Here is a 114,196-nt window from a genome sequence, read left to right as displayed (position 1 = left end):
TGCCCAGAGTGGCGTAGTCCGCGCCGAACGCGGGCAGGGTGCTGACGCCGCTGCCGCCGGGGCCGCCGAAGTTGAACACGAGCGAGCCGATCCGCTTGTTCGCGGGGCCGGTGGCCCGGGCGCGGATCAGGGCGACGCCGATGGTGTCGCCCTTCGGTCTGCTCCAGTCGAGGGGCGCCTGCATGGTGGCGCACTGCCAGGTGGTGCCGTTCGGCAGCGGGGACGGAGCGCTGCCGCCGCCCTCCGCCTCGGACGGCGCCGGACAGTCCTTCCAGTCCAGCTTCTGCGCGGTGAGATCGCCGTGGTGCTTGGTCCCGTCGCCGCATCCTGCCAGCAGGGCGGACAGCAGCACGGCCGTGGTGGTCAGCGCGGCGGCGCGCAGCCGGGAGGGGTTCGCCATGCTCCCATCCTGGGGGCGCGCACGCCGAGGCGCGCGCGGGGCGCGGGCCGTACGAGGTAGGCGTACGGCCTGCCTCACCGGGCCTTACAGGGCTCCCTTGCGGGTGAGGTGGTTGAAGGCCAGCCACCCCGGCAGCACCGGCAGCCACAGCGTCAGCAGGCGGTACAGCAGGACGGCCGGTGCGGCGACCTCCTTGGGCAGGCCGAACGCGATCAGGCCGAGCGTGAGGCTCGCCTCCACCGCGCCCACGCCGCCCGGGGTGGGCGCCGCGGACCCGAGCGCGTTGCCGGCGAGGAAGACGACGGCGACGCTGGCGATGCTCAGCGAGACCGAGCCGCCGCCGAACGCCCGGACGGAGGCGTCCAGGCACATCACGAAACACGCCGTCAGCAGGAGCATGCCGCCGATGCCGGTGACCAGCTTCTGCGGACGCTGCAGCACGTCGAGCATACGCGGTACGACACCGGCGAACAGCGACCTCACGCGCGTGACGACGAATTTCCGCAGGAACGGCACCGAGGTCACCACGAGCACCAGTACCGCCACGGTCAGCAGGCCCGCGATGACCGTACGGGACGGCGACAGCGACGGTGTCTTCTCGGTGCCGGTCAGATAGCCGAAGGACAGCAGCATCAGGATGTGGCAGCCGAGCCCGAACAGCTGCGACGCGCCGACGCTGGCCACCGCGAGACCGGCGCGTACGCCGGCGCGCTGCAGGAAGCGCGTGTTCAGGGCGACACCGCCGACCGCGGCCGGTGCCACGATCTTCACGAAGGACCCGGCGACCTGTGCCGCCACCGTCCTCAGGAACGGCACCCGCTCCGGCACGAACCCCAGCAGCGCCATCGCCGCGGCGACGTAGCTGAGCGCGGAGAACGCCACCGCGGCGATCACCCAGCCCCACTGGGCCTGCGCGAACAGCGTGCCGAACTCGATGTGGGTGAGCTGCGTCAGCAGGTAGTACGCGCCGATCGCACCCGCGATGAAGCTGATGAGCGTGCGCGGCCGCACCCGCTCCAGCCGGGCCGGCTCCACAGGGGCCTGCGGCCTGATCCGCAGCACCTCGTGCCGGATCTGGGTGAGCAGGTCCTCCTCGCGGGCCTCGTCCAGGGCTTCGTCTATCGCCCGCCGCTCCGCGCGCTGCTCGGCGCGGGCCGTCTTCTTGTCGGGCTTTTCGAGGACGACCCCGTCCGTCTCGGAGGCCTCCTCCAGGCGGGCCTGCTTGGCCTGCCGGGACGCCTCCAGGACCGCTTCCCGTTCGCGCTGGGCGCGCTCCCGGGCCAGCCGGCGCAGGGTCGCGCGCGTGGAGCGCGTCAGCGCGATCGGCTGCAGCATCGGCAGGCAGTCGGCGACCGCGTCGGGCCCCAGCACCCCGACCGCCGAGGCCACCGCACGCTCGGCCCCGACCCGCAGACCGAGCGTGGTGACCAGCTGGGCCACGTCCATGCGCAGCAGCAGCTCGCCGGCCGCGATCTCACCGCCGCGCAGCTCGGTCAGGATCACCTTGCCGGAACGATCCACCAGAATCGCGTCACCCGCGAGCCTGCGGTGCGCGATCCGCCGCGACTGCAGCGCCTGCACCTGGTGCCAGGTGTTGCGCAGCAGCTCGTCGGTGATCTCCGCGTCGGCCAGGGAGTCCAGCGTGCGCCCGCCGGTGTGCTCGTAGACGAGCATGACGGCGTCGGGGCCGAGCTCGGAGGTCGCGATGAGCTTGGGCGCGTGGGCGCCGGCCGCGATCGCCGCGTACGCCAGCAGCGCCTCCTGTTCCAGCGCCTGGCGCAGCGACTGCAGGCTGGAGCGGGTGGCGAAACCGCGCAGGGTCAGATTGCGCCAGGCGCGGTAGAAGAAGCCCTGCGCCTGCTGTTCGCGGTCGACGACCGTGACGTCCAGCGGCGGGCCGTCCTCCAGGGTGACGAAGTAGCGCCGGCCGCGGTCGCCGCTCTCCGTCTCCACGACCTCCTCGCGGGCCGCGCTGAGGGGGTGGAAGCCCACGTGCCTCAGGCCTGCCATCAGCGTCTGCCCGGTGGGCCGGACGTTGGGGGAGCCGACCGCGTACAGCGTGCCGTAGGCGATGGTCCAGCCGATCAGCACGGTCAGGATGATCGAGAACGGTGTCGTGTAGCCGGTGACGAGCATCGAGAACGCGTCGAGCAGCAGCACGATCCACAGCACCGCGCGCCATCTCGGTCTGCGGGACATGCCGACGGCCGTCATATAGGCGATGACGGGGGCCAGATAGCCGTGCACCGGGTCGGTCAGGGCGTGGATGTCGCCCGGCGAGGGCTGGGTGAGCGCCTCCTGGATCGAGTCCGGGGCGGCCCGGGCGACCCACAGGTCGGTCGCGAGGGTCACTCCGTGGGCGAGGACGGCCGCGAGGACGCCGTCGGCGATGCGCAACCCGTCGCGTTTGATCAGCCGTTCGATCGCGAAGGCGACCGGCACCAGCAGGATCGCGATGCTGGACGCCAGACCCGCGAACCTGATGAGCAGGTCGGGGGCCTGCCCGGTGCCCTTGTTGATGTCCTGTTCGAGGCCCGAGGTGGTGCCGTGCGCGAACGCGGCGATGGCGAGCAGCACCACGATGGCGAGCAGGCCCACCAGGAGCCGCATGAGGTCGGAGGGGCGGTGCACGCGCGCGGGGAGCAGTGGTTCGTCGCCCTCCACGGCCTCGGCGTGCGGGTCGTCGTCTGCGCCGGGACCGAGGTCCCGGGGCGTGTTCTCCGGGACGTGCGCCCCCTCGGTCTCGTGGCCGTCGCCGTCGTCCCGCGCGCGTCCGTCGTTCTCACGCGCACGCGTGCCGCCGCTGTCGTCGGCGTCGGCATTCGTCCCACGCGTAGGGGTGGCGTCGTCCTCGGGCGGGCTGGTGCGTGCGGTGCCGTCGTCCTTGCGCGGGCCGGTGTCCTCGGTGCCGTCGCGCTTGCGCGGGCTGGTGCCGGGGCGCGCGCCGGCGTCAGGGCTGCCTGTCCCGTCCTCCGGGTGCACGCCCTGCTGCTTCATGGTCTCTTCTTGGTCTCGTATCACCAGTCACCGCCCGCACGATGGTGGCATGCCCCACCGACACTCGCGGGCATCAGGGTGCGGATGCGCGGGCGCACAGTCTGCCGGAAGCGGCGTCCTGGGGCGAGAGGGCCGCTTCCCGCCGTCCGCGCCGCGATGTCCGCGGGGTGCGGCAGGATGGGACGAATGAGCGAGCAGAGCCCTGCCGAGGACACCCCCGGGGAGCACGCGGACGCGCTGCCGGAGTACGCCGAGCGGGTCCTCGACGCGGCCGAGCGGATTCCGCCGGGGCGGGTCATGACGTACGGCGACGTCGCCGAGTGGCTGGAAGAGGGAGGACCGCGCCAGGTCGGCCGGGTGATGTCCCTCTACGGAGGCGCCGTGCCGTGGTGGCGGGTCGTCCGTGCCGACGGGGTGCTGCTGCCCGGCCACGAACTGCGCGCCCTCGACCACTACCGGGCGGAGGGCACGCCGCTGAAGCAGGCGGCCAGGAGCGCCGAAGGGCATCTGCCGCGGCTCGACATGCGGCGGGCCCGTTGGGACGGCGGAGCGGGCGCGGAGGGTCACACCTGACAGCTTCCGCCATCGGATGCCGCCGGGGAGAGCCCGTGGCCCGTACGGGTGACACGGGGGACGTCCGTGGCATGACGTACGTTCGTGAGGTGAGGGACGCACGTGACGCCGGCGCCGTGAGGGAAGAGACCGAAGCCCTGCTTCCATCCGGTGCGGCGGCGTAGCGTCGGCTGCACACGTCCCCCTCACCCCGCGGCCACCGCCTCGCACGCGTGACCGCCCGCCCACCAGTACGACCACCAGGACCGGCCGATCACGTGAGCTCCTCCTCCACCACCAGGCGCCTGCCGCACCACCCGGTGCGGCAGCAGGGCCGTGGCGCTTACCGACTGGTCCGGACGCCGCCGGCCGCCGTGGACCCCCCTCCTCTGGACGCGGCACAGCGCGCCGTGGTTGATCACCGCGGCGGACCCCTGCTCGTCCTCGCCGGTCCCGGCACCGGCAAGACCACCACCCTGGTCGAGTCCGTGGCCGCGCGGATCGCCCGGGGCGCCGACCCCGAGCGCATCCTGGTGCTGACGTTCAGCCGCAAGGCCGCCGTCGACCTGCGCGACCGCATGGCCCTGCGCATCGGCGCCGCCCGCGCCCCCCGGGCGACCACGTTCCACTCGTACTGCTACGCCCTGGTGCGCGCCCACCAGGACAGCGGCCTGTTCACCGAGCCGCTGCGCCTGCTCTCCGGCCCCGAGCAGGACGTCACCGTCCGTGAGCTCCTCGCCGGGCAGCCGGAGCTGGAGCGGCTCGGGCTCACCTCCGTGCGCTGGCCCGACGAACTGCGCGCCTGCCTGACCACGCGTGGCTTCGCCGACGAGGTCCGCGCGGTCCTCGCCCGCAGCCGCGAGCTGGGCCTCGGCCCCGACGCGCTGGACGCCTTCGCCCGCCGAATCGGCCGCCCCGACTGGCAGGCCGCCGCCGGTTTCCTCGCCGAGTACCTCGACGTGCTCGACATGCAGGGCGTGATCGACTACGCGGAACTGGTCCACCGCGCCGTCCTGCTCGCCCACCGCCCCGAGACCGCCGCACGGCTCGCCGCCCGGTACGACGCCGTGTACGTCGACGAGTACCAGGACACCGACCCCGCCCAGGTACGGCTCCTGCACGCGCTGGCCGGCGGCGGACGCACCCTGATCGCCCTCGGCGACCCCGACCAGTCGATCTACACCTTCCGCGGCGCCGACGTGAACGGCATCCTCGACTTCCCGGCGGCCTTCGCGCGCGTGGACGGCCGTCCCGCCCCCGTCGAGGTGCTGCGCACCTCCCGCCGCTCCGGCGCCGCCCTGCTGGCCGCCACCCGCCTGATCACCCGGCGCATGCCGCTGACCCGGCTGCCCGCCGACACGGTCCGTGCCCACCGCGAGCCGGCCGCCGTACGGGACGGGGGCCGCGTCGAGGTCTACACGTACCCGACGTCCGGCACGGAACTGGACAACATCGCCGACATCCTGCGCCGCGCGCACCTGGAGGACGGCGTCGCCTGGAGCGACATGGCCGTCCTGGTCCGGGCCGGGTCCCGCACCCTGCCGACCCTGCGCCGCGCCCTCACCGCGGCCGGCGTCCCGCTCGACATCGACGGCGACGACCTGCCCCTGCGCCACGAGCCGGCGGTGGCCCCGCTGCTCGCGGCCCTGCGCGCGGTCGCCACGGCGGAGGCCGCCGCCCACGAGAAGAACAGCGCACCCCCGCGGCCCGCTACGGCGGACACCGGTGCCGGGCCGGACGAGCCGGCTACCGCGGATGCCGGGCTGGAGGAGCCCGCTGCCGGGGGTGCCGCGCTGGAGGGGTCCGTTGCCGGGGGCGCCGGGCTGGAGGAACCTGCTGTCACGGGTGCCAGGCCGGACGGGCCCGCGGTCGAGGATGCGCGGCTGGAAGAGTTCGCTACCGCGGGTGCCGGACAGGAGGAGCCGGCTACCGTGGGTGCCGGGCCGGAGGGTCCCGCTGGCGCGGATGCCGGGTCGGAGGAGTTCGCCGTCGTGGTTGCCGGGCCGGAGGAGCCCGCCGCCGCGGACGCCGCTCCGGAAGAGGCCGCCGGGCAGGCCCCGGACGCCGCCTCCTGGCTCGACACCGAGACCGCGCTCACCCTGCTCGCCTCCCCGCTCGCCGGCATGGACCCGGCCGACCTGCGCCGCCTCGGACGCGCCCTGCGCGAGGAGGAGCGCGCGGCCGGCAACCCACTGCCGCCCCCCTCCGACGTCCTGCTCGCCCAGGCACTCGCCGAACCCGAGCGCCTGGCCGTGCACGACCCGGCGTACGCGCGCGGCGCGCAGCGCCTCGGCGCGCTGCTCCGCAAGGCCCGCGCACGCCTGGCCGGCGGCGGTACGGCCGAGGAGGCGCTGTGGGACCTGTGGGAGGGCACGCCGTGGCCCGCGCGCCTGGAGCGGGCCGCCCGGCGCGGCGGCGCGGCCGGCCGAAACGCCGACCGGGACCTGGACGCCGTGTGCGCGCTGTTCGCCACCGCCGCGCGCGCGGAGGAACGCACCGGAGGCCGCGGCGCGCTGAACTTCCTGGAGGAGATCGAGGCCGAGGACATCGCCGCCGACACGCTCACGCGCCGCGCGGTACGTCCCGACGCCGTCCGCCTGATGACCGCGCACCGCTCCAAGGGCCTGGAGTGGCGGCTGGTCGTGGTCGCCGGCGTCCAGGAGGGCCTGTGGCCCGACCTGCGCCGCCGCGGCTCCCTGCTGGAGGCCGACCGCATCGGCCGCGACGGCCTCGCCGAACCGCTCACCCCCGGGGCGCTGCTCGCCGAGGAGCGCCGGCTGTTCTACGTCGCCGCCACGCGCGCGCGTGAACGCCTCGTCGTGACCGCGGTGAAGGCACCGGCCGACGACGGCGACCAGCCGTCCCGCTTCCTGACCGAGCTCGGCGTCGAGCCCCGCGACGTCACCGGACGCCCCCGCCGCCCGCTGTCCGTGGCCGCGCTCGTCGCCGAGCTGCGCGCCACCACGGTCGACCCGCGCGCGTCCGCCGCCCTGCGCCAGGCCGCCGCCCGCCGCCTGGCCCGGCTCGCCGCCCTCACCGACGAGGACGGCCGCCCGCTGGTGCCCTCCGCGCATCCCTACCGCTGGTGGGGCATGTACGACCCGACCGAGAGCAAGGTGCCGCTGCGCCACCGCGACCGGCCCGTCGTGCTCTCCGGCAGCGCCCTCGACCAGCTCGCCAACACCTGTGCGCTCCAGTGGTTCCTCGGCCGCGAGGTGAAGGCCGACGCCCCGGCCACCACCGCGCAGGGCTTCGGCAACGTCGTCCACGTCCTCGCCGACGAGGTCGCCTCCGGCCGTACCCCCGCCGACCTCGACGTCCTGATGGAACGCCTGGACTCGGTGTGGAACGCGCTCGTCTTCGACGCGCCCTGGAAGTCCCGGCAGGAGAAGGACAACGCGCGCGTGGCGCTGGAACGCTTCCTGAACTGGCATGTCCTGGACCGCGCCGGGCGGACCGCGGTGGCGAGCGAGCAGGACTTCGACGTCACCCTCGCGGCCGGCGACTACCAGGTCCGCATCCGCGGTCAGATGGACCGCGTCGAGACGGACGGCGAGGGCCGCGCCTACGTGGTGGACTTCAAGACCGGCAAACAGGCGCCCAGCGCCGCCGAGGTGGCCCGCCACCCCCAGCTCGCCGTCTACCAGCTCGCCGTCCGCGAGGGCGCCGTCGACGAGACCCACGACGGCGTACGCCCCGAACCCGGCGGCGCGGAACTGGTGCACCTCCGGCAGGGCGCCGCCAAACGCGACGGCGGCGACAGCCTGCCCAAGGTGCAGACCCAGGAGCCGCTGTCGGGGGAGTGGGTCGGCGAACTGCTGGCCACCGCCGCGGGCAAGGTCCTCGACGAGCGGTTCGCCCCGCACACCGGCCAGCACTGCACGCACTGCGCGTTCCGCGCCTCGTGCAGCGCCCGGCCCGAAGGACGGCACGTGGTCGAGTGAGCGGCCCCGGCGCCTGGGCGACGCACCCGGGCGCGTGGGTGACGTACGGGCGGCACGCGTGGGTGACGTACGGGCGGCACGCGTGGGTGACGTACGCGAATGCCCGGCTGGACGTGGGTGAGCGCTCGGGTGACGTACGCGAGTGCCCGGCTGGACGTGGACGGGCGCGAGGGTGACGTACAGCACCACACGTGCTGACCTGCGCTTCTTCCGGTGCGAAGGGCCAACGCGTCCTCGGCTGTCAGTGCCCGCCGCTAGCCTTTCCCGACATGCCCGCCCGTATCACCGACCCCGAGCAGCTCAAAGAGCTCCTCGGTATCCCGTTCACCCCGGAGCAGACGGCCTGCATCACCGCGCCGCCCGCCCCGCAGGTGATCGTGGCCGGAGCCGGGTCGGGCAAGACCACCGTGATGGCCGCCCGCGTGGTCTGGCTGGTCGGCACCGGCCAGGTCGCCCCCGACCAGGTCCTCGGCCTGACCTTCACCAACAAGGCCGCCGGTGAGCTCGCCGAACGCGTCCGCAAGGCACTGGTCAAGGCCGGCGTCACCGATCCGGACGCCATCGACCCGGCCGACCCGCCCGGCGAGCCGGTGATCTCCACCTACCACTCCTTCGCCGGCCGCCTGCTGACCGACCACGGCCTGCGCCTCGGCCTGGAGCCCACCTCCCGGCTGCTCGCCGACGCCACCCGCTACCAGCTCGCCGCGCGCGTGCTGCGCGAGGCCCCCGGTCCCTACCCGGCGCTCACGCGCTCCTTCGCCGACCTCGTCAGCGACCTGCTCGCGCTCGACTCCGAACTCGCCGAGCACCTCGTCGACCCCGACGAACTGCGCGCCTGGGACGCGGACCTGCTGCACACCCTGCAGGACGCCAAACTCACCAACGCCGACCTGCGCAGGGTCCCCGAGACGGCCGCCGCCCGCCGGGAACTGGCCGACCTCGTCCGGCGCTACCGGACCGCCAAACGCGAACGCGACCTGCTCGACTTCGGCGACCAGATCGCCCTGTCCGCCCGCCTCGCCCGCATCCCCGAGGTCGGCCGGCTGCTGCGCGAGGAGTTCCGCGTGGTGCTCCTGGACGAGTACCAGGACACCTCCGTGGCCCAGCGCGTCCTCCTGGCGGGCCTGTTCGGCAGCGGGACGGGCCATCCGGTGACAGCCGTCGGCGACCCCTGCCAGGCCATCTACGGCTGGCGCGGCGCCTCCGTCGCCAACCTGGACGACTTCCCGGCGCACTTCGCGCACCCCGACGGCCGGCCCGCCACCCGGCAGGCGCTCAGCGAGAACCGCCGCAGCGGCGGCCGCCTCCTCGACCTCGCCAACGGCCTCGCCGAGCCGCTGCGCGCCATGCACGCGGGCGTGGAGGCGCTCCGCCCCGCCCCCGGCGCCGAGTACGACGGCACGGTCCGCTGCGCCCTGCTGCCCACCCACGCCAAGGAGATCGACTGGATCGCCGAGTCCCTCGCGCACCTCGTGCACACCGGCACGGCGCCCGGCGAGATCGCCGTCCTGTGCCGTACGGCGACCGACTTCGCCGAGATCCAGGGCGCCCTCGTGGCCCGCGACATCCCCGTCGAGGTGGTCGGCCTGTCCGGGCTGCTGCACCTGCCCGAGGTCGCCGACCTCGTCGCCGTGTGCGAGGTCCTGCAGGACCCCGGCGCCAACGCCTCTCTGGTGCGCCTGCTGACCGGCCCGCGCTGGCGCATCGGCCCCCGCGACCTCGCCCTGCTCGGCCGCCGTGCCCGCCTGCTCGTCGCGCACGCGCGCGTGGACGACACCGACGACCCGGACCGCCGGCTCGCCGCGGCCGTCGAAGGGGTCGACCCGGCCGAGGTGATATCGCTCGCGGACGCCCTGGACACCTTCCTCGAAGGCCCCCTGGACGACGAGGGCCCGGACGACGGGCTGCCGTTCTCGCACGACGCGCGCGTGCGCTTCGCCCGCCTGGCCACCGAGCTGCGCGACCTGCGCCGTTCGCTGTCCGACCCGCTCATGGACGTCCTGCACCGCGTCCTCGCCGTCACCGGCCTGGAGGTGGAGCTGTCGGCGTCCCCGCACGCCCTGGCCGCCCGCCGCCGCGAGACGCTGTCCAACTTCCTGGACGTCGCCGCCTCCTTCGCGGCGGGCGACGCGGAAGCGACCCTGCTGGCCTTCCTCGGCTTCCTGCGCACCGCCGCGCAGTACGAGAAGGGCCTCGACAACGCCCTGCCCGGCGGTGAGAACACGGTCAAGGTGCTCACCGCCCACAAGTCCAAGGGCCTGGAGTGGGACGTCGTGGCCGTCCCCGGACTGGTCAAGGGCACCTTCCCCAGCGCTCAGGGCCGCGAGAAGTGGACCGCGCAGGCCAAGGTGGTGCCGCACGCGCTGCGCGGCGACACGGACACCCTGCCCGACGCCGACAGCTGGGACGCGCGCGGCATGAAGGCCTTCCACGAGGCCATGAAGGACCACCAGCACACCGAGGAGCTGCGCCTCGGCTACGTCACCTTCACCCGCCCCCGCTCCCTGCTGCTCGGCTCCGGCCACTGGTGGGGGCCCAGCCAGAAGAAGCTGCGCGGCCCCTCCGACTTCCTCCAGGCCCTGTACGACCACTGCGCCGCCGGCCACGGCGAGATCGAGGCGTGGGCCGACGAGCCCGCCGAGGACGAGGAGAACCCCGCCCTGCACACGGCCGGCGCCGACCAGGTGTGGCCGCTCCCCCTGGACGACGCCGCCCTGGCCCGCCGCCGCGCGGCCGCCGAGACCGTCCTCGCCCACCTGGACGCCCTCGCCGCCCAGGACACCGGACACCCGACGGCCGCGCCACGACCCGGCCGCCGTCGACGACCCGGACTGGCCCCCGCCCCCGGAGGACGACCCCTACGCCGAGGAGCCGTACGACGAGGGCCTCCCCTACGAGCACGACCCCGACCACGACTACGACGGGGAGGAGTCCCCCTTCGGGAACGGCTTCCCCCACGACGGTGACGACGTCCCCTACGGCGCCCCCGGCGGGGACGTCCCGCACGACGCGGACGCTCCAGATGACAGGGAGGCGCCTCACGACGCGGTCACCCCCGCCCCGCACGCCCCCGCCCCCGCCGACCGGGACGCCTGGAGCCCCCGCCGCCCGACCGTCCCGCGGCAGGCACCCGCCCCGCCGCACCACCACCCCAGCCCCGCCGAGCCGCGGCACGACCCCGGCCTCACCCCCGAGGAGGCCCGCACCCTCGCCTCCTGGGACCGTGACCTGGACGCGCTCACCGGAGAGCTGCTGCGGGCCCGGCAGGCCGTCACCGACGTCCCGCTGCCCGTCACGCTTACCGCGTCCCAGCTGCTGCGCCTGGCCGAGGACCCGGACGGGTTCGCGCAGGAACTCGCGCGCCCCATGCCACGCCCCCCGCAACCGGCCGCACGCCGGGGCACCCGGTTCCACGCCTGGGTCGAAGCCCGCTTCGAGGAACTGAAGCTGCCCCTGCTGGAACCGGACGAGCTGCCCGGCAGCGACGCCGAGATCGCCGACGAACACGACCTGGAAGCCCTCAAGGAGGCCTTCGAACGCAGCGAGTACGCCCGGCGCACCCCCTACCAGGTCGAGGCCCCCTTCCAGCTCACCCTCGCCGGCCGCGTCGTCCGGGGCCGCATCGACGCGGTCTACCGGCTGGGCGACGGCCGCGAGGCGACGTACGAGATCGTCGACTGGAAGACCAGCCGCACCCACACCGCCGACCCGCTGCAGCTCGCCGTGTACCGCCTGGCCTGGGCCGAGCAGCAGGGCGTACCGCTGGAATCGGTGACGGCCGCCTTCCTGTACGTACGCAGCGGCGAGGTCGTACGCCCCCCGGACCTCCCCGACCGGACCGCCCTGGAACGGCTCCTCACGGAAGACGCCGAAGCGGCGCACCGGACGGGCCGAGTGTGACGAACCGCCCGCCGAGGATGTCCGTACGGGCCGATAGGCTCGTGAGCATGAGCCAGACCCCGGACAGCGCCGTCCGCACGTACATCGAGCAGCACCGCGCCGCCTTCCTCGACGACCTCACTGCATGGCTGCGCATCCCCTCCGTGTCGGCTCAGCCCGACCACGCGCCCGACGTACGGCGCAGCGCCGACTGGCTCGCCGCCAAGCTGACGGAGACCGGCTTCCCGACCGCCGAGGTCTGGCCGACCCCCGGCGCCCCGGCCGTCTTCGCCGAATGGCCCTCCGACGACCCCGACGCACCCACCGTCCTCGTCTACGGACACCACGACGTGCAGCCCGCCGCCCGCGAGGACGGCTGGAACAGCGACCCCTTCGAGCCGGTCGTCCGCGGAAACCGCCTGTACGCGCGCGGGGCCGCCGACGACAAGGGCCAGGTGTTCTTCCACACACTCGGCGTCCGCGCCCACCTCGCCGCCACCGGCCGCACCGCCCCCGCGGTCCACCTGAAGCTGTTGATCGAGGGCGAGGAGGAATCCGGCTCCCCGCACTTCCGTGCGCTCGTCGAAGCACACGCGCAGCGGCTCGCCGCCGACGCCGTGATCGTCTCCGACACCGGCATGTGGTCCGAGGACACCCCGACGGTGTGCACCGGCATGCGCGGCCTCGCCGAGTGCGAGATCCGCCTCTACGGCCCCGACCAGGACATCCACTCCGGCTCCTTCGGCGGCGCCGTGCCCAACCCGGCCACCGCGGCCGCCCGCCTGGTCGCCGCCCTGCACGACGAGCACGCGCGCGTGGCGATCCCCGGCTTCTACGACGGCATCGTCGAGCTGACCGACCGCGAACGCGAACTGTTCGCCGAGCTGCCCTTCGACGAGGAGCGCTGGCTGGCCACCGCCAAGTCCCACGCCGCCCACGGCGAGGCCGGATACAGCACCCTCGAACGGATCTGGGCCCGCCCGACCGCCGAGGTCAACGGCATCGGCGGCGGCTACCAAGGCCCCGGCAGCAAGACGATCATCCCGTCCTCGGCCATGGTGAAGCTGTCCTTCCGGCTGGTCGCCGGCCAGGACCCCGACCACCTCGAAAAGGCCGTCCGCGCCTGGGCCGAGACCCAGGTGCCCGCCGGGATCTGGCACGAGATCAGCTTCGGCTCGGCCACCCGCCCGTGCCTGACCCCGCTCGACCACCCCGCGCTGCGGTCCGTGGCCCGCGCCATGGGCCGCGCCTTCGAGAGGCCGGTCCGCTTCACCCGCGAAGGCGGCTCGGGACCCGCCGCCGACCTTCAGGAAGTCCTCGGCGCCCCCGTCCTCTTCCTGGGCATCTCCGTACCCTCCGACGGCTGGCACGCCCCCGACGAAAAGGTCGAGCTGGACCTCCTCCTCAAGGGCGTCGAGACCAGCGCCTACCTCTGGGGTGACCTGGCCGCACACTGGCGGCCTACGCCCTGACCGGCCGGCGCCGTACGGGACGGCACCGCGCGCGGGGCACACTGGAAGGACCGCCCCGCCGCCCCGTCCCCGCCCGGCCCGGTGCCCTCCCGCCGTACGTCCCGCCGAACCGCCCGCCGAACGAACCGCTGCACTGGGGGAGTTGGAAGCACCCGTGACCACCTGGACCGACGACACAGCCGATCGACCCATCTCGCTGACCGCCCAGAGCGGCATCGACCGCGCCGCCCACCACCGGCTCGACGAGGCCTGGCTCGCGGCGGCGTGGAGCCACCCCACGACCCGCTGCTTCGTGGTCTCCGGCGGTCAGGTGCTCATCGACGAGACACCGGACGGCCGGACCGAACTCGTCATGACGCCCTCCTTCGAGGCCCCGCTCACCGAAGCACACCGCTACTTCCTCGGTATCGACGAGGAAGGCGTCAGCTACTTCGCGCTCCAGAAGGACGCGCTGCCCGGCCGTATCGACCAGTCCGCGCGCCCGGCCGGGCTGCGCGAGGCCGGCCTGCTGCTCTCGCCGCGCGACGTCGGCCTCATGGTGCACGCGGTCGGCCTGGAGAACTGGCAGCGCACCCACCGCTTCTGCTCCCGCTGCGGCGAACGCACGGTCATCGCCGCCGCCGGCCACATCCGCCGCTGTGCGGCCTGCGGCGCCGAGCACTACCCGCGCACCGACCCGGCCGTGATCATGGCCGTCACCGATGCCGACGACCGCATCCTGCTCGGCCGCCAGGTCCACTGGCCCGAGGGCCGCTTCTCCACCCTCGCCGGCTTCGTCGAACCCGGCGAGTCCATCGAGCAGGCCGTGCGCCGCGAGGTGTCCGAGGAGGTCGGCGTCACCGTCGGGACCGTGGAGTACGTGGCCAGCCAGCCCTGGCCCTTCCCGTCCAGCCTGATGCTCGGCTTCATCGCCCGCGCCACCTCGACCCAGATCGACGTCGACGGCGACGAGATCCACGAGGCCCGCTGGTTCTCCCGCGGGGAACTCCACGACGCCTTCGAGTCCGGCGAGGTGCTGCCGCCCTACGGCATCTCCATCGCGGCCCGCCTGATCGAGATGTGGTACGGCAAGCCCCTGCCGACCCGCAGCTTCGTCTGAGAGGCCACCGGGCCACCGGTGACCGAGACGCAGCAGGGCGGCCCCTGATCCCTCAGGGGCCGCCCTGCTGCGGTCACCGCGGAAACCCGCGGAGCGTCACGCGGCGAGCTTCTGCTTCACCTGGGCCAGCGACGGGTTCGTGAGCGTCGAGCCGTCCGCGAAGAGCACGGTCGGGACCGTCTGGTTTCCGCCATTCGCCTTCTCCACGAAAGCGGCGGACTCGGGGTCCTGCTCGATGTTGATCTCGGTGTAGGCGATGCCCTCCCGGTCCATCTGGCTCTTCAGCCGCCGGCAGTAGCCGCACCAAGTCGTGCTGTACATCGTCACAGTGCCCTGCATGTCTCTCGCGCTCCTCAGGCAGCTCGGAAAAGTTCGTCCGGGGGATGAACGTACGCGAGCCGCCGGCCATTCCCGCCCGGGGTATGCCGCGACACCGGCGAGGCGGGCCGTGACCCCTGCCGTCACCTTCCACAGGGCGGCTGTGACACCCGCCGCATTAGTACGACCACAGGGCCCCGCCTGTGGACAACCGACACGGCAGCCCCTGGCGACCTGGCAGCATGGCGGTGTGACAGCAGCAACGCACTCCACCCTCTTCCCGCGGACACCGGACTCGGCCGACGCGGTGCTCGAAGGGCTCGACCCCGAGCAGCGCGCGGTGGCCACCGCCCTGCGCGGCCCGGTGTGCGTGCTGGCCGGAGCGGGCACGGGCAAGACGCGAGCGATCACCCACCGTATCGCCTACGGCGTCCGGGCCGGCATCCTCCAGCCCTCCAGCGTGCTCGCCGTCACCTTCACCAACCGCGCCGCCGGAGAGATGCGCGGCCGGCTCCGCCAGCTCGGCGCCCACGGCGTCCAGGCACGCACCTTCCACTCCGCCGCCCTGCGCCAGCTCCAGTACTTCTGGCCGAAAGCGATCGGTGGCGGCATGCCCCGGCTGATCGACCGCAAGATCCAGCTCGTCGCCGACGCGGCCGCAAGCCTGGGCACCCGGCTCGACCGGGGCGAGCTGCGAGACGTCACCGCCGAGATCGAATGGTCCAAGGTCACCCAGACCATCCCCGCCGACTACGCGTACGCGGCTGCGAAGGCCGGCCGCGAAGCCCCCCGCGACCCCGCCGAGATCGCCCACCTCTACGCGGCCTACGAAGACCTCAAGCGCGACCGCTCGGTGATCGACTTCGAGGACGTCCTGCTGCTGACCGTCGCCGTCCTCCAGGACCGGCACGACATCGCCGAACAGATCCGCGCCCAGTACCAGCACTTCGTCGTCGACGAATACCAGGACGTCAGCCCCCTGCAGCAGCGGCTGCTGGAGCTGTGGCTCGGCGACCGCGACGACCTGTGCGTCGTCGGCGACGCCAGCCAGACCATCTACTCGTTCACCGGAGCAACGCCCGACCACCTCCTCGACTTCCGCGCCCGGCACCCCGGCGCCACCGTCGTCAAACTCGTCCGGGACTACCGCTCCACCCCCCAGGTGGTCCGCCTCGCCAACGGCCTGCTGGCCCAGGCCCGCGGCCGCGCCGCCGACCACCGGCTGGAACTGCTCTCCCAGCGCGCCCCCGGCCCCGAGCCCGTCTACACCGAGTACACCGACGAGCCGGCCGAGGCCGAAGGCGCCGCCCGCCGCATCCGCGAGCTGATCGACGCCGGCGTCCCGGCCGCCGGGATCGCCGTCCTCTTCCGCACGAACGCCCAGTCCGAGACCTACGAACAGGCCCTCGCCGACGCCGGCGTCCCCTACCAGCTGCGCGGCGCCGAGCGCTTCTTCGACCGGGCCGAGGTGCGCAAGGCCGGCATCGCCCTGCGCGGCGCGGCCCGCTTCGGCGGCAACGACTCCCTGCTGGACGACGCCGTGGACCTGCCCTCCCAGGTGCGTGCCGTCCTGTCCGGGGAGGGCTGGACCAGCAAACCACCGGCCGGCTCCGGCGCCGTCAGAGAGCGCTGGGAATCCCTCGCCGCCCTGGTCAACCTCGCCCACGACCTCGCCGCCGCCAGGCCCGGCGCGACCCTCGGCGACTTCGTGGCGGAACTCGACGAGCGGGCGAACGCCCAGCACGCCCCGACCGTCCAGGGCGTCACCCTCGCCTCCCTGCACGCCGCCAAGGGCCTGGAGTGGGACGCCGTCTTCCTGGTCGGCATCGCCGAAGGCATGCTGCCCATCACCTACGCCCGCACCGACGAGCAGATCGAGGAGGAACGCCGCCTCCTCTACGTCGGCGTCACCCGCGCGCGGGAACGGCTCCACCTCTCCTGGTCCCTGTCCCGCTCACCCGGCGGCCGCCCCCACCGCAGAGCGAGCCGCTTCCTGGACGGGCTGCGTCCCGGCACCACCGCCACCGTCGGCCACGCGGGCACCGCCGCCGGCGGAAGCGTCGAGCACGGGACCACCCGGGCCGGCGCCACCGCTCCCCGGCGCGCCCAGCGCACCCCCGCCCGCTGCCGGGTCTGCGGTCGCACGCTCACCGACGCGGGCGAGATGAAGCTGATGCGCTGCGAGGACTGCCCGTCGGACATGGACGAAGCGCTCTACCAGCGGCTGCGGGAATGGCGGGCGGTCCAGGCCGCGCGCAGCGGACAGCCGGACTTCTGCGTCTTCACCGACCGCACCTTGATGGCCATCGCCGAGGCGCGGCCCGAAAGCCCCGCCGAACTCTCCCGCATCCCCGGTGTCCTCAACCGCAAGCTACGCAGCTACGGAACCGACGTCCTGGCCATCTGCGCAGGCCAGGAGGTCGGCGAAGCAGACGACGACGACTGATACGAACTCGTCGAAAAAATAGTTTGCGCATGCCCCAGCAATCCCCATAGGTTCTAGGCACGGAAGCAGCGGCCTTCTCCAAGGGCCCGACTCCGTGTTGTACTTGCATATCCGAACGGACTGGTTCACCCCAGTCCTTGAGACGCCGAGAGGAGGCGAGTCCAGTGATCAGCATCACCACCAGCACCATCAGCACGGCCAAACTGACCGATCGCTCGGCCGTCTCCCTGTGCATGCTCGGCGCCTCCCAGCAGGGCACCGGTCTGTCCGGCATTCGTGCCGTCCGTCCGGCGTCCTCCCTCGCTCTCGCGGGCCTTCCCGTCCGTGAGCGCAATGAGCGACCGACCAAGGCACTGGAAGCGGTAGCGGCACAGGCACATGCCTATGCCTTTGCGGCGGCCGGTGCCGGATTCCGGAAGCAGACGACGCAGCACCACCTGATGTGGGCCTTCCGTGGGCCAGAACCCTGGAGTGATCCAGCCTGATCCGATCAGGCCGGCGCCTTCAGGGCCGCGGAACCCCACCCGGGATCCGCGGCCCTTCTGTTTTCCCCAAAACGGGGACGACGGAGCGAAGGGGCCTCGGGACAGGAAAGAACCCGGTACCAAGCCGACACCCGGTCAACCGGCCGGAACGACCAGACGAGGAAGACCAACCGTGCAACTCGAAGCGCACGCCCCGTCCGTACCGCCTTCGCAAACGATCCCCCCGCCCGGCCTCACGGAGGACTCCACCTTGACCCCCCTCACCGCGCTCACCGCGCTCGACGACGCCATCGAGAACCTCGGCGTACCCGTCCCCTGCCGCTCCTACGACCCGGAGGTCTTCTTCGCCGAGTCGCCGGCGGACGTCGAGTACGCCAAGTCCCTCTGCCGCACCTGCCCGCTGATCGAGGCCTGCCTCGCCGGCGCCAAGGAGCGGCGTGAGCCCTGGGGCGTCTGGGGCGGCGAGCTGTTCGTCCAGGGTGTCGTCGTCGCCCGGAAGCGGCCGCGTGGTCGCCCGCGGAAGAACCCGGTCACGGCATGAACACCGCAGGAACGATCGATCGCCCCCTCACGCACGACCCCAAGAAGCAGGCCCCGATGAAGCCGTCCACCAGCGAGCACGCAGGCTCCGCGACCACAGACGTCAGCACCACCGGCGCGACCGAAGCGCGCCAGAACAGGACCCGAGAGATGCAACTCATGCAAGAAGCCCTGGCTCGTGCGCATATGCATGAGCGACTCCATGACGCCGTGCGGGAACGTCAGGCCGTGCGCCTGGCGGTCGCCCAGCGGATGCAGCGCCGCGCCGAACGCGCCTCGCTGCGCGCCCGGCGCGCGCTCGCCATGGCGGTCATGCAGTAACGAACAGAACACACCTGAGAAGCGGTGGCCTCCCGGCCCGTCCGGGAGGCGGAGCCTTCTGGGCGGGGGCCGGTCCGGCGGAACGGACCGGCCCCCGCGGTGCGTTGCGCACGGCGATCCGCGGCCGGTGGAGTTATCGTCGCCGGGTGACGAGTCTTCCCGGAGGAAGTGATCAGGGCGGCTCCACTCCGGAGCGCCGTGTGCTCGTGTGCGCCCGCTGCGGCACCCCCGCCGACGGAGCCCCGCCGACCACCTGGACCTGCTCCGTGGAGAACGGCGTCCGCCAGTACTTTTGCGACACCTGCTCCAGGGAGAACCTGCGGGCGATCGAGGGGCGGCTGGACTCGGCGTGGTGGTGAACCCCGCTTCGGGGGCCCCTCCCCCCTCCCTCCCCCCGCCCTCCCCTCCTCCCCCCGGGCTCAAGGCACCCCGGATCAAGCCTCCGCCGCTGGTTCCTCCTCGCTCAGCTCTTCCTCGGGCACGAATCCGGGCAGCCACTCCTGCAGTTCCTCCCGGAGCCGTACCGTGGCGCCCAGCTGGCACAGGACGCCGATCGTGCTCAGGGTCACCCGGTGGATCAGCAGATAGGCCGGCGGCAGATTGAGCCGCTTGCCCAGCTGGTAGGCGGGGGAGCGGGGATCGGCGATGCGGGCCGCCTGGCTGCGCATCCAGGAGCGGGTGAAGGTGAACGCCTCGACCCGGGCCGGTTCGATGATCGGCAGCAGGTAGTCGAGCACCGCGTCGGGGTCCAGCTCTATGGACTCCTTCACGAAACCTTCGGCGCAGAGCATGTCGTAGACGGACTCGGCCTCGCCGTCCAGCGTCATGCGCAGGGAGGTGCCGATGGGCAGGGGCAGCCCCCCGGTCAGCCGGTCGACCGTGCCGAAGTCGAGGACTCCGAGGCGCCAGTCGTCCTCGCCGTCCGGGCCGCCGGGCAGCAGCCGGAAGTTGCCGGGATGCGGGTCCGCGTGGAGCAGGCCGGTGCGGGCCGGGCCGGAGAAGAGGAACCGGGCCAGGAGCTGGCCGGCGCGGTCGCGCTGCTCCTGGGTGCCGTCCGAGATCACCTCCGACAGCGGGATGCCGTCGATCCACTCGGTCACCAGGACCTGATCGCACTGGTGCACCACCGCCGGGACCACCACGTCCGGGTCGTCCGCGAACTCCTGCGCGTGGGCGCTCTGGGCCTGCGCCTCCAGTGCGTAGTCCAGCTCCTCGGAGACGCGGTCCTTCAGCTCCGCGATGAGCGGCTTGATGTCCATGCCGGGAATCAGCGGCCCCAACAGGCGGGCGAACCGGCTCAGTTGTCCCAGGTCGGAGAGCAGGGCCTCGCCGGCGCCCGGGTACTGCACCTTGACGGCCACCTCGCGGCCGTCGTGCCACACGGCCCGGTGCACCTGCCCGATCGAGGCGGCGGCGGCCGGCTTGTCCTCGAACTCGTCGAACAGATCGCGCCAGTCCGGACCCAGCCGTTCCGCGAGCACCGCGTGCACGGTGCGGGTCGGCATGGGCGGTGCCGCCTCCTGGAGCTTGGTCAGGGCCGCGCGGTAGGGGCCGGCGATCTCCTCGGGCAGCGCCGACTCGAAGACGGACAGGGCCTGCCCGAACTTCATCGCACCGCCCTTCAGCTCGCCGAGCACCTTGAAGAGCTGCTCCGCCGTGCGCTGTTGCAGTTCCCGGCCGACGATCTCCGCGGACTCGCCCACGATCCGCTTGCCCAGCCCCCAGGTCGCCCGGCCGGCGAAGCCGAGCGGAAGCGCGGCGAGCTTGGCGGTCCGGGTGACCGCCTTCCGGGGAAGATCAGACATGCGCCCTCCAAGTCCCAGTCGGCCGCGGCTCGCCTGCCTTGCGTCGTCGCTCCGCCGACGGCCGTTGCACCGCCATTGTCGCGCGCCGTCCGCCGCCCGTTGAGGTGTGCTCCCCCTTCTTACCTCTCTGTGCCGCACCACACCCGCATGCGGGGTGCGGCCGGACCGGTCGGCTGTGCCAGTCCAGGCCGGGCAGGGACACCTCCCAGCGGGTACCCGCGCTGCCGGGCGACCGCCCGTCGAGGAAGGCCAGGGCGTGTGCCGCGGCCAGTCCGGCGACGGCGGTGGCCAGCGTCAGATCGCAGGCCGCGACCCGGTGGGCCTTCGGGGAGCGCCACTGGGCGGTCAGCCGGGGCCAGGCCGGGTCCCGGTCGCCGCGGTCGAGGTGCAGGCAGCCGGCGCAGCCCGAGGCGCCGGGCAGGACGAGCGGTCCGACGACCCCCGTGGCCTCGACGACGCCGGCGTACAGGTGTGGGGTTCCGGAGGCCAGGAGGGGCTCGGCGTCGGTCGGGTCGGGTGCGTGCACGGCCACCTCGTCCCGGGGCGCGAGGATCACCAGGGCGAGGCCGGCGTCCTGGGCGCCGGATCCGGGGGAGTGGGCGTGTCGCGGCGGGCGGCCGGGTGCCGCGTGGCGCACGGCGGTGCGCGCCGCCGTGTCGCGGCGCTCGCCGAGCGATGCGGCGGGCAGGCCGCCCGGTGCCACGTCCCAGGGTTCGACGCGTCCGGTGTCGCGGACGTCGACCTCGCCGACTCCGGCGCCCGAGAGCACCGACGCCAGCACGGCGCCGACCCGTCCCGCGCCCCGCACCTGCACGCGCAGTGTGCGGCGGGCGGCGAGGCGGGCGAGCGCGGCGCCCGGTTCGGCGGTGGTCAGGGAGAGCGCGGCGAGGTCGGGGCGCAGCCGCGGCAGCACGTCCGTCTTCTCGCGCAGCGCGTCCGCGGCCGGTCCGCCGCCGCGCGCGTCGTCGACGAGGCCCGCGCGGGTGAGCCGGGTCAGCAGGGTGTCGGCGTGGCCGGGCGGCAGGTCCAGGCGGCGGCCCTCCTCGCGCAGCAGCGGCAGCCCGCGGGTGCCGTTGAGCAGGTCGAGGAAGCCGCTGGTCGCCGGGTCCATCGGGCCCAGTGTCAGCGCGTGGGCGGGTGTCATTCCGAACTGCACGGTGTCGCGATCACGCCAGCCGCGCCGCAGCGCGGGTTTCATCACCGGATGCATGGCTGTTCCCCCGTATCGGTTGAAAGCATCCCGGATCCTCTTGTCGTCTGCGGAGCCGGTCACGCTCCGTCGACATCTGCCAGCATGCCGTGCTGGTCCGCCGGGCGTGGGGGGTTATCCACAGACTGTCGTTATTTGTCATACGAGCCGGTTGGGGAAAGCGCGTCATTTCCATCGGATCGCCGTAAACCGGATGTGCGGATCAGTCGGAGGAGTCATAGGAATCAAACGCATGGTGGGGGATCGGCACCGAACCGTTCCGGAGCCGGGACTTCGGCCATGCCCAGCGGGTAACGTCGGGGCGTGCCCGCCGACCCACTGCACCGCGCCGGAAACCCACAGCGCAGCACGACGAGCCAGCCGCCCGGCGGCTCGGGGGCGAGCGCGATCGAGGTCCGCAGGAGCGCCCGGCGCCGCCGGACGGTCTCCGCGTACCGCGAGGGCGATCGCACCGTCGTACTGATCCCCGCCCGGATGTCGAAGGCGGAGGAACAGCGCTGGATCACCGTCATGCTCGACAAACTCGCCGCCCAGGAGAGCAGACGGAAGCTGGGGGACGCCGAGCTGGGCGAGCGCGCCGAGCGGCTCTCGGACCAGTACTTCGCAGGCCGGGCGCGCCCCGCCTCCGTGCGCTGGGTCACCAACCAGAACACCCGCTGGGGTTCGTGCACCCCGGCCGAGGGCAGTATCCGGCTCTCGCACCGGCTGCAGGGCATGCCCGACTACGTCATCGACTACGTCCTCTGCCATGAGCTGGCCCATCTGCTGGTCCCCGGTCACGGGCCCGACTTCTGGCGGCTGCTGGAGGCCTACCCGCGCACCGAGCGGGCCCGGGGCTACCTCGAAGGGGTCGTCGCCGCCGAGCGGCTGCCGCATGTGCCGGGGGCGCGCGCGGAATGAACCGCGCGTCCGTCCGCCTCCGGGCGCGGTTGTGTACCGGGTGTGTACCGGCTGCGTGCGATGTCGGACTTTGCCGTTAGCCTGGCGCGACGCACTCACACTCGGGATGGGGGACGGTCGTTACGCATGGCCAGGGACTTCCAACGCGGCCACAAGGCCAGGATCAGTGACCTCACGGCGGGCACGGATCTGTACGTAGGCGTGCAGATCTCCGCCCCCGGGCTCACCTTCGACATCAGCTGCTTCGGCCTGGACGCCGACGAGCGCCTCTCGGACGACCGGTACTTCGTCTTCTTCAACCAGCCGAAGTCCCCGGAGGAGTCCATCCAGCTGCTGGGCGGCCAGGCGGGCGACACGGAGTCGTTCCGGGTCACGCTGGACCGGATCCCCTCGCAGATCCGCAAGCTGTCCTTCACCGCGACCCTCGACGGCGCCGGACAGATGTCCCAGATCGCCCCCGGGTACCTGCGCATCGTGGCGGGCGGCGAGGAGATCGCGCGGTATTCCTTCAGCGGCGCGGAGTTCTCCACCGAGCGGGCCGTGATGCTCGGTGACTTCTACTTCAAGGACGGCTGGCGGTTCGCCGCGGTCGGGCAGGGCTTCGACGGCGGCCTGGAGGCGCTGCTGAAGAACTTCGGCGGCGAGGTGCTGGAGGAGGAGGCGCCTGCCGCCCCGCAGCAGCCGCAGACCGGCGCCGCCCCCGGCTTCGCCCCGCCCGCCCAGGGCACGGCCCCACCGTCGTTCGCCGCGCCCAGCGCCCCCGCTCCCGCGCCTGCTCCGGCCCCGCAGCCCGCCGCCCAGGGCTTCGCCCCGCCGCCCGGCGGCACCCCGCCGCAGGGCTTCACCCCGCCCGGCCAGACGCCGCCCCCCGCGGGGAACGTACACGGCGCTCCGACGGTCATCGCCCCGCTCGCCCCGCCCGCCGGCGGCACCGTCCCGCCCCCGGCCCCGGCCCCCGCGCCGTACGGCCACCCGCAGCAGCAGCCGGCGTACGGCCAGCCGCCGCAGCCGTCCTACGGCGGCCAGCCCACCGCGTCCATGCCCCCGGGCTACGGCCAGCAGCCGCCCTCCTACGGCGGTCAGCCCACCGCGCCCATGCCGCAGGGCTACGGCCAGATCCCCGGCCAGCAGCCCGCCGGCTACGGAGTGCCGCAGGGCGCCCCGCAGGGCGGCGCCGGTGTGACGGCCGCGCTGCAGGCGTTCAAGGAGACGCCGACCGGGCAGCGCTGGACGCAGCAGAACAAGAAGCTCATCCGTGTCGACCTCGGCATCGGCGGCCAGCCGGTGCTGGCGCGGCAGGGCAGCATGGTGCTGTACCAGGGCAAGGTCGACTTCGGCTACAAGGGCGCCGGTTTCGCCGGGCGGATCGTCGGCAGCGCCACCGGCCAGGAGATGCAGCTGATGCGCTGCACCGGCCAGGGCCAGGTGTTCCTCGCCGAGAACTCCACCCATCTGCACCCCGTCGAGCTGCAGGGCGACGCGATCTGCGTCTCCGCGGAGAACGTCCTCGCCTTCGACGAGGGCCTGCAGTACGAGGTCCGCCGCATCGAGGGCCACGGCATCCCCGGCGGCGCGCTGTTCACCATGCAGTTCCAGGGCACCGGCACGATCGTCGTCAAGACGCACGGCACGCCCGTGGTCCTGCCGGTCACACCGACCACGTTCGCCGACTGCAACGCCGTCGTCGCCTGGTCGGCCGCCTCCCAGGTGATCGTCTCCAGCCAGGTCCGGATGCGCCGCAACGCCTACCCGGGCGACACCGGCGAGAGCGTCAACCTCCAGTTCCGGGGCGCGCCCGGCAACTTCATCGTCGTCCAGCCGTACGAGGTCTAAAGGGAGCCCGTCATGAACCAGCCGCTCGCGGGCTACGCCCCCGCACCCGTCACCGCCCGCATGGAGAACCACGGCAATCACATGCTGAAGGTCGCCATGCAGACCGGAAACGACCTCCTCGCGCGCGTGGGCTCGATGGTCGCCTACGAGGGGTTCATCCAGTACGAGCCCAACCCGCCGGCCGTGCGCCAGATCGCCCGCGACTGGATCACCGGCGAGGGCGCGCCCCTGATGAAGTGCTCCGGCGACGGACTGCTCTACCTCGCCGACTACGGCGCGAACGTCGTCGTGATCAACCTCAACGGCGACGGCATCTCCGTCAACGCCACCAACCTGCTCGCCTTCGACGCGCATCTGACGTGGGGCGTCGAGCGGGTCAAGGGGCTCGCGAAGTTCGCCGGGCAGGGGCTGTGGAACACGAAGATCTCCGGACAGGGCTGGGTGGCGCTGACCTCCCGGGGCAAGCCGATCGTCGTCGACTGCGGCGGCGGCGAGGACGAGACGTACGTCGACCCGGACGCGCTCGTCGCCTGGTCGCCGAACCTGCGGGTGAAGGGCAAGCGCAGCTTCAAGGCGCAGTCGCTGATCGGCCGGGGCAGCGGAGAGGCCTACCAGATGGCGTTCTCCGGCCAGGGCATCGTCGTCGTCCAGCCCAGCGAGGACAGCACCGACCGCATCCGGGTCCGGGGCTGAGGGGGAGTCAGAAAGCCATGCAGAGCCCGCTTTTCGCGCACAACGACCTGCAGACCCAGGAGCGCTGGAGTCTGCAGAACTCGCAGCTGCTCCGGGTCGTCCTGGAAGGCCACGACGACATTCTCGCCCGCAAGGGCACCATGGTCGCCTACCAGGGCCTCGTCGAGTTCGACGCCGAGTACCGCAGCAACAACCAGGCACGCGCGCGTGCGTACACCGGCGAGGGCCTGGACCTGATGCGCTGCCACGGGCAGGGCACGGTGTACCTCGCCAACCTCGCCCAGCACGTGCACATCATGGACGTCGAGCAGGACGGGCTGACCGTCGACAGCTCCTACGTCCTCGCCATGGACTCCTCGCTGCACCACGAGGTCATCGCCGTCGACAGCCTCTACGGCATCTCCGGCTCCGGGAAGTACCAGCTGAACATCACCGGGCGCGGCAGGGTCGCCCTGATGACCTCGGGCGCGCCGCTGCTGATGCAGGTCACACCCGACAAGTACGTCAACTGCGACGCGGACGCGATCGTCGCCTGGTCCACCGGGCTGCGCGTGCAGATGCAGGCGCAGACGCACTCCTCCGGGGTGTGGCGCCGGCGCGGGAACACCGGTGAGGGCTGGGAGCTGAGCTTCATGGGGTCCGGGTTCGCGCTGGTCCAGCCCAGTGAGCTGATGCCGCCGCAGAACGCGGCGATCGGCCAGGGCCTCGCCGCCCAGTTCGGCATGGGACAGCACGGCGCGCGGGCGCAGAACCAGGGGAACGTCTGGAGCTGAGGACGAGGTGCGGGGTGACCGCCGGGCGGTCACCCCGCATCCGTTCACAGCCGGGCGCGTGTCGCTTCCAGCAGCCGCACGACCGATGCGTCGGCCACGTCCCCCACCTCGTCGTAGCCGAACCAGCGCAGGTCGAGCGACTCGTCGCTGATCGCCTCGACGGCGCCGGCCGGAGCGAGCGCCGCGTACTGGACGTCGAGGTGCCAGGCGCAGGGCGTGCGGTGCCGGTCCAGACGCACCGGGCTGCTGTGCAGCAGGCGCAGCGAGGAGATGCCGGACTCCTCCGTGGCCTCGCGGAGCGCGGCATCCGCGAGCGTGCTGTCGCTCTGCTCGCAGTGCCCGCCCATCTGAAGCCACATGCGCAGTTTCTTGTGGAGCGTGAGCAGGACCTGCTCACGCTCCGGGTCGATCACCAGGGCGCTCGCCGTGATGTGCCCGTCGGTGCAGCTCTTCCACATCCCGCCGGGGTGAGCGCCCAGGTGGTCCAGATAGGCCTGACGAAGATCGTGCTGGGTCTCGTAGGTCTCCAGCACCCGGACCGCGTCGCAGTGCAGAGTCACTCGGAGTCGTCGTCCTTTTCCGGCTTGCTGGCGGAGCCGTCCGCGGCCTCGCCCAGCATCTTGTCCAGCTCGGAGAAGTCCAGCTGCTCGCGGTGCACGAAGCCGTCCGGGTCGTCCAGGTCGGTCGCCGTCGGCAGCATGTCCGGGTGGGCCCACAGGCCGTCCCGGCCGTCGACCCCGCGCGCGTCCGTGAGCGAGGCCCACAGGCGGGAGGCGTCGCGCAGCCGGCGCGGGCGCAGCTCCAGGCCGATCAGCGTGGCGAACGTCTGCTCCGCGGGGCCGCCGGTGGCACGGCGGCGGCGCAGGGTCTCGCGCAGGGCGTCGGCGGACGACAGACGCGGCTTCGCGGCCGCGTGGACCACCGCGTCCACCCAGCCCTCGACCAGGGCCAGAGCGGTCTCCAGACGGGCCAGGGCGGCCTTCTGCTCCGGCGTGTCCTCCGGCTGGAACATGCCCTGCTGCAGGGCGTCCTGCAGCTGCTCGGGGTTCTGCGGGTCGAACTGGCCGACCACGTCCTCCAGCTTGGCGGTGTCGACCTTGATGCCGCGCGCGTACCCGTCGACCGCCCCGAACAGGTGCGAGCGCAGCCACGGCACATGCGCGAACAGACGCTGGTGGGCCGCCTCGCGCAGGGCCAGGTAGAGCCGCACCTCCTCCTGCGGCACGCCGAGGTCCTTGCCGAAGGCCTCCACGTTGGCCGGGAGCAGCGCGGCCCTGCCGGCCGGGCCCAGCGGCAGGCCGATGTCGGTGGAGCCGACGACCTCGCCCGCGAGCACACCGACGGCCTGCCCGATCTGCGTGCCGAACATGGCGCCGCCCATCGAACGCATCATGCCGATCAGCGGGCCCGCCATGGCCTGCATCTCCTCCGGCAGGACGTCGCCCATGGCCGCGCCGACGCGCTCGGCGACCGGGTCGACCAGCTCCTGCCAGGCGGGCAGGGTGGCCTCCACCCACTCCGCGCGGGACCAGGCCACCGCCGAGGCCGAGCCCGAGGGCAGGGACGTCGCGTCGTCCAGCCACAGGTCGGCCAGGCGGACGGCCTCCTCGACCGCCTTGCGCTCGGCCTGGCCCACGCTCTGGTCCTTGGTGCCGTCCGGGGTGCCCTGGGCGACCGTCTGGCGGGCGATCTGCTTGGCCATGTCCCAGTTCACCGGGCCGCCCTCGTACGAGAGCATCTGGCCCAGCTGCTGGAACGCGGCGCCCAGGTCGGTGGGGTTCAGGGACCCGAACATGGCTGCGAGCGGATTGTCAGCACCAGGGCCGCCAAAGCCCCCGGCTCCGGGCAGGCCGCCGAAGCCGAACGGGTTGGCCGGTCCCTGCCCACCACCGCTCTGCTGGTCCTTCTTCTTGCCCTCGTCGCCGTCTTCCGGCTCCTCCGGCGGAAGGCCGAAACCGAATGGGGTGTCACTCACGGGATTCCTCGGCTGGTAAGGCCACCGGTTTCGCTCCGGCGGCGCGGCTGCCCGACAACACCACCCAGCGTAGACACCCGGACCCGATCGGGCCTCGGTGCTTCGCCCACGGAAGGCCTGCGGCAGGATGGATGCACCTGGTACGTACGCGTCAGTCGCGCTCGTACTGAAGACAACCGCTGGAGACGCCCGGTGAGTTCCCCAGATCCACAGGTTCGCGCAGCGCGAAACCCCTCAACCCCTTCCGCCGTCCGCGGCCCCGTCGTCGCGGTCACCGGCGCCGCCGGCGGCGTCGGCGCCCTGCTCACCGAGCGGCTCGCCGCCTCCGAGGAGATCAAGCAGGTCATCGCCATCGACGAGCGGCGCGGGGAGTGCGCCGCCGCCGTGTGGCACATCCTCGACGTGCGCGACCCCGCCATCGCGGACAAGCTGCGGGGCGCCGACGTGGTCGTCCACCTCGCGCTCGACCTCGATCTGGAGACCGATCCGGCGGCGCGCACCGCTTACAACGTCCGGGGGACACAGACCGTCCTGACGGCCGCCGCGGCGGCTGGCGTGCACCGGGTCGTGCTGTGCACCTCGGCCATGGTCTACGGCGCGCTGCCGGACAACGAGCTGCCCCTGTCGGAGGACGCCGAGCTGCGTGCGACCGCCGAGGCCACGGGCGTGGGGGACCTGCTGGAGATCGAGCGGCTGGCGCGGCGGGCGCCGCGGGCGCATCCGGGCTTGAACGTCACCGTCGTACGGCCCGCGGTGCTGGTCGGGGGCACGGACACGGCGCTGACCCGGTACTTCGAGTCGCCGCGGCTGCTCGTCGTCGCCGGGTCGCGGCCCGCCTGGCAGTTCTGCCACGTCGAGGACCTGTGCGGCGCTCTGGAGTACGCCGTCCTGGAGAAGGTCGACGGGGAACTGGCCGTCGGCTGCGACGGGTGGCTGGAGCAGGAGGAGGTCGAGGAGCTCAGCGGGATCCGGCGGATGGAGCTGCCGTCGGCGGTCGCGCTGGGCGCGGCGGCCCGGCTGCACCGGATCGGGCTCACGCCGTCCCCGGCGGGGGACCTGGCGTACACGATGTACCCCTGGGTGGTCAGCGGGAGCCGGTTGCACGACGCCGGGTGGCGGCCGCGGTGGACCAACGAGGAGGTCCTCGCGGAGCTGCTGGAGGAGGTCTCCGGACGGCACACGGTCGCCGGGCGGCGGCTCGGGCGCAAGGACGCCACGGCCGCGGGTGCCGCGGGAGCCACGGTGGCCCTGCTGGGCGCCGCCGCGGTGGTCCGGCGGGCCCGCAAGGCCCGGCGGCGCCTGTGAGGGGCGCCCGGGGCGCAGGAGTGCGGGGCCGCGTCGTACAAGCATCCAAGACGCCCCCCGCGCGTGCCTGGTGAATCTCGTATTTCCCCGTGTCACGGGGGTGCGGCACGATGGGAGGCATGGCACACGCGAACGAGCACCCCGGTGAGCAGGCGGCGCAGGATCCCATCAAGCTGATCGGCGTCCGGGAGACCGCGCTCTCCGTGGACGAGGTCTTCCAGGCCGTCGGGGACGACGCGGCCGGGGGTGTCGCGCTGTTCGTGGGGACCGTGCGCAACCACGACGGGGGCACCGACGTGGACGCCCTCGGGTACTCCTGCCACCCCAGTGCCGAGGCCGAGATGCGGCGGATCGCCGAGAAGGTCGTGGCCGAGTATCCGGTGCGGGCGCTGGCCGCCGTGCACCGCGTGGGGGACCTGCGGGTCGGAGATCTCGCCGTCGTGGTCGGCGTGGCCTGTCCGCACCGGGCCGAGGCCTTCGACGCCTGCCGCAAGCTGATCGACGACCTCAAGCACGAGGTGCCCATCTGGAAGCACCAGACGTTCTCCGATGGGACGGAAGAGTGGGTCGGCGCCTGCTGACGTGCGTCACTCGGGGCATCTGCGCCCCCCAGGTTGCGTAACCGGCCCCCTCGCGTGAGCGTTGTCAGTGCGGATGGTTAATCTGCTGATCAGTCAGTTGCGGACGCTCACGGCGTTGGGAGGCCGGCATGGGGGCGCTTGTCTGGCTGCTGATTCCGCTCGTGGCCGGGATCGGTGGCGGCCTGTGGGGCAGTTGGGCCAACCGCACCCGCAAGGTGCGCGGTGACGGCCCCGAACTGGACGGCTACGCCCGGTTCCGCGAGGCCATGGAGAAGTCCCACACGGGAGCCGGCGGCGCCTGACGGGGGTGCCCTGACGGCCCGCTGACACAGCCGTCCCGTACTGTCGTGGCATGCCACGCCGCACCGCGACGATGCTCGCCTCCACCCTGATGCTGATCGCGCTCCTGTGCGCGGGAGTGCTCATCCCCGTGCCGTACTCGGAGATGTCTCCCGGCCCGACCGTGAACACGCTGGGGGACCACGACGGCGAGCCGGTGCTGCAGATCACCGGGCACCGGACGTACCGCACCGACGGCCACCTGAACATGACGACGGTCCGGGTGACCAGCGCGGACTTCCGGATGAACCTGGTGGAGGCGGTCTACGGCTGGCTGGCGCGCGACAGCAAGATCGTGCCGCACGACACGCTCTACCCGGACGGCAAGACCGAGGAGCAGTCCACCCAGGAGAACGCCGAGGAGTTCAGCCAGTCCCAGGAGAGCGCCAAGGTCGCCGCCCTGAAGGAGCTGGGCGTTCCCGTGAAGTCCTGGGTGATCGTCTCCACCGTCGTCAAGGGCTCGCCGGCCGAGGGCAGGCTGCACGCCGGTGACGTGATCAAGGCCGTCGACGGTACGGCCGTGAAGCAGCCCTCCGACGTCGCCAAGCTCGTCACCAGGCACAAGCCCGGGCAGAAGGTCGTGTTCACCGTCGTCCCCGTCAAGGAGCAGGCGGCCGCCGAGAAGGCGCACCGGACGGCGACGAAGACCCAGGACGTCACGATCACCACGGCCACCTCCGACGACAGCGGCGCCAAGCGGGCCATCGTCGGGATCTCCGCCGGGACCGACCACACCTTCCCGTTCACCATCGACATCAAGCTCGCCGACGTCGGCGGGCCGAGCGCCGGCCTGATGTTCGCCCTCGGCATCTACGACAAGCTGACCCCGGGCAGCCTGACCGGCGGCAAGTTCGTCGCCGGCACCGGCACCATCGACGACAACGGCACCGTCGGGCCGATCGGCGGCATCGACATGAAGACCGTCGGCGCGCGCGACAAGGGCGCCCAGTACTTCCTGACCCCGGCCGACAACTGCGCGGCCGCCGCCAAGGACACCCCGAGCGGGCTCAGGCTGGTGAAGGTCAAGACGATCGGGGACGCGCTCGACGCGCTCAAGGACATCCGCAGCGGGAACACCGGGGCGCTGCCCACCTGCGCCAAGAGCTGAGCCGGTCATGACACGGCTGGGGGCGCCCCCCGACGCAGGGGCGCCCCCATCGCCGTACCGCGCCGGGCGGGATCAGTCCGCGAACGTCGCCGCCAGGGCCTCCGCCAGTCCGGGCACCAGGTCCGGGCCCGTCAGGACCTCCGTCGGGGAGTCCTTCTCGCGCAGTCGCAGAGCCGACTCACGGCCCCCGTCGCGCAGCACCGCGACGGTCATCCGCACCTCCTGACGCTCGGGGTGCTCGGCCACCCACTTGGCCAGCTTCGCCTCGCTGAGGTTCTTCGGGACCTGCGCCTCGGCGGACGGCGGCAGCATCAGGCGCTCCACCGACAGCGCGCAGCCGGTCACGGCGTCGGGCCAGGCGATGGTGCCGAGGAATTCGTCCAGCGGCTTGCCGGACGGGATCTCGTCCTGCTCGATCGGGGTGAGACCGGTGGGGGCGGACGCGTCCTCAAGGCCCAGCTGGGCCGCCAGCGCGGGTTCCTGGGTCCGCAGCCGTGCGGTGTCGACAAGGGCGAAGAGGCGGGCGGGCTGGTCCCAGCCGAGGCCGGAGACGTACTCGTCGATCTCGAGTACGGCCCGGGTGAGCGGGCTCGCCGCCATGGGAGTGTTGGACATGGTCACAATCCTGCCTCGTTCCTCACCGGAATCGGGAACCGAGCAGCGCGTGAGTAAGTTGCATAGGTGTTGGCCCGCGATCACGGGGGGCAACCGAGGGTCCGCGAACACGAGGGCCTGACGGATCGACAGCGACTTCGAGGTGCGCACCTTGGCTTTCCAGATGCCGGACCGCGGCGGAGGCCCGACGGGACCACGGATCAGAGCGGGCCGCCCGTCCCGGCGGGCGAGGACCCTGCTCATGACACTGGGCGTCCTGGCCGTGCTCGGCATGGCGTTCACCATGTTCGCGGGCTTCTGGACGGACTGGCTGTGGTACCGGTCGGTGCACTACTCGTCCGTGTTCACGACCACGCTCTGGACCAAGATCGGCCTCTTCTTCGTCTTCGGTCTGCTGATGGCGGTCGCGGTGGGGGTCAACATCTGGCTGGCGCACCGGCTGCGCCCCCCGCTGAGTGCCATGTCCATGGAGCAGCAGAGCCTCGACCGCTACCGGATGGGCGTCGCGCCGTACAAGAAGTGGCTGCTGCTCGCCGTCACCGCGCTCGTCGGGCTGATCGCCGGCGCCTCCGCGGCCGGCCAGTGGCGGACCTGGCTGCTGTGGGTCAACGGCGTGCCCTTCCACCAGAAGGACCCCCAGTTCCACCTCGACGTCTCCTTCTACACCTTCGACCTGCCCTGGTACCGCTTCCTGCTCGGCTTCGGCTTCGCCACCGCCATCCTGTGCCTGATCGCCGCCGCGCTCACGCACTACCTGTACGGCGGGCTGCGCGTCACCAGCCCCGGCGCACGCGCCACCGCCGCCGCGACCGGACATCTGTCGGTGCTGCTCGGCGTCTTCGTCGCCCTGAAGGCGGTCGCCTACTGGCTCGACCGGTACGGCCTGGCCGTCAAGTCCAGCGACTTCAAGGCCACCGATGACTGGGCCGGCCTGCGCTACGTCGACGCCAACGCCTATCTCCCGGCGAAGACGATCCTCTTCTGCATCGCCGTCATCTGCGCGCTGCTCTTCTTCGCCACGCTGTGGCGGCGCACCTGGCAGCTGCCGGTCATCGGCTTCGGCCTGATGGTCCTCTCGGCGATCCTGATCGGCGGGCTGTACCCGGCGATCGTGCAGAAGTTCCAGGTCCAGCCCAACGAGCAGGCCAAGGAAGCCCCGTACGTCCAGAAGAACCTCAAGGCGACCCGCGAGGCGTACGGCATCGACGCCACCAAGGTCAGCGAGTACCCGGGCAAGTCCAGCACCCCGGACAAGTCCACGCTGCGCGCCAAGGTCGGTGACGCCGCCAGCATCCGCATCATGGACCCGAACGTCGTCTCGCCGACGTTCCAGCAGCTCCAGCAGATCCGCAACTACTACGGCTTCCCCACCAACCTCGACGTCGACCGGTACCCCACCAAGGACGGCAAGGACCAGGACACGGTCATCGGCCTGCGCGAGCTGAACCTGGACGGCGTCCCGAAGAACAACTGGATCAACGACCACTTCCGCTACACGCACGGCTACGGCGTGGTCGCCGCCAAGGGCACCGAGGCCGCCGACGGCCAGCCGGTCTTCACCGAGAAGGACCTGCCGTCCAAGGGCGACCTGCCCCGGTACGACCAGCGCATCTACTACGGCGAGAAGACCACCACCTACTCCATCGTCGGCGGACCCCAGAAGGAGGTCGACTACTCCGACGACAAGGGGGAGAAGACCACCAGCTACACCGGAAAGAGCGGGGTCAACCTCGACAACCCGCTCAACCGGGCCGCGTACGCGGTGGCGTTCAACGAGCCGCAGATCCTCTACTCGGGCGCGATCGGCAAGGGCTCGCGGATCCTGTACAACCGCACGCCCAAGGAGCGCGTCGAGGCGGTCGCCCCCTGGCTGACCATCGACGGCGACGCCTACCCGGCCGTCGTCAACGGCCGTATCCAGTGGATCGTCGACGCGTACACGACGTCGAACGGCTACCCGTACTCCTCCCGTACGACCCTCGGTGACACCACGGCCGACTCGCTGACCGCCACCAACAACTCGCGCACCGTGGTGGCCCAGCAGAACCAGGTCAACTACATCCGCAACTCGGTGAAGGCGACCGTCGACGCGTACACCGGCGACGTCAAGCTGTACCAGTGGGACACCCAGGACCCGGTGCTGAAGACCTGGATGAGGGCCTTCCCCGGTACGGTGCAGCCGCGCACCGCCATCTCCGCGGACCTGATGGCCCATCTGCGCTATCCGCAGGACCTGTTCAAGGTCCAGCGCGAGCTGCTCACGCGGTACCACGTGACGGACGCGCAGACGTTCCTCACCGGCAGCGAGGTCTGGCAGGTCCCCGACGACCCGGCCAACGACTCGGGCAGCGCGGTGCCGCCGTACTACCTGAGCATGAAGATGCCCGACCAGAGCCAGGAGGCGTTCTCGCTGACGTCGACGTACACGCCGAACGGGCGGGACAACCTCAGCGCGTTCATGGCCGTCGACTCCGATCCGCGCACCAGTGACTACGGCAGGATCAGAGTGCTGAAGCTGCCGACCAGCACCACGGTCGACGGACCCAAACAGGTGCAGAGCAAGTTCAATTCCGAATCGGACATCGCCGAGACCATCAGCCTGCTCAGCCGCGGGCACTCGAAGGTCGAGTACGGCAATCTGCTGACGGTGCCGCTCGACGACGGACTGCTGTACGTGGAGCCGGTCTACGTCCGCGGCGGTTCGCTGAAGTACCCGTTGCTGAGGAAGGTTCTGGTCACCTACGGCGGCAAGACCGCCTTCAAGGACACCCTGGACGAGGCCCTCGACGCCGTGTTCGGGGTGGCCGGTTCGACCACCCCACCGGACACCGGCACCACCAACCCGCCCACGTCCGCCAACCCGAACGTCCAGCAGGCCCTCGACGAAGCCCAGAAGGCCTACGACGCCGGGCAGAAGGCCCTGCAGAAGGCGGACGGGCCGGACTGGACCGCGTACGACAAGGCCCAGAAGGACCTGAAGGACGCACTGAAGCGGGCACAGGAGGCGGAGGCCAAGGCCGGCCGGTCCGGCAGTGGCAAGAACGGCGGCGACAAGAACGGCGACGGCAAGAACGGCGGCGGGACCAAGAGTTGATCAAGCCCCCTCCGCGCCGTGGTACGGTTACAGGGCAACGGCGCGGGGTGGAGCAGCTCGGTAGCTCGCTGGGCTCATAACCCAGAGGTCGCAGGTTCAAATCCTGTCCCCGCTACTGCAGGCGAAGGCCCGGATCCCAAGGGATCCGGGCCTTCGTGGTGTGCGAACTCATGTACTGGGGGGAGGGACGGCCGCGCCGCCGTGGGGAGTTGAGCGGTGTGTGTTTGACTTGTCTCCCTGTGGGCATGTCGACAAAACGCTGAAGTGACCTCACGGGCTGCGGTATACCGGGTGTACCCAGGTTGCAGGTGGTGCGACGATGGACGTTATGGGGGACAAGGCAACTCTGTTCGAGTCAGGGCGATTTGTGCAGTCTTCCGGTGAAGAGCCGTCCCGTGACGAGTTGAGCGACATGGGGGACGCCGCGGAGGAAGTACGCCTCGGGCTGGCCGCGCAGAGCGGTGACGCCGAGGCGGCGAGCGTCCTCGGAGCCATGCTGCTGCGCCGTGGCGACCTCGACGGAGCCGAACCCCACCTGCGGGCCGCCACCGCGGCCGGCGACCGGGCCGCCGCCAACAACCTGGGCGTCCTGCTGCATCAGCGCGGCTACCCCGAGGAGGCCGCCGGCTGGTGGCGTGTCGCCGCCGTCGCCGGGTCCGCCGCCGCCGCGCACGCGCTGGGCCGTCATCACCGTGAGCGCGGGGACGAGCCCGCCGCCGAGTACTGGCTGCGCCAGTCCGCCGAGCAGGGTCATGCCCTCGGCGCCTACGCGCTCGCCGACCTGCTGGAGCACCGCGGGGACGTCGGCGCCGAACACTGGATGCGGGCCGCGGCCGAGCGCGGGCACCGGGAGGCCGCCTACCGGCTCGCCCGCGTCCTCGACCGCGGGGCCGGGCACGGGGAGGAGGACGGCGCTGACAACGCTGTCGCGGAGGCCGAGCAGTGGTACCGGCAGGCCGCCGCGCGCGGCCACCGCCGCGCCGCGCTGCACCTCGGCGCGATCCTGGAGAAGCGCGGCGAACTGAAGGAGGCCGGGCGCTGGTACCTGACCTCGGCCAAGGACGGCGAGCCCCGGGCCGCCTGCGCGCTGGGCTTCCTGCTGCGCGACGCAGGGGACACCGAGAGCGCGGCCGTGTGGTGGCTGCGCGCAGCCCAGGACGGCGACGGCAACGCGGCCAACGCGCTCGGCGCGCTGCACGCCGAGCGGGGCGAGACCCAGACCGCCGAACGGTGGTACCGGGCGGCGCTGGACGCCGGTGACGACAACGGCGCCTACAACCTCGGGCTGCTCTGCGCCGAGCAGGGACGCACCGCCCAGGCCGAGCAGTGGTACCGGCGGGCCGCCTACGCCGGGCACCGGGAGGCCGCCAACGCGCTCGCCATCCTGCTGCTCCAGGGCGGTGACACCACCGGTGCCGAGCCGTGGTTCTCCAAGGCCGCCGAGGCCGGCAGCGTGGACGCCGCGTTCAACCTCGGGATCCTCTACGCCGGGCGCGGGGCGGACACGATGGCGCTGCGCTGGTACGAGCGGGCCGCCGCCGCCGGGCACACCGAGGCGGCACTCCAGGTCGGCATCGCCCGGCTGCGCGAGGGCGACGAGCAGGAGGCCGAGCGGCACCTGCGGTGCGCGGCGGGCGCGGGCAGCGCGGAGGCGGCGTACCGGCTGGCCACGCTGCTCGACGCGCGCCGGCCGCCGGAGCCGGCGCATGAGCTGGGCGAGATCGTGCACGAGAAGACCGAGTGCGAGGAGTGGTACGAGCGGGCGGCGGCCCAGGGGCACCGGCGGGCCCAGGTTCGGGTCGGCATGCTCGCGGCGGCACGGGGAGACGTGGTCGAGGCGGCCCGGTGGTACCGGGCGGCGGCGGAGGCCGGGTCGCGCAACGGCGCCTTCAATCTGGGGCTGCTGCTGGCGCGGGAGGGAAGCGAGCCGGAGGCGGCGGTGTGGTGGACGCGGGCGGCGGACGCGGGGCACGGCCGGGCGGCGCTGCGGCTGGCTCTGGTCTACGCGCGTCGGGGCGAGCTGGCGGAGGGGCAGAAGTGGGCGGACCGGGCGGTCGCGCTGGGGCCGGCGGAGGTCTCGGAGCGGGCGGGGCGGCTGAGGGACGCCCTGCGTGAGGAGCTGTCCGCTTGATCGGCACCCGCCAGGGGCCGCGCGGAAGTGACCCCGGCCACTGTGCCCCCCATGGATTTGCTTCCGTCTGCTTCTTCCGCGTAATGTCGTGTTCACCGACGCGGGGTGGAGCAGCTCGGTAGCTCGCTGGGCTCATAACCCAGAGGTCGCAGGTTCAAATCCTGTCCCCGCTACTGAAGGCCGAGGGTCGGAATCCAGAAATGGGTTCCGGCCCTCGGTCGTTTGTGCCCCACGAAGGGGCACGGGGATACGAAGAAGCCCCGGCGGATGCCGGGGCTTTCGGGGAGAAGTGGCGCGTTACGCCTTCGCGCACTCCGGGCACAGCCCGCGGTACGTCACCTCGACGTCCGACACGGTGAAGCCGAACCGCTCCGTGTCGGGCAGGTCGGCGAGCGGGTTGCCCGTGGGGTGGACGTCACGGATCGCGCCGCACAGGGCGCAGACCAGGTGATGGTGCGGCCGGTGCGCGTTCGGGTCGTAGCGCTTGGCGCGCTTGTCCGTCGTGACTTCCAGTACCTCGCCGAGGGAGACCAGCTCGCCCAGCGTGTTGTAGACGGTGGCCCGGGAGATCTCGGGCAGCTTCGCGACAGCACGAGCATGGACCTCGTCGGCCGTCAGATGCACATGATCGCCGTCGAGGACCTCGGCCACGACGCGCCGCTGCGCGGTCATCCGCCATCCGCGTCCACGCAGCCGTTCCAGAAGGTCGCTCATGGCCACCAGCCTAACAGGAAGACGTACCAGCTCGGGAATAGGTGTGACTTTGGAACATTGTTTGACTTAGATCTAGTCCAATGTAGGATCGGGGACGGCTTTGGCCACAGGACAGGACTGGGACAGGACTAGTCAGCGATGACGCAGGAGGCGCACGTGACGCAGGGACCGCTCACCACGGAGGCCGGTGCTCCGGTCGCCGACAACCAGAACAGCGAGACGGCGGGCGTCGGCGGGCCGGTCCTGGTCCAGGACCAGCTGCTGCTGGAGAAGCTGGCCCACTTCAACCGGGAGCGCATCCCCGAGCGGGTCGTCCACGCGCGCGGCGCGGGTGCGTACGGCACCTTCACGGTGACCGCTGACGTCACGCCGTACACCCGCGCCGCCTTCCTCTCCGAGGTCGGCAAGGAGACCGAGGTCTTCCTGCGCTTCTCGACGGTGGCCGGCAACCTGGGTGCGGCGGACGCCGTCCGTGACCCGCGTGGATTCGCGCTGAAGTTCTACACCGAGGAGGGCAACTACGACCTCGTCGGCAACAACACCCCGGTGTTCTTCATCCGGGACGCGATCAAGTTCCCGGACTTCATCCACACCCAGAAGCGCGACCCCTACACCGGCAGCACCGAGGCCGACAACGTATGGGACTTCTGGTCGCTGTCGCCGGAGTCCACGCACCAGGTGACCTGGCTGTTCGGCGACCGTGGCATCCCGGCCTCGTACCGGCACATGGACGGCTTCGGCTCGCACACCTTCCAGTGGAACAACGCGGCCGGTGAGGCCTTCTGGGTCAAGTACCACTTCAAGACCGACCAGGGGATCAGGAACCTCACGGCGGAAGAGGCCGAGGTGCTCGCGGGCAAGGACCCCGACTCGCACCAGCGCGACCTGCGCGAGGCGATCGAGCGGGGCGAGTTCCCCAGCTGGACCGTGGGTGTGCAGATCATGCCGGCGGCCGACGCGGCGACGTACCGCTTCAACCCGTTCGACCTGACCAAGGTGTGGCCGCACGCGGACTACCCGGTCATCGAGATCGGCAGGCTGGAGCTGAACCGCAACCCGCAGAACGTCTTCGCCGAGGTCGAGCAGTCGGTCTTCAGTCCCGCCCACTTCGTGCCGGGTATCGGTCCCTCGCCGGACAAGATGCTCCAGGGTCGCCTGTTCGCGTACGGCGACGCGCACCGCTACCGCGTCGGCATCAACGCCGACCACCTGCCGGTGAACCGCCCGCACGCCACCGAGGCGCGCACCAACTCCCGTGACGGCTTCCTGTACGACGGACGGCACGGCGGGGCGAAGAACTACGAGCCGAACAGCTTCGGCGGGCCGCAGCAGACCGGGCGCGCCCTGTGGCAGCCCACCTCCGTCGACGGCTCCACCGGCAACCACCCGACGCCGGTACACGCCGAGGACGACGACTTCGTGCAGGCGGGCGCCCTCTACCGGCTGATGTCGGAGCAGGAGAAGGAGCGGCTGGTCGCGAACCTGGCGGGCTTCATCGCCAAGGTCTCGCGCGAGGACATCGCCGAGCGCGCGATCGGCAACTTCCGCAACGCCGACGCCGACTTCGGCAAGCGGCTGGAAGCGGCGGTGCAGGCGCTGCGCGGCTGAGCCGGCGGCACGGCCCGTGCTGCTGGGCGGGCCGGACCCCACGGTGCTCGGGGTCCGGCCCGTTCCGCGTGCTCGGAGCGCGCTCGGCGCGTGCCGCTGTGCGTGTGCTGCTGTGGTGTGCTGCTGTGCGTACGTGTCCGGACGTGCTCAGAGCGCCGCCGCGGGTTCGCGGGCCGGGGCCCAGCAGCGGATGATGTCGCGGACCGAGACGATGCCGGCGACCTCGCCGCGGTCGAGGACGACCAGGTGCCGGAAGCCGCCGTGCGCCATGGTGCGGGCGGCCTGCTCCAGGGTCCAGGTCGGGGCGGCGAAGACGACGTCGGTGGTGGTGTGGGCGTGGGTGCGTTCCGTGTCTGGGTTCTGGCCGAGGCCGACGGAGTTGAGGATGTCGCGTTCGGTGAGGATGCCGATGCCGCCGGCGTCCGGGTCGAGGACGACGGCGGCGCCGACGCGGCGGGCGGACATCAGGGCGGCTGCCTGGCGGAGCGTGTGGGCGGGGCCGACGGTGAGGATCACCGTGCTCATGGCGTCTCGGACGAGCATGGAAGGGGCCACCTCCTAGGAATCCCTGCGATTGTGTAGGGATTCACAAATTCACAAGTGGGGGTGGCTTCAGAGTGCCAGGTAAAGGAGGGGTCAACAAGAGGGCGCGCGACGCCAGTTGGGGGCGTGTGCGGGTTCCTCCTGTGTCTCACTGGCGCCGGTTGAGATACCCCAGCAACTCGTGGTGCAGCAGCCCGTTGGACGCGGCCGCGTTCCCGCTGTGCGGGCCCGGGCGGCCGTCGAGGCCGGAGAAGGAGCCGCCCGCCTCCGTGACGATGATCGCGTTGGCGGCCATGTCCCACAGCGACAGCTCGGGCTCCGCGCAGATGTCCACGGACCCCTCGGCGACCATCATGTAGGGCCAGAAGTCGCCGTACGCGCGCGTGCGCCACACCTCCCGGGTCAGGTCCAGGAAGCCCTCCAGGTGGCCCCGCTCCTCCCAGCCGGAGAGGGAGGAGTACGCGAAGGACGCGTCCGCGAGCGTGCCGACCCGGGAGACGTGGATGCGGCTGGCGGAGGTCAGGCTGCGGCCGGTGAAGGCGCCATGGCCCTTCGCGGCCCACCAGCGGCGGTTCAGCGCGGGGGCGGAGACGACGCCCACGACCGGCTGGTAGCCCTCCTCGCCCGCTTCCATCAGGGAGATGAGCGTCGCCCAGACGGGGACACCGCGGACGTAGTTCTTGGTGCCGTCGATCGGGTCGATCACCCAGCGGCGGGGGCCGGTGCCCTCGATGCCGTACTCCTCGCCGAGGATCGCGTCCCTCGGACGGGCGCGCTGGAGCTGGCCGCGGATGAGTTCTTCCGCCGCCTTGTCCGCCTCGCTCACCGGGGTCATGTCCGGCTTCGTCTCCACCTTCAGGTCGAGTGCCTTGAAGCGGTCCATGGTGGCGGCGTCGGCGGCGTCCGCGAGGACGTGGGCGAGGCGCAGGTCGTCCAGGTAGTCCGGCATGCAAGGCACGGTATCTGCCGCGGCCGGTACGGGGCCAGCAGGGCCGGGAGGTGTCGGGGCGGCCGGTGCCGCGGCCGGATGCCCGGCGGTGCCGTGTCCGGACCGGCCGCGAACGAACCCCCGTGAACCCTTGACAGTGCATACAAGCGCGTCAAACCTGGGCGCAGAGCCGCTCTGTGCCAGGGAGGCGACGATGGCTGCTGCCCGGGAGTCCCTGCTGGACGCCGCCTGTACGGCCCTCGCGCGCCGGCCGTGGTCCATGGTCCGGATGGTCGAGGTGGCCGCGGCGGCCGGAGTGTCCCGGCAGACCCTCTACAACGAGTTCGGCAGCAAGGACGGGCTGGCCCGCGCCCTGGTGCGGCGGGAGGCCGACGGCTATCTGGCCGGGGTGGAGCGGGCCCTCGCCGGCCCCGGGGAGCCGGCCGAGCGGCTCATCGCCGTGGTCGAGTGGACGAGTGCCGCGGCGCGGGAGAACGCCCTGGTACGGGCCATGCTCACCGGCTGCTGGAGCGAGCGGCTGCCCACCCCTCCGCTCGCCGCCGTGCCGTCCACCTCCTCGGTGCCGGCGCAGCGTCGCGCGGACGGGCCGCTGCCGACGCCCCGTGACTTCGTCCGCATCGTGCGGGACCGCGCGGTCAGCGCTCTGGCGGGGCCCGCCGCCACCCCCGCCGACACCGCCGGACTGACCCGCCCCTGCGAACTCGTCGTGCGCCTCGCCCTGTCGTGCGTCGCCGCGCCACCGGGCGAGAGCGGGCTGGCCGAACTGGTCCGAGCGGTCGCCCCGCACCCGGTGGTGTGAGCGAGCGGTGGGGGCGTGCCGGGCCGCCCCCTCATGCGATCTCCGCCCCCGGCGCCCGCACCCCGCCGCCTGCTTCTTCAGCCACCCCGCCTTCGTGTGGTCGATGTCCGCCAGGCCCTCCGCGGCGTAGTTCGCGAGGCCGGAGCGGACGGCGAGGATCTCCGGGCGCCGGTGGAGCTCGATGGAGTGGCCGAGACGCCAGATCTCGGCGTCGGCCTGGTTGCAGAGCGTCCGAGCCGAACCGGTCGGGCGGCACGGTCGAGGAGGGGCCGGTCGACGAGGTCTTCGCCCGGCCCCGGCACCCGTACGTCCAGGTTGTCGGCCGTGCCCGTGCCGGACCCCACGCGGGAGCGGCACCGCACGCGGATCCTCCTGCCCGGCGATCCGCCGGGTCCGACCCGCCGCTACGACGGCTGCCGGTTCCGGGCGCGGTGTCCGCTGCACGCGGAGCTGACGGTGGACGAGCGCAAGCGGTGCGCGCACGAGGTGCCGGAGTTCGAGGGTGACGGAGCGGCGTGCCACTTCGCGAGGGCGCGGGAGGTGCTGTAGGGGGCGGCGGCCGAAGCGCCCGAAGGGGCGCGGGCCTAGTGCGCCGAGCCCGACAGCTGCAGGCCGATCACCCCGATGATGACCAGGCTGATCGAGACGATCTTCAGGGTGGAGACCAGGTCGCCCAGGAACACCATGCCGTAGATCGCGGTGCCGGCCGCGCCGATGCCGGTCCACACCGCGTACGCGGGGCCGACGTCCAGCTTCTTCAGGGACAGGGTCAGCAGCCCGAAGCTGCCGAGGGCGAAGGAGGCGAAGGCGACCGTCGGCCAGAGCCGGGTGAACCCGTGCGAGAGCTTCAGGCACACGGCGAAACCGGTCTCCAGAAACCCGGCCACTATGACCAGCAGCCACGCCATGTGCGGTCCTCCCGTTGATCCGGATCTCCGGCTCGGTGCGATTATGCACTTACCGGCCGCTCACCCGGCCAAACAACGCGGTGGTCAGTCGCCTTCCCTGCGCTCCCGCGTGGCCAGCAGCCGACGCAGGGAGAAGAGCCGCGCCGGATCCGCGTGGCCCTCCTCGACCCACGCGTCCAGCGCGCAGTCCTGCTCGTCGTGACTGCATGCGCGCGGGCAGCCCTCCGTGCCGGGTTCGAGGTCCGGGAAGGCGTGGATCACCCGGGACGGGTCGATGTGCGCGAGACCGAAGGAGCGGACGCCGGGGGTGTCGATGACCCAGCCGTCCTCGCCGGCCAGGGGCAGGGCCAGGGCCGAGGTCGTGGTGTGCCGGCCGCGGCCCGTCACCGCGTTCACACGGCCCGTCGTACGCCGTCGCTCCTTGGGGACCAGCGCGTTGACCAGCGTCGTCTTGCCGACGCCCGAGTGGCCCACGAACGCGGTGACCCTCCCGTCGAGATACTCCCGCACCCGGTCCGCCGCGTCCCCGTTCTCCAGCTCGTCGCGGCTGGTGACGACGTAGGGGATGTCGAGCGCGCCGTACAGCTCCAGCAGCTTGTCCGGCGGGGCCAGGTCCGACTTGGTCATCACCAGCAGCGGCTCCAGACCGCCGTCGAAGGCGGCGACCAGACAGCGGTCGATCAGCCGGGGACGGGGTTCCGGGTCGGCCAGGGCGGTGACGATCGCCAGCTGGTCCGCGTTCGCCACGACCACCCGCTCGAAGGGGTCGTCGTCGTCGGCCGTGCGCCGCAGCACCGACGTGCGTTCCTCGATCCGCACGATCCGGGCGAGCGTGTCCTTCTGACCGGACAGGTCGCCGACCAGGGCCACCCGGTCCCCGACCACCGCCGCCTTGCGGCCCAGTTCGCGGGCCTTCATCGCCATGACGACCCGGTCCTCGACGAGGCAGGTCAGCCGGCCGCGGTCGACCGTGAGGACCAGGCCCCCGGCGGCGTCCTCGTGCTTGGGCCGGATGTTCGTCCGCGGCCGGTTGCCCTTGCGGTTGGGACGGGTGCGGATGTCGTCCTCGTCGGTGTGCTTGCCGTAGCGGCGCATGGCGTGTCCCTACTGCCCGAGCATCCCGGTCCACAGCTCGGGGAAGTCCGGCAGGGTCTTCGCCGTGGTCGCCACGTTCTCGATCCGCACTCCCTCGACCGCGAGGCCGATGATCGCGCCGGCGGTCGCCATGCGGTGGTCGTCGTAGGTGTGGAAGACGCCGCCGTGCAGGGGGCGCGGGCGGATGTGCAGGCCGTCGGCGGTCTCGGTGACGTCACCGCCGAGCTCGTTGATCTCCTTGGTGAGCGCGGCCAGCCGGTCCGTCTCGTGCAGCCGCAGATGCGCCACGCCGCGCAGGGTGGAGGGGGAGTCCGCGAGGGCCGCGACCGCCGCGATGCCGGGGGTCAGCTCGCCGACGTCACCGAGGTCCACGTCGATCCCGTGGATGGCACCCGAACCGGTGAACACCAGCCCGGACTCGGTGAGTTCGCAGGAACCACCCATCTCGGTGAAGATCTCCCGCAGCCGGTCGCCGGGCTGGGTGGTGCGCTCCGGCCAGTCCGGGATCAGCACCTTGCCGCCCGTGACCAGGGCCGCCGCCAGGAACGGCTGGGCGTTGGACAGGTCCGGCTCGACCGTCAGGTCCCGGCCGAGCAGTGCGCCCGGTGTCACCCGCCACACGTTCGGCTCGCCGCCCGACTCCGGGGTGTCCACCTGGGCGCCGACCGCGCGCAGCATGTCGACGGTCATCCGGATGTGCGGCAGGGAGGGCAGCGAGGCACCGGTGTGGCGGACCTCGACGCCCTGGTTGAAGCGCGGACCGGACAGCAGCAGCGCCGAGACGAACTGGGAGGACGAGGAGGCGTCGACGGAGACCGGGCCGCCGTCCAGGGCACCGCCGCCGTGCACGGTCAGCGGCAGCGCGCCCCGGCCGTCGTCGTCGATCCGGGCGCCGAGCTGCCGCAGCGCGTCGATCACGCCGTGCAGGGGACGCTCGTAGGACCGCGGGTCGCCGTCGAACCGGACGGGACCGTCGGCCAGCGCGGCGACCGGGGGCAGGAAGCGCATCACCGTGCCGGCGTTGCCCACGTCGACCGTGGCCGGGCCGTGCAGGCCCGTCGGCAGCACCCGCCAGGCCTCGCCGGTGCCGTCGGGGCCGACCCCCTCCTCGATCTCCACGCCCATCGCACGCAGCGCGCCCGCCATCAGCAGCGTGTCACGGGAGCGCAGCGGCCGGCGCAGCCAGCCGGGCTCGGAGGCGAGGGCGGCCAGCACCAGCGCGCGGTTGGTGACCGACTTGGACCCGGGCACGTGGACCGTCGCGTCGACGGCTCCGCTCGCGTGCGGGGCGGGCCAGAGGGCGGTGGGTGCGGGGTTCACGGTCATGGGCCCCACTTTAGTGGCTGGGGGCGACCGGAGATCTCGATCAAAAGCGGTGAAACCCCGCGAAAACGCAGGCGGGCGGTGTGTCGCACCCGGGCGGAGTCCGCGGTCGGTGCGTCCCCGCGTCCCCGCGCGCCCGCGCCCCCCGTCCGGCCGTCACACCTCCAGCAGCCAGCGGCCCCCGCCGATCAGCGAGGACAGCGACACCGCGTGGAACAGGAACAGCCACAGCCCCGCCGGTACGTGCGTCAGACGCGACAGCTGGTCCGCGTCCGAGTCCCCCGCTCCGCCCGCCCGGCTCCCGCCCCCCGCGAACGACGCCTCGCGACCCCTCCAGCGCGACCGCTTCAGCTGCAGCTCGAAGGGCGGCCGTACCCCGCCGGACAGCAGGAACCACACCACCGCGTACGCGAACGCCGCCTGCACCTGGGGTCCGGCCAGCCAGGACACCAGCAGGAAGGCGCCGCCGGCCAGCACGACGGTCAGGACGCCGTACGCGTTGCGGATCATCACCAGCATCGCCACCAGCAGTGCCGTCGCCACCCACAGCAGCAGCGTGATGCGGCCCGCGGCCAGCAGGGCGGCGCCGCCCAGGCCCAGCAGCGAGGGCGCGGTGTAGCCCGCGGCGGCCGTCAGGATCATGCCGAGCCCGTACGGCTTGCCCCGGCTGAGGGTGAGGCCGCTGGTGTCGGAGTGCAGCCGGATGCCGGTGAGCTGCCGGCCGGTGAGCAGCGCGATCAGGCCGTGGCCGCCCTCGTGCGCGATCGTGATCGCGTTGCGCGATATGCGCCACAGGCGGTGCGGGACGACGACGGCGAGGGCGGCGGCCAGGGTGGCGAGCACCACCCACAGGTCCGGGTCGGGCTGGGTGCCGGTGAGCCGGTCCCAGAGGTCGGGCAGCGCGAGGGCGGCGAGGCTGTCCATGTCCGGCGATGGCTCCCTGTCGTCGAGTGGTGGTGGTCGGGTGGCGGGTGGGCCTGGCAGTGTGGCACGTATGTGCGGACGGTATGCATCGAGTCGTAGGCCCGAGGATCTCGCAGGAATCTTTGGGATCGAGACCGGGGTCTCCCCAGGGCGGGCGGAGCCGGGCCCCGGCGGGAGGGAGCCCGAGGAGACCCTGGCGCCGGACTACAACGTGGCTCCGACCAAGGAGGTCTTCGCCGTCCTCGACCGTCCCCTGAAAGACGCGGACTCCCCGCGCCCGGTTCGCCAGCTGCGCACGCTGAGGTGGGGACTGGTGCCGTCCTGGGCCAAGACGCCCGAGGGCGGTGCCCGGATGATCAACGCCCGCGCCGAGACCGTGCACGAGAAGCCCGCCTACCGCCGCGCCTTCGCCGCCCGGCGCTGCATCATCCCCGCCGACGGCTACTACGAGTGGGTCACCGGCGAGCAGGAGCGCGAGCTGGAGGTCGAGGGCAGGAAGAAGCGCCCGCGCAAGCAGCCGTACTTCGTGCTGCCGGCCGACGGCTCGGTGTTCGCGATGGCCGGGCTGTACGAGTTCTGGCGCGACCGGACCCTGCCCGACGACCACCCGCGGGCCTGGTGGGTCACCTGCTCCGTGATCACCACCGAGGCCGAGAAGACCCCGCTGGCCGTCGCCCCCGCCCAGGGCCCGCGCTCCCTGGCCGACATCCACCCCCGGATGCCGCTGATGCTCACCCCCGACCGCTGGGACGCCTGGCTCGACCCCTCCCGCACCGACCCCGACGACCTGCGCGCCCTCCTGGACCCGCCGCCGCCCGGGCTGATGCGTGCCTACCCGGTCTCCACGGCCGTCAGCAACGTCCGCAACAACGGCCCCGAGCTGCTGAAGGAGCTGGAGGCGCCGGAAGAGGGCACACTCTTCTAGCGTGATCGAAACTGTCGAGACCGAGGCCGGGACCGCGCGGCTCACCTGGCACCGGGCGGACGAGCCCCGGCTCGTGCTCGCCGCGAGCCACGGCGCCGGAGGCGGCATCGAGGCGCGGGACCTGCAGGCGCTCGCGCGCACGCTCCCCGCGCACGGTGTGACCGTCGCGCTGGTCGAGCAGCCCTGGCGGGTGGCCGGGAAGAAGGTCGCGCCGGCGCCGAAGACGCTGGACGCCGGATGGCGCGGGGTGTGGCCGGCGCTCGCCGGGCCGGGGCTGCCGGTGATCGCGGCCGGCCGCAGCGCGGGCGCCCGGGTCGCCTGCCGTACGGCGTCGGAGCTCGGCGCGCACGCCGTGCTCGCGCTGAGCTTCCCGCTGCACCCGCCGGGCAGGCCGGAGAAGTCCCGGGCCGGGGAGCTGCTCGGGGCGGGGGTGCCCACGCTGGTCGTGCAGGGCGGCAACGACCCGTTCGGGAAGCCGGCGGAGTTCCCCGAGGGCGACTTCGAGCTGACCGAGGTGCCGTACGGGGATCATGGCTTCGCCGTGCCCAAGCGCGCGGAGATCACCCAGGACCGGGCCCTGGAGATCATCACCGGGGCCGTGGCGCGGTGGCTCACCTCACTCGGGTGACGGGCGGGAATGCCCCGCGCCGGGGTGCTGTTGTGGCGGACAGAAGTGCTGAGGCCTCGGCACCGACGTCGTGGGAGAGGAAGTCCGCCGCATGGGTTCGACCGTATGCCCGAGCCGTGAGCGCCGCGCTGACCTGGACTGGACGGTGCTGCACTCGGCCAAGACCGCTCCTATTCGAGGGGCGGCAGGCACGGGTCGTGTTCTATCCTCCGAATCGAGTGGGACCGGTCTCGGTCCTGCCCGGGATCTTGAGGAGGTGGGTCCGGTCACCGGTACCGACGCAGGGACCGACAACGGCCAGGCGGAGCAGCCCGAGGGCCAGGGCGTGAGCGCGGAGACGAACTCCGAGTCCACCGCCGAGCGCAGTGCGCGCTTCGAGCGGGACGCGCTCGAATTCCTCGACCAGATGTACTCGGCCGCGCTGCGCATGACGCGCAACCCGGCCGACGCCGAGGACCTGGTGCAGGAGACCTACGCCAAGGCGTACGCGTCCTTCCACCAGTTCCGCGAGGGCACCAACCTGAAGGCGTGGCTGTACCGGATCCTCACCAACACCTTCATCAACTCCTACCGCAAGAAGCAGCGCGAGCCGCAGCGCTCCGCCGCGGAGGAGATCGAGGACTGGCAGCTCGCCCGCGCCGAGTCGCACATGTCGACGGGTCTGCGTTCCGCCGAGTCGCAGGCGCTCGACCACCTGCCCGACTCGGACGTGAAGGAAGCGCTGCAGGCGATCCCCGAGGAGTTCCGCATCGCCGTCTATCTGGCGGACGTCGAGGGCTTTGCGTACAAGGAGATCGCGGACATCATGGGGACACCCATCGGTACGGTGATGTCCCGGCTGCACCGGGGCCGCCGGCAACTGCGCGGCATGCTGGAGGACTACGCGCGTGAGCGCGGACTGGTCCCGGCGGGCGCCGGAGAGTCGAACGAAGCGAAAGGTTCGGGCTCATGAGCTGCGGAGACCCGCACGAGACGGACTGCAGTGAGGTCCTCGACCATCTGTACGAGTTCCTCGACAGCGAGATGCCGGACGTCGATCGCGACAAGTTCCAGCACCACTTCGAGGAATGCTCGCCGTGCCTGGAGAAGTACGGCCTGGAGCAGGCCGTGAAGAAGCTGGTCAAGCGGTGCTGCGGCCATGACGACGTGCCCGCCGACCTGCGCGCCAAGGTCATGGGGCGGATCGACCTGATCCGCTCCGGTCAGGCCGTGCCGGACCACGACGTGACCGTCACGCCGCAGGAGAGCTGACCACGCGGGTCGGCGCCGCCGTCACCCGAATGTGCTAATCCTCAGGTCATAAGCCCCGTACCCCCCGGTCCCCGCCCTAGGCTCCGAGCCTGGACAGGCATGGTCGGGGAGGGGTGCGATGGAGGCGGTACCGGCGAGGGCGCGCGGCTATGTGGCCGGTGCGGCCCTGCTGGCGCTGCTCTGCCTCCTGCCGCTGCCGGCGCTGCACACCCCCTGGTGGGCGCTCGGCCTGCTGGCCGCGCTCTACACCGCCAGCGAGTACGTCGTACGCCGGCGTTTCGGCGGCACCTTCCACCCCGTCCTGCTCGCCGGGGCGTTCCTGCTGCCGCCGCCGGCCGCCGCGCTCGTCCCGCTGCCCGCGGCCCTGCTCTCCCCGGTCGAGCACCGGCCCGCGCTGCCGCGGCGCCTGTGGCGGGCCGCGCAGCCCGCGCTCGCCGTGTGGGCCGCCGCCCGGGTGCACTGGGCGCTCGGCGGACGGGACGCCGTCGTCGGCTGCGACTTCCCGTACGCGCTGCTGCCCACCGGTGCGGCCGTCCTCGCGTTCTGCCTGGTCCTCAGCCTGCTCGACGGCGGCCTGCGCGTGGTCGCCCTGGGCGTTCCGCTGCGCCGGGCCTGGCGCGGGCTGCTGTCCCGTTCGCTCGCGCCGGTCGCGGTGCACGGACTCGCCGGGCTGATGATGGCCGTGCTGTGGCGCAGCCCGTACGGCCCGGTCGCCGCGCTGCTCGTGCTGCTGCCGATGTACGTGTCCTGGTGGATCTTCGCCCAGTACCACCGCGAACGCGCCGCCCACCAGGCCACCATCCGCGCCCTCGTGCAGGCCGTCGACATCAAGGACGGCTACACCCGCGGCCACAGCGAACGCGTCGGACAGGCCTCCGTGATGATCGCCCGGGAACTCGGCATGGACGACGAACGCGTCGAGACCCTGCGCTTCGCCGGCATCCTGCACGACGTCGGCAAGCTCGGCGTCCCCACCCGGCTGCTGCGCAAGGACGGCCCGTTGACCCCCGAGGAACGCCGGATCATCGAACTGCATCCCGAGTACGGCCATGAGATGGTCCGCGGGATCTCCTTCCTCGGCGAGGCCCGCGCCGCGATCCTGCACCACCACGAACGCCTCGACGGCAGCGGCTACCCGTACGGCCTGGTCGGCACCCAGATCCCCGAGTGCGCCCGGGTCGTCGCCGTCGCCGACGCCTTCGACGCGATGACCTCCACCCGCTCCTACCGCAGGGCCCGGCCGGTCGAGGTGGCCGTCGCCGAACTGGAGCGGTGCGCGGGCACCCAGTTCGACCCCCGTATGGTCACCGCGCTCGCCCGGGCCCTCGACCGGCACGGCTGGCACCCGGCCGTCACGGCCGACGAGACGGCGCGGGCGGTCCCGCCCCGGCAGCCGGTCGCCGGCTCGCGCAGCGGGGCACCGCGATGACCGCCCTGCGGATCGTGCACGCCTGCGCCGCGCTCACCGCCGCCGTGTGCCTCGGCGTCAGCCTGTGGGCCGGCCTGGCCGACCGGGGCGTGGCGCTCTCCTTCGGGGTGCTCATAGCCCTCGGGGAGCTGACCCGGTGGAGCGGGGCCCCGGTCCGGCAGGCCGCGCCGCTGGGCACCGCAGGATCCCTGTCGTACGCCCTGCTCGGCCCCGACGCGGGGCACCCGACGCTGCACGACGCGCCGCAGGTCGTCACCGTCGTCCTTGCCGCCTCCCTGCTCGGCGGCGTGCCGCACATCTGGTGCGGCCGCACCCCGACCCTCGACCACCTCGCCCGCCGTGTCCTGAGCGTCGGATTCGCCGCCGTCTGCTTCCAGCCCCTCTCCAACAAGGGCGTGTTCGCGTCCTGGAGCGGCCCCGCCTACGCGCTGCTGCTCGTCGCCCTCCTTGTCCTCACCGCCCTGTGCGACGCCGTCCTCGCCGCGGCCCTCGCCCACTCCCGCACCCGCTGGCCCTTCGGCCCGCTGCTGCGCGACGAGCTGCGCGGGCTGCTCGGCATCGGCTCCGCCGTCTGCGCGACCGGGGCGGTGATGGCGCTCGCGGTCGCCGTCGTCGGCCTGTGGGCGCTGCCCGTGTTCTGTCTGCCCCTGCTGCTCACCCAGTTGTCCGTGCGCCGGTACGCGGCCGTCCGCGCCATCACCCGGCAGACCATCGCCTCCCTCGCCCGCGCCACCGAGATCGCCGGATACACCCCCGCCGGGCACGCCCGGCGCGTCGCCGCGCTCGGTCTCGCCGTCGGCCGGGACCTGGGCCTGAGCGAGGGCGAGCTGACCGTCCTGGAGTACGCGGCCCTCATGCACGACATCGGCCAGCTCAGCCTGGTCGACCCGGTCCCGGCCGGTGCCACCGCCGGCCTGCCCCCCGCCGATCAGCGCCGCATCGCGCTGCTCGGCGGGGCCGTCGTACGGCAGACCGGCGTGGCCGCGGCGGTCGCCGTGATGGTGGAACGGCAGGCGGACCCCTACCGGGACCAGCCGGTCGCCGCGCGGATCATCCGGGCCGTGAACGCCTACGAGGAGAAGACCCGGGACGCCGGCCCCGAGGCAGCCCTGCGGGCGCTGGAGGACCTGCGGCTCGGCACCGCCGGTGACTACGCGCCCGAGGTCGTCGAGTCCCTCGCCCGGGTCCTCGCCCGGCCGCCGGCCTGGGGGGAGGGCGTCCCGGCCGAGGGCGACGGGAGACGCACGGCACTGTCTGACCCCGCGCCCGGCTGGGTAACCCATGGGTAATGAGCGCCTTTCCCGCCGTACGTGGTTGGATGCGAGGGAGAGGGTGTCCGGGGGCACAAGCCAGCCCACTGTGCGGAACTGGAACTGGCAGGCGGGAATCGTGAGGATCTTCGGCAAGGGACGGCACCGGCCCTCCGCCTCCTGGCGGCAGGCCACCGACCGCGCGTTCACGCTGATCGGCGACGGACGGTACGAGGACGCGGGCGAGCTGCTGACACGGGCCGCCGATCTGGAGCCCTGGCTGTCGGAGTCCTGGTTCAACCTTGCCCTGCTGCACAAGTTCCGGCACGACTGGGAGCAGGCCCGCGCGGCCGGGCTCCGGGCCGTCGCACTGCTCGACCGGGAGACCGGGGCGCCCGACTGGTGGAACGTGGGCATCGCCGCCACCGCCCTGCAGGACTGGCCGCTGGCCCGCCGCGCCTGGCAGGCGTACGGGCTGAAGGTGCCCGGGGGCGCAGCCGCCTCCGCCGAGCCCCTCGGCATGGAGCTGGGCAGCGCGGCCGTACGGCTCTCCCCGGAGGGTGAGGCCGAGGTCGTGTGGGGCCGCAGGCTGGATCCGGCGCGGATGGAGGTGCTGTCCATCCCGCTTCCCTCGTCCGGGCGGCGCTGGGGCGAGGTGGTGCTGCACGACGGTGTCCCGCACGGTGAGCGCACGACGTCCGCCGGGCACTCCTACCCGGTCTTCGACGAGATCGAGCTCTGGGCGCCCTCGCCCGTTCCGACCTGGGTGGTCCTGCTGGAGGCGGCCACCGAGGCGGACCGGGACGCGCTGGAGCAGCTGGCCGCCGACGCGGGGTTCGCCGCGGAGGACTGGTCCTCTTCGGTACGGCTGCTGTGCCGGATGTGCAGCGAGTCGCGTATGCCGTCCGACGAGGGCGAGGGGGTGCACCTGGATCCGCACGACCACAGCGAGCCGGGGCATCCGGGGCCGCTGGGGCATCGGACCGACGGGCAGCTCTGGGTGCCCGAGCGGGAGTGCGGGGTGGCCGCGCCGGCTTCCCTGGTGAGGGGGTTGCTGGACGGGTGGGTCGCGGACAGCCCGGACTCCAGGGACTGGCGGGATCTCGAAGAGGTTTGCTGAGCCGACGGTGACCGGCCGCCTTTAGGCTGTACCCGAGACTTTTCACAGGTTTGCAGGAAGGCGTACGTCGGTCATGGCGCAGCAGGACACCGATCATCAGCACGCGGGCGTGCTCCCCGTCGACGACGAGGGCTATGTCGTCGACACGGAGGACTGCGAGGAGCGCGAGAACGCCTGGCGGGAGCGCGGGACCTCGCGGCCGATCACGGTCGTCGGAAACCCGGTGCTGCACAAGGAGTGCGAGGACGTCACCGAGTTCGGCGAGGAGCTGCAGCAGCTGGTGGCCGACATGTTCGCCAGCCAGCGCACCGCCGAGGGCGTGGGCCTGGCCGCCAACCAGATCGGTGTCGGCCTGAAGGTCTTCGTCTACGACTGCCAGGACGACGAGGGCGCCCGGCACGTCGGTGTGGTGTGCAACCCGAAGCTGGTCGACCTGCCCGCCGACCGGCGCCGGCTGGACGACAGCAACGAGGGCTGCCTGTCCGTACCGACGGCGTACGCGCCGCTCGCGCGCCCTGACTACGCCGAGGTCACCGGCCAGGACGAGCAGGGCAACCCGATCAGGGTGCGCGGCACCGGTTACTTCGCACGCTGTTTGCAGCACGAGACCGACCACCTCTACGGCTACCTGTACATCGACCGGCTGTCCAAGCGGGACCGCAAGGACGCGCTGCGGCAGATGGCCGAGAACGAGCCACGTTACCCGGTCGTCGCCAACGACTAGGCGACACTGGTCAGTCGGGGCGCCCGGCCGGGATCACTCCCGGTCGGGCGCCCTGCGTATGTCCCCGCCTCGCTCATCCGTGCGTCGTACAACCGATCCCTACTGCCCTTGTTGTGATCCTTAATCGGTCACACGAGGTGGGATTCTCGGCAAGCTTGGGGTAGTGAGTGAAGCAAATCCGTTCCCATGGCGGTCAGTTGTGGTGCTGAATGTAAGTGCGGGGATACGCAACCGCGCACGCCCGGCACAACCGGAGAGGGGTGTGCGCTCCTGGCGGCTGAGAGGGGTTTGTTCGTGCAAGCTTTCCCACACAGCACCACAGGGACGCCGACGGCGGTCGTCGTACCACCCTCACTGGCACTCCCGGTGATCGAGTCCGACTTTCCCCGGCAACTGCATCCGTATTGGCCGCGGCTCCAGCACACGACACGCCTCTGGCTGCTGGAAAAACGGCTCATGCCGGCGGACAAGGTGCAGGAATATGCCGACGGACTGTGCTACACGGACCTCATGGCCGGCTACTACCTGGGCGCACCCGAGGAGGTCATGCAGGCCATCGCCGACTACAGCGCGTGGTTCTTCGTCTGGGACGACCATCACGACCGTGACATCGTGAACGGCCGGGCGGGCGACTGGCGGCGGCTGAGGCACCGCCTGCACGCGGCCCTCGACGCACCCCGGCACCATCTGCACCACCCGGACCCGCTGGTCGCCGGATTCGCGGACAGCGTGCTGCGGCTGTACCGCTTCCTGTCGCGCACCTGGAACCAGCGGTTCGCCCGGCATTTCCACGCGGTGATCGAGGCCTACGACCGTGAGTTCCGCAACCGCACCGAGGGATACATACCCGGGGTCGAGGAATACCTCGCCCTGCGCCGGCTCACCTTCGCGCACTGGATATGGACGGACCTGCTGGAGCCGAGCGCCGGTTGTGAACTCCCGGATGCCGTACGGAAAAAACCCGCCTATCGCCGGGCCGCGCTGCTCAGCCAGGAATTCGCCGCCTGGTACAACGACCTGTGCTCACTGCCGAAGGAAATAGCGGGCGACGAGGTCCACAATCTCGGAATCAGTCTCATCACCCATGAGGGGCTGACTCTCGAAGACGCGGTGGACGAAGTCAGGCGGCGGGTCGAGGAATGTGTCACGGAATTCCTCGCGGCCGAGCGGGACGCCCTGCGGTTCGCCGACGACCTCGACGACGGAACGGTCCACGGAAAGGAACTCAGCGCCGGGGTCCGCGCCTGCGTCGCCAATATGCGCAACTGGTTCAGCTCCGCCTACTGGTTCCACCACGAGTCCGGCCGGTACCGGGTCGACACCTGGGACGACCGGTCCACACCCCCGTACGTCACCAACGAAGCGGCAGGTGAGTCATGACCGTCGAGTCCGCGCGGCCCCTGACCTCGAAGGCCACCGAACTGCGTGAACCGCCCCTGGCCGGCGGCGCCGTGCCGGGCCTCGGGCACGGCCTGAAACTGGTCCGCGACCCGCTCGCCTTCATGTCCCGGCTCCGCGACCACGGCGACGTCGTACGCCTCAAGCTCGGCCCCAAGACGGTGTACGCCGTCACCACGCCGGAGCTGACCGGCGCACTCGCGCTCAGCAGCGACTTCAAGATCGACGGACCGCTGTGGGAGTCCCTCGAAGGCCTGCTCGGCAAGGAGGGCGTGGCCACCGCCAACGGCCCCCGTCACCGCCGTCAGCGCCGCACCATCCAGCCCGCGTTCCGGCTGGACGCCATCCCGGACTACGGGCCGGTCATGGAGGAGGAGGCGCACGCCCTGACCGAGCGCTGGCGGCCCGGCGAGACCGTCGACTGCACCTCCGAGTCCTTCCGGGTGGCCGTGCGCATCGCTGCCCGCTGCCTGCTGCGCGGCGAGTACATGGACGAGCGCGCCGAGCGGCTGAGCGTCGACCTCGCCAGCGTCTTCCGGGGCATGTACCGCCGGATGGTCATCCCGCTCGGACCGCTGTACCGGCTGCCGCTCCCGGCCAACCGCGAATTCAACCGGGCGCTGGCCGATTTGCATCTGCTGGTCGACGAGATCGTCGCCGAGCGGAGGGCATCTGGTCAAAAGCCGGACGATTTGCTGACGGCATTGCTGGAGGCAAAGGACGACAATGGCGACCCCATCGGGGAACAGGAGATCCACGACCAGGTCGTCGCGATACTCACCCCCGGCAGCGAAACGGTGGCGTCCACGATCATGTGGCTGCTGCAGGTTCTCTCGGAACACCCGGAGCACGCCGAGAAGGTACGGACCGAGGTCGAATCCGTGACCGGCGGTCGGCCGGTCGGATTCGAGCACGTGCGCGCGCTCACGCACACCAACAATGTCGTCGTCGAGGCCATGCGGCTCAGGCCCGCCGTATGGATATTGACCCGGCGCGCGGTGACCGACACCTCGCTCGGCGGCTATCGCATTCCGGCGGGGGCGGACATCGTCTACAGCCCGTACGCGATCCAGCGCGACGCCCGCTCCTACGACCGCCACCTCGACTTCGACCCGGACCGATGGCTGCCGGAGCGGGCCGGGGAGGTGCCGAAGTACGCCATGAGCCCCTTCAGCGTGGGCAACCGCAAGTGCCCCAGCGACCACTTCTCCATGACCCAGCTGAGCCTGATCACCGCGGCGGTCTCGGCGAAGTACCGCTTCGAGCAGGTCGCGGGGTCGAACGACAGCACCCGGGTGGGCATCACCCTGCGTCCGCACGACCTGCTGCTGAGGCCGACGCCTTGGTAGAACCTGGTACCGGCGCGCGCTCAGACGGCTTCAGGGCCCCAAGCGCGCGCCGGTAGGCGTTCGGCGCGGTGCGTGAACGGTGAAGGAGGATCAGAAGTCCTCGTCCAGGTCGACCGTTCCCTCCACCGCGACCTGGTACGCCGACGGGCGGCGCTCGAAGAAGTTCGTCAGCTCCTGGACGCCCTGCAGCTCCATGAAGGAGAAGGGGTTCTCCGAGCCGTACACCGGGGCGAAGCCGAGGCGGGTCAGACGCTGGTCGGCGACGCACTCCAGGTACTGCCGCATCGACTCGGTGTTCATGCCCGGAAGGCCGTCACCGCACAGGTCGCGGGCGAACTGCAGCTCGGCCTCGACGGCCTCCTTCAGCATGTCGGTGACCTGCTGCTGGAGCGCGTCGTCGAACAGCTCCGGCTCCTCCTTGCGGACGGTGTCGACCACGTCGAAGGCGAAGGACATGTGCATCGTCTCGTCGCGGAACACCCAGTTGGTGCCGGTGGCGAGACCGTGCAGCAGGCCCCGGCTGCGGAACCAGTAGACGTACGCGAAGGCGCCGTAGAAGAACAGACCCTCGATGCACGCGGCGAAGCAGATGAGGTTGAGCAGGAAGCGCCGGCGGTCGGCCTTCGTCTCCAGGCGGTCGATCTGCTCCACCGAGTCCATCCACTTGAAGCAGAACCCGGCCTTCTCGCGGATGGAGGGGATGTTCTCGACGGCCGCGAACGCCGCCGCCCGGTCCTCCGGATCGGGCAGGTAGGTGTCCAGCAGGGTCAGATAGAACTGGACGTGCACGGCCTCCTCGAAGAGCTGACGCGACAGGTACAGGCGCGCCTCGGGGGAGTTGATGTGCTTGTACAGCGTCAGGACCAGGTTGTTCGCGACGATCGAGTCGCCCGTCGCGAAGAAGGCCACCAGCCGGCCGATCAGGTGCTGCTCGGCCGGGGTCAGCTTCGCGAGGTCGGCGACGTCCGAGTGGAGGTCGACCTCCTCCACGGTCCAGGTGTTCTTGATGGCGTCCCGGTAGCGCTCGTAGAAGTCGGGGTAGCGCATCGGGCGCAGGGTGAGTTCGAAGCCCGGGTCGAGCAGGTTGGTGTGACGGCTGGACATTACTGGCAGGCCTCGCAGGACTCGGGGTTTTCCAGGGAGCAGGCGACCGCGTCGGGCTCGTTGACCTGCTGGACGGGGAGGGTCGTCTGGGTCTGCGCCTGGGCGGCGCGGGCGATGCGCGTCGCGGGCCGCGAACGCAGGTAGTACGTCGTCTTCAGGCCGGACTTCCAGGCGTAGGCGTACATCGAGGAGAGCTTGCCGATGGTCGGCGTCTCCAGGAACAGGTTGAGCGACTGCGCCTGGTCGAGGAACGGCGTCCGAGCCGCCGCCATGTCGATCAGGCCGCGCTGCGGGATCTCCCACGCCGTGCGGTACAGGGCCCGGACGTCGGCCGGGATCCAGGCGAAGTCCTGCACGGAGCCGTTGGACTCGCGCAGCGCCTCACGGGTCCGCGCGTCCCAGACGCCCAGCTCCTTCAGATCCCGCACCAGGTACGAGTTGACCTGCAGGAACTCGCCGGAGAGCGTCTCGCGCTTGAACAGGTTGGAGACCTGCGGCTCGATGCACTCGTAGACGCCCGCGATGGAGGCGATGGTGGCGGTCGGCGCGATCGCGAGCAGCAGCGAGTTGCGCAGGCCGACGGACGCGATCCGCTCCCGCAGGGCAGCCCAGCGCTCGGGCCAGACGCGTGCGACGTCGTAGTGGTCGGGGTGCAGGACGCCCTGGGCGGTACGGGTCTTCTCCCAGGCCGGCAGCGGGCCGCTCCGCTCGGCGAGGTCGGCGGAGGCCTCGTACGCGGCGAGCATGATGCGCTCGGCGATCCGCGTGGACAGGGCCTTGGCCTCCGGGGAGTCGAAGGGCAGACGCAGCTTGAAGAACACGTCCTGCAGACCCATGACACCGAGGCCGACGGGCCGCCACTTGGCGTTCGACCGGCCCGCCTGCTCGGTCGGGTAGAAGTTGATGTCGACCACGCGGTCCAGGAAGGTGACGGCCGTGCGGACCGTCTCGTCGAGGCGCTCCCAGTCGATGTCCCCGCCGCTCACGAAGGCGCCGAGGTTGACCGAACCCAGGTTGCAGACCGCCGTCTCGCCGTCGTCGGTGACCTCCAGGATCTCCGTGCAGAGGTTGGAGGAGTGCACGACGTGGCCGGGCAGGGCCGTCTGGTTGGCGGTGCGGTTGGCCGCGTCCTTGAAGGTCATCCAGCCGTTGCCGGTCTGCGCGAGGGTGCGCATCATCCGGCCGTACAGCTCACGGGCCGGCATTGTCTTCCTCGCCAGTCCCGCCTGCTCGGCCTTGCGGTAGGCGGCGTCGAACTCCTCGCCCCACAGGTCCACCAGCTCCGGCACGTCCGCCGGGGAGAACAGCGACCACTGCTCGTCGGCGTTGACCCGGCGCATGAACTCGTCCGGGATCCAGTGCGCGAGGTTCAGGTTGTGCGTACGGCGCGCGTCCTCACCGGTGTTGTCCCGCAGCTCCAGGAACTCCTCGATGTCGGAGTGCCAGGTCTCCAGGTACACGGCCGCGGCGCCCTTGCGCCGGCCGCCCTGGTTCACGGCGGCCACCGAGGCGTCCAGGGTCTTCAGGAACGGCACGATGCCGTTGGAGTGCCCGTTGGTGCCGCGGATCAGCGAACCGCGGCTGCGGATCCGGGAGTACGACAGGCCGATGCCGCCGGCGTGCTTGGAGAGCCGGGCGACCTGGTGGTAGCGGTCGTAGATGGAGTCCAGCTCGTCCAGCGGCGAGTCGAGGAGGTAGCAGGACGACATCTGCGGGTGCCGTGTGCCGGAGTTGAAGAGCGTGGGGGAGGACGGCAGGTAGTCGAGGCGGCTCATGAGCCCGTAGAGCGCGGCGACTTCGTCGAGGGAGCGGACGGTGTCGTCCTCGGCGAGGCCGCTCGCGACCCGCAGCATGAAGTGCTGGGGCGTCTCGATGACCTTGCGGGTGATGGGGTGCCGAAGGAGGTACCGGCTGTGCAGTGTGCGCAGGCCGAAGTAGCCGAAGCGGTCGTCCGCGTCCGTGTCGACCAGCGCGTCCAGCCGCTCGGCGTGCAGCCGCGCGAACGCGGCGGTCCGGTCGGCGATGAGCCCCTCGCGGTGCCCCACGGCCACGGACCCGGTGAAGGACGTCACGCCCTGCGAGGCGGCCTCGGCCCGGATGGAGAGGGTCAGCAGCCGGGCGGCCAGCCGGGAGTAGGCGGGGTCCTCGGAGATGAGCCCGGCGGCGGCCTCCGTGGCCAGCTCGCGCAACTCCGCCTCGTCAGCGCGCGCCGACCGGCCGCGCAGCGCGGCGGCGGCGACCCGCCCGGGGTCGGCGTCGGGCAGGTCGGCGGTCAGCTCGGTCAGGGTCCGCAGCAGCGCGGTACCGGGACCGTCGGTCTCCAGGCCGCTGGCTGAAGCCGGATCTGCTGGCGCGATGGTCACGTGGGGCTCTCCCTCGCTCGGCACGGGGGCCTTGCGGAGGGCAGGGGGCAGCCACGAGCGCACACGGCGTCGCGTCCACCGGCCCACTCCACGAGGCCCGGACGTCTCAGGGCACCCGGACCGGACGGCCGGGCGCGCTGTCGGCAGGTCCTCGGACTGACTCCTGTGCACGGGGTTTCCGGAACGGACATGCACAAGTACACCGTTGCGGGACAGTTCCGGATTCGCACCGGATTCCCCTGCGGCGACAGCGAGGATGAGCATACATCTAGTGCCGGGCTGTCGCGTCACCCCCAGATGTTGTGTCTGTTGTGTGGTGCGGTGGCTTCGGAGCGTCAACTCGCGGTGACGGTGCGGCGGCCGGGTTGCGGGGCGGGCCGTGCGCGTTTCCATGGAAGGCGGGTGCCGGCACCGGTGGGGGTCCTCCGTCCCGACCTGCCGCTCGCCCTGGAGACCGCCCTCGCCCAGGGCTTCAAGTACGCGGCCAACCGGCGCAAGCGCCATCTGCACACCTACCCGGGCGCCCGTACCGACCTGATCCGGCAGGCGGAGACCGTACTGCAGCAGAGCCGCTGCTGGTACGCGCAGCTCAACCTGCTCCAGGCGCTGTGCCTGTGGAACTGCCGGACAGTGTCAACCGTCACGACCAGGACGGGTGGTGCGGGGCCGAGCACGGCGGCGACGGGGAGGCGGCCCGTGAGCCCTCCCGGGAGATCCGCGGGACGACCGCCGTGCAGACCGTGGAGCGCTGGCTGTCGATGGCGGGCACGGCCCAGCACGCCCCGGACCGTCCGGGGCCCGACGGCGCCGCGCCGAGGCGCCGCCTGCACCCGTTCGTCGCGGAGGCCGGGGACCTGGTGGCGCTCGCCCTGGAGACCGGGCGGCCCGAGCGGTTCGTCTGGATCGACGAGAAGGGCGTCGCCGACACCATCGGTTCCCGCAGCCGCCCGCAGGGCTACCGCAAGCACCACCTGTGGATTCCGCCCTCGGCCGGCTGGCGCACCCTGGACGGCCGGGCCCAGCGCCTCGTCGCCGACGTGCTGGTCCTGCTGAACCTCGTCGAACGCGACGGACACCCCGACGAGGTCGAGGAGCGGCTGACCCGCGCCGAACAGCCGGGCATGCCCCTCCCGCCGTGCATCCGGCGCGACCGCAGCCCGCTGCGGCCCGGGATGAAGGCCAGCACCTCGGAACCGCCCGGGCCCGGCACCACCTGCCTGCCCGACTGCACGTTCCAGCTGTGCCCGTATCCGCCGCGCGGCTATGTGCCCCGGGGGGAGATCCGTGAGCCCTTCTGCCGCCGGCAGCAGGCCCTGCTGCCCGGCCCCGTCCGGCGCTGCCTGCCGAGGGGCCTGGGGACCCTGCACCGCAAGACACCCGCCTGGGTCGGTATGCGGGTCAGGGACCTGGACCGCTTCTGGGACGAGATGGCCGGACGCACCCGGGACTAGTGTCCCGCCAGGCGACGGCCGCCCCGCCGCGACGCCCGGCCCGCACGGGCGTCGGGCGGGAGCGGCGACGGGCCGCCGGGGACCCTGCCCCGGCGGCCCGCTCGGGCCGGCGTGCTCGCCGGTGCTAGTGGCCCGCTCCGGCCGTCGCCGGCGGCAGTTCCACCTGCACCCCGGGGTCGCCCGCGTCCGCCGTGTAGTCCTCCGGGCTGGTCTCGTCGACGCCCTCGGGGGCCTTGACGGCCCTGAGGACGAAGGTGAGGACCACGGCCACGGCGACGTTGAGGACGAACGCCGTCAGGCCGATGTAGCCGATCTCGCCGATGCCCGGAATCTCCTTGGCCGAGCCGCCGAAGTGCTTCTGCGTCGGCGAGGCCACCCCGTACGCGGCGACCGTGCCGTACACCATGCCGACCGCCCAGCCGCCCAGCAGGGCCCAGCGGTGGAACCAGCGCGTGAACAGGCCGCCGACCAGGGCCGGGAAGGTCTGCAGGATCCAGATGCCGCCGAGCAGCTGGAAGTTGATCGCGACCGTCTTGTCCATGGTGAGGACGAACACCAGGGCGCCGACCTTCACCAGCAGCGACACGAACTTGGAGACCTGCGCCTCCTGCTTCGGCGTCGCGTCCGGCTTGATGAAGTCCTTGTAGATGTTGCGGGTGAAGAGGTTCGCCGCCGCGATGGACATGATGGCGGCCGGCACCAGCGCGCCGATGCCGATCGCCGCGAAGGCCACGCCCGCGAACCAGTCCGGGAACATGTCCTCGAACAGCTGCGGGATCGCCAACTGGCCGTTGGTCACCTTCACTCCGGCCGCGATCGCCATGAAGCCCAGCAGGGCCAGCAGACCGAGCATGAGGGAGTACAGCGGCAGGATCGTGGTGTTGCGGCGGATCACCTCGCGGCTCCTGGAGGACAGGGTCGCGGTGATCGAGTGCGGGTACATGAACAGCGCGAGCGCCGAGCCGAGGGCGAGCGTGGCGTACGTCCACTGGCCCGCCTGCGGCGGGGCGAGCGCGCCGCGCGGCTTGCCCGTCGCCGGGTTGACCTGGCTGAGCGCGTGGCCCGCCTTGGCGAAGACGTCGTCGAAGCCGCCGAGCTTGATCGGGATGTAGATGATCGCCACCGCGATGACGATGTAGATCAGCGTGTCCTTGACGAACGCGATCAGGGCGGGCGCGCGCAGACCGGAGGAGTAGGTGTACGCCGCCAGCACACCGAAGGCGATCAGCAGCGGCAGGTCCTTCACGAACCAGTTGGTGGTGTCCCCGCCGCCGACGCCCATCACGTCCAGCACGGCCTGGATGCCGACGAGCTGCAGCGCGATGTACGGCATCGTCGCCAGGATGCCGGTCAGCGCCACCGCCAGCGACAGCCCCTTCGAGCCGAACCGGCCCCGCACGAAGTCCGAGGTGGTGACGTACCCGTGGCGGTGCGAGACCGACCACAGGCGCGGCAGGAAGGTGAAGATCAGCGGGTACACCAGGATCGTGTACGGCACCGCGAAGAAGCCGGACGCGCCCGCCGCGTAGATCGCCGCCGGCACGGCGACGAAGGTGTACGCCGTGTACAGGTCGCCGCCGAGCAGGAACCAGGTGACCCAGGTGCCGAACGACCGTCCGCCCAGGCCCCATTCGTCCAGGGAGTGCTCGTTCTCGGCCCTGCGCCAGCGTGCGGCGAGGAAGCCCATGACCGTGACGGCCAGGAAGAAGAAGATGAAGACGCCGAGCGCGACGCCGTTGACACCGTCCTTCACTTGGTCTCACCGCCCTTCCGGGAGGCGCGGCCACGCTGGTCGCGCTGCCACAGCTGGTACGCGGTCACGGTGAGTGCGGTGGAGATCAGCACCCAGAGCATCTGGTACCAGTAGAAGAACGGGATCCCGATGAAGGCCGGGTCCGCCTTGGCGTACGAGCCGACCCACAGCATCGCCACGAAGGGCGCGACGAGGCACAGAGCGATGATCACCCGGGCCGGGGTGACGACCGGTGGTCTCACTTCAGGTGTTTCGGACATGCCACGGCTCTCCGTCCCCTCGCTGATCACCTGTGTAATGCGCAGGCAATCTAGGTGACGGTGTCGCGACAGTGGAAGACCTCGTCCGTATATCGGTATATCGATTCAGCGAAGATCCACCGGTCCCAAGCGCCTTACTCCGTGGGCCGCTTGAGTCTCGCGACGAACTTGTAGCGGTCCCCCCGGTAGACCGACCGCACCCACTCCACGGGCTTGCCCTCGCGGTCCAGGGAGTGGCGGGAGAGCATCAGCATCGGCAGGCCCACGTCGGTGCCGAGGAGGCCCGCCTCGCGCGGAGTGGCCAGCGAGGTCTCGATGGTCTCCTCGGCCTCGGCGAGATGGACGTCGTAGACCTCGGCGAGCGCGGTGTAGAGGGAGGTGTACTTCACGAGCGACCTGCGCAGGGCGGGGAAGCGCTTGGCGCTCAGGTGGGTGGTCTCGATGGCCATCGGCTCGCCGTTGGCCATGCGCAGCCGCTCGATGCGCAGCACGCGTCCGCCGGCGGTGATGTCGAGGAGCCCGGCGAGCCGGTCGTCGGCGGTGATGTAGCCGATGTCCAGCAGCTGCGAGGTCGGCTCCAGGCCCTGGGCGCGCATGTCCTCGGTGTAGGAGGTGAGCTGGAGGGCCTGGGAGACCTTGGGCTTGGCGACGAAGGTGCCCTTGCCCTGGATGCGCTCCAGCCGGCCCTCCACGACCAGCTCCTGCAGGGCCTGGCGGACGGTGGTGCGGGAGGTGTCGAACTCGGCCGCCAGTGTGCGCTCGGGCGGTACCGGGGTGCCCGGGGCCTGCGTCTCCGTCATGTCGAGCAGGTGCTTCTTCAAGCGGTAGTACTTGGGCACGCGCGCCGTACGGCCAATCGTGCCGGCCTCGTTCTCCGCACTGCTGACGTCGGTGCTCATGCTCTGCCTTCCCGGCTCCGGATGCCGAAAGCGACCGACTGGCATCGGCCACGGGTCACATCGTGGCACGGCTTCGTGTGCCAGGAGTCCACCCGCACCCTCCGTGATCTCCTCTGTATACCGTCGCACCTGCTGTTGGTCTAGTCCAACGGCCCGGTCCCTGGACTAGATCCCTTGCCAGTCCGGCTTGTTGGCGTAGGTGTGCCGGAAGTAGTCGGCGAGCTTCAGCTTGGAGGCGGCGGCCTCGTCGACGACCACCGTGGCGTGCGGGTGGAGCTGGAGCGCGGAGGCCGGGCACACGGCCGCGACCGGTCCCTCGACGGTCGCGGCGACCGCGTCCGCCTTGCCCTCGCCGGTCGCCAGCAGCACCAGGTGCCGGGCCTCCAGGATGGTGCCGATGCCCTGGGTGATGACGTGGTGCGGGACCTGCTCGATGTCGCCGTCGAAGAAGCGGGCGTTGTCGACGCGGGTCTGCTCGGTCAGTGTCTTGATCCGGGTGCGCGAGGCGAGCGAGGAGCACGGTTCGTTGAACCCGATGTGCCCGTCGGTGCCGATCCCGAGCAGCTGCAGGTCCACCCCGCCGGCCCCGGTGAGCGCCCGGTCGTACGCCTCGCAGGCCGCCTGGACGTCCGGGGCGGTGCCGTCGGGCCCGAGGAACGCGTCCATGCCGATGCCCAGCGGCTCCAGCACCTCCCGGCGCAGCACCGAGCGGTAGGACTCGGGGTGCTCGGCGGGCAGCCCCACGTATTCGTCGAGCTGGGCTATGCGCGCCCGCGAGGTGTCGACGGCGCCGGAGCGCACCTTCGTGGTCAGCGCCTGGTAGACGGGCAGCGGGGTGGAGCCGGTGGCCACGCCGAGCAGGGCGTCGGGCTTGCGTCGCAGCAGCTGGGCCATGGCCTCGGCGATCAGCTCGCCGCCCGCCGCGGCGTCCGGAACGATGACAACTTCCACGCTGGGCCTGCCGTTCTGAAGTGGGCTCGTGCGTCTCTATGTGGTTTAGACCAATCTAACAGAATCGCCGTGCGCCGGCCCTCCCTTCGGATTTGCCTAACGATCGCTACATAAAAATCGTACGACGCGACGGAGACATTTCTCTAGGGTGCGCTATAAAATACACTCCATGGTGGGACGCGGACAGGCGGAAGAGCAGGTCAGGGCGCCGAAGGGGCGCGGCCGGCCGCGCTCCTTCGATCGGGCCACCGCGCTGGAGAAGGCGCTCATGGCCTTCTGGGAGCACGGCTACGAGGCCACCTCGGTCTCCGACCTCACCCGGATCATGGGCATCGGCGCCCCGAGCCTGTACGCGGCCTTCGGTGACAAGCGGACCCTGTTCGAGGAGGTCGTCCGCGTCTACGCCGACACCCACGGCGCCTTCGTCGGCCGCGCCCTCGCCGAGGAGCCCACCGCCCGCGCCGCCGTCGAGCGCACGCTGCGCGAGGCCGCCGTCGCGTACACCGACCCCGCGCACCCGTACGGCTGCCTGGTCGTGCACGCGGCCACCAACTGCACCAGCCCCGAGATCGAGGAGCTGCTGCGCGAGCGGCGCAACGGGAACATCGCCGCCCTCGCGTCCCGGATCAGGGCGGACGTCGCGGCCGGGCGGCTCCCGGCCGGCACCGATGCCACGACCCTCGCCCGGCACACCGGCGCGATGATCCAGGGCATGTCCCAGCAGGCCCGCGACGGAGCGAGCCGCGAGGAACTGGAAGCGCTCGCGGAAATTGCCACGGCCATCTGGCCCCGCGACTGACCGAGGCGGGCTAGGCTGCGTGGCGGCATCGGGTGCCATCAGTCGTGCATGCCGACAAGCCCGTGGACACATCCTTGTGGTCTAGTCCACAATCCAAGTGAACAAGCCTCCGTCTTCCCCGCACAGGAAGGCGGATCGAGGAACCGGCGCTCTCTGCCCTGACTGCCCCGGCTCCTCGACCTTCGGCCGACCGGGACCGCACACCCCACGGCCGATGATGCTCCGGGCTGCGGTGCCGGGAGGGTTGAGGGTCCCTTCCAGGCGCCGCGGCCCGCGGGTGTTTTCCGGCCACCCCCGGCCCGCGGGTACGCTCGCAGACGTGCCCTCCATGAACGAACTGGTCCGCCAGCACACCGCCCTCGACGACTCCGACCTCGAGTGGCTCCATCTGCTGGTCTCGGAGTGGCAGCTGCTCTCCGACCTCTCCTTCGCCGACCTGGTCCTGTGGGTCCCCACCCGCGACGGCACGCGGTACGTCTCGGTCGCCCAGATGCGCCCCAACACCGGCCCCACCTCCTACCACGACGACATGGTCGGCCACCTCGTCCCGCGCGGCCGCCGGCCCATGCTGGACGCGGCGCTGGACGAGGGCCGGATCGTGCGCGAGGGCGACCCGGAGTGGCGTGAAGAGGTCCCCGTACGGGTCGAGTCCATCCCGGTGCGGCGTGAGGGCCGCGTCCTCGGCGTGATCGCCCGCAACACCAATCTGCTGACCGTGCGCACCCCGAGCCGGCTGGAGCTGACCTACCTCCAGAGCGCCTCGGACCTCGCCCAGATGATCGCGGCGGGCTCCTTCCCCTTCCCCGACCAGCAGGTCGACATGGACGCCTCGCCGCGCGTCGGCGACGGCCTGATCCGCCTCGACGCGGACGGCATCGTCCAGTACGCCTCTCCGAACGCCCTCTCCGCCTACCACCGCCTCGGTCTCGCCGCCGACCTGGTCGGCCAGCACCTGGGCCAGACCACCGCCGAACTCGCCCCGACCCGGGGGCCGGTGGACGAGGCGCTCGCCAAGGTGGCCAGCGGCTGGGCGCCGCGGGAGTTCGAGATCGAGGCCCATGACGGCGTGATCCAGTTCCGGGCGATCCCGCTCAAGCCCAAGGGCACCCGGATCGGTTCCCTGGTGCTGTGCCGGGACGTCACCGAACTGCGGCGGCGCGAACGGGAGTTGATCACCAAGGACGCGACCATCCGGGAGATCCACCACCGGGTGAAGAACAACCTCCAGACGGTGGCCGCGCTGCTGCGGCTGCAGGCCCGGCGCATCGAGTCCGAGCGCGGCCGGGAGGCCCTGGAGGAAGCCGTCCGGCGTGTCGGCTCGATCGCGATCGTGCATGAGACGCTGTCCCAGAACCTGGACGAGCGTGTGGAGTTCGACGACATCGCCGACCGTGTGCTGGCCATGGTCGCCGAGATCTCGCCGGGCAAGGTGACCGGCCGGCGCAGCGGACGCTTCGGGATACTCGACGCCGAGGTGGCCACCCCGCTGTCGATGGTCCTCACCGAGATCCTGCAGAACGCCCTGGAGCACGGCTTCCGCGAGGGCGACACCGGCACGGTCGAGGTGTCGGCGGTCCGCGGCGGTACGACGAAGGAGGCCCGCCTCCTCGTCACCGTCCAGGACGACGGGGTCGGGCTGCCCGAGGACTTCGACCCGCACCGCTCGGGCAACCTCGGTCTGCAGATCGTCCGCACCCTGGTGGAGGGCGAGTTGGGCGGCTCCTTCGACATGGTCCCGGCGCCGGGCCGCGGGACCAGGGTGATCCTCGACATTCCGGTGCGGGCGCAGAAGTAGGCCGACTGCCGTATGACGGCGGCCGTTTGCCCTGTGGAGCGGGGGCGCGGTGCCGGCACGGTGCGGGCACAGCAAAAAGCCCCGGACCGCCATGGGTCCGAGGCTCGTGCTCGTTGCTGCTCTGCTGTTGGGCTAAGCGCATCGGGGGATACTGCGCGCTGCGGCTCGGGGGCGGGAGATGCGTGCGTGCTGCACGCGCCGCCAAGCTCAGGCTGTCAGCAGGGGTGGGAGTGTCAGGCGGAGGCCTGACGGGCCCGGTTGCGGGCGGCGCGGCGCTTCATGGCGCGGCGCTCGTCCTCGCTGAGACCACCCCAGACGCCGGAGTCCTGACCGGACTCGAGCGCCCACTGCAGACACTGCTCGATCACCGGGCAGCGACGGCAGACGGCCTTGGCTTCCTCGATCTGCAGCAGCGCAGGACCGGTGTTGCCGATGGGGAAGAAGAGCTCGGGGTCTTCCTCGCGGCAAACGGCGTTGTGACGCCAGTCCATGGCTGCTACCTCTCCTTGGTATTACATGCAGATTGCTTGTGAATGTGAACGCTTTCACGAATCCCTCAACAAGTGAAGGGCCGACCGCCGAGTCTTCCCCGGCGTGGTCCTTGGTTTGAAGAGGGGTTCCGGTGATCAGTGGAGGCCGGTGTTGCGGGCCGTCCCGATCGCCACGTAGAGACTCGCAAACCTCAGCGGCGGATACAACCCCTTCCGGAAAGTTTTTTTTGATTCCTCGGTGTCGACTAGGTCACAGCCGTACTTCCATGGGGTGGATCCTGGCCTAAACGTTCGAGTGAAAGGACTTTTGCGTCTTCCGCTCACACAATCACACGCAGTGCACGGCGTACGCCTGTGAACGTCACGCTCGTACGCAGCCCGAGGTGGTCACCGTCCATCTGCAGGGGGAGGGGAGCCTTCGAATGCAAGGTGAACCGGTCCAAGTCGTGCAGGGAGACCACATGCCTGCCATGGGGTCCGCGCTCGGGGGACGAAGTGAGCAACTGGGTGCCATACCGGGCAACCGCGGCCGCCGAGAGGCGGCTGAGACCGAGCACGTCGATGCCCGTGTCGAACGACGCCTTAGGCGACGTATACATGGGGCGATTGCCGAGATACGTCCACGGGGACGTGTTCGAGACTATGGCGACCACAAGATCACTGATCGGATCCGCGCCGGGCTGCCGCAGGGTGATCGAGCCGTGCCGGCGGTTCTGCTCGCCGAGGAACTGCCGGACCACCTGGCGGACGTACAGCGCGTGCGTCGACTTCTTGCCCCGCTCGCGCTGCTGCTCGACCCGGCCGACCACGCCCGCGTCGAAACCGAGGCCGGCGTTGAAGGTGAACCAGCGGTCCGGGACCGCCTCGTCCTCGGTGCCGGGCGTGCCCGAGGTCAGGCCTAGCCCGACGACCCGCTCGCTGCCCTCGCGCAGGGCGTCCAGCAGGGCGCCGGTGGCCTCCACGGGGTCGTTGGGCAGGCCCAGGGCGCGGGCGAAGACGTTCGTGGATCCGCCCGGCACGACGGCGAGGCCGGGCAGGCGCTCGGGGTCGGGGCCGGCGTGCAGCAGGCCGTTGACGACCTCGTTGACCGTGCCGTCGCCGCCGAGCGCCACCACGAGGTCGATGTCGTCGCTGTCCGCCGCCTGCCGGCCGAGGTCGCGCGCGTGGCCGCGGTACTCGGTGGTGACCGCCTCCAGCTTCATCTCGCTCGCCAGCGCGTGGATCAGGACGTCACGCCTGCGTGCGCTTGTGGTGGTTGCCGCCGGATTGACCACGAGAAGTGCACGCATGGAGGGCAGCGTACCTACTGGGGGGTACCGGGCACACAGCGAGGTAGGGATCCGGTAAGAGGCGGGGACGTGACAGTGGACACGGTGCCGCGCCGCGGGGGTGCGGCACCGCTGCCGGGCGGGCGTGCGGGGTGGGCTGATCGCGCGGTTGCCCGCGCCTCTTTCGGGACGCTCGCACCGCCCCCGCTACCCTGCTGGGGTGAGCAGTGAGCAGAGCCCCGCCCAGGACACCGCCGAAGCCGCCGCCGGCCCGCGCCCGCGCCGGCTGACGTACGCCGCCGTGCTGGCCGCGCTGGAAGGGCTCGCCCTGGGCGGCGGCGGTCTGTGGGTGCTCGTGCTCGGACTCACCGGTTCACCGGACGACCGGCAGCAGGCCGTGACCCTCGGCATCACACTGGTCGTGCTCGCGCTGCTGCCGTTGCTCGCCGCGCGCGGACTGCTGCTGCGGCGCAGCTGGAGCCGCGGTCCCGCGGTGATCACCCAGCTCATGGCGCTGCCGATCGCGTACAACCTGATCCACGCCGACAGCCTGGCCGTCCCGGCCGGTATCGCGCTCACGGCCGTCGCCGTCGCGGCGCTGGTGCTGCTCGTCAACGGCGAGACGACCCGGGCCCTCGGCATCAGGGGACCGGGCCGCGCCGAGTAGCGCGGGGCCGCGCTACTCCTCGACGAGGAGCTTCTCCCGCAGCTGGGCCAGGGTGCGCGCCAGCAGCCGGGAGACGTGCATCTGGGAGATGCCGACCTCCTGCGCGATCTGCGACTGGGTCATGTTCCCGAAGAAGCGCAGCAGCAGGATCCGCTTCTCCCGCGGCGGGAGGTCCTCCAGCAGCGGCTTCAGGGACTCCCGGTACTCCACGCCCTCCAGCGCCTCGTCCTCCGCGCCGAGGGTGTCGGCGACCGCCGGGGACTCGTCGTCGGTGTCGGGGACGTCCAGGGACAGCGTGGAGTACGCGTTGGCGGACTCCAGGCCCTCCAGGACCTCCTCCTCGGAGATCGCGAGCTTCTCGGCCAGCTCGTGGACCGTGGGGGAGCGGCCGTGCAGCTGGGACAGCTCGGCCGTCGCCGTGGTCAGCGCGAGCCGCAGCTCCTGCAGCCGGCGCGGCACGCGGACGGCCCAGCCCTTGTCGCGGAAGTGCCGCTTGATCTCGCCGACGACGGTCGGGGTGGCGTACGTGGAGAACTCCACGCCGCGCTCCGGGTCGAACCGGTCGACGGACTTGATCAGGCCGATCGTGGCGACCTGCGTGAGATCGTCCAGCGGCTCGCCGCGGTTGCGGAAGCGGCGCGCCAGGTGCTCCACGAGCGGCAGGTGCATGCGGACCAGCTGGTTGCGCAGCTCCGCGTACTCCGCGCTGCCCGCGTTCAGCCCGCGCAGCTCGACGAACTTCGCCCGGGCCCCGCTGCGGTCCTGCGGGTCGTGCTGTGCGGCCTGCACGGCTTCCGCGCCCGGCGCGTCGTCCTCGGCGTACCGCTCGTGCTCGCTCATCGTCCCGCCCGTAGCCCTTCCCCGAGCCCTGGCCGCCGCGCGGGGTCCCGCCGCGGGCGCGCCCTCAACGGAACCGTCACCGCCGGCCCGCGCGGAGTCGTCCTCCGGGTGCGGTCTGGCCTGCTCGGGGATGCCGTCGATGCCGTCCGCCATGCGCCGGGAACCGTCCCGGGGGCCCTCCCCGGACGTCTCGGCCGTCCTCGGCCAGGAGGCACCCCCGTCCCCGGCCGGCAGCTCCCGTGTGCCGCGCTCTTCGTCCCGCACCGGACCGTCCCCGTTCCTCACGCCGGGCCAGGGCCCGCGCCGCGCTGTTTGTAGAGGCTGATCGACACGGTCTTGTCCTCGTCGACGGCGGACGAGACCTTGCCCGCGAGGGCCGACAGCACGGTCCAGGCGAAGGTGTCCCGCGAGGGGGCGTGACCGTCCGTGGTCGGCGCCGCGACCGTGACTTCCAGCGAGTCGTCGACGAGCCGGAAGACACAGCTGAGCACGGAGCCGGGCACGGCCTGTTGGAGCAGGATCGCGCAGGCCTCGTCCACGGCGATGCGCAGGTCCTCGATCTCGTCCAGGGTGAAGTCCAAGCGGGCCGCGAGACCGGCCGTGGCCGTCCGCAGCACCGACAGGTAGGCACCCGCAGCCGGCAGCCGGACTTCCACGAAGTCCTGATTCGCCGTGGGCTCGCCTGCGATCTGGGACACCCTCACCTCCATGGTGGTACAAGCTTTACGGGGCCGAGGGTCGCCCCCCGGGGTAACGCGTACGTGGTTCCGCGGTGACGCTATCGCGCTCCGAACGTTCCTGTCCCGGGACCCCAACCCCCCTGGCGTCACTCACAGTAAAGCTGTGCATACGCTCCGTGTCTAGAGGGTTTGCGCGCCCAAATGGGAAGAGGGCGCGCCGGGTTGACGTACCCAGACGTCACACGCTCGAACCGTCGTGCGGTCGCCGCCGCATGCAGTGTCACACGAGAAGGCGGCCGGACGGGAATGCGAGCGCCCGGGAAACCGCTCGCACACCAGAACTCAGACGAGAACGTGGTCCACGAAGCACCACCGCCACTCCTCGCCGGGCTCGAAGGACCGCATGACCGGGTGGCCGGACGTCTCGTGGTGCTGCGTGGCGTGTCTCCCCGGCGAGGAGTCGCAGCAGCCGACGTGGCCGCAGGTCAGGCACAGCCGCAGCTGGACGGGGTGGGTGCCGTTCCGGAGGCACTCCGGGCAGGTGGCGTCGCGCGGGTCCGGCTCCGGGTGCGGCAGCGCTTCGGCGTGCGTGCACTGTTTCATGATTGCCAGATTACGACGGGTGTGCGGGTGGCCGCGCGGAAAACGAGGGTGGGCGAGGATCATGGACGTGATGCCGCTGCTGTTGCTGGTGGCGGGCAGTGCGGCGGTCGCGGGGGCCGCCCGGCGCGGCCCCGTGCCGGCCCCGCTGCTGCTCGTCGCCGTGGGCCTGGCGCTCTCGTACATCCCCGGCGTCCCGCACTACACGCTGGACCCGGAGGTCGTCCTGCCCCTGGTGCTGCCCCCGCTGCTGTACAAGGAGGGCACCGAGAGCTCGTACCTCGATCTGCGCGCCCAGATGCGGCCCGTGGGGCTGCTGTCGATCGGGTACGTGCTCTTCGCGACCTTCGCCGTCGGCTGGGCCGCCTATCTCGTCGTGCCGGGGCTGCCGCTGCCCGCCGCGCTGGTCCTGGGCGCGGTGGTGGCCCCGACGGACGCGGTCGCGGCCGCGGCCATCGCACGCCGGGTCGGCCTGCCGTCCAGGATCACCACCATCCTGCAGGGCGAGTCCCTGCTCAACGACGCCACCGCGATCACCGCGTACAAGGTGGCGCTCGCCGCGGCCGTCGGTGAGGGGGCCACCTGGGCGGGCGGCGTCGGCGAGTTCCTGCGGGCCGCCGTCGGCGGTGTCGTCGTCGGAATGGTGCTCATGGTGCCGATCCACTGGCTGCGCACCCACCTGAAGGAGGCGCTGCTGCAGAACACGCTCTCCCTGCTGATCCCCTTCGTCGCCTACGGCGTGGCCGAGCAGTTCCACGGCTCCGGGGTCCTCGCCGTCGTGGTGGTCGCGGTCTACCTCGGGCATCGCGCGTGGGAGGTCGACTTCGCCACCCGGCTCCAGGAGGACGCAGTGTGGCGGATGGTCGCCTTCGTGCTGGAATCGGCCGTGTTCGCGCTCATCGGCCTGCAGCTGCCGACGGTCCTGAAGGGACTGGGCGCGTACGAGGGCGTCGACGCGGTCTGGTACGCGACCGCGATCTTCCTCGTGGTCGTCGCGGCCCGCTTCGTCTGGGTGTTCCCGGCGACCTTCGTGCCCCGCCGGCTCTTCCGCCGCGTCAGGGAGCGCGAGGAGGACCCCACCTGGCGGGGCCCGGTCGTGACGGGATGGGCCGCCATGCGGGGCGTGGTGTCCCTGGCCATCGCGTTCTCGATCCCGCTCACGGTGCACGGCGGTGCTCCCTTCCCGCAGCGGAACCTGATCCTGTTCCTGACCTTCACCACGGTCATCGGCACGCTCGTCGTGCAGGGCCTGACGCTCGCGCCGCTGATCCGCCTGATGCGCTTCCCGGGGCGCGACCGGCAGGCCGAGACGCTCGCCGAGGCCAACGCCCAGGCGCAGGCCTCCCGGGCCGCCGAGGGGCGCCTGGACGAGCTGCTGTCCGACGAGCGCAACGCCCTGCCCCCGCCGCTCGCCGACCGGCTGCGCACGGTCCTGGAGCGCCGCCGCAACGCCGTCTGGGAGCGCCTGGGGCAGACCAACCCGGTCACCGGCGAGACCGTGGACGACACCTACCGCCGGCTGTCCCGCGAGATGATCAGCGCCGAACGCGAGGTCTTCGTCAAGCTCCGCGACCACCGCTACATCGACGACGAGATGCTGCGCGCGCTGCTCAGACGCCTGGACCTGGAGGAGGCGGCGGCGTACCGGGAGGCGGGTTAGGCCCGCCCCCCGGCGAACGGCCGTCCGGTGACGACGGCGGCGATCGTCGTCCCGCGCGGGAAGGCGCCCTCGTCGGCGAGGGTGACAAGCCCGTAGAGCAACTTGGCGACATAGAGATGTTCGACGGGCAGTCCGTGGCGGCGCTCGAAGTCCTCCGCGAAGGCGTGCAGTTCGGGTGTCGTACGGGCGTAGCCGCCGAAGTGGAAACGCTCGTCGAGGGACCAGGAGCCGGTGCGGGCACCGAAGGCACGTTCCTGCAGCTGCTGTATGTCGCGTTCCAGGAAACCGCCCCTGAGGACCGGCACGCCGAGCGCGCGCTGCCCGGCCGCCAGCCCGGCGGCGAGCCCCGCGAGCGTGCCGCCGGTGCCGCAGGCGACCGCGACGACGCCGGCGTGCCCGCGCAGTTCCTCGCCGAGGGCCCGGCAGCCGTGTACGGCCGCGCTGTTGCTGCCGCCTTCGGGGACGACGTACGCCTCCTCGGCGCCGGCCGCGCGCAGGATCGCCGCCAGGGTCTGCGGCTCGGTCTTGTGCCGGTATGTCGATCTGTCGACGAAGTGCAGCCGCATGCCGTCCGCCGCGCACCGGGCCAGCGAGGGGTTGAGCGGACGGCCGGCCAGCTCCTGGCCGCGGACCACGCCGGTGGTCGGCAGACCGAGGAGGCGGCCCGCGGCGGCGGTGGCGCGCAGGTGGTTGGAGTAGGCACCGCCGAAGGTGACCAGGGGGCGGCCGCCGGCCGCCTCGATGTTCGGCACCAGCTTGCGCCATTTGTTGCCGATGAGGTCCGGGTGGATCAGGTCGTCGCGCTTCAGGAGCAGCCGCAGGCCGTGACGGCCGAACCGCTCGTCCCCTACTTCCTGAAGAGGAGAGGGCAGGCGGGGAGCGAGCGCAGTCCGGCTGGTCACGGCTTCATTGTCACCCGCTACGACGGTCACGGGCGCCCCGCGACGGGCGTGGGGAGCTGCGCGACGGGCGTGGGGAGCCGCGCGGCGGGGACGGGGAACCGCGCGCCCGCCCACCGCGGACCCGCGCCCGGCGACGCACCCCGGCGCTACCCCTTCAGCCGCTCGGCCACCCGCTCCCGCAGCCACCCCATCCCGAACCCCCTCGGATCCACCTTCCCCGGCTGCCACTCCAGGTGGCCGATGACCGACCTCTCGCTCCACCCGTGCCGCCGGCACACCGCGGCGGCCGCCCGCTCGATCGCGTCCAGCTGGGCCTGTGGCCAGGGGTCCGCCCCGTCGCCCAGGTTCTCGCACTCGAAGCCGTAGAAGTGCCGATTGCCGTCGGTGTCCGCCTCGTTGTCCGGCGGCAGCCCCTTCTCGGCGATCACCGCGCGCAGCACGTCGTCGTCGCCGAGGCCGGCGTGGTTGGCGCGGCCGTAGCCGACCAGGTGGACCCTGCCGTCCTTGGTGATCACGCCGTGGCACAGCGGGCCCGGCAGCGCCGGATGGCCGTCCCGGCAGATCCGGACCGTGTGCGCGCTGCCCCGGGTCACCGTGTGGTGGATCATCACGCCGTGCACGGGCCCCCACGGGCCCTTGTGGTTGCGGTTGTGGTGCGGCCAGTCGCCGACCTCGACGACGGTGACGCCCTCCGCTCGCAGCGCGTCCAGAAACTCGCCCGCGGACATGGGTGGGGCCATGCCGCCTCCTTCGTTCCGTGCCGGTCCGGGCCGGCCGCCGGACGCGACCGTTCGGCACCTGCCTGTACGTTCCGCTTTCTGCAACGAGACCGCCGCCGAAACCGGACGCCCCCGGACGGCGACGGGATCCCTCTTCGTGCCCAGTGATGCGATGATCCAGTCCCGCTCTTTCGGGTAATGGTGCGACCACTCTCGGTGATGAAAGGCTCGGTCACGAGACCGGTGCCCGTGCGATTCGGCACCGGGGAAACCTGGGAGGCAATTCTCTATGTCGGTAGGCGAAGAGGTCCGCACGGATCAAGGCACGCCGCAGCAGTCCCTCGGGACGGCGGCAGCGCGGAACCTGGCCACCACCACCAAGTCCGTTCCGCAGATGCAGGAGATCAGCTCCCGCTGGCTGCTGCGCACGCTCCCGTGGGTCGACGTGCAGGGCGGCACGTACCGCGTCAACAGGCGGCTGACGTACTCCGTCGGCGACGGCCGCATCACCTTCGTGAAGACCGGCGACCAGGTCGAGGTCATCCCGGCCGAGCTCGGCGAGCTGCCGGCCCTGCGCTCCTACGAGGACCAGGAGGTGCTGACGGAGCTGGCCCGGCGCTGCCGCCAGCGCGACTTCGCGCCCGGCGAGGTGATCGCCGACTTCGGGAACCAGACGGGCGAGGTGTACCTGCTGGCGCACGGCAGGGTCGAGAAGATCGGCACCGGCCCCTACGGCGACGACGCCGTCCTCGGAGTCCTCGCCGACGGCGCCTACTTCGGCGAGCAGGCGCTGCTGGACCCGGACGCCATCTGGGAGTACACCGTCCGCGCCGACACCGCGACCACGGTGCTGATCCTCAGCCGCCAGGACTTCCAGCAGATCGCCGAGCGCTCCGACACCCTGCGCGCACACCTGGAGCAGCTGCGCGCCGTCCCGGAGCAGCGGACCAACAAGTACGGCGAGAAGGAGGTCGAGCTGGCGGCCGGCCACTCCGGCGAGCCCGACATCCCGCACACCTTCGTGGACTACGAGGCGCGGCCCCGCGAGTACGAACTGAGCATCGCCCAGACCGTGCTGCGCATCCACACCCGCGTGGCCGACCTCTACAACCAGCCGATGAACCAGACCGAGCAGCAGCTGCGGCTCACGGTCGAGGCGCTCAAGGAGCGCCAGGAGCACGAGCTGGTCAACAACCGCGACTTCGGCCTGCTCCACAACTGCGAGTACGACCAGCGGATCCAGCCGCACGACGGCGTGCCCAGCCCGGACGACATGGACGAACTGCTCAGCCGCCGGCGCAGCACCAAGCTGTTCCTGGCCCACCCGCGCGCGATCGCCGCGTTCGGACGCGAGCTGAACAAGCGGGGGCTGGTCCCGGAATCCGTCGAGATCGGCGGCAACCGCATCCCGACCTGGCGCGGCGTGCCGATCTACCCGTGCAACAAGATCCCGGTCACCCCGGAGCGCACCACCTCGATCATCGCGATGCGCACCGGCGAGCAGGACCAGGGTGTCATCGGCCTCAGGCAGTCGGGCGTCCCGGACGAGATCGAGCCGAGCCTGTCCGTCCGCTTCATGGGCATCAACGAACAGGCCATCATCAAGTATCTGGTGACGGCCTACTACTCGGCCGCCGTGCTGGTGCCGGACGCTCTCGGCGTGCTGGAGAACGTCGAGATCGGCCGCTGGAGGTGACGTTTCCGCACTTCGCGGCCGTGTCCTCGCACGCCGTGGCGGGTAGACCCTCGGAACATGCGTCCGGCCGGGCCGGCGACGCCGGCGTCCGCGGACCTGCCGAGGGGGAGACATGGCCGAGTTCATGACGGAGACCGAACAGCGTTCCGCCGTCGTGCCGTGCCCCGGCACGGCGGAGGAGCGGTGGGGCAGGGCCGACGACGCCGGTCCGCTCGAAGGACAGGAGGCGGCGGCCCTGCTGGAGCGCACGCGGGCCGTCGTCGACCCGGAGCTGCACGCGGCCCTGGAGTCACTGCCCGGCGCCATGCGCCGGATCGCGCTCTACCACTTCGGCCGGCAGCACGCGGACGGCACCCCGGCGACGGGCGACGCCGGCAAGGCGATACGTCCCGCGCTCGTCCTGGCGGCGGCCGCCGCCCTCGGCGGCCCGGCGGCCCGTACGGCGGCGGTCCGGGCGGCGGTGGCGGTCGAACTGGTCCACAACTTCACCCTGTTGCACGACGACGTGATGGACCGCGACACCTCCCGCCGGCACCGGCCCACGGCCTGGACCGTGTTCGGCGTCACCGACGCGATCCTCGCCGGTGACGCCCTGCAGGCGCTGGCCCTGCGGCTGCTCGCCGAGGACCCGCACCCGGCCGCCGGGCCGGCCGCGGCCCGGCTCGCGGACTGCGTCGTGGAACTGTGCGCCGGCCAGCACACCGACACGGACCTGGAGCGCCGTGCCCCCGAGGAGGTCACCCTCGCCGAGGTGCTCGCCATGGCCGAGGCCAAGACCGGCGCGCTGCTCGGCTGCGCCTGCGCCCTCGGCGCGCTGTACGCGGGCGCCGGCCCGGGGGACGTGGCGGCGCTGGACGGCTTCGGACGCCAGGCCGGGCTCGCCTTCCAGCTGATCGACGACGTCATCGGCATATGGGGTGACCCGCGGTACACCGGGAAGCCGGCCGGTGCGGATCTCGCGGCCCGCAAGAAGTCGCTGCCCGTGGTGGCGGCCCTGTCGACCGGCACGGAGGCGGCGGCCGAACTCGCCGAGCTGTACGGCAGGCCGTATGTGGCTGGTGACACCGAGGGCGTGGCGCTGGCGGCGCTGGCCGTGGAGCGGGCGGGCGGCCGGGACTGGGCGCAGGCCGAGGCGGCCGACCGGATGGCCCGCGCCGTGCAGGAGCTGTCCCGGGCGGTCCCCGACCCCGACGCGGCGGGCGGGCTGCTGGCGCTCGCCGAGTTCGTGACCCGGCGCAGCAGCTGATCCTGCCGCGCCGGCCGCCGGGCCCGCACATCACTCCTGTCGAGAAGGTGCCGGTTTGCGCAAGTTCACCTACTTCGTCGCCTGCTCGCTCGACGGCTTCATCGGCGACGAACACGGCGACGCCTCCGCGATGTTCCGCTTCATGGACGAGGAGTACGGCGCCTTCCTCGCGGTGGAGTTCCCGGAGACCCTGCCCTCCCAGGTCCGCCCGCGGCTGGGCCTGGACGGTGTGCCGAACGTACGCTTCGACACCGGCGGAGGAGGGCGGCCTGGACGTCTTTCTGTGCGGCGGTGCGCTCCTGGCCGGACAGCTGCTGGACGAGATCGACGAACTCGTGATCAAGACCTGTCCGGTCGTCTACGGTAGGGGCATGCCCATGTTCGCGACCGGCCTCGGCATCAAGGAGTTCGGCCTCGACGCGGTGCGTGCCTTCACCAACGGTGTGCTCGTGCGGACGTACACACGTAAGCGCTGATCCCGCGGCCGCCGTACCGTGGGCCCATGTCGAAAATGCCCCATATATTCCACATCACCGAACGCTCCCTCTGGGAGAAGGCACGCGAACACGGTGCCTACGAGATGTCCTCCCCTGGCCGCACCCTCCAGGAGGAGGGTTTCATCCACTTCTCCACCCGCGAGCAGCTTCCGCGTATCGCCGCCCGCCTCTACGGCGACTACGACGGTCCGGACGAGCTGGTCGTGCTGGTCGTGGATCCGGCCCTGGTCGACGTGCCGGTGAAGTACGAGGCCATGAAGCCGGGCGGGGAGGAGTTCCCGCACGTGTACGGGCCGGTGCCCGCCGACGCCGTGGTGGACGTGGAGCGCTGGGGGTGACCGACGAGGACGGGTGTCCGCCGGGCCCGGGGCCCTCCGGCGTCCCGGTCCCTGGTGCCTACGCGCCCGCGGCGGGCCGACCGGCGCCGGCCAGCCCGCCGGTCACCGGGTCCCGGCCGGTCAGGCAGTAGACGCCGCCCGCCGGGTCGCGCATCACCGTCCAGTGCGGGCCACCGCCCGTCCGGACCGCCCCGTGCTCCTCGTGCCGGGCCTGGACGGCGGCGATGTCCGCGCAGGCGAGGTCGAGATGGGCGGAGGCGGGGCGTTCCTCGCCGAGCCGCTGGAGGAGGATCCGGACGGGCAGTCCCGCCGGCGGCTTGAGCACCTGGAACTCCGGCCGTGAACCGGTGTGCCGCTCCCAGCCGGTGAGCCGGGCCCAGAAGTCGGACTCGGCGGCGTACGCCGACGGCGGGATGTCGAGGCAGACCTGGTCGAGCCGGCTGCCCGCCACCACGGGCGGCCGTACCGTCTCCCCGTGCCAGGGCACGGCGCAGAACAACTGCCCCGCCGGAGAACGCAGCACCGCCCAGTCGCCGTGGTCCGCCACCAGGTCGGCGCCCAGTTCACGGGCCGCCCCGATCAGTCCCCGTACGTCCTCGGCGCAGAAGTCGAGGTGGGCCCCGCCCGCGCCCCCGGTGACGCCCTGGAGCTTCGCGCAGGCGTCCGCCCCGTCGGCGTCCCCGGGCAGCAGGGTCAGGAACTCGCCCTGTTCACCGCGGGGTTCGGACGGCCGGGTGCCGGTGACGGCGGTCCAGAAGGCGCGGGCCTCGGTCAGCCGGCCGAGGGGCCGGTCGACGAAGGCGTAGGTCCAGCGAATGATCATGCCGGGGAGTGTAGGTGCCGACTCCCCGGTCACCCACGGGATTTCACTCCGCGGGCCGCTGGAGGAAGCGCAACTGGTTGCCCGCCGGGTCCCGGAAGGCGCAGTCACGCACCCCGTACGGCTGGTCCGTCGGCTCCTGGAGCACATCCCCGCCGGACTCCCGCACCCGCTCGTACAGCGCGTCGCAGTCCTCGGTCGTGAAGATGACACCCCGCAGCATGCCCTTGGCGAGCAGTTCGGCCATCGCCTGCCGGTCGGCGGGGGAGGCGTCCGGGTTCGCGCCGGGCGGCTCCAGCACGATCTCGACGTCCGGCTGGAGCGGTGAGCCCAGCGTCACCCAGCGCATGCCCTCGAAGCCCACGTCGTTGCGGACCTCCAGGCCGAGCACGTCACGGTAGAAGGCGAGCGCCTTGTCATGGTCGTCCACCGCGATGAAGCACTGCTTGAGTTTCACGTCCATGGGCTCACGCTAGGCCCATCGGGACCCAGGCGCGCGCGAGTCACCAGGACCGGCGGCGTGGCCGGGTGAACGTACGGGCCACACAGGACGGGATCACCGCGCTCTCCTCGTGGTCGCGGGCCCGGTAGGCGCTCGGCGTCTCCCCGACCAGCTCGGTGAAGCGGGAGCTGAAGGAGCCGAGCGACGTACACCCCACGGCGAGGCACACCTCGGTGACGGTGAGGTCGCCCCGGCGCAGCAGCGCCTTGGCCCGCTCGACCCTGCGGGTCATCAGATAGCTGTACGGCGTCTCGCCGAACGCCTTGCGGAAGCTGCGCTGGAAGTGGCCGGGCGACATGTGGGCGCCGCGGGCCAGCTCGGTCATGTCGAGCGGCTCGGCGTACTCGCGGTCCATGCGGTCGCGCACACGACGCAGCCGTCTGAGGTCCTCCAGGGTCACGTCGACAGCTTGGCACAGGGCACTGACATCGACGTACGGCTGTCACACGGTGGCCCGAGGCTGGGTCGGGCTGAGGTAGTGCACGGTGCTGTGTCCGGCGTGCGGGGCGAGGAGGCCCTGCAGTGTGCCGGCGGCGACCTTGAGGAGGTCGCCGTCGCGGGTGGCGTGGAGGGTTTCGAGGAGGAAGGCGACGCGGGTGGAGTCCTCGGTGACCCGGGTGCGGTGGGCGTCGTGGTGGTTCCAGTGGCGGGTCAGCACCCCGGTGGTGTCCGCGTAGATGATCTCGCCGGGGTTCGGGGTCTCGATGGTGCCGGGTTCGCCGAGCGGGGTGAAGGACTCGGTGCCGTCCGCGTACCGGATGTCGACGTCGCCGGTGACCTGGTCCAGGTCGAAGGCGCCGGCGGGCAGGCCGTGGCGGACGGAGACGGCGTTGTAGGAGTCGACGGCCGGGTTGATGCGCGGCAGCGTCCCCTTCTTGGCCAGGCGGCGGCCGAGCGCGTCGACGCTGGGGCGGACGCGGCGTGGGTTGGTGCCGAACGCCCGGTAGGCGGTGTGCCACGCCTCGATGCGAGGGTCGGTCTCGTCGGCCGGCAGCCAGGTGCCGTCGGCGAGTCGGCGCTCCAGCTCCGCCAGGGCGGCGGTGGTGTGCGGCCAGGGTTCGCGGCCGCGCAGGCCGGTGGCGGTGACGAGGGCGATGAGCGTGTCGGGGAAGGCCTCTGCGACGGCGGGGTCGATGCGGAAGGCGGGCATGGACGGGTTCCGTTTCCTGCTGGGAGCGGGTGGCGCGGGGGTTTCCTGGGGGGTCGGCTGCGGGTGCGGGTGAGCGCTCAGGCCAGGGGCCGGGGCTGGGGCAGGGATCGGGGTGGCGTTCGGGTGAGGGCTCGGGTCAGGGTTCGGGACGGCTCGGGTCAGGGGCCGGGTGCGGCTTGGGTGAGGTGCGGGCTCAGGGCAGGTCCGGGTGACCGCTCGGGTCAGGGAGGGGATCGGGGACGGCTGGGGTGACGGTTCGGGACAGGGTCCGGGGACGGTTCGGGTGACGGCTCGGGTCAGGGCTCGGGGAGGGCTCAGGCCACGGTCGAGCGGGCCCGCACCATCCTGGACGAACACATCGCCCGGTACGGCTCGTTCGAGATCCACTGCCGGGGCGGCATCCTCGTCTGCCGGGTTAGCGGCGGCGGCCGGGTTCCGTTTGGTGCCCGAACGTCGGGACATCGGCGGGGCGCTCGGCCGTGCCAAGCTCTCGGCTGGCAGCCGTCGAGGCGGCGATCCGCCGCGACGACATACAGGTGCTGTTCAAGAGCCTGTCCGAACTGCTCGGCCCCGGCAGCGTGCGCAACGTTGACGACGTCCTCGTGCGCGTGGGCCTGCGCATAGGCGAGCTGCTCGGCCTCAAGTGCCGGACGTCGAGTTGGCCTGCGCCACTTCTTCGCCTCCGCCCTCATCGCCGGCAGGGCGAGCGTCAAGCAGGTGCAGCTCGTTCTCGGCCACGCGTCCGCCGTCATCACGCTGCGGATCTACGCCCAGCTGTGACCGGATGAAGAAGACCGCACCCGGACCGTCATGGACGCCGTGCTCGGCGGCCTGCGGACCGGGTGCGGACAGGTAGACACTGCAATGAAAGAAATCGCAGGTCAGAGGGCGTAAGAGGAGATCACGCCTTCTTGGTCTCCCAGAAGATCTTGTCGATCTGGGCGATGTAGTCCAGCGCCTTCTGGCCCGTCGCCGGGTCGGTGGACGCCTTGGCGGCCGAGAGGGCCTTCAGGGCGTCGTTGACCAGCTGGTGCAGCTCCGGGTACTTCTCGAAGTGCGGGGGCTTGAAGTAGTCGCTCCAGAGCACGGAGACGTGGTGCTTCGCGAGCTCCGCGCGCTGCTCCTTGATGACGGTGGCGCGCGCCTGGAAGTGGGGGTCGTCGTTGCCGGCCATCTTTTCCTGGACGGCCTTCACCGACTCCGCCTCGATGCGGGCCTGGGCCGGGTCGTACACGCCGCAGGGCAGGTCGCAGTGGGCGCTGACCTTGACCTTGGGGGCAAACAGGCGGGAAAGCATGGAGCATTCCTTCCTCGTGATCGTCTTCTCAGGTGCGACATTACTCCCTGCAGAAGGCGATTTCTCGGGTGCCCCCTAGGGCTTAGGACAAAAGTCCAGGGTCAGACTGAGACTGGTGGAGGAACGGACCGGGGAGGTGCCGGGGATGCCGGAGCTGTCGCAGGAGACCGAGCGGGGCAGGGCGGTCGCGCCGTTCGGACTGGCCGAGGTGACGGGGCCGTCCATGGTGCCGACGCTGCTGCACGGGGACCGGCTGCTGGTGCAGTACGGGGCCTCGGTCAGGCCGGGGGACGTCGTGGTCCTGCGTCATCCGTTCCAGCAGGACCTGCTCGTCGTCAAGCGTGCCGTGGCGCGCCGCGAGGGCGGCTGGTGGGTGCTCGGCGACAACCCGTACGCGGGCGGGGACAGCACCGACTACGGGGTCGTCCCGGACGAGCTGGTGCTGGGCAGGGCGCGCCTGCGGTACCGGCCTTTCCCGGCCGGTCAGCGGTCGCCGCTGGCGCTGGTGCGCTGGGCACTCTCAGCCGCCAGGCCGCTGCTGCCGGACCGGTCGGCCTCCAGGCGCTTGCGGGCCCGGTAGGCGGCGACGTTGGCGCGGGTCGCGCAGCGGTCGGAGCAGTAGCGCCGGGAGCGGTTGGTGGAGGTGTCGAGGTAGGCGTTGCGGCAGGGGGCCGCTTCGCACAGGCCGAGGCGGTCGACGCCGTACTCCGTCAGGTGGAAGGCGAGGCCCATCGCCGCGATGGCCGCGTAGCCGGCGGTGGCGTTGGAGGGGTGGTCGGCCAGGTGCATGTGCCACAGCGGGCGGCCGTCCTCGTCGCGGTAGTCGTGACCGGAGATCTGCGGCGACACCGGGAACTCCAGCAGCAGTGAGTTCAGCAGGTCCACGGCCAGCGTCTCGTCGCCCTTGTCGGCCGCCTCGAAGACGGCGCGCAGCCGGGCCCGGACCGAGCGGAAGCGCGTGACATCGGCGTCGGCGGCGCGGCGGGCCGCCGACGCGTTGACGCCGAAGAGGTCGCGGACGGCCTCGACCGAGGTGAGCGAGTCCTTGCCCCGGGCCGGTTCCTCGCTGTTGACGAGACGGACGGCGTAATCCGAGTAATAGGCCAGTTCCACTTGTAGTCCTTACGGGGGCGCTTTATGGTCGTGTCTGCGGTCGGGTAACAGCCGGTCGTGTGTCCAGGGTATTACGCGAACCGAGGGGAGTCGGGGTTCCATGACGACGAGTACCGGAACCGACTGGGCCGCCTGGCAGGAGAGCTGGGACCGGCAGCAGGAGTCCTACATGCCGGACCGTGAGGACCGCTTCCGGATCATGCTGGACATGGTCGAGGCACTCGTCGGGACGGCGCCGCGCGTGCTCGACCTCGCCTGTGGCACCGGCAGCATCACCGGCCGGCTGCTGGCCCGCTTCCCGGCGGCCACCAGCACCGGCGTCGACCTCGACCCTGCCCTGCTCACCATCGCGCGCGGCACCTTCGGGGGCGACGAGCGGGTGCACCTCGTCGAGGCCGACCTCAAGGACCCCGACTGGCGGGCGAAGCTGCCGTACGACTCCTACGACGCCGTCCTGACCGCAACGGCCCTGCACTGGCTGCACAGCGAACCCCTCGCGGCCCTCTACGGTCAGGTGGCGGAGCTGGTCCGCGACGGCGGTGTCTTCATGAACGCGGACCACATGATCGACGACAGCACGCCCCGGATCAACGCCGCCGAGCGCGCCCAGCGGCACGCACGTATGGATCAGGCCAGGCGCGCGGGTGCCCTGGACTGGGCCGAATGGTGGCAGGTCGCCGCCGAGGACCCCGTGCTCGCCGAGCCGACCGCCCGGCGGTTCGAGATCTACGGCGAGCACGCCGACGGGGACATGCCCGCAGCGGCGTGGCACACGCGCGTGCTGCGCGAGAAGGGGTTCGGGGAGGCCCGGCCGGTGTGGTGCTCGCCGTCGGACACGCTGCTGCTCGCGGTGAAGTAGGCGAAGCCGGTGAAGTCGGCGAACCCGGTGGAGCCGGTGCGGCGGGCGACGTCGGCGCCGCGGGTGAAGTAGGCGGGCAGGCCTGAGGGGCGGTACGGGGGTCCGTACCGCCCCTCATCGGCACCCGGTCAGAGAACCTTCGACAGGAACGACTGCGTCCGCTCGTGCTGCGGGTTCGTCAGGACCTCGCGCGGGTGGCCGGATTCCACCACCACGCCCTCGTCCATGAACACCAGGCTGTCGCCCACCTCGCGGGCGAAGCCCATCTCGTGGGTGACCACGACCATGGTCATGCCGGACTCGGCGAGGTCCCGCATGACGTCCAGGACGTCACCCACCAGCTCCGGGTCCAGGGCCGAGGTCGGCTCGTCGAACAGCATCAGCTTCGGCTCCATCGCCAGGGCCCGGGCGATCGCCACCCGCTGCTGCTGGCCGCCGGAGAGGTGGGAGGGGTAGTGCCCGGCCCGGTCGGCCAGGCCCACCCGCTCCAGCAGCTGTTCGGCCCGCTCCCGGGCCTGCGCCTTGGCCACGCCCTTGACCTGCACCGGCGCCTCCATGACGTTCTCCAGAGCCGTCATGTGCGGGAACAGGTTGAAGCGCTGGAAGACCATGCCGATGTCCCGGCGCTTCATGGCGACCTCGCGGTCGCGCAGCTCGTACAGCTTGTCGCCCTGCTGGCGGTAGCCGACCAGCTCGCCGTCGACGTAGAGCCGGCCGGCGTTGATCTTCTCCAGGTGGTTGATGCACCGCAGGAAGGTCGACTTGCCGGAGCCGGAGGGGCCGATCAGGCAGAACACCTCGCCGGGCTTCACCTCCAGGTCGATGCCCTTGAGCACCTCGACGGCGCCGAAGGACTTGTGCACGCCCTCGGCCTTCACCATGGCGTTCATCGCACGCTCCTCTTGCCGCTCGGGTCGAGCAGGTTGGCCTTGACCTTCTGCCACGGGGTGGGCGGCAGACTGCGGGTCGAGCCGCGGGCGTAGCGGCGCTCCAGGTAGTACTGGAAGACGCTGAACACGCTGGTCATCACGAGGTACCAGAGGGAGGCGACGAACAGCATCTCCATCACGGCGTACGACGTGGAACCGATCGTCGAGGTGGCGCGCAGCAGTTCGTTGTAGGTGACCGCGTAGACCAGCGACGAGGTCTTCAGCATGTTGATGAACTCGTTGCCGGTGGGCGGCACGATCACCCGCATGGCCTGCGGGATGACGATCCTGCGCAGGGTCCTGCCGTGGCTCATGCCGAGCGCGTGCGCGGCCTCGGTCTGGCCGTCGTCGACGGCCAGCAGCCCGGCGCGGCAGATCTCGGCCATGTACGCGGCCTCGTTCAGGCCCAGGCCCAGCAGCGCGCACATGAACGGCGTCATCACGTCCGTCATCTCGTCCTTGTAGATCGGACCGAGGTTCAGGACGGGGAAGATGAGCGCCAGGTTGAACCAGAGCAGGAGCTGGACGTAGACCGGTGTGCCGCGGAAGAACCAGATGTAGACCCAGGCCACCCAGCTCGTCACCGGGTTCTTCGACAACCGCATCACGGCCAGCACGATGCCCAGGGCCACGCCCAGGGCCATCGCGAGCACGCTGATCAGCATGGTGCGGCAGGCGCCCGCGAGCACAGTGGAGTCGAACAGCTTGTCGCCGACCGCGTGCCACTGGATCTTCTCGGCCGTGGCGAAGGCGTTGATCAGCAGGCCGACCAGGGCCAGCACCACGACCGCGCTGACATAGCGGCCCCAGTGGCGGACCGGGATCGCCTTGATCGCCTCCGGTGGCACCGGGCTGCCGCCGGGCTCCTTGGAGACGTCGGCCGACGGCCTCGCGTCGGCCGGTGTCTTGTCGAGATCGTCAGTCACCGTGACTGCCCTTCAGCGTGTCTGACAGTCACTTGCCGCCGTTGACCGCGGCCTTGTCGATGGCGCCGCTCTGGGCACCCCACTTGTCGAGGATCTTCTTGTACGTACCGTCCTGGATGATCGCGCTGACGGCGGCCTCCAGAGCGCTGGTGAGCTGCTTGTTGTCCTTGTTCACGGCGATACCGAAGGGGCCGGCGTCGACCTGCTCGCCGACGACCTCGAAGGCCTTGCCCCCGTCGGCCTTTCGGGCCAGGTCGATCGCGACCGGGTAGTCGTTGACGCCGGCCACCGCGCCGCCCGACTTCACTCGGGTCTGGGCCTCGGTGTCGTTGTCGAACGACTCGATCGTGATCTTCTTCTTGCCGCCGTCCGTGCAGGCCTTGGACTGCTTCTGCAGGAGCTGCTCGTAGGTGGTGCCGTGCTGCACGGCCGCGGTCTGGCCGCAGAGGTCCTCGACCGAGCCGATCTTCTTCGGGTTGCCCTTCTGCACGTACACCGCGGTGCCGGCCGTGAAGTAGTCGACGAAGTCGACACCCGGGCCGAGCTTCTTGCCCTTGTCGTCCAGGCCCTGCTGGCGTGCCTTGGTGTCCGTTATGGACGAGATCGCCACGTCGTAACGACCGGAGTTCAGCGACGTGATCAGGCCGTCGAAGGAGCCGGAGGTGAACTTGAAGGTCACGCCCAGCTTCTTGGCCAGCGCGGCGGCGATGTCGGGGTCCACGCCGACGATGTCGCCGCCCTCCTGGAACTCCATGGGCGCGTACTCGGCGTTGGTGCCGACCTGGATGACGCCCTTGTCCTGGATCGTCTTCGGCAGCTTCGAGAAGAGCGGAGCGCTGCTCGTCCTGCCGGACGCGGAGGAGCCGCCCTTGCCGCCGTTGGTCTGGTCCCCGCAGCCGGTGAGCAGCAGGGCGCCCGCGACCGCGATCGCACCGGCCGCTGCCAGAGGAGAGCGGGCGGGGGTCGTGCGACGGGTGGAGCTTGCGGTCATCGTTGTTCCTCCGGCTGATGGGAAGAGGTGCCGATGGTCGACGAGAAACACACACCTTCGGGTGTCGCGACCTCGTGGGTTTACCGCATCTTGCCATTCGGACTACGCCGTTCAGGGGGCTGACTATGTCAAAATCGGATAACGGGTGACCCCCGAACCGCCTCAGGTCGGTACAACTCCGGTGCATCACCACCGAACCATCTGCGGGAATCCAGTCCTGCGGCCGGAGAATCTTCGGCGCGTCTCACGATGTGATCAGCGTGCGCGCCCGCGTCCCGTGTCCTCGCGTGCTTGGCGTGGTTGTCAGCCACGCGTCATCTCGCGGTGGCTTTTCTGTTCCGGGATGTGACCTTGCGCCTATTGGACTCGTCGTAGGCGCCGTCCGTCCGGTAAGAAGGTTCTTTACACCCCTCATCCGGGGCTCAGGGCGCGTGTGCGGCGCGCCCGTCGCGTATGTGCCCGTACGTATCAGCAATCGGGCCGTGCGCGGTGCCCGCCCACCCCTCACCAGGAGTGGTCGACCCTCAAACCATGCATAGCTAAGGGGTAAAACAAAGTGGCAGCGGAGATCGTCAATCCTCGCAGCGACAGCAATACGGATCAGGACGGCGGGGCCGAGCCCCTCGATTCCTTCGATCCGGTGTTCGCGCTGCACCGCGGCGGCAAGATGGCCGTGCAGGCCACCGTGCCGGTCCGCGACAAGGACGACCTTTCCCTCGCGTACACGCCCGGCGTCGCGCGCGTGTGCACCGCGATCGCGGAACAGCCGGACCTGGTCAACGACTACACATGGAAGTCCTCCGTGGTCGCCGTCGTGACCGACGGTACGGCCGTGCTCGGACTCGGGGACATCGGTCCCCAGGCCTCCCTCCCCGTGATGGAGGGCAAGGCGATCCTGTTCAAGCAGTTCGGCGGCGTCGACGCGGTGCCGATCGCGCTCGACTGCACCGACGTGGACGACATCGTCGAGACCGTCGTCCGGCTCGCTCCCTCCTTCGGCGGAGTGAACCTCGAGGACATCTCGGCGCCGCGGTGCTTCGAGATCGAGCGCCGGCTGCAGGAGCGCCTCGACATCCCGGTCTTCCACGACGACCAGCACGGTACGGCCGTCGTGACGCTCGCGGCGCTGCGGAACGCGGCGCGGCTGAGCGGCCGTGAGATCGGGCAGCTGCGGGCCGTCATCTCGGGCGCCGGCGCGGCCGGTGTCGCCATCGCCAAGATGCTGGTCGAGGCCGGCATCGGTGACGTGGCGGTGGCCGACCGCAAGGGCGTCGTGTCGGCCGGCCGGGAGGACCTCACCCCGGTCAAGCGCGAGCTGGCCGGCTTCACCAACAAGGCCGGCATCACCGGCTCGCTGGAGGACGCCCTCGCGGGCGCCGACGTCTTCATCGGCGTCTCCGGCGGTACGGTCCCGGAGGAGGCCGTGGCCTCCATGGCGAAGGGCGCCTTCGTGTTCGCGATGGCCAACCCGAACCCCGAGGTGCACCCGGAGGTCGCGCACAAGTACGCGGCGGTCGTCGCCACCGGGCGGTCGGACTTCCCGAACCAGATCAACAACGTGCTGGCGTTCCCGGGCATCTTCGCGGGCGCGCTGCAGGTGCGGGCCTCTCGGATCACCGAGGGGATGAAGATCGCCGCTGCGGAGGCGCTGGCCGCCGTGGTGGGCGACGATCTCGCCGCCGACTATGTGATTCCGTCGCCGTTCGACGAGCGGGTCGCTCCGGCGGTCACGGCGGCGGTCGCGGCCGCTGCTCGGGCCGCGGGCGTCGCTCGTCGCTGACGTCGCGCTGAATGGCCCCGTCCCTTCGGGCGGGGCCATTTTCCGTTCCCACCGCCCGACCTGGGCGCTGAGGGGGCGCCTCTCGGCGGTGCCGGGCTGCGCTGGACGGGTGCCCCTGCGCAAGAGGGCATGTGTCACAGACCCTCGCAGTTCCGTTGGCTGATCAGCACCCCTATCGTCGGCTGTATGTTCGCTGTCTACGCCGCCCGAATCGACCGCGACCAGCCGCTCTCCGGCCTGGAGTTGGGGGAGCGCCCGGCCCCCGAGGCCCGGCCCGGCTGGAGCACCATCCGTGTGCGGGCCGCCTCCCTCAACCACCATGACCTCTGGTCCCTGCGGGGCGTCGGCCTCCCGGAGGGCCGGCTGCCGATGATCCTCGGCTGCGACGCCGCCGGCATCGACGAGGACGGCAACGAGGTCGTCCTGCACTCCGTCATCGGCCAGACCGGCCACGGCGTCGGTCCCGACGAGCCGCGCTCCATCCTCACCGAGCGCTACCAGGGCACCTTCGCCGAGCAGGTCGCCGTGCCGACCTGGAACGTCCTGCCCAAGCCCAAGGAGCTGTCCTTCGCCGAGGCCGCGTGTCTGCCGACGGCGTGGCTGACGGCGTACCGGATGCTGTTCACCAACGCCGGCGTGCGGCCCGGTGACTCGGTCCTGGTGCAGGGCGCGGGCGGCGGTGTGGCCACGGCTGCCATCGTGCTCGGCAAGGCGGCGGGGCTGCGCGTCTTCGCGACCAGCCGCGACGAGGCCAAGCGGAAGCGGGCCCTGGAACTCGGGGCCGTGGAGGCCGTGGAGTCGGGGGCGCGGCTGCCGCAGCGGGTGGACGCCGTCATCGAGACCGTGGGCGCCGCCACCTGGTCCCACTCGGTGAAGTCCCTGCGGCCCGGCGGCACGATCGTCATCTCCGGTGCCACCAGCGGGGACCGGCCCTCGCACGCCGAGCTGACCCGGATCTTCTTCCTGGAGCTGAAGGTCGTCGGATCCACCATGGGCACCAAGGAGGAGCTGGAGGACCTGCTCTCCTTCTGCGCCGCGACCGGCGTACGCCCCGTCATCGACGAGGAGCTGCCGCTGGACCGGGCCCGTGAGGGCTTCGAGCGGCTCGCTTCCGGAGAGCAGTTCGGGAAGATCGTCCTCACCCACTCCTGACCCGACCGCGAGCAGCACCGAAGGCGGCGGCTGCTCCCCTTCGCGTACGCGGGTGTCTCGGCCTCCGCGCTGCTCCGACGAGCCGGGCTCAGGGCGTCGGCCGGCGGAGCAGCGCGCCGATACGGGCCGCCGCCGTCGACAGATGGCGGCGGGCCTCGCCGAGCTGCTCCTGGCTGACGCCGTGGTCGCGGGCCGCGTCGCGGATGTCGTCGCGGAAGCGGTCCAGGAGGCGGTCCAGGTCGCGGGGCGGGTCGCCGGTGAGGTCCTCGTGCGCCCAGGAGGGCTCGTACTCGGCCGGGAAGTCCTCGGTGGGCGGGACATGGTGCAGGTCCGGGGCGGCGGTGGGCGTGGGCGCCGGCTCCCCGGGGGTGCGGGGATAGCCCCAGTTCTTGCCGAAATCGCCCAGTTCCCTGGCCAGTTCGGACAGGCCCTCGCGGACGCCCGTCGGCCAGTCACCCTGGGTGAAGTGGTCCTGGACGCGGTCCTGGACCTGGCGCGCGATGCGCTGCATCTCCTCCTGCGCCTGGGCCCGCGCCCGCGCCTGCGCCTCCTGGGCCTGGTGGCGGGCCCGCTGGGCCTCCTCACGGGCCCGGCGGCTCTCGTCCTTGGCGCGGCGGGCCTGCTCCTTCCACTCCTGCTTGACCCGGCGCATCTCCTCCTTGGCGGCCCGCCAGGCCTCCTTGTCGGTGAGGTCGCCGTGGTCCCCGGCCGGTCCCGTGCCCGTCTTCGCGCTCCGGCGGGCCTCGGACGCGGCCGCGCGCATCTCGCGGCGCAGGTCACCGGCCGCGCCGCGCACGTCGGCCCTTATCTCGGCGGCCAGCTCCGCGACCGACTCGCGGATCTCCAGCTCCAGGTCCGCCAACTCGCCGCTGCGGTCGGCCAGTTCGGCGCGACCCGCGTCCGTGATGGCGTACACCTTGCGGCCGCCCTCCGTGGTGTGCCGGACCAGGCCCTCGGCCTCCAGCTTGGCCAGGCGGGGGTAGACCGTGCCCGCCGAGGGGGCGTACAGCCCCTGGAAGCGTTCTTCAAGGAGCCTGATCACTTCGTAGCCGTGGCGCGGGGCCTCGTCGAGCAGCTTGAGCAGATACAGGCGCAGGCGTCCGTGGGCGAAGACGGGGGGCATGTCAGAGCACCTTCTTGTCGGTCGTGCCGTCGGCCGGGGCGGTACCGGGGTGCCGTGGGGATCCGGAGGGCCCGGCGTCCCCCACGGTGTCCGCCTCGTCCTCGCGCGGCGGACGGCGCAGCAGGGCGATCGAACCGGAGACCGTGGTGGCGCGGAGTCTGCCCGTGCCCGCGCCGAGACGGCCGGTGATCTTGTGGGCGCCCCACTGGCCGTGCACCCGCAGTCCGTCGAAGGCGTTGGAGATCGTGCCGCTCGCGGTGTTCGCCTCCACCTCGGCGTCCGCCGGATGGGGCAGGCGGATGGCGATCTCGCCGGAGACGCTGGTGAGGCTGACCTCCGTGGGACCGTCCGGGTCCAGGTCGACGATCATGGAGCCGCTGACGGAGTCCGCGCGGACCGTACGGCCGGAGCCCTCGACCACGGTCAGGTCCCCCGAGACCGAGTGGAACCGCAGGTCACCGGTGACGGCCTGGGCTTCCAGATTCCCCGAGACGGTGTCCGCGCGGACCGGTCCGGAGACGCCGACCAGGGTCGTGTCGCCGGTCACCCCCTTCACCACCGCGGGGCCCTGGATGCCGGAGACGACCGCGCCGGCGCCGACCACGCCGACCTCCACACGGGTGCCGGCGGGAACCGTCAGGGAGACGACGGCACTGCGCCGCCAGCCCTTGCGGTCGAGCCACTTCAGGAAGCCCTTCCAGGGCAGGTCCTCGTAGGCCACCGTGAGGGTGTCGCCGTTCTGGGTGACCACCAGGGGCGGTCCCTCGATCTCGGAGACTTCCAGGCGGGCGGAACCCTCGTCCGTGCCCACCACGTTCACCGTTCCGTTGACGATGCGGACCTGCAGGTCGCTCACGCGGGTGTCAAAGCTCAGTTTCCGGGGCTCGGTGACGGACCACTCGGGCATGGGGACCTCCTCGGGCACGGCTGGGCGAAGGCAGCCGCGACACGCCATATCGCGTCTTTCTCGATTCACGATATATCGCGGTCGCGGAAAGTCAAGACACCCTTTCGTGGGAAGCCGGGGCCGGGAGGCGCGCGGCCCGGGAGGCGCGCGGCTGGAGGAGCGCGGCCGGAAGGGACGCGGCCGGGAGGGACGCGGCCGGGCGGAGCACGGACGCATAGCGAGGGGCGGCGTGGCGCCAGTCGTGGTGTGGCGCGGGGGGTGGTGCGCGCGGCGCCGCGTCGTGTGTACGCGTGTGTGCGTGGAAAGAGAGTGCGGGCGGGGAGGGCGGGCGCTGCGACCGCCGTGTCGTACCGCCCGCCGGGCCGGTTCCGGCCTACTCGTCGTCCTCGTCGTCCAGGCGGGCCAGCCAGGTGGCGAGGCGTTCCACCGGAACCTCGAAGTCGGGGTTCAGGTCGACGAACGTGCGCAGCTGCTCGGCGAGCCACTCGAAGGTGACCTCTTCCTCGCCGCGCCGCTTCTCCAGTTCCTCGATTCCTCGGTCGGTGAAGTACATGGATGCCGCTCCGTCGTTCAGTGCAGGGGTAGGGCCGCTCCCGGGCGGGAAGAACCCTCAACCTGTGAGAGGTGGAAGATGCCGCGTTTCCGCCTGAGGAGCCTGGCGAGGACAGGAAAATAATAGGCAGCCGCCCGGCCCTTCGGGCGGGCGGTCCCGACGGGGCGAGGGGACGGGGGAGCATGACGAACGGGGAGTCGACGCGAGTAGCGCGGATCCAGCTGCCGGACGGGACGCCGGTGTGGGCCCGGATATCGGGCGCCGAGGAACTGTCCGCGCCGTCGGGGGGACTGTCGTACACGGACACCGGCTTCGCCGAGCGGGTGGAGGCGAGCGTCGAGAGCCTCCAGTCGCTGATCACCGGTGTCGCACGCTCGCTGTCCGGTCCGCTGCGGGCGGTGCGGCCGGACGAGGTGAACGTCGAGTTCGGCATCGAGCTGACCGCCAAGGCCGGGAAGGTGGTGGGCCTGCTCGCGGACGGTGAGGCCAAGGCCGCCATCACGGTCACCCTGAAGTGGAACGGGGGCGGCCCGCCGGACGCGGACGCGGGCACACCCGCCGCCTCCCGGGGCTCCTCGGCGCAGCCCGCACCCGCACCCGCACCCACCCCCGGCGGCACGGCCGCGCCGTCCGCCGCCCAGGGTCCGCGCACCGGCGCGTCGACCGGCGCTCGGGGGCACGGAGGTGCCGCGGAATGACGGAGCCGTACGACGGGGGCGCGCCGGACGGCGCCGATGCCGCCCGGCTTGCCCTTCGTGAACTCGTTCTCGCGGCGACCGTGCGCATTCATCGCTCCGACGCAGGGTATGCCCACGACGAGCCCGGCGGCTTCCTCGGCAGCGGCTTCTTCGTGGCGCCGAACTGGGTTCTGACCTGCGCGCACGTGGTCCATGCCGAAGAGGGGGGCGAGGTCACCGTGGTGTACCGGACCAGCCCCTACGAGGACCCGTGCGCCGTGCGCGGGAAGGTGGCGGCGACCCTGCCGGAGCAGGCCGGCCGGCTCGTTCCCGGCGGCGGCTGGCCCGCCCCGGATCTCGCGCTGGTCCAGCTCCGCGAGCCTGCCGGGCACACGTGCGTGTACGTCTCCGAGCGTCCCAACCCGCACTTCGGCGGGAACCGGGTGTACTACGCGGGGTGGACGGGGGCCCGGGGCCGGCTGGAGATCCTGGACGGGTACCTCTCCGTCCAGGGCACGATCAGTGCGTGGTCGCCGGAGGAGCAGGTGCGGCTCGGACAGAACGACCTGCCGCCCGGTGTCTCCGGCGGGCCGGTGATCGACCCCGTGCGCGGTGAGGTCGTCGGTGTGCTGAAGTCCCGCGCGGACCAGGGGGCGGGCGGCACGTCCATCGGCATCGAGCAGTTACGCACCCTGCAGACAGCGACACGAGCCCAGACGGCGACAAGAGCCACGACCGGGACCGGGCCCGCCGACGTCCACCCGAGCGGCTCCGTCCGGCCCGGCGCCGATCCCGCCGGCCTGCACCCGCGTGGCTCCCTCAGGCCCGGCGCCGGCCCCGCCGACCCGCATCCGAACAGCTCTCCCGGGAGTGACGCCCACGCAGGCCCGCATCCGGGTGGCCCCTCCGGGACCGATGACGAACACGCCGGTGCCATCGGCGTCCTGCGCAGTTCCCCGGGGACCGGAGCCGATCCCGCCGACCTCCACCCGAGCGGCTCCCTCAGGCCCGGCGCCGATCCCGCCGGCCTCCACCCGAGCGGCTCGCTCCAGGTCGAGGCCCACGCCAGCCTTCCGCCCCCGAGTGACTCCCCGGGGGCCGACGTCCGCGCGGGTGGTATCGGCCCGGGCGGTTCTCCCGGGACCGGCGCCGCCGGCATCCGCGTGCGCGGTCTCCCCCAGGGCGACCTCTATCAAGCCGTCTTCCACGCCCACGACCGCTATCACCGCGACCGCCAGCAGCCCTCCGACTCGTCGGCTCCCACCTGGGCCGACATCCAGGGGGAACTGGGCGCACGCCCCGGGCGCGCGCTCAGCCCGCACGAGCGCGGTGAACTGCTGGGCCGGCTGGCCGATCTGCCGCCCCCGGCCAGTACCCGCGGCCTGCTCGATCTCCTCCGCTCCCTGCCGGGCTTCCGGCTTCCGTCCCTGGTGCCCGCCCCGCGCGGCTGGCGGGACGGCCTGGGCGTGCTCTACGAGCACGCGCGCCAGGACGGGGTGCGCAGGCTCGTCATCGACTACGCGATGCGGATCCTGGCCGCCGACCGCGACCGGACGCCCAGCGTGCGCGAGGCCGAACGAGCCCTGTGGGACTGGGTCAGGCACGCGTCGACAGGACTCGACAGCGGCTACCGCACCGAACTCGCCCGCCAGCGCGTCGAGTTGCTCGGCCGGGTGCATCCCGGTCACGAGCGGGCCGACGACGACCCCGGCCAACTGCCGGCGGAGCGCCCCGTACCGCATCCCTCCCTCGCGCCGCCCGGCCCGTCCGTGCTGCTGGTGGTGCTGCGCCGGGGCTGGGAGCCAGACCACTGCGACTGGTCGATCTCCGTGGCGGACGCGGACGGCGGGACGCGGCTGCTGCACGAGACCCAGCGCACCCCGCTGGCCGGCCTCGACTCCCAGGTGGCCGCCCCGCTCACCGAGGCCTTCCGGCAGTGCGACGAACCCGGGCGGCCCGCCCTCCTGCACGTGGCCCTGCCCCATCTGCTCCTGGGCACGGCCGTGGACGACTGGCGGCTGCGGCGCGACGGCGTCCCGCTGGGCGTCGAACGGCCGGTGCTCGTGCGCTGCTCGGACCGCGACCAGCTGCCCGACGAGGCGGCGGAGGGCCCCGGTGCCTGGCCGGCGGCCGCCTGGGAGTCGTACGACGACGAGGACGGCGAGCGACGGGACCGCTGGCGCCGGCTGCACGTCCGTCAGGCGCGGGCCGAGGTGCTGGACTGCGACGACGGTGTGCGCAGGCCCGTACCGGACACGGCCGCGTTGCGGGACCTCGCGCCGCACGACGTCCCGGTGCTGTGCCGCCTGGGCGACCTGCGCTACGACAGCGACCCCGCCTCGCTCGGCCGGCTCCTGCGCGCCGGCTTCGGCGTGGCGGTGTGGCGCCGCTGGCGGCGGGAACCCGAAGCCGTGTGCGGAGAGTTCCACCGGGGAGCCAAGACGGTCGTCGACGACGGCAACGGGGTGGCGCTGTTGCCCGAGGTGGTGCACGGACTGCGCAGACAGGTGCACGAGGGGCTCACCGAGGCCTACTGGGCCCATGGAATAGCACTGTTGTACGACGATCCGTACAGGCCCCTGCCCGGCACCGGAGATCTGCTTGAGGCGCTGTGACGCGGGCCGCGCGTTCCCTCCGGATCCTCTTACCAGGCGTCCTGAGGGTCGATACCGTGATGCACGTTCGACGGCTGCCGTGGCGGACGAGTGACGACGAGGACCGGACATGACCGAATCCAGTGAGTGGCTCATCTACCGGGGCGCCGGGGAACCGCACGACGGGATGAGCCGGCTTCCGCCGCCGCCGCCCTGGCGCGACTTCTCCGGCCGGGACGCGGACGGCGACGGATCCCAGGACCGCAGGCTCGGCGCGCACCGGCACCTGGCCGAACTGCACCGGCCCGGCGCCGAGGAGCTGGAGATGATCAACGCGGCGCTCTACCTGCGCCGCCCGCTGCTCGTGACCGGCAGCCCCGGAGCGGGCAAGAGCACCCTGGCCCACTCGGTGGCGTACGAGCTGGGGCTCGGCGAGGTGCTGCGCTGGTCCATCGTCAGCCGGACCGCGCTCCAGGACGGGCTGTACCACTACGACGCCATCGCCCGGCTGCAGGACGTCCAGATCGCCGCGCAGGGCGGCTACGGCACGGCGGCCGGCAGCCCCGGCGTCGCGACGGCCATCGGCAGTTACATCCGGCTCGGACCGCTCGGCACCGCCCTGTTGCCCTCGGACACCCCGCGGGTGCTGCTCATCGACGAGCTCGACAAGAGCGACATCGACCTGCCCAACGACCTGCTGAACGTGCTGGAGGAGGGCGAGTTCGAGATACCCGAGCTGCAGCGCATCGCCGACCGGCTGCCCGACGGCGAGGCCGAGGTGCTCACCGCCGACGGCACCAAGGTGCGGGTGCGCGACGGCCGGGTGCGCTGCCGCGCCTTCCCGTTCGTGGTGCTCACCAGCAACGGGGAGCGGGACTTCCCGGCGCCGCTGATGCGTCGGTGCATCCACCTGGAGCTGGGCCGGCCCGACCACAACCGGCTCGCCACCTTCGTCCGCGCCCACCTCGGTGACGAGGCCGCGCGGGCGGGCGACGACCTGATCGCCCGCTTCCTGGAGCGTTCCCGCAGCGAACTCCTCGCCGCCGACCAGCTGTTGAACGCGATCCACCTCACCGACGCCGCCGCCCCGCCGAGCCGCGAACGACTCGCCGACCTGCTCATCCAGCGACTCGACCGTTCGAGGTGAGGCGTTGATGCCCGACGCAGCGGCACGACACGGCCCGGACCCCGCGAACCGGCCCGGCCCGTCGGCCCCCGCCGAGCGGCTCGGCCTGCCCGACTCGCCGGCGGTCACGGCCCGTTCCAGCCCGCCCGACCCCTCCGGTCCGGCCGCCCCCGCATCCACTCCTGACCGTGCGGAGCCGCCCGTCGGGCCGGTCGAGGGGGGTGGTGGCGACCCGATGGCAGAACTCGTGCGGCGGCTGCGGGAGATCGGGCTGGAGCCCGATGCGGAGGGGTTGAGCGACGCCCTGTGGCTGGCGCGCTGGGCCGGCTCCGAGCAGGCGGACGACGGCGAGGGGGCGGCCGGTGGCAGCGGGGCCTCGGCACAGTCGGACCAGGGAGCCGGCAAGGGTGTGCCCGCGCAGGGCGGCAGCGCCACGGAACGGCTGGACGTGCCGGCCGCTCCCTGGCAGGGGCCCCAGACGATCGCCGTCGGCCCTGACCGCAGTGTGACGCTCTACCCGCTGCCCCGGAACGGCGCTCCGAGCGCCCGGGGCAACGGGCGGATCACGGCGCTGCCGGTCGGTGTGCCCGTCGCCCCGGTGCTGCCCGCGCCCCTCGAACTCCAGCGCGCCCTGCGGCCGTTGCAGGCGTACCGCAGCGCCGCACCGGTGCTGCGCACGGAGCTGGACGAGACGGCCACCGCCGAGCTGAGCGCTCGCGCGGGCGGCCTGATCATGCCCGTCCGGCGCGCCGTGATCCGCGGCGACGCCCGGCTCCAGCTGGTGCTGGACGCCGCGCCCTCGATGCGGGTGTGGGACCGGCTCTTCAGCGAACTCCACCAGGTCTTCGCCCAGTTGGGGGCCTTCGGCGACGTCCAGGTCAGCCATCTGCACGCCGGACCGGACGGCGAGCCGGTGGTCAGCCGCAGCCCGGACGCCCAGGCGGCCCCGCTGCACGGCCTGGACCGGCTGAGCGACCCGACGGGGCGCCGGATCACCCTGCTGGTCAGCGACTGCGCGGGCCCCCTGTGGCGCAGTGGCCACGCGCACCGGCTGCTGCACCACCTGGCCCGGATCGCCCCCGTAGCGGTGCTCCAGCCGCTTCCGCAGCGCCTGTGGAACCGCACCCGGCTGCCCGTGACGTACGGCCGGCTGACCCGTGGCGACACTCTGGGCGGCACCGCGCTGCGGATGCGCACCCCCGACGGCGCCCCGGTGGTCCCGCCGCCGGGTGTGCTGCCCGTCCCGGTCCTGCCGCCCGAGCCGGTGGCCCTCGGCGCCTGGGCGCGGCTGCTGTCCGGGGCCGGTACCGGGCCGGTGCCGGGAGCGGTGGGCTGGGTGCGCGCGGACCAGCCGCCCGCGCCGGAGCCCCGCCGTACGCGCAGGCCGACGCCGGTGGAACGGGTCAGCAGGTTCCGTTCCGCGGCCTCCCCGACCGCCGGCCGCCTCGCGGTCTGTCTGGCCGCAGCCCCGCTGTGCCTGCCCGTGATGCAGCTGGTGCAGCGCACGATGCTGCCCGGATCCGGCCCCTCCGAACTCGCGGAGGTGCTGCTCGGCGGCCTCGTCCAGCGGGCGGGGGAGGACTACGGACAGGGTGACGTCCAGTGGTACGAGATGGACCCGGAGGTGCGCGAGGCGCTGCTGTCGACGCTCGGCCGGGACGAGGCGGTGCTGGTCCTCAAGCACTGTTCCGAGTACATCGAGCAGCGCTTCGGCAAGGGCGGCGCCAACTTCCCGGCGCTGGCCCTCGCCCAGCTCGGCGGCGGGGACGCGGCCGAGCCCGACCGGGAGCCCGCCGCGGCCCGGGCGCGCGCCTACGCGCCCGGCACCGGCTATCCCGGAGAGAACGGCGACGGCGGCGAGGCGACGCTGGTCCCGCAGCCCTTCGCCGAGGTCGCGGCCCGGGTACTGGAGCGCTTCATGCCGCTGCCGGAACACTTCCGTCTCTACGGCACCCGGGGCAACGGCGTCCCGCCGGGGGAGCGGCCGACGCACCCGGCGGTGGTCCGGGCCCGCACCCTGCTCGCCCGGTTCGACGCCGAGGGCATGGTGCAGGACGCGATCGACGCCGTACAGCTGCTGCGCGGCGCCACCGAGCACGAGCGGCCGGCGGGGGCCGATCCCGGTCTGTGGGCGGAGTACGCCTACGCCACGCTGCGGCTGTGGGAGGTGCAGGGCGGGGCCGAGCTGCTGCGGGAGGCGGAGACGGCCGCCGAGCGGGCCGTGGCGCACCCGCACGCGCTGCGCGAGCGGGCGGCGCTGGCCCGGGTGCTGCGCGCGGCGGCCACCGACCGCCGGCGCCGCGGCGACCAGCACGGCGCCCTGGACCTGCTGAGCCGCGCCGACCGGGAGTACGCGGTGGCCTGCGCCGCGCCCGAGCTGGAGCCGGAGGAGGCGCTGCGGCTGACCCTGGAGCGGGTGGGCGCGCTGGAGACGCAGTGGCGCCTCGGCGGTGACAGCGCGCTGCTGCAGGGTGCGGTCGGCATGCTGGAGGCGTTCGCCGACATCTGGCCGGACCGCCGGCACCGCCCGCCCGAGCTGCCCCTCGCCCACGGGAGGCTGCTGCTGCGCCTCGCGGAGGCCACGACCGATCCGGAGCAGGCCCGCGGCTACGCCGGGCAGGCCTCCCGCTCCCTGCGCGACGCGCTGACGACCGGGGCCGAGGACGTGCCCCCGGGCGGCGCCGAGCGGGCGCGGGAGAGCGTCCGGGTCCGCCTCGACCTGGTCGACGCCCTGCTGGCGTCGGGCGGGGACCTGGCCGAGGCCCAGGACCGTCTGGACGAGGCGCTGGCGAGCACCACCCGGCGCAGCCTGCGCTCCCTGCTGCACGTGCGGGCCGGCCGGGTCCGGGTCGCCCGCTACACGGAGTCGGGTGACCTGCGGGAACTGCGGGACGCCGCGGACGCGTTCGCGCTGGCGGCGGCGGACATGCCGAGGGACGCGGCGGGCTACTGCGACGTGCTCGCCGAGTGGGGCGAGGTGCTGCTGCGCCGCGCGGGCGCGCAGAGCCCGGCCCGTGCGTGGGAGCCGCTGTCGCAGGCGATCCGCGTGCTGCGGGACTGCCGTACGGAGACGCCCACGGGCAGCCCGCACGCCGCGTACCGGCTGCTGATGCTGGGCCGGGCGCTGATCCTGCGCTACCGGCTGCGCGGCGACCGGGTGGACCTGCGGGAGGCCGAGCACCTCTTCGGCCTGGCGGCGGCGGACGCGGAGGATGCGCTGCTGGCCGCGCGCTGCCGGCTGGAGCTGGGGCAGGCGCAGTACGAGGCCTACCGGAGCCTGGGCCGGCCGACCCGCCTGGACGACGCGGTGGACGCCTTCCGGTCGGCGGCCGAGTCGGCGCGGGAGGCCGAGGAGGAGGCCGAAACGGAGCGCAGGCGCCAGGACGCGGTGGAGCTGGGTGCGCAAGCGCACCACTGGCGGGGTATGTCCTACGAGGCGGCTGCCCGCCCCCGCGCGGCGCGTGAGGCCTACCGGGCGGCGCGTGCCGAGTGGTCGCGGCTGCCCGAGGGCAGCCTCGGCTCGGGCGGACCGACGGCGGCGGACACGGCGCTCCGGCTGGCCGAGCTGGAATGAGCGGGCATGAGCGGGAACGGACGGCAATGACCGCACCGGCAGGGGAGACAGGGGAGAGGGGAACGGGGATGAACGCACGGGACGAGTCACCCGCACCGGGGAGCGCCGGACCGCTGCCGGATCTGCCGGCGCTGGACCTGCCGGCGCTGGACCTGGAGGAGCTGCGCACCATCGAGCATCCCGTTCTCAAGGAGGTGCTCGCGGGCCTGCGGGAGCGCGCGGAGCGCCCGAGCGAGATGCTCTGGGGCTTCAACAACTGCCTCTGACCGGTCAACAGGGAACAGAAAAAGACAACTTCGATCGGGCGGGGTTTGCGCCCGGCCACTGGCCGGGAATGCGCGTCCATACGGGTGGAAAAGGCCGTGGCGCGCTCGTATCGCAGCCGGCGGGGCCTAGGGCATGGGGGTGCTGGAGTGTCCGAAGACACCGCCGCCCGTCCGCCGTCCGAAGACCGGCTCCCCCGCCCCTTCCGCCAGTTCATCGTGAAGATGCACGGCCGCTGCAACCTCGCCTGCCGCTACTGCTACCTGTACGAGGGCCCCGACCACACCTGGCGCACCCGCCCGGCCGCCGCCCCCGCCGAGGTCCTCCGGCACACCGCCGACCGCATCGCCCGGCACGCCCGCACCCACGCCCTGACCGGCCTGTCCCTCGTCCTGCACGGCGGGGAACCCCTGCTGGCCGGCGCGGACACCCTCGCCCGCTTCACCGACGACGTGCGCGCCCGCGTCCCGGCCGGCTGCACCGTCCAGGCCACGGTCCAGACGAACGCCACCCTGCTGACCCGCGACCGGGCGGCCGTCCTCGCCCGGCACGGCATCCGCATCGGCATCAGCCTCGACGGCGGAAGCGCCGCGCACAACGCCCGCCGCGTCGACCACGCCGGACGGCCCTCCTGGCCCGCCGCGGCACGCGGCGCCCGCCTGGTCGCCGACCACTTCCCGCAGGCGTACGCCGGACTCCTCACCGTCGCCGACCCCACCACCGACCCGGTCGACCTGTACGAGTCCCTGCTCGTCCTCCGCCCGCCCGCGCTGGACCTGCTGCTGCCGCACGGGAACTGGTCGGCGCCACCACCGCACTGGGGCGGCGCCCGCCACGGCGCCTGGCTGTGCCGGGTCTTCGACCGCTGGTGGTCGGCCGGACGCCGGGAGACGCGGGTGCGGCTCTTCGAGGAGTGCCTGGCGCTGCTGCTCGGACTCCCGGCCGCCACCGAGTCGCTAGGGCTCCAGCCCTTCGACGCCGTCGTGGTCGAGACGGACGGCTCGATCGAGCAGGTCGACTCGCTGAAGTCGGCCTACGAGGGTGCCGCCGAAACCGGTCTGGACGTCTTCCGGCACGACTTCGACCAGGCCCTGCACCACCCCGGCGTCGCGGCACGCCAGGCCGGCCCGGCGGCCCTGGCCGACCGGTGCCGGGCCTGCCCGCTGGTCACGGTGTGCGGCGGCGGCCACTACGCCCACCGGTACCGGGCCGGACAGGGCTTTCGCAACCCGTCCGTGTACTGCGCGGACCTGCAGCTCTTCATCCAGCATGTGGCCGGACGGCTGGCCGGGGACACGCCGGGCACCCGCCCCGCGGTCCCGGCCTCTCTCGAAGGGGGCACCCCGTGACACCTCCGGCGGTCCCGGGCCGGGCACTGGCCGAACTCGGCCGCACCGAGGGCGGTCCCGACACCCTCGCGCTCCTCGTCCGCGACCAGGACACCCGGCGCCTGCTCATGCTGCGCGCCGTGCTCGACGCCGCCGAGGCGGCCGACCCCGCCGTCTGCCCCGGCACGGCCAAGGACCGGCTGCGGGAGGACTGGGCGCTGCTGACGGCGGCGGACCGGGCCACCGGCGGCGGCGCGCACTCCCCGGCCCGGGCGCGGCTCACCCATCCGCTGACGGGCCCCTGGGCCAGGCGCTGCCTGACCGGGCTGAGCCCCCGCCGCGGCCGGCTCGCCCCGTCCGACCGCGGAGAACTCCTGCGCGACCTGGCCCACTTCAGCGCGGTCGCCGTCGCCGCCGCGGCCCGCGCCGGACTGCCGTTCACCACCTCCCTCACCGCCCGCGACGGCGTGCTGCACCTGCCCTCCCTCGGCGCCCTGCGCACGGCCGAGCCGGACGACGTACGCGTCGAGGTCCGCCACACGGACGGCAGGCTGACGCTCCGCCGGCCCGGTGCGCCCGATGCCACCGTGCACCTGGAGCACGGCACCGGCGCCTGGTCCGCGACCCCCGCCTGGACGCCGGCCCACGCCCTGCCCGCTCTGGTGCCCGGCGCCGCCCCCATGCCCCTGGAAGACCTCGACCCCTACCGCGTCCCGCCCCACGACCCCGGACCGTACGCGCTGAGCGGACCCGCGGCCCCCGACGACGCCGAACGCAAGCGGTGGCTGCAGACCTGGACCGGCACCGCCGCCGTGCTGCGCACCGGGGGCGAGCACCGGCTCACCGAGGCGCTCACCCTGCTGCGCTGCCTGGTCCCGCTGGACCTGCCGCCCGGCGCCGGCGGCCGCGGCAGCTGCAGCGCGACCCGGCGCGAGGCGTTCGGCGCGCTGCTCAGCAGCGCGCCCGCCACCCCGGTGGCCTTCGCCGCGACCCTCGTGCACGAACTGCAGCACACCAAACTCGCCGCGCTCAGCGAGCTCGTGGAACTGCACCGGGCCGGCCCCGAGGCCCGCTACTTCGCGCCCTGGCGCCCCGACCCGCGGCCCTACGACGGTCTCCTGCAGGGCACCTACTCCCATCTGGCGCTGGCGGACTTCTTCCAGCGCCGGGCACTGGCCGACCCGGCCCGGCGGGAGTCCGCCTGGGCGGAACACGCCCGCTACCACGCCCAGGTCGGCGCGGCCCTGCCCGCGCTCGTCGGCTCGCCCGACCTGACCCCGGTGGGCCGCCGCTTCGTCGAGGACATGGCCGCCGTCCACGAACGGCTCGCCGAGCGTCCGGCACCCCGCGGGTACACGGCGCGCGCGCAGGCGTACGTCAAAGCCGTGCGCACCCTGTGGAGGCAGCGTCAACCTCCGGCACCTCCGCTCACGAATCGATGAAATGCCGACTTCCGGCTCCCCGCTGCGGGAAGATCGTCGGACCGAGGCGCGCGCCGGTGCAGTCGCCGGACTCCCCAGCGCCGCGCCGAGGTTCTACGATGTGAGGACTACGTGCTGGAGGCCGCTGCATGTCTGAAGCTCGTACGCCCGTCCGGTCCACCGGGAAGGGAGCCGCGAGGCAGACCGTCACGATCAGCTTCGCCGGATTCAACCGGCCCTGGGCGGCGTGGATCGGGGACAGGCTGGAGCGGCGCGGTCTGCGGGTGGTCTACCTGCGCTGGGACGCCCCGCCCGACGAGTCCCTGGCCGGTCTGCTGCGCGACCTCACCCTGGCCGAGGGCCGTACCCTGATCCTGGTCAGCGAGTGGTACTTCCAGCTCGGCCCGCGCACCCACGAGGAGTGGAACACGGCCCTGCGCGAGGTCGTCGCCCCCGACCCGGCCAGGTTCGCCGCGGTGTCCGTCACCAACACCACCGTGCCCTCCGCCACCGCCGCCCTCGCCCCCGTCGACCTCACCAACATGGGCGCGGAAGAGGCCGAACGGCGCCTGCTGGACCGGCTGGACGTGCCGCTCGACACGCCCGTGGTCACGGACATCACCCGTCCGGCCCCGCGCTTTCCCGCCTCGATGCCCGACGTCTGGGGCGGCGTACCGCGCCGCAACACCCGCTTCACCGGCCGCGAACCGCTCCTGAACGACGCCTACCACCTCCTCCAGGGCAGCGAGCCCGGCGCCGGCGTCCTCACCCTGCACGGCATGTCCGGGGTGGGCAAGACCCAGCTGGCCGCCGAGTACGCGTACCGGTTCGGCTCCGAGTACGACGTCGTGTGGTGGGTCGGCTCCGAGAAACGGGTCACCTACCGCCGCCTGCTGGCCGAACTGGCCCCCAAGCTCGCCCTGTCCACCGGCCCCGAGTACGGCGAACGGCTGCGCGCCGTACGGGACGCGCTGCGCCGCGGCGACCCCCACTCCCGCTGGCTGCTGATCCTCGACGGCGCCGACGAGCCCGAGCAGATCTGGGACCTGGTCCCGACCGGCCCCGGACACGTGATCATCACCTCCCGCAACCCCGAGTGGGGCGAGCACAACAGCAAGCTGCTCGAAGTGCCCGTCTACGCCCGCGACGAGTCCGTGGCCTTCATCCGGCGCCGCGCGCCCCGGCTGAGCGAGGCGGACGCCGACCAGCTGGCGGACGCGCTGGAGGACCTGCCCCTGCTGCTGGACCAGACGGCGGGCTGGCTCAACGACTCCGACCTCTCGGTGGACGACTACATCGCCCTCCTGGAGGGCGGCATCGACCAGGACGTGGTCAAGGTGTCGGCGGACTTCCCGCTCGCCTTCCAGACCGCGTGGTCGATACTGCTCAACAAACTCCGCGAAACGGTCCCCGAGTCGGTCGACCTGCTGCGCCTGTGCACCTTCTTCGCCCCCGGGTTCATCCCCGTCCGGCTGCTGAAGGAGATGTCCCACGACGACCTGCCCGAACAGATCGCCGGACTGCTGGACGACCCGCTGCTGTGGAACAAGGCGATCAACCAGCTCCGCCAGTACTCGGTCGTCCGCCTGGAGTCGCACGAGGCCGCCCTGGACGAGGCCGCCTCCTCGGGCGAGTCGGTCTACCTGCACCGCATGGTCCACCAGATCGTGCACAAGGACATGCCCGAGCAGGACCGGCGCGAGTTCATCGAGGTCGTGCGCCGGGCCCTCGCCGAGGCGGACCCGGGCCGCCCCACCGACACCCGCAACTGGGACACGTACGCGGAGATCGTGCCGCACCTGAAGTACGCCGACGTGCTGCAGAGCAAGGACCGCAAGGTACAGGCCCTGGTGCTGAACTGCCTGCGGTACATGCTCTTCGCGGGCGAGTACACCGCCGGCGTCAAACTCGGCGCGCGCGCCCTGCGTGCCTGGCGCCGGCTGCTGGGCGCCTCGCACCCCCGCGTGTGGGAGCTGACCTACCACTACGCCAACCTGATGCGCTCCGCCGGCCGCTTCCAGGAGACCGAGGCCATCGACCGGGCCGCGATGGAACAGCTCCGCGAGGACCGGGGCGAGCACGACCTGGACCATCTGCGGATGGCCGGTGGACTCGCCGCCGACCTGCGCGAACTCGCCAAGTACAAGGCCGCTCTCGAACTGGACCAGTGGCTCTACCCGACCTACCGCGACCTCTTCGGCGAGCAGGACTCGCGCACCCTCAACGCCCTGAACAACCTCGGCTACACCATGCGGCTCCTGGGCCGCTACGAGGAGGCCAGGAGCATCGACCTGAAGACGCTGGAGGCGCGCCGCCTGCTCCTCAAGGGCCGGCATCCCTGGACCCTGTTCTCCGAGGTGTCCTACGCCATCGACATGCGTCTGCTGGGCCGGTACTCCGAGGCCGACTCCGCCCAGACGAAGAACGTGCACGAACACCACCGCGTCATGGGCCGGGACCACCAGAGCACCCTGCGCGCCGAGCACAACCTGGCCCTGTGCAAACTGCGCGGCGGGGACCGGGCCACCGCGGGCGAACTGCTCACCCATGTCCTGGAGGGCTACGAACGCAAACTGGGCGACACCCATGTGCACACCCTGGCCGCCGCCGTCAGCCAGAGCTGCTTCGCCCGCGAGCACGGGGACATCGACCAGGCCCGCGAGGCCAGCGAGTCCATCATCGCCCGGTACGAGATGCTGCTGCCCGAAGGCCACCCGTTCCTCATCGGGGCCCGTGCCAACCACGCCCTGATCCTGCGCAGCGTCGGCGAGCGGGAGCACGCCCACGTCCTCATCGAGGAGGCGCTGACCGGCATGACCGCGGCCCTCGGGGAGCACCACCCGCACACCCTCGGCTGCGCCATCAACGCCTCGGCCCTGCGCAACCTCGTCGCCGAGCCCGAGTCCGCCGCCGAGCTCAGCAGGGTCACCACCGCCAGGGCGACCGAGACGCTGGGCCGCACCCACCCCCTCACCCTCTCCGCCCGTGTCGCCCACGCGGCCGACCTGCGCGCCCTGAGGGACCGTCAGCAGGCCGAGAAGGTCGAGCAGGAGGCCCTCTCCGACCTCGCCGCCACGCTCGGCCCCCAACACGTCCACACCATCTCGGCCCGCTCCCGCAACCGCCCCTACTGGGACTTCGAACCCCAGGCGAACTGAAAGCGCCCCACGGGGGAGCGCCCCGAAGGGCGCGGGGAGCCGCGCGACGACGGGTGTGAGTAGTTGCTCGCGGGCGAATCGCCGCGCGCCGCGGCCGATGGACGCCCGGCGCAGCGGTCCGGATGCACCACCGGGAAGCGTACGGGGCGTCGTGGCTAGGCGGGAACGGAGCCCGCCTCGCCGGCGGCCGGATCCGGGGCACGGAAGGTGCGACGGTACGCCGACGGCGCGACTCCGGCCTCCGCCGCGAGGTGCCGCCGCAGCGAGGTGGCGGTGGCGAATCCGACCTCGTGGGCGACGCGTTCCACCGGCAGATCGCTGGACTCCAGCAGGTGCCGGGCCCGCCGCAGCCGCTGCGAGGTCAGCCAGCGGCCGGGGCTCAGACCGGTCTCCTCCTTGAAGCGCCGGGCGAAGGTACGGGTGCTCATCGCCGCGTGCGCGGCCAACTCGTCCAGCGACAGCGGCAGTTCGAGCCGCTGCAATGCCCAGTCGCGGGTCGGCCCGGTGCCGGTTGTGCCCGTCGGCGGCAGTGGCCGCTCGATGTACTGTGCCTGCCCGCCGTCCCGGTACGGCGGCATCACGCAGAGGCGGGCGACCTGGTTGGCGACCTCGGTGCCGTGGTCCTGGCGCAGCAGGTGCAGGCAGACGTCGACGCCGCTGGCCGCCCCCGCTGAGGTCAACACGTCACCGTGGTCGACGAAAAGAACGCCGGCGTCGAGCTCGACCCGGGGGAACAGTTCCCGGAAGCGGTCGCTGAGCGCCCAGTGGGTGGTGGCCCGACGCCCATCGAGGAGACCGGCGCCGGCCAGCAGGAAGGCACCGCTGCAGATCGACACCAGACGGGTGCCGGGCCGGACGCTGGAAAGCGCGTCCAGGGCCTTCGAGTCCGTGGCGGCGGCCGAGGCCTGGGTGATCGCGTACCCCGGGATGATCACGGTGTCCGCCTCGGCCAGCGCCTCAGGGCCGTGCCCGGGGGTGACGGTCAGGTCCGAGACGGTGCGCACGGGCTTTCCGTCCACGCCCGCGGTCACCACCTCGTAGCGGCCACCGGCGGAGCCCAGGACGTGCTGAGGTATGCCGAGTTCGAAGGGGTAGATCCCGTCGAGTACGAGGACGACCACCTTGTGGGCGCCAGGCCGCAGTTCAGTACCGGGGGCGGCTTGGTGGACGGGCATGGCGAGAATGTATCGGAGGCTGACTTTTCCGCCATGGCCGGGGCCGGCCCGAACGGCAAGGATCGAGGCATGACCTCGACGGAGACCTTTGAGAACCTCGACCTCCTGGGCCGTCGTCGGGATCGACCGATCGATGTGTCCCTTCGAAGTCGGACGTGTCCGGCCGAACACAGGAGGTTTTCCATGGCCAAGGGCTACTGGGCCAGTGTCTACCCCGCCATTTCCGACCCTGAGACGCTGACTGCCTACAGCGAGCTGGCGGGTCCGGCTGTCCGGGCTGCGGGCGGGCGCGTCCTGTCCCGTGGCGGTCGAGTCGTCGCCCACGAGGCCGGAATCACGCAACGCGTCGTTCTGATCGAGTTCGACAGCTTTGAACAGGCGGTCGCGGCATACGAGAGCGAGGCGTACCAGAAGGCGCTGGTGGCCCTCCCCGACGGCTTCGAGCGCGACTTCCGCATCATCGAAGGCATCGACTGACCGGCGGGCCCAGCCATCGCTGAGCGTCCGCCACCTGATACGCACCCGGTGCTCAACGACGACTCACGAGACGGGTCCGGGTTCGCGACGAAGGGCCCGGTACCGGGTAAGAACTCGGTACCGGGCCCTTGCGCGCGGCCGAACCGCCGGAGGCCTACGCCTCGAAGACCTCACGCACCAGCTGCTCCTGCTCCGCCTGGTGCCGCTTCGCGGAGCCCACCGCCGGGGACGAGCCGTGCGGGCGCGAGATGCGCCGCAGCCGCTCGCCGTGCGGGACGTCCGCGCCGACCGCCAGGTCCAGGTGGTCGATCAGGTTGAGCGCGATGAACGGCCAGGCACCCTGGTTCGCCGGCTCCTCCTGCGCCCACAGGTACTTCTCGGCGTTCGGGTACTTCTTGATCTCCGCCTGCAGCTCGGCACCCGGCAGCGGGTACAGCCGCTCGATGCGGATGATCGCCGTGTCCGTGACGCCGCGCTTGGCCCGCTCGGCCTCCAGGTCGTAGTAGACCTTGCCCGCGCAGAAGACGACCTTGCGGACGGCGGCCGGGTCGGCCGTCGAGTCGCCGATGACGGGGCGGAACTGGCCCGACGTGAACTCCTCCGTCTTCGACGCGGCGGCCTTGAGGCGCAGCATCGACTTCGGGGTGAAGACCACCAGCGGCTTGTGGTGCGGGTTGTGCACCTGCCACCGCAGGAGGTGGAAGTAGTTCGACGGCAGGGTCGGCATCGCGACCGTCATGTTGTTCTGGGCGCACAGCTGGAGGAACCGCTCGACACGGGCCGAGGAATGGTCCGGTCCCTGGCCCTCGTAGCCGTGCGGGAGCAGGAGCGTGACGCCGGACATCTGGCCCCACTTCTGCTCCGCCGCCGAGATGTACTCGTCCACCACCGTCTGCGCGCCGTTGACGAAGTCGCCGAACTGCGCCTCCCACATCACGAGCGCGTCGGGGCGGGCCAGCGAGTAGCCGTACTCGAAGCCCATGACCGCGTACTCGGACAGCAGGGAGTTGTAGACGTTGTAGCGGGCCTGGTCCTCGGCGAGGTACTGGAGCGGGGTGTACTCCTCGCCCGTCTCGCGGTCGATGAGAACCGCGTGGCGCTGGCCGAAGGTACCGCGCTGGGAGTCCTGGCCGGACAGCCGGACCGGGGTGCCCTCCAGCAGCAGGGAGCCGACGGCCAGGGTCTCGCCCATGCCCCAGTCGATCGTGCCGTCCTCGACCATGGTCGTCCGGCGCTGCAGCTGCGGCAGCAGACGCGGGTGCACGGTGAAGTGGTCGGGGATGTTGACCTGGGACTCGGCGATGCGCTTCACGACCTCCGAGGAGATCGCGGTCGGAACCGCGACCGGGAAGCCGTCCTGCGGTGCCTGGGTGTCCGCGGCGACCGGCTGCGAGGTGGCCTCGCGGACCTCCGTGAAGACCTTCTCCAGCTGGCCCTGGTAGTCCTGCAGCGCCTGCTCGGCCTCTTCCAGGGTGATGTCGCCGCGACCGATCAGGGACTCGGTGTAGAGCTTGCGCACCGAGCGCTTCTTGTCGATCAGGTCGTACATCAGCGGCTGGGTGAAGGCCGGGTTGTCGGACTCGTTGTGACCGCGGCGGCGGTAGCAGATGAGGTCGATCACGACGTCCTTGTTGAACGCCTGACGGAACTCGAACGCGAGCCGCGCCACGCGGACGACGGCCTCGGGGTCGTCGCCGTTCACGTGGAAGATCGGGGCCTCGATCATGCGGGCCACGTCCGTCGCGTACATGGAGGAACGCGAGGACTCGGGGGCCGCGGTGAAGCCGACCTGGTTGTTGATGACGATGTGGACCGTGCCGCCGGTGCGGTAGCCGCGCAGCTGCGACATGTTCAGGGTCTCGGCCACCACGCCCTGGCCCGCGAAGGCCGCGTCGCCGTGGATCGCCACCGGCAGGACCGTGAAGTCCGTGCCGCCCTTGTTGATGATGTCCTGCTTGGCGCGGGCGATGCCCTCGATGACCGGGTCGACGGTCTCCAGGTGGGACGGGTTCGCGGCCAGCGAGACGGTGATCTGCTCGCCGTCCAGGCCGGTGAAGGTGCCCTGGGCGCCCAGGTGGTACTTCACGTCGCCGGAGCCGTGCATCGACTTCGGGTCGAGGTTGCCCTCGAACTCGCGGAAGATCTGCGCGTACGACTTGCCGACGATGTTGGCGAGGACGTTCAGGCGGCCGCGGTGGGCCATGCCGATGACGACCTCGTCCAGGCGGGACTCGGCGGCGGAGTCGATGACCGCGTCCAGCAGCGGGATGACGGACTCGCCGCCCTCCAGCGAGAAGCGCTTCTGGCCGACGTACTTCGTCTGCAGGAACGTCTCGAAGGCTTCCGCCGCGTTCAGCCGGCGCAGGATGCGCAGCTGCTCCTCGCGCTCCGGCTTGGAGTGGCCGCGCTCCACGCGGTCCTGGATCCACTTGCGCTGCTTGGGGTCCTGGATGTGCATGAACTCGATGCCGGTGGTGCGGCAGTACGAGTCGCGCAGCACGCCGAGGATGTCGCGCAGCTTCATCATCGACTTGCCGGCGAAGCCGCCGACGGCGAACTCGCGCTCCAGGTCCCACAGGGTGAGGCCGTGCTCGACGATGTCGAGGTCCGGGTGCTTGCGCTGGCGGTACTCCAGCGGGTCGGTGTCGGCCATGACGTGGCCGCGGACCCGGTAGGAGTGGATCAGCTCGAAGACGCGGGCGGCCTTGGTGACGTCGTCGTCGTGGCTGGCGTCGATGTCCTTGAGCCAGCGGACCGGCTCGTAGGGGATGCGCAGGGCCTCGAAGATGTCGTCGTAGAAGCCGTTCTCGCCGAGCAGCAGGTTCGCGACCTGGCGCAGGAACTCGCCGGAGGCGGCGCCCTGGATCACCCGGTGGTCGTAGGTCGACGTGAGCGTCATGACCTTCGAGATGCCGAGCTTGTTCAGGGTGTCCTGGCTGGTGCCCTGGAACTCCGCCGGGTAGTCCATGGAGCCGACGCCCATGATCACGGACTGCCCGGGCATCAGCCGCGGCACGGAGTGGACGGTGCCCAGGCCGCCGGGGTTGGTCAGGGAGACCGTGACACCGGTGAAGTCGTCCATCGTCAGCTTGCCGTCACGGGCGCGGCGGACGATGTCCTCGTAGGCCTGCCAGAACTCGAAGAAGTTCAGCGTCTCGGCCTTCTTGATGGCGGCCACGACGAGCTGACGGTCACCGTTGGGCTTGACCAGGTCGATGGCCAGGCCCAGGTTGACGTGCGCCGGCTTGATGAGGGTCGGCTTGCCGTCCTTCTCGCCGAACGCGTGGTTCATCGCCGGCATGGCCTTGATGGCCTGCACCATCGCGTACCCGATGAGGTGCGTGAAGGAGATCTTCCCGCCCCGGGCGCGCTTGAGGTGGTTGTTGATGACGATGCGGTTGTCGAACAGCAGCTTCACCGGGACCGCGCGGACCGAGGTGGCGGTCGGCAGCTCCAGCGAGGCGTTCATGTTCTTCGCGACGGCGGCGGCCGGGCCGCGCAGCGTGACCAGCTCGGGGCCGTCCGGGGCCGCTGCGGCGGGCGCGGCCTTGGCCTTCGGCTGGGCCGGCGCCTGTGCGGGCGTCGCCGGCCTGGCCGGGGCGGGGGCCGCGGCCTTCGCCGCGGGAGCGGGAGCCGCAGCGGGCTTCGCCGCGGGAGCGGGAGCCGGGGCGGCGGCCTGGGGGGCCGGGGCCGGGGCCGGGGCCGCGGGCTGGGCCGGAGGGGCCGTGGTGGTGGTCTCTGCGGCCCCCGCGGCCGCAGTACCCGCCGCAGCCGGGGTGGCAGGAGCACCCGGCTTGTAATCGGCGAAGAAGTCCCACCAGGCACGGTCTACCGAATTCGGGTCCTGGAGGTACTGCTGATAGATCTCGTCGACGAGCCACTCGTTCGGACCGAACGCGGCAGCGGGGTTCTTCCCGGCTTGGTCGTCGGTCGAGATGCTCGAGTTACTGGGGGACTGTGGCGACACGGCGGCAACCGCCCTCTTCCGCTTCACAAGGTGATGGACAGCGGGAATAAAGGCTACGCCTCCATGGCGGGGAAGGTCAGGTCGAGCAAGGTCATCGTCGCGTAAGTCACATCGGAAATCTTGTTTCAGGGCTTGATATGGCGGGAAACAAGCGTGGTTCCGCATGTGGGAGGGTGCACCGGCCCGGGCCCGGCGCGCCTTCGTTCGACGGGTGGCGCGGGCCTGCCCCTGATCACACGTGTCCGGCTGCGCGGGAACGGCAGCGACCGTCGTGGATCTTGTGCTTCCGGTGCGGACCTTACGTCAACTGAGGACGGAAGTCAGTCCCGGAAGGGTGACGATGATCCGGCAGCCGCGTGCGGATTCGGCCACACCGATCCGGCCGCCGTGCAGATCCACCGCCCAGCGGGCGATCGCCAGCCCGAGGCCCGTACCGCCGTCGCTGCCCGGCCCGTGCGGCCGGGTCACCGCGCCCCGGTTGAACCGCTCGAACACCCGGTGCCACTCCGACCGCGGGATTCCGGGGCCCTCGTCCAGGACCTCCAACTCCAGCGACTCCGGCTGCGGCCCGCGCCGCGCCTTCACCGTCACCCGGCCGTGCGGCGGGCTGTGCTTGACCGCGTTGTCGATCAGGTTGGCGACGACCTGGTGGATGCGCTCGGGGTCCGCGTGCGCGGTCAGCTCCGGCGGGGAGACGTCGAGGTGCAGATGGACGTCGGTGCGGGTGTGGCTGCCGGAGCCCGAGGCGATGCCGGCGCGCGCCGAGGCCACCATGTTGGCCTCCTTCAGCACGCCCGACAGGTAGGGCCACACCTCGAAGCGGCGCATCTTCAGCGGTACGACGCCGTTGTCGAGCCGGGACAGGTCCAGCAGGGTCTCCACGAGCCGGCCGAGCCGCTCGGTCTGCTTCAGGGCCGTCCGCATGGTCTCGGGGTCGGCCTCGGTGACCCCGTCGACGATGTTCTCCAGCACGGCACGCAGGCCGGCGATGGGGGTGCGCAGCTCGTGCGAGACGTTCGCGACCAGCTCTTTGCGCTGGCTGTGCTGGGCCTCCAGCTCGTCCGCCATGACGTTGATCGTCCCGGCCAGGTCGCCCAGCTCGTCCCGGCGGCCCTCGCTCACCCGGCGGGTGTAGTCGCCCTCGGAGATCGACCGCGCCACCGTGTTCATCTCGTCCAGCGGCATGGTCAGCGAATGCGCCACGAACTGCGTGATCAGCAGGGTGGCGATCATCGAGAAGACCGTGATGAAGCGCAGCTCGGTCTTGGTGTGCACGGCGACGATCGACAGTCCGGTGGTGATCAGCACCGATATGACGACCAGCGCACCGAGCTTGGTCTTGATCGAGAACGGGCGTACGCCGCCCCAGGGGTCCTCCCCGGGGCTCCTCCGCGTGGCCTGGCGCCCGCCGCCGCTCATGGGGTGGGCGTCTCCAGGGCGTATCCCACGCCGTGCACGGTGCGGATCCGCTCGGCGCCGATCTTCCGGCGCAGCGCCTTGATGTGGCTGTCGACCGTGCGGGTGCCGGAGGCGTCCGCCCAGTCCCACACCTCGGCCAGCAGCTGCTCCCGGGAGAGCACCGCGCGCGGGGTGTTCGCCAGG

Annotated in this window: 97 protein-coding genes, 2 tRNA genes, 3 pseudogenes and 1 riboswitch (2 of these 103 cut by a window edge); of the genes and pseudogenes, 58 read left to right on the top strand and 44 right to left on the bottom strand. The window is 72.0% G+C overall.

The features are described from left to right. Positions 1-400, bottom strand: partial view of an alpha/beta hydrolase gene (locus IO33_RS0111810; RefSeq protein ID WP_031163460.1) — the 5' portion only. It extends 1,148 nt beyond the left edge of the window; 400 of the gene's 1,548 nt are visible here — the first part of the coding sequence; it begins with the start codon at positions 398-400; the stop codon falls past the left edge of the window. Between the two features lie 84 nt (positions 401-484). Beyond that, positions 485-3,397, bottom strand: coding sequence for a lysylphosphatidylglycerol synthase domain-containing protein (locus IO33_RS0111805; protein ID WP_031163458.1), 2,913 nt, complete (start codon positions 3,395-3,397; stop codon positions 485-487). A gap of 186 nt (positions 3,398-3,583) precedes the next feature. On the opposite strand from IO33_RS0111805, the gene IO33_RS0111800 reads away from it, so the two are divergent. The 5 genes and pseudogenes from IO33_RS0111800 (at position 3,584) to nudC (ending at position 14,343) form a co-directional block, all read left to right on the top strand. Then, a complete protein-coding gene (locus IO33_RS0111800; RefSeq protein ID WP_031163456.1) occupies positions 3,584-3,970 on the top strand; it encodes an MGMT family protein in 387 nt (128 codons plus the stop codon). A gap of 353 nt (positions 3,971-4,323) precedes the next feature. Further along, complete coding sequence (locus IO33_RS0111795; RefSeq protein WP_031163454.1) at positions 4,324-7,893, top strand: ATP-dependent helicase; 3,570 nt, start codon at positions 4,324-4,326, stop codon at positions 7,891-7,893. Positions 7,894-8,162: 269 nt separating this feature from the next. Then, a pseudogene (locus IO33_RS44075) lies at positions 8,163-11,793 on the top strand (ATP-dependent helicase). Positions 11,794-11,840: 47 nt separating this feature from the next. Continuing rightward, positions 11,841-13,244 carry a dipeptidase gene (locus tag IO33_RS0111785; RefSeq protein WP_031163452.1) on the top strand — a complete coding sequence of 468 codons (1,404 nt, stop codon included), beginning with the start codon at positions 11,841-11,843 and terminating at the stop codon, positions 13,242-13,244. Positions 13,245-13,398: 154 nt separating this feature from the next. Further along, positions 13,399-14,343, top strand: coding sequence for an NAD(+) diphosphatase (nudC, locus tag IO33_RS0111780; protein ID WP_031163450.1), 945 nt, complete (start codon positions 13,399-13,401; stop codon positions 14,341-14,343). 96 nt (positions 14,344-14,439) lie between these two features. Here nudC and IO33_RS0111775 read toward each other — a convergent pair whose 3' ends face one another. Continuing rightward, entirely contained in the window at positions 14,440-14,682 is a 243-nt protein-coding gene (locus IO33_RS0111775; RefSeq protein WP_030338954.1) for a mycoredoxin, read from the bottom strand. Between the two features lie 229 nt (positions 14,683-14,911). Here IO33_RS0111775 and IO33_RS0111770 point away from each other — a divergent pair, with 229 nt between their 5' ends. The 5 genes from IO33_RS0111770 (at position 14,912) to IO33_RS50355 (ending at position 18,812) form a co-directional block, all read left to right on the top strand. Beyond that, on the top strand, positions 14,912-17,107 hold the full coding sequence (locus IO33_RS0111770) for an ATP-dependent DNA helicase UvrD2 (RefSeq protein ID WP_209438846.1): 2,196 nt from the start codon (positions 14,912-14,914) through the stop codon (positions 17,105-17,107). A gap of 164 nt (positions 17,108-17,271) precedes the next feature. After that, the gene (locus tag IO33_RS0111765; RefSeq protein ID WP_031163446.1) at positions 17,272-17,592 is read left to right on the top strand and encodes a hypothetical protein; all 321 of its coding nucleotides are present in this window, start codon (positions 17,272-17,274) and stop codon (positions 17,590-17,592) included. A gap of 172 nt (positions 17,593-17,764) precedes the next feature. Then, the gene (locus IO33_RS0111760) at positions 17,765-18,133 is read left to right on the top strand and encodes a WhiB family transcriptional regulator (RefSeq protein WP_023546912.1); all 369 of its coding nucleotides are present in this window, start codon (positions 17,765-17,767) and stop codon (positions 18,131-18,133) included. Continuing rightward, complete coding sequence (locus tag IO33_RS0111755) at positions 18,130-18,453, top strand: hypothetical protein (protein ID WP_031163442.1); 324 nt, start codon at positions 18,130-18,132, stop codon at positions 18,451-18,453. The genes IO33_RS0111760 and IO33_RS0111755 overlap by 4 nt, the downstream gene beginning before the upstream one ends. Positions 18,454-18,599: 146 nt before the next feature. Further along, positions 18,600-18,812, top strand: coding sequence for a hypothetical protein (locus tag IO33_RS50355; protein ID WP_157857832.1), 213 nt, complete (start codon positions 18,600-18,602; stop codon positions 18,810-18,812). A 75-nt stretch (positions 18,813-18,887) separates the two neighbouring features. Here IO33_RS50355 and IO33_RS0111745 read toward each other — a convergent pair whose 3' ends face one another. Then, on the bottom strand, positions 18,888-20,258 hold the full coding sequence (locus IO33_RS0111745; RefSeq protein WP_031163440.1) for an ABC1 kinase family protein: 1,371 nt from the start codon (positions 20,256-20,258) through the stop codon (positions 18,888-18,890). Further along, the gene (locus tag IO33_RS0111740) at positions 20,251-21,468 is read right to left on the bottom strand and encodes a TOMM precursor leader peptide-binding protein (RefSeq protein WP_031163438.1); all 1,218 of its coding nucleotides are present in this window, start codon (positions 21,466-21,468) and stop codon (positions 20,251-20,253) included. The genes IO33_RS0111745 and IO33_RS0111740 overlap by 8 nt, the downstream gene beginning before the upstream one ends. A 303-nt stretch (positions 21,469-21,771) precedes the next feature. Here IO33_RS0111740 and IO33_RS0111735 point away from each other — a divergent pair, with 303 nt between their 5' ends. The 4 genes from IO33_RS0111735 (at position 21,772) to IO33_RS0111720 (ending at position 25,667) form a co-directional block, all read left to right on the top strand. After that, entirely contained in the window at positions 21,772-22,368 is a 597-nt protein-coding gene (locus tag IO33_RS0111735; protein WP_031163435.1) for a M48 metallopeptidase family protein, read from the top strand. A gap of 126 nt (positions 22,369-22,494) precedes the next feature. After that, complete coding sequence (locus IO33_RS0111730; RefSeq protein ID WP_031163433.1) at positions 22,495-24,201, top strand: TerD family protein; 1,707 nt, start codon at positions 22,495-22,497, stop codon at positions 24,199-24,201. A 12-nt stretch (positions 24,202-24,213) separates the two neighbouring features. Beyond that, positions 24,214-24,894 (top strand): AIM24 family protein, encoded by a 681-nt coding sequence (locus IO33_RS0111725; RefSeq protein WP_031163430.1) that lies wholly within the window; start codon positions 24,214-24,216, stop codon positions 24,892-24,894. Between the two features lie 17 nt (positions 24,895-24,911). Then, positions 24,912-25,667, top strand: a complete 756-nt coding sequence (locus tag IO33_RS0111720) for an AIM24 family protein (RefSeq protein WP_031163428.1) — start codon at positions 24,912-24,914, stop codon at positions 25,665-25,667. A 44-nt stretch (positions 25,668-25,711) separates the two neighbouring features. Here IO33_RS0111720 and IO33_RS0111715 read toward each other — a convergent pair whose 3' ends face one another. Continuing rightward, positions 25,712-26,227 (bottom strand): NUDIX hydrolase, encoded by a 516-nt coding sequence (locus tag IO33_RS0111715; protein ID WP_031163426.1) that lies wholly within the window; start codon positions 26,225-26,227, stop codon positions 25,712-25,714. After that, positions 26,224-27,642 carry a zinc-dependent metalloprotease gene (locus IO33_RS0111710; protein WP_031163423.1) on the bottom strand — a complete coding sequence of 473 codons (1,419 nt, stop codon included), beginning with the start codon at positions 27,640-27,642 and terminating at the stop codon, positions 26,224-26,226. The genes IO33_RS0111715 and IO33_RS0111710 overlap by 4 nt, the downstream gene beginning before the upstream one ends. A gap of 192 nt (positions 27,643-27,834) precedes the next feature. Here IO33_RS0111710 and IO33_RS0111705 point away from each other — a divergent pair, with 192 nt between their 5' ends. The 4 genes from IO33_RS0111705 (at position 27,835) to IO33_RS0111690 (ending at position 30,975) form a co-directional block, all read left to right on the top strand. Beyond that, positions 27,835-28,947: an SDR family oxidoreductase gene (locus IO33_RS0111705; protein WP_031163421.1), complete on the top strand. Its 1,113-nt coding sequence runs from the start codon at positions 27,835-27,837 to the stop codon at positions 28,945-28,947. Between the two features lie 119 nt (positions 28,948-29,066). Further along, positions 29,067-29,528 (top strand): molybdenum cofactor biosynthesis protein MoaE, encoded by a 462-nt coding sequence (locus tag IO33_RS0111700; RefSeq protein WP_031163418.1) that lies wholly within the window; start codon positions 29,067-29,069, stop codon positions 29,526-29,528. A 128-nt stretch (positions 29,529-29,656) separates the two neighbouring features. Further along, a complete protein-coding gene (locus tag IO33_RS51120; RefSeq protein WP_167349445.1) occupies positions 29,657-29,830 on the top strand; it encodes a hypothetical protein in 174 nt (57 codons plus the stop codon). 50 nt (positions 29,831-29,880) lie between these two features. Continuing rightward, positions 29,881-30,975, top strand: a complete 1,095-nt coding sequence (locus IO33_RS0111690) for a YlbL family protein (RefSeq protein WP_031163416.1) — start codon at positions 29,881-29,883, stop codon at positions 30,973-30,975. Positions 30,976-31,047: 72 nt separating this feature from the next. Here IO33_RS0111690 and IO33_RS0111685 read toward each other — a convergent pair whose 3' ends face one another. Then, positions 31,048-31,590 (bottom strand): PPA1309 family protein, encoded by a 543-nt coding sequence (locus IO33_RS0111685; protein ID WP_031163414.1) that lies wholly within the window; start codon positions 31,588-31,590, stop codon positions 31,048-31,050. 163 nt (positions 31,591-31,753) lie between these two features. Between IO33_RS0111685 and IO33_RS0111680 the strand changes: the two genes are divergently transcribed. The 4 genes from IO33_RS0111680 (at position 31,754) to IO33_RS0111665 (ending at position 36,988) form a co-directional block, all read left to right on the top strand. Continuing rightward, positions 31,754-34,684, top strand: a complete 2,931-nt coding sequence (locus IO33_RS0111680; protein ID WP_107069303.1) for a UPF0182 family membrane protein — start codon at positions 31,754-31,756, stop codon at positions 34,682-34,684. 41 nt (positions 34,685-34,725) lie between these two features. Further along, positions 34,726-34,799: transfer RNA gene (locus IO33_RS0111675), tRNA-Met, on the top strand. A gap of 204 nt (positions 34,800-35,003) precedes the next feature. Beyond that, a complete protein-coding gene (locus IO33_RS0111670; protein ID WP_209438845.1) occupies positions 35,004-36,815 on the top strand; it encodes a tetratricopeptide repeat protein in 1,812 nt (603 codons plus the stop codon). A gap of 99 nt (positions 36,816-36,914) precedes the next feature. After that, a tRNA-Met gene (locus IO33_RS0111665) sits at positions 36,915-36,988 on the top strand. 124 nt (positions 36,989-37,112) lie between these two features. On the opposite strand, the gene IO33_RS0111660 is transcribed toward IO33_RS0111665, so the two are convergent. Continuing rightward, on the bottom strand, positions 37,113-37,529 hold the full coding sequence (locus IO33_RS0111660) for a Fur family transcriptional regulator (protein ID WP_031163408.1): 417 nt from the start codon (positions 37,527-37,529) through the stop codon (positions 37,113-37,115). A 156-nt stretch (positions 37,530-37,685) separates the two neighbouring features. Between IO33_RS0111660 and IO33_RS0111655 the strand changes: the two genes are divergently transcribed. Then, positions 37,686-39,137 (top strand): catalase, encoded by a 1,452-nt coding sequence (locus IO33_RS0111655; protein WP_031163405.1) that lies wholly within the window; start codon positions 37,686-37,688, stop codon positions 39,135-39,137. Between the two features lie 147 nt (positions 39,138-39,284). Here the strand turns inward: IO33_RS0111655 and IO33_RS0111650 are convergent, their stop codons facing one another. Both IO33_RS0111650 and hisN read right to left on the bottom strand, forming a co-directional pair. Further along, the gene (locus IO33_RS0111650) at positions 39,285-39,680 is read right to left on the bottom strand and encodes a CBS domain-containing protein (RefSeq protein WP_031163403.1); all 396 of its coding nucleotides are present in this window, start codon (positions 39,678-39,680) and stop codon (positions 39,285-39,287) included. Between the two features lie 148 nt (positions 39,681-39,828). Further along, positions 39,829-40,629, bottom strand: a complete 801-nt coding sequence (hisN, locus tag IO33_RS0111645; RefSeq protein ID WP_031163400.1) for a histidinol-phosphatase — start codon at positions 40,627-40,629, stop codon at positions 39,829-39,831. Between the two features lie 193 nt (positions 40,630-40,822). On the opposite strand from hisN, the gene IO33_RS0111640 reads away from it, so the two are divergent. Further along, entirely contained in the window at positions 40,823-41,428 is a 606-nt protein-coding gene (locus IO33_RS0111640) for a TetR/AcrR family transcriptional regulator (protein WP_031163398.1), read from the top strand. Between the two features lie 324 nt (positions 41,429-41,752). Then, entirely contained in the window at positions 41,753-41,977 is a 225-nt protein-coding gene (locus IO33_RS45885; RefSeq protein ID WP_031163396.1) for a hypothetical protein, read from the top strand. Positions 41,978-42,012: 35 nt separating this feature from the next. Here the strand turns inward: IO33_RS45885 and IO33_RS0111630 are convergent, their stop codons facing one another. The 4 genes from IO33_RS0111630 to IO33_RS0111615 form a co-directional block, all read right to left on the bottom strand. Further along, on the bottom strand, positions 42,013-42,336 hold the full coding sequence (locus tag IO33_RS0111630; RefSeq protein ID WP_031163393.1) for a DMT family transporter: 324 nt from the start codon (positions 42,334-42,336) through the stop codon (positions 42,013-42,015). Positions 42,337-42,420: 84 nt separating this feature from the next. Further along, positions 42,421-43,431 carry a ribosome small subunit-dependent GTPase A gene (gene rsgA, locus IO33_RS0111625; RefSeq protein WP_031163391.1) on the bottom strand — a complete coding sequence of 337 codons (1,011 nt, stop codon included), beginning with the start codon at positions 43,429-43,431 and terminating at the stop codon, positions 42,421-42,423. A gap of 9 nt (positions 43,432-43,440) precedes the next feature. Continuing rightward, positions 43,441-44,757: a 3-phosphoshikimate 1-carboxyvinyltransferase gene (aroA, locus tag IO33_RS0111620; RefSeq protein WP_031163388.1), complete on the bottom strand. Its 1,317-nt coding sequence runs from the start codon at positions 44,755-44,757 to the stop codon at positions 43,441-43,443. A 153-nt stretch (positions 44,758-44,910) separates the two neighbouring features. Then, positions 44,911-45,678: a M50 family metallopeptidase gene (locus tag IO33_RS0111615; protein WP_031163386.1), complete on the bottom strand. Its 768-nt coding sequence runs from the start codon at positions 45,676-45,678 to the stop codon at positions 44,911-44,913. Between the two features lie 70 nt (positions 45,679-45,748). Between IO33_RS0111615 and IO33_RS0111610 the strand changes: the two genes are divergently transcribed. The 10 genes from IO33_RS0111610 (at position 45,749) to IO33_RS0111565 (ending at position 55,752) form a co-directional block, all read left to right on the top strand. Then, on the top strand, positions 45,749-46,603 hold the full coding sequence (locus IO33_RS0111610) for an SOS response-associated peptidase (protein WP_031163384.1): 855 nt from the start codon (positions 45,749-45,751) through the stop codon (positions 46,601-46,603). 1 nt (position 46,604) lies between these two features. Then, positions 46,605-47,231 carry an alpha/beta hydrolase family protein gene (locus tag IO33_RS0111605; protein ID WP_031163382.1) on the top strand — a complete coding sequence of 209 codons (627 nt, stop codon included), beginning with the start codon at positions 46,605-46,607 and terminating at the stop codon, positions 47,229-47,231. 256 nt (positions 47,232-47,487) lie between these two features. Beyond that, positions 47,488-48,183, top strand: coding sequence for an RNA polymerase sigma factor SigR (gene sigR / locus IO33_RS0111600; RefSeq protein ID WP_031163380.1), 696 nt, complete (start codon positions 47,488-47,490; stop codon positions 48,181-48,183). Beyond that, entirely contained in the window at positions 48,180-48,482 is a 303-nt protein-coding gene (gene rsrA / locus IO33_RS0111595) for a mycothiol system anti-sigma-R factor (protein ID WP_031163379.1), read from the top strand. Before sigR ends, rsrA begins: the two co-directional genes overlap by 4 nt. Positions 48,483-48,600: 118 nt before the next feature. After that, on the top strand, positions 48,601-49,911 hold the full coding sequence (locus IO33_RS0111590) for an HD-GYP domain-containing protein (RefSeq protein ID WP_031163378.1): 1,311 nt from the start codon (positions 48,601-48,603) through the stop codon (positions 49,909-49,911). Then, the gene (locus IO33_RS0111585) at positions 49,908-51,200 is read left to right on the top strand and encodes an HD-GYP domain-containing protein (protein WP_031163377.1); all 1,293 of its coding nucleotides are present in this window, start codon (positions 49,908-49,910) and stop codon (positions 51,198-51,200) included. Before IO33_RS0111590 ends, IO33_RS0111585 begins: the two co-directional genes overlap by 4 nt. Positions 51,201-51,300: 100 nt before the next feature. Beyond that, positions 51,301-52,281, top strand: coding sequence for a hypothetical protein (locus tag IO33_RS0111580; RefSeq protein ID WP_031163376.1), 981 nt, complete (start codon positions 51,301-51,303; stop codon positions 52,279-52,281). Between the two features lie 73 nt (positions 52,282-52,354). Then, positions 52,355-53,005 carry a peptide deformylase gene (gene def / locus IO33_RS0111575; RefSeq protein WP_031163374.1) on the top strand — a complete coding sequence of 217 codons (651 nt, stop codon included), beginning with the start codon at positions 52,355-52,357 and terminating at the stop codon, positions 53,003-53,005. A gap of 294 nt (positions 53,006-53,299) precedes the next feature. Continuing rightward, positions 53,300-54,385: an epi-isozizaene synthase gene (cyc1, locus tag IO33_RS0111570; RefSeq protein WP_031163372.1), complete on the top strand. Its 1,086-nt coding sequence runs from the start codon at positions 53,300-53,302 to the stop codon at positions 54,383-54,385. Then, positions 54,382-55,752, top strand: coding sequence for a bifunctional albaflavenone monooxygenase/terpene synthase (locus IO33_RS0111565; RefSeq protein ID WP_031163370.1), 1,371 nt, complete (start codon positions 54,382-54,384; stop codon positions 55,750-55,752). The genes cyc1 and IO33_RS0111565 overlap by 4 nt, the downstream gene beginning before the upstream one ends. 90 nt (positions 55,753-55,842) lie before the next feature. Here IO33_RS0111565 and IO33_RS0111560 read toward each other — a convergent pair whose 3' ends face one another. Together IO33_RS0111560 and IO33_RS0111555 are read right to left on the bottom strand one after the other, a co-directional pair. Beyond that, positions 55,843-56,856: a ribonucleotide-diphosphate reductase subunit beta gene (locus IO33_RS0111560; protein WP_031163368.1), complete on the bottom strand. Its 1,014-nt coding sequence runs from the start codon at positions 56,854-56,856 to the stop codon at positions 55,843-55,845. Continuing rightward, positions 56,856-59,219, bottom strand: a complete 2,364-nt coding sequence (locus tag IO33_RS0111555) for a ribonucleoside-diphosphate reductase subunit alpha (protein ID WP_031163366.1) — start codon at positions 59,217-59,219, stop codon at positions 56,856-56,858. The genes IO33_RS0111560 and IO33_RS0111555 overlap by 1 nt, the downstream gene beginning before the upstream one ends. A 172-nt stretch (positions 59,220-59,391) precedes the next feature. Then, a riboswitch (cobalamin riboswitch) is annotated at positions 59,392-59,459 on the bottom strand. A 374-nt stretch (positions 59,460-59,833) separates the two neighbouring features. Here IO33_RS0111555 and IO33_RS0111550 point away from each other — a divergent pair. Then, positions 59,834-60,670: a hypothetical protein gene (locus tag IO33_RS0111550; protein ID WP_031163364.1), complete on the top strand. Its 837-nt coding sequence runs from the start codon at positions 59,834-59,836 to the stop codon at positions 60,668-60,670. A 124-nt stretch (positions 60,671-60,794) separates the two neighbouring features. On the opposite strand, the gene mctP is transcribed toward IO33_RS0111550, so the two are convergent. From mctP to nagB, 4 genes are all read right to left on the bottom strand, one after another. Further along, positions 60,795-62,423, bottom strand: coding sequence for a monocarboxylate uptake permease MctP (gene mctP, locus IO33_RS0111545; RefSeq protein ID WP_031163362.1), 1,629 nt, complete (start codon positions 62,421-62,423; stop codon positions 60,795-60,797). Next, a complete protein-coding gene (locus IO33_RS0111540; protein WP_031163359.1) occupies positions 62,420-62,683 on the bottom strand; it encodes a DUF3311 domain-containing protein in 264 nt (87 codons plus the stop codon). Before IO33_RS0111540 ends, mctP begins: the two co-directional genes overlap by 4 nt. A gap of 134 nt (positions 62,684-62,817) precedes the next feature. Next, positions 62,818-63,582: a GntR family transcriptional regulator gene (locus IO33_RS0111535; RefSeq protein WP_031163357.1), complete on the bottom strand. Its 765-nt coding sequence runs from the start codon at positions 63,580-63,582 to the stop codon at positions 62,818-62,820. A gap of 165 nt (positions 63,583-63,747) precedes the next feature. Next, positions 63,748-64,533, bottom strand: coding sequence for a glucosamine-6-phosphate deaminase (gene nagB, locus IO33_RS0111530; RefSeq protein ID WP_031163355.1), 786 nt, complete (start codon positions 64,531-64,533; stop codon positions 63,748-63,750). A gap of 169 nt (positions 64,534-64,702) precedes the next feature. On the opposite strand from nagB, the gene IO33_RS0111525 reads away from it, so the two are divergent. Together IO33_RS0111525 and IO33_RS0111520 are read left to right on the top strand one after the other, a co-directional pair. Further along, on the top strand, positions 64,703-65,332 hold the full coding sequence (locus IO33_RS0111525; RefSeq protein ID WP_031163353.1) for a TetR/AcrR family transcriptional regulator: 630 nt from the start codon (positions 64,703-64,705) through the stop codon (positions 65,330-65,332). A gap of 319 nt (positions 65,333-65,651) precedes the next feature. After that, the gene (locus IO33_RS0111520; protein WP_078963508.1) at positions 65,652-67,127 is read left to right on the top strand and encodes a sensor histidine kinase; all 1,476 of its coding nucleotides are present in this window, start codon (positions 65,652-65,654) and stop codon (positions 67,125-67,127) included. A 233-nt stretch (positions 67,128-67,360) separates the two neighbouring features. Here the strand turns inward: IO33_RS0111520 and IO33_RS0111515 are convergent, their stop codons facing one another. After that, positions 67,361-67,618, bottom strand: a complete 258-nt coding sequence (locus IO33_RS0111515) for a WhiB family transcriptional regulator (protein WP_003992873.1) — start codon at positions 67,616-67,618, stop codon at positions 67,361-67,363. A gap of 320 nt (positions 67,619-67,938) precedes the next feature. Beyond that, the gene (locus tag IO33_RS0111510) at positions 67,939-68,907 is read right to left on the bottom strand and encodes a diacylglycerol/lipid kinase family protein (RefSeq protein ID WP_031163348.1); all 969 of its coding nucleotides are present in this window, start codon (positions 68,905-68,907) and stop codon (positions 67,939-67,941) included. Between the two features lie 199 nt (positions 68,908-69,106). Between IO33_RS0111510 and IO33_RS0111505 the strand changes: the two genes are divergently transcribed. Next, positions 69,107-69,553 carry a hypothetical protein gene (locus tag IO33_RS0111505; protein WP_031163346.1) on the top strand — a complete coding sequence of 149 codons (447 nt, stop codon included), beginning with the start codon at positions 69,107-69,109 and terminating at the stop codon, positions 69,551-69,553. A gap of 12 nt (positions 69,554-69,565) precedes the next feature. On the opposite strand, the gene IO33_RS0111500 is transcribed toward IO33_RS0111505, so the two are convergent. The 3 genes from IO33_RS0111500 to IO33_RS0111490 all read right to left on the bottom strand — a co-directional run bounded on the left by IO33_RS0111500 (position 69,566) and on the right by IO33_RS0111490 (position 71,676). Next, entirely contained in the window at positions 69,566-70,657 is a 1,092-nt protein-coding gene (locus tag IO33_RS0111500; protein ID WP_245235761.1) for an RNA polymerase sigma factor SigF, read from the bottom strand. Between the two features lie 17 nt (positions 70,658-70,674). Further along, positions 70,675-71,091, bottom strand: a complete 417-nt coding sequence (locus IO33_RS0111495; protein ID WP_031163342.1) for an ATP-binding protein — start codon at positions 71,089-71,091, stop codon at positions 70,675-70,677. A 324-nt stretch (positions 71,092-71,415) separates the two neighbouring features. Beyond that, positions 71,416-71,676 carry a UBP-type zinc finger domain-containing protein gene (locus tag IO33_RS0111490; protein WP_031163340.1) on the bottom strand — a complete coding sequence of 87 codons (261 nt, stop codon included), beginning with the start codon at positions 71,674-71,676 and terminating at the stop codon, positions 71,416-71,418. A 61-nt stretch (positions 71,677-71,737) separates the two neighbouring features. Between IO33_RS0111490 and IO33_RS0111485 the strand changes: the two genes are divergently transcribed. Continuing rightward, positions 71,738-73,333, top strand: a complete 1,596-nt coding sequence (locus IO33_RS0111485) for a Na+/H+ antiporter (protein WP_031163337.1) — start codon at positions 71,738-71,740, stop codon at positions 73,331-73,333. Here IO33_RS0111485 and IO33_RS0111480 read toward each other — a convergent pair. After that, the gene (locus tag IO33_RS0111480) at positions 73,330-74,235 is read right to left on the bottom strand and encodes a 1-aminocyclopropane-1-carboxylate deaminase/D-cysteine desulfhydrase (RefSeq protein ID WP_031163336.1); all 906 of its coding nucleotides are present in this window, start codon (positions 74,233-74,235) and stop codon (positions 73,330-73,332) included. The genes IO33_RS0111485 and IO33_RS0111480 overlap by 4 nt on opposite strands. A 146-nt stretch (positions 74,236-74,381) precedes the next feature. Continuing rightward, complete coding sequence (locus IO33_RS0111475; protein WP_031163334.1) at positions 74,382-74,975, bottom strand: N-acetylmuramoyl-L-alanine amidase; 594 nt, start codon at positions 74,973-74,975, stop codon at positions 74,382-74,384. A 268-nt stretch (positions 74,976-75,243) separates the two neighbouring features. Here IO33_RS0111475 and IO33_RS0111470 point away from each other — a divergent pair, with 268 nt between their 5' ends. The 4 genes and pseudogenes from IO33_RS0111470 to IO33_RS0111455 all read left to right on the top strand — a co-directional run bounded on the left by IO33_RS0111470 (position 75,244) and on the right by IO33_RS0111455 (position 78,731). Then, positions 75,244-76,650: a family 2B encapsulin nanocompartment shell protein gene (locus IO33_RS0111470; protein ID WP_031163332.1), complete on the top strand. Its 1,407-nt coding sequence runs from the start codon at positions 75,244-75,246 to the stop codon at positions 76,648-76,650. Positions 76,651-76,762: 112 nt separating this feature from the next. Further along, on the top strand, positions 76,763-77,896 hold the full coding sequence (locus tag IO33_RS0111465; protein WP_031163330.1) for a family 2 encapsulin nanocompartment cargo protein polyprenyl transferase: 1,134 nt from the start codon (positions 76,763-76,765) through the stop codon (positions 77,894-77,896). A gap of 55 nt (positions 77,897-77,951) precedes the next feature. Further along, positions 77,952-78,372 (top strand): annotated as a pseudogene (locus IO33_RS46600) (dihydrofolate reductase family protein). Between the two features lie 26 nt (positions 78,373-78,398). Then, positions 78,399-78,731, top strand: a complete 333-nt coding sequence (locus IO33_RS0111455; RefSeq protein WP_031163328.1) for a DUF952 domain-containing protein — start codon at positions 78,399-78,401, stop codon at positions 78,729-78,731. A gap of 58 nt (positions 78,732-78,789) precedes the next feature. Here the strand turns inward: IO33_RS0111455 and IO33_RS0111450 are convergent, their stop codons facing one another. From IO33_RS0111450 to IO33_RS0111435, 4 genes are read right to left on the bottom strand one after another with little or no spacing between them, the layout of a single operon-like run. Continuing rightward, positions 78,790-79,554, bottom strand: a complete 765-nt coding sequence (locus IO33_RS0111450; protein ID WP_031163326.1) for a VOC family protein — start codon at positions 79,552-79,554, stop codon at positions 78,790-78,792. Positions 79,555-79,597: 43 nt separating this feature from the next. After that, positions 79,598-80,014 carry a VOC family protein gene (locus IO33_RS0111445; RefSeq protein ID WP_031163324.1) on the bottom strand — a complete coding sequence of 139 codons (417 nt, stop codon included), beginning with the start codon at positions 80,012-80,014 and terminating at the stop codon, positions 79,598-79,600. A gap of 40 nt (positions 80,015-80,054) precedes the next feature. Continuing rightward, positions 80,055-80,453: a helix-turn-helix transcriptional regulator gene (locus tag IO33_RS0111440; RefSeq protein WP_031163322.1), complete on the bottom strand. Its 399-nt coding sequence runs from the start codon at positions 80,451-80,453 to the stop codon at positions 80,055-80,057. Positions 80,454-80,495: 42 nt separating this feature from the next. Next, a complete protein-coding gene (locus IO33_RS0111435) occupies positions 80,496-81,203 on the bottom strand; it encodes a B3/B4 domain-containing protein (protein WP_031163320.1) in 708 nt (235 codons plus the stop codon). A gap of 663 nt (positions 81,204-81,866) precedes the next feature. Here IO33_RS0111435 and IO33_RS54075 point away from each other — a divergent pair. Beyond that, a pseudogene (locus tag IO33_RS54075) lies at positions 81,867-82,097 on the top strand (tyrosine-type recombinase/integrase); the annotation flags it as partial. A 7-nt stretch (positions 82,098-82,104) separates the two neighbouring features. On the opposite strand, the gene sodN reads toward IO33_RS54075, so the two are convergent. After that, positions 82,105-82,500, bottom strand: coding sequence for a superoxide dismutase, Ni (sodN, locus tag IO33_RS0111430; protein WP_023546844.1), 396 nt, complete (start codon positions 82,498-82,500; stop codon positions 82,105-82,107). A 145-nt stretch (positions 82,501-82,645) separates the two neighbouring features. On the opposite strand from sodN, the gene sodX reads away from it, so the two are divergent. Next, a complete protein-coding gene (gene sodX / locus IO33_RS0111425; protein WP_037685313.1) occupies positions 82,646-83,080 on the top strand; it encodes a nickel-type superoxide dismutase maturation protease in 435 nt (144 codons plus the stop codon). Here the strand turns inward: sodX and IO33_RS0111420 are convergent. Next, on the bottom strand, positions 82,984-83,613 hold the full coding sequence (locus IO33_RS0111420; protein WP_031163309.1) for a CGNR zinc finger domain-containing protein: 630 nt from the start codon (positions 83,611-83,613) through the stop codon (positions 82,984-82,986). The two genes, sodX and IO33_RS0111420, sit on opposite strands and share 97 nt — an antisense overlap. A gap of 100 nt (positions 83,614-83,713) precedes the next feature. On the opposite strand from IO33_RS0111420, the gene IO33_RS0111415 reads away from it, so the two are divergent. Continuing rightward, the gene (locus tag IO33_RS0111415) at positions 83,714-84,472 is read left to right on the top strand and encodes a class I SAM-dependent methyltransferase (RefSeq protein ID WP_031163307.1); all 759 of its coding nucleotides are present in this window, start codon (positions 83,714-83,716) and stop codon (positions 84,470-84,472) included. A 128-nt stretch (positions 84,473-84,600) separates the two neighbouring features. Here IO33_RS0111415 and IO33_RS0111410 read toward each other — a convergent pair whose 3' ends face one another. Genes IO33_RS0111410 through IO33_RS0111400 form a run of 3 tightly spaced genes read right to left on the bottom strand, consistent with a single transcriptional unit; the run spans position 84,601 to position 87,318 of the window. Continuing rightward, positions 84,601-85,362 (bottom strand): amino acid ABC transporter ATP-binding protein, encoded by a 762-nt coding sequence (locus tag IO33_RS0111410; protein ID WP_031163305.1) that lies wholly within the window; start codon positions 85,360-85,362, stop codon positions 84,601-84,603. Then, a complete protein-coding gene (locus IO33_RS0111405; protein WP_031163303.1) occupies positions 85,359-86,327 on the bottom strand; it encodes an amino acid ABC transporter permease in 969 nt (322 codons plus the stop codon). The genes IO33_RS0111410 and IO33_RS0111405 overlap by 4 nt, the downstream gene beginning before the upstream one ends. Before the next feature lie 28 nt (positions 86,328-86,355). Continuing rightward, positions 86,356-87,318 (bottom strand): ABC transporter substrate-binding protein, encoded by a 963-nt coding sequence (locus IO33_RS0111400; protein WP_031163301.1) that lies wholly within the window; start codon positions 87,316-87,318, stop codon positions 86,356-86,358. 556 nt (positions 87,319-87,874) lie between these two features. On the opposite strand from IO33_RS0111400, the gene IO33_RS0111395 reads away from it, so the two are divergent. Beyond that, positions 87,875-89,098, top strand: coding sequence for an NAD(P)-dependent malic enzyme (locus IO33_RS0111395; protein ID WP_031163299.1), 1,224 nt, complete (start codon positions 87,875-87,877; stop codon positions 89,096-89,098). Positions 89,099-89,284: 186 nt separating this feature from the next. Beyond that, positions 89,285-90,250 (top strand): zinc-binding dehydrogenase, encoded by a 966-nt coding sequence (locus tag IO33_RS0111390; protein ID WP_031163297.1) that lies wholly within the window; start codon positions 89,285-89,287, stop codon positions 90,248-90,250. Between the two features lie 88 nt (positions 90,251-90,338). Here the strand turns inward: IO33_RS0111390 and IO33_RS0111385 are convergent, their stop codons facing one another. From IO33_RS0111385 to IO33_RS0111375, 3 genes are all read right to left on the bottom strand, one after another. Next, a complete protein-coding gene (locus IO33_RS0111385) occupies positions 90,339-91,373 on the bottom strand; it encodes a PadR family transcriptional regulator (protein ID WP_031163295.1) in 1,035 nt (344 codons plus the stop codon). 1 nt (position 91,374) lies between these two features. After that, complete coding sequence (locus IO33_RS0111380; RefSeq protein ID WP_031163293.1) at positions 91,375-92,280, bottom strand: DUF4097 family beta strand repeat-containing protein; 906 nt, start codon at positions 92,278-92,280, stop codon at positions 91,375-91,377. A 373-nt stretch (positions 92,281-92,653) separates the two neighbouring features. Beyond that, positions 92,654-92,833 carry a DUF6104 family protein gene (locus IO33_RS0111375; RefSeq protein ID WP_003992906.1) on the bottom strand — a complete coding sequence of 60 codons (180 nt, stop codon included), beginning with the start codon at positions 92,831-92,833 and terminating at the stop codon, positions 92,654-92,656. 182 nt (positions 92,834-93,015) lie between these two features. On the opposite strand from IO33_RS0111375, the gene IO33_RS0111370 reads away from it, so the two are divergent. The 8 genes from IO33_RS0111370 (at position 93,016) to fxsT (ending at position 106,975) form a co-directional block, all read left to right on the top strand. Beyond that, positions 93,016-93,531, top strand: coding sequence for a CU044_2847 family protein (locus IO33_RS0111370; RefSeq protein ID WP_031163290.1), 516 nt, complete (start codon positions 93,016-93,018; stop codon positions 93,529-93,531). Continuing rightward, positions 93,528-96,125, top strand: coding sequence for a VMAP-C domain-containing protein (locus tag IO33_RS52340; protein WP_051926614.1), 2,598 nt, complete (start codon positions 93,528-93,530; stop codon positions 96,123-96,125). The genes IO33_RS0111370 and IO33_RS52340 overlap by 4 nt, the downstream gene beginning before the upstream one ends. 109 nt (positions 96,126-96,234) lie before the next feature. After that, the gene (locus IO33_RS0111360) at positions 96,235-97,251 is read left to right on the top strand and encodes an AAA family ATPase (protein ID WP_031163286.1); all 1,017 of its coding nucleotides are present in this window, start codon (positions 96,235-96,237) and stop codon (positions 97,249-97,251) included. Between the two features lie 7 nt (positions 97,252-97,258). Then, positions 97,259-100,804, top strand: coding sequence for an SAV_2336 N-terminal domain-related protein (locus IO33_RS0111355; RefSeq protein ID WP_031163284.1), 3,546 nt, complete (start codon positions 97,259-97,261; stop codon positions 100,802-100,804). A gap of 68 nt (positions 100,805-100,872) precedes the next feature. Then, positions 100,873-101,070 (top strand): FxSxx-COOH cyclophane-containing RiPP peptide, encoded by a 198-nt coding sequence (fxsA, locus tag IO33_RS0111350; protein ID WP_031163282.1) that lies wholly within the window; start codon positions 100,873-100,875, stop codon positions 101,068-101,070. Positions 101,071-101,292: 222 nt separating this feature from the next. Then, positions 101,293-102,417 carry an FxsB family cyclophane-forming radical SAM/SPASM peptide maturase gene (locus IO33_RS0111345; protein WP_051926664.1) on the top strand — a complete coding sequence of 375 codons (1,125 nt, stop codon included), beginning with the start codon at positions 101,293-101,295 and terminating at the stop codon, positions 102,415-102,417. After that, positions 102,414-103,838 (top strand): aKG-HExxH-type peptide beta-hydroxylase, encoded by a 1,425-nt coding sequence (locus IO33_RS0111340; RefSeq protein ID WP_031163278.1) that lies wholly within the window; start codon positions 102,414-102,416, stop codon positions 103,836-103,838. Before IO33_RS0111345 ends, IO33_RS0111340 begins: the two co-directional genes overlap by 4 nt. A gap of 128 nt (positions 103,839-103,966) precedes the next feature. Continuing rightward, entirely contained in the window at positions 103,967-106,975 is a 3,009-nt protein-coding gene (gene fxsT / locus IO33_RS0111335; RefSeq protein WP_031163276.1) for an FxSxx-COOH system tetratricopeptide repeat protein, read from the top strand. Between the two features lie 155 nt (positions 106,976-107,130). Here fxsT and IO33_RS0111330 read toward each other — a convergent pair whose 3' ends face one another. Beyond that, a complete protein-coding gene (locus tag IO33_RS0111330; protein ID WP_107069283.1) occupies positions 107,131-108,150 on the bottom strand; it encodes a GlxA family transcriptional regulator in 1,020 nt (339 codons plus the stop codon). A 183-nt stretch (positions 108,151-108,333) separates the two neighbouring features. On the opposite strand from IO33_RS0111330, the gene IO33_RS0111325 reads away from it, so the two are divergent. Then, a complete protein-coding gene (locus IO33_RS0111325) occupies positions 108,334-108,627 on the top strand; it encodes a DUF1330 domain-containing protein (RefSeq protein ID WP_031163272.1) in 294 nt (97 codons plus the stop codon). A 154-nt stretch (positions 108,628-108,781) separates the two neighbouring features. On the opposite strand, the gene IO33_RS0111320 is transcribed toward IO33_RS0111325, so the two are convergent. The 3 genes from IO33_RS0111320 to IO33_RS0111310 all read right to left on the bottom strand — a co-directional run. After that, positions 108,782-112,594, bottom strand: a complete 3,813-nt coding sequence (locus IO33_RS0111320; protein WP_031163270.1) for a multifunctional oxoglutarate decarboxylase/oxoglutarate dehydrogenase thiamine pyrophosphate-binding subunit/dihydrolipoyllysine-residue succinyltransferase subunit — start codon at positions 112,592-112,594, stop codon at positions 108,782-108,784. 303 nt (positions 112,595-112,897) lie between these two features. Beyond that, positions 112,898-114,013 (bottom strand): HAMP domain-containing sensor histidine kinase, encoded by a 1,116-nt coding sequence (locus tag IO33_RS0111315; protein ID WP_031163268.1) that lies wholly within the window; start codon positions 114,011-114,013, stop codon positions 112,898-112,900. Next, positions 114,010-114,196, bottom strand: the final stretch of a protein-coding gene (locus IO33_RS0111310) for a response regulator transcription factor (protein WP_031163266.1). The gene runs 554 nt beyond the window's last position; only the last 187 of its 741 coding nucleotides appear in the window; the start codon falls outside the window, past its right edge — the gene reads right to left on this strand; the stop codon is at positions 114,010-114,012. Before IO33_RS0111310 ends, IO33_RS0111315 begins: the two co-directional genes overlap by 4 nt.

The sequence above is a fragment of the Streptomyces durhamensis genome (assembly GCF_000725475.1).
Classification (GTDB): domain Bacteria; phylum Actinomycetota; class Actinomycetes; order Streptomycetales; family Streptomycetaceae; genus Streptomyces; species Streptomyces filipinensis.
The sequence above is the reverse complement of the archived record's forward strand: the minus strand, read 5'-3'. Positions and strand labels throughout refer to the sequence as shown.

Bases quoted from the DNA above. Each gene is read 5' to 3' on its own strand.
- def (WP_031163374.1), top strand. From the start codon at position 52,355: ATGGCGCAGCAGGACACCGATCATCAGCACGCGGGCGTGCTCCCCGTC.
- IO33_RS0111775 (WP_030338954.1), bottom strand. From the start codon at position 14,682: ATGCAGGGCACTGTGACGATGTACAGCACGACTTGGTGCGGCTACTGC.
- IO33_RS0111325 (WP_031163272.1), top strand. From the start codon at position 108,334: ATGGCCAAGGGCTACTGGGCCAGTGTCTACCCCGCCATTTCCGACCCT.
- IO33_RS0111755 (WP_031163442.1), top strand. From the start codon at position 18,130: ATGAACACCGCAGGAACGATCGATCGCCCCCTCACGCACGACCCCAAG.
- IO33_RS0111525 (WP_031163353.1), top strand. From the start codon at position 64,703: ATGGTGGGACGCGGACAGGCGGAAGAGCAGGTCAGGGCGCCGAAGGGG.
- IO33_RS0111690 (WP_031163416.1), top strand. From the start codon at position 29,881: ATGCCACGCCGCACCGCGACGATGCTCGCCTCCACCCTGATGCTGATC.
- IO33_RS0111385 (WP_031163295.1), bottom strand. From the start codon at position 91,373: ATGCCCCCCGTCTTCGCCCACGGACGCCTGCGCCTGTATCTGCTCAAG.
- IO33_RS0111700 (WP_031163418.1), top strand. From the start codon at position 29,067: ATGGCACACGCGAACGAGCACCCCGGTGAGCAGGCGGCGCAGGATCCC.
- IO33_RS0111660 (WP_031163408.1), bottom strand. From the start codon at position 37,529: ATGAGCGACCTTCTGGAACGGCTGCGTGGACGCGGATGGCGGATGACC.
- IO33_RS0111730 (WP_031163433.1), top strand. From the start codon at position 22,495: ATGGCCAGGGACTTCCAACGCGGCCACAAGGCCAGGATCAGTGACCTC.
- IO33_RS0111355 (WP_031163284.1), top strand. From the start codon at position 97,259: ATGCCCGACGCAGCGGCACGACACGGCCCGGACCCCGCGAACCGGCCC.
- rsrA (WP_031163379.1), top strand. From the start codon at position 48,180: ATGAGCTGCGGAGACCCGCACGAGACGGACTGCAGTGAGGTCCTCGAC.
- IO33_RS0111410 (WP_031163305.1), bottom strand. From the start codon at position 85,362: ATGAACGCCATGGTGAAGGCCGAGGGCGTGCACAAGTCCTTCGGCGCC.
- IO33_RS0111640 (WP_031163398.1), top strand. From the start codon at position 40,823: ATGGCTGCTGCCCGGGAGTCCCTGCTGGACGCCGCCTGTACGGCCCTC.
- IO33_RS0111360 (WP_031163286.1), top strand. From the start codon at position 96,235: ATGACCGAATCCAGTGAGTGGCTCATCTACCGGGGCGCCGGGGAACCG.
- IO33_RS0111720 (WP_031163428.1), top strand. From the start codon at position 24,912: ATGCAGAGCCCGCTTTTCGCGCACAACGACCTGCAGACCCAGGAGCGC.
- IO33_RS0111535 (WP_031163357.1), bottom strand. From the start codon at position 63,582: ATGAGCACCGACGTCAGCAGTGCGGAGAACGAGGCCGGCACGATTGGC.
- IO33_RS0111470 (WP_031163332.1), top strand. From the start codon at position 75,244: ATGTCGGTAGGCGAAGAGGTCCGCACGGATCAAGGCACGCCGCAGCAG.
- IO33_RS0111680 (WP_107069303.1), top strand. From the start codon at position 31,754: ATGCCGGACCGCGGCGGAGGCCCGACGGGACCACGGATCAGAGCGGGC.
- IO33_RS0111725 (WP_031163430.1), top strand. From the start codon at position 24,214: ATGAACCAGCCGCTCGCGGGCTACGCCCCCGCACCCGTCACCGCCCGC.
- hisN (WP_031163400.1), bottom strand. From the start codon at position 40,629: ATGCCGGACTACCTGGACGACCTGCGCCTCGCCCACGTCCTCGCGGAC.
- IO33_RS0111590 (WP_031163378.1), top strand. From the start codon at position 48,601: ATGGAGGCGGTACCGGCGAGGGCGCGCGGCTATGTGGCCGGTGCGGCC.
- rsgA (WP_031163391.1), bottom strand. From the start codon at position 43,431: ATGCGCCGCTACGGCAAGCACACCGACGAGGACGACATCCGCACCCGT.
- aroA (WP_031163388.1), bottom strand. From the start codon at position 44,757: ATGACCGTGAACCCCGCACCCACCGCCCTCTGGCCCGCCCCGCACGCG.
- IO33_RS0111800 (WP_031163456.1), top strand. From the start codon at position 3,584: ATGAGCGAGCAGAGCCCTGCCGAGGACACCCCCGGGGAGCACGCGGAC.
- IO33_RS0111740 (WP_031163438.1), bottom strand. From the start codon at position 21,468: ATGCATCCGGTGATGAAACCCGCGCTGCGGCGCGGCTGGCGTGATCGC.
- IO33_RS0111415 (WP_031163307.1), top strand. From the start codon at position 83,714: ATGACGACGAGTACCGGAACCGACTGGGCCGCCTGGCAGGAGAGCTGG.
- IO33_RS0111685 (WP_031163414.1), bottom strand. From the start codon at position 31,590: ATGTCCAACACTCCCATGGCGGCGAGCCCGCTCACCCGGGCCGTACTC.
- IO33_RS0111560 (WP_031163368.1), bottom strand. From the start codon at position 56,856: ATGTCCAGCCGTCACACCAACCTGCTCGACCCGGGCTTCGAACTCACC.
- IO33_RS0111370 (WP_031163290.1), top strand. From the start codon at position 93,016: ATGACGAACGGGGAGTCGACGCGAGTAGCGCGGATCCAGCTGCCGGAC.
- IO33_RS0111380 (WP_031163293.1), bottom strand. From the start codon at position 92,280: ATGCCCGAGTGGTCCGTCACCGAGCCCCGGAAACTGAGCTTTGACACC.
- IO33_RS0111345 (WP_051926664.1), top strand. From the start codon at position 101,293: ATGCACGGCCGCTGCAACCTCGCCTGCCGCTACTGCTACCTGTACGAG.
- IO33_RS52340 (WP_051926614.1), top strand. From the start codon at position 93,528: ATGACGGAGCCGTACGACGGGGGCGCGCCGGACGGCGCCGATGCCGCC.
- IO33_RS0111615 (WP_031163386.1), bottom strand. From the start codon at position 45,678: ATGGACAGCCTCGCCGCCCTCGCGCTGCCCGACCTCTGGGACCGGCTC.
- IO33_RS0111330 (WP_107069283.1), bottom strand. From the start codon at position 108,150: ATGCCCGTCCACCAAGCCGCCCCCGGTACTGAACTGCGGCCTGGCGCC.
- IO33_RS0111475 (WP_031163334.1), bottom strand. From the start codon at position 74,975: ATGGCCCCACCCATGTCCGCGGGCGAGTTTCTGGACGCGCTGCGAGCG.
- IO33_RS0111565 (WP_031163370.1), top strand. From the start codon at position 54,382: ATGACCGTCGAGTCCGCGCGGCCCCTGACCTCGAAGGCCACCGAACTG.
- sodN (WP_023546844.1), bottom strand. From the start codon at position 82,500: ATGCTTTCCCGCCTGTTTGCCCCCAAGGTCAAGGTCAGCGCCCACTGC.
- IO33_RS0111465 (WP_031163330.1), top strand. From the start codon at position 76,763: ATGGCCGAGTTCATGACGGAGACCGAACAGCGTTCCGCCGTCGTGCCG.
- IO33_RS0111540 (WP_031163359.1), bottom strand. From the start codon at position 62,683: ATGTCCGAAACACCTGAAGTGAGACCACCGGTCGTCACCCCGGCCCGG.
- IO33_RS0111515 (WP_003992873.1), bottom strand. From the start codon at position 67,618: ATGGACTGGCGTCACAACGCCGTTTGCCGCGAGGAAGACCCCGAGCTC.
- IO33_RS0111805 (WP_031163458.1), bottom strand. From the start codon at position 3,397: ATGAAGCAGCAGGGCGTGCACCCGGAGGACGGGACAGGCAGCCCTGAC.
- IO33_RS0111445 (WP_031163324.1), bottom strand. From the start codon at position 80,014: ATGGACGTGAAACTCAAGCAGTGCTTCATCGCGGTGGACGACCATGAC.
- IO33_RS0111745 (WP_031163440.1), bottom strand. From the start codon at position 20,258: ATGTCTGATCTTCCCCGGAAGGCGGTCACCCGGACCGCCAAGCTCGCC.
- IO33_RS0111510 (WP_031163348.1), bottom strand. From the start codon at position 68,907: ATGCGTGCACTTCTCGTGGTCAATCCGGCGGCAACCACCACAAGCGCA.
- IO33_RS0111585 (WP_031163377.1), top strand. From the start codon at position 49,908: ATGACCGCCCTGCGGATCGTGCACGCCTGCGCCGCGCTCACCGCCGCC.
- IO33_RS0111670 (WP_209438845.1), top strand. From the start codon at position 35,004: ATGGACGTTATGGGGGACAAGGCAACTCTGTTCGAGTCAGGGCGATTT.
- IO33_RS0111650 (WP_031163403.1), bottom strand. From the start codon at position 39,680: ATGCTCGTCCGAGACGCCATGAGCACGGTGATCCTCACCGTCGGCCCC.
- IO33_RS0111450 (WP_031163326.1), bottom strand. From the start codon at position 79,554: ATGATCATTCGCTGGACCTACGCCTTCGTCGACCGGCCCCTCGGCCGG.
- IO33_RS0111375 (WP_003992906.1), bottom strand. From the start codon at position 92,833: ATGTACTTCACCGACCGAGGAATCGAGGAACTGGAGAAGCGGCGCGGC.
- IO33_RS0111785 (WP_031163452.1), top strand. From the start codon at position 11,841: ATGAGCCAGACCCCGGACAGCGCCGTCCGCACGTACATCGAGCAGCAC.
- fxsT (WP_031163276.1), top strand. From the start codon at position 103,967: ATGTCTGAAGCTCGTACGCCCGTCCGGTCCACCGGGAAGGGAGCCGCG.
- IO33_RS0111455 (WP_031163328.1), top strand. From the start codon at position 78,399: ATGTCGAAAATGCCCCATATATTCCACATCACCGAACGCTCCCTCTGG.
- sodX (WP_037685313.1), top strand. From the start codon at position 82,646: ATGCCGGAGCTGTCGCAGGAGACCGAGCGGGGCAGGGCGGTCGCGCCG.
- IO33_RS0111490 (WP_031163340.1), bottom strand. From the start codon at position 71,676: ATGAAACAGTGCACGCACGCCGAAGCGCTGCCGCACCCGGAGCCGGAC.
- IO33_RS0111610 (WP_031163384.1), top strand. From the start codon at position 45,749: ATGTGCGGACGGTATGCATCGAGTCGTAGGCCCGAGGATCTCGCAGGA.
- IO33_RS51120 (WP_167349445.1), top strand. From the start codon at position 29,657: ATGGGGGCGCTTGTCTGGCTGCTGATTCCGCTCGTGGCCGGGATCGGT.
- IO33_RS0111485 (WP_031163337.1), top strand. From the start codon at position 71,738: ATGGACGTGATGCCGCTGCTGTTGCTGGTGGCGGGCAGTGCGGCGGTC.
- fxsA (WP_031163282.1), top strand. From the start codon at position 100,873: ATGAACGCACGGGACGAGTCACCCGCACCGGGGAGCGCCGGACCGCTG.
- IO33_RS0111315 (WP_031163268.1), bottom strand. From the start codon at position 114,013: ATGAGCGGCGGCGGGCGCCAGGCCACGCGGAGGAGCCCCGGGGAGGAC.
- IO33_RS0111630 (WP_031163393.1), bottom strand. From the start codon at position 42,336: ATGGCGTGGCTGCTGGTCATAGTGGCCGGGTTTCTGGAGACCGGTTTC.
- IO33_RS0111390 (WP_031163297.1), top strand. From the start codon at position 89,285: ATGTTCGCTGTCTACGCCGCCCGAATCGACCGCGACCAGCCGCTCTCC.
- IO33_RS0111435 (WP_031163320.1), bottom strand. From the start codon at position 81,203: ATGCCCGCCTTCCGCATCGACCCCGCCGTCGCAGAGGCCTTCCCCGAC.
- IO33_RS0111400 (WP_031163301.1), bottom strand. From the start codon at position 87,318: ATGACCGCAAGCTCCACCCGTCGCACGACCCCCGCCCGCTCTCCTCTG.